Origin of the sequence: Arthrobacter sp. KBS0702, assembly GCF_005937985.2 — a bacterium.
GTDB lineage: Bacteria > Actinomycetota > Actinomycetes > Actinomycetales > Micrococcaceae > Arthrobacter.
In genome coordinates this window covers 734,955-850,297 of the sequence record NZ_CP042172.1, presented here as the reverse complement: position 1 = coordinate 850,297, position 115,343 = coordinate 734,955, and the positions used below count along the sequence as shown (strand labels likewise).

Genomic DNA, 115,343 nt, shown 5'->3' with positions numbered 1-115,343 from the left:
GCGCCGTCCTCTTCGACACCTTCGGCACAGTGGTGGACTGGCGCGCTGGCGTCGCCCGGCAGGCGGCCGCCTTCGCCGCGGCACACGGGCAGGATCTCGACGCCGAGGCGTTCGCCGATGACTGGCGCGCCCTCTACCAGCCGGCAATGGAGGCCATCCGCTCCGGATCCCGCGCATTCGCCACCCTGGACACACTCCACCGCGAAAACCTGGATCCGGTGCTCCGCCGCCACGGCTTCGATCCGGACCGGGTGGACGCCGGAACCCTTGACGAGCTGAACAAATCCTGGCACCGGCTGCCGCCGTGGCCGGACAGCTTGGCGGGACTGGCCGCCATCCGCCGTAGCTACATCGTGGGCCCTCTCTCCAATGGCAACACCTCACTGCTGTTGGACATGGCCAGAAACGCCGGCCTTCCGTGGGACGTCATCATCGGCTCGGACATGACGCGCACGTACAAGCCACTGCCGACGGCCTACCTTAGGACCGCGGAATTCCTGGACCTCAGGCCTGGGGAAGTGATGCTCGTGGCCGCCCACAACAACGACCTGCGTGCTGCCCGGGAGGCCGGGCTGGCGACGGCGTTCATCGCCCGCCCCACCGAATACGGCCCTGGCCAGGTTGCGGATCTGACGCCGGAGAGCGATTGGGACCTCTCGGCGTCGAGCATCGCCGAACTTGCCCACGAGCTCGAGGCCTGAACTGGCCACCGCAGGTTGCGCCGGGTTGCCCAGCGATGCCTGAACCACCCAGCGGGACCCGTGCTACCTCAGGTAGGCGCCCGGCCCGGCGAGGCTAACCTGCGCCCCAAGCTCGGCGTCCCTGAAGGCCTTGTCCCAGTCGTCCTTGTCACCGGCGACGTACCGCCGGCGCTGGACAGACCACCGGCGCAGATAGGCAGATGCCGGGGCGGCGATCGGCGCCGGGCGCGGTAGAGAGTGCGGGGTGGGTGGACGGTGGAGCTTTGCTGCCATGGCAGCGCGCTGGGCGACCCGGCGCCTGCCGCGCACATGCCCGACGACCGCCACTGTAATGACGAGCGCGACGACGAACAGCCAGGTTGCCACGATCAGGTAGGCCATGGCTGCCAGGAACAACAGGAACCGGATAATCCGTGCCATGCCGACATTGTTCCAAGCAGGACCGGTTATGTGAACACCCCAACCGTTACCTGGGCCGTCGACGAACCAACCTCAACTTGCGCCGCAGCCGTCGGTGGCGCGAGCGGCTCCTGATGACATCCCGCGACATAGGGTCCAGACGGACAAGGGCAGCCTGCCAACTGAGGAGTCGCGGCCGAATGCTGGGATCATCGATGGGAAATCCGATCACCGATAACGCGGCTGCACATCGGCGGCCTGTACCGCGCCCGGTGGCGGGCATATCCTGCAGGAAAGCCCACTCGTGGCCCGCAGCGTCCCGGAGGTGCTCATGGAAATGCCGAAAGCGTCCGACGCCGACAAGGCCCGCTTCCGCGCTGTGGTGCCGGAGACTCCCGAGGTGGTCATCAAGCCGATGTTCGGGAACCTCGGGGCGTTCGTGAACGGCAACATGTTCGCCGGCCTGTTCGGCCCCACCATCGGGGTGAAGCTCTCCGAGGCGGACAAAGCGACGCTCGAACGCACCGAGCGGACCGTTCCGTTCGGGCCGGCCGAGCGCCCCATGGGCGGCTACACCGGGCTGCCGGAGATCTGGAACGGCGACGGCGACGACGAAGCGCGCGCCAGGGTCTGGGTGGAAAAGGCGTTCGAGTACGTGGCCGGGCTGCCGCCGAAGACCACCAAGGCTCCGAAGTCCGCAAGGGTTTCCAAGAAGTAGCCGTGCCCTCCCCCGGCGCAGAGCCAGTCCACGAGGTCGACACCCTGGTGATCGGCGCGGGGCAGGCCGGCCTGGCGACCAGCTACTGGCTGAGCCGGAACGGCGTCGACCATCAACTGCTGGAACAGCGGCCGGAACTGGGCGGCGCCTGGCAGGACCGCTGGGATTCGTTCTACCTGAACACCCCGAACTTTGCGTTCCTGTTGCCGGAGCTGGTCTACGACGGTCCCGAGCCGGACGCCTTCCTCCCCCGCGACGAGGTGATCGGGCTGTTCCGTGACTACGCCGAGCGGATCAAGGCGCCGGTCCGGCTCGGTACGGAGGTGACCCGGGTCGGCGTCGTCGACGGCGGCTTCACCATAGAGACCAACCAGGGCCGCTGGCTCGCACGGAACGTGGTCCTCGCGAACGGCGCCTTCCAGCGTCCGCGAATCCCGGCGTCGGCCGCGGCACTCCCCCGGCACATCCTTCAGCTGCACAGTCACGACTACCGCAACGCGCAGCAACTTCCCGACGGCGCCGTGCTGGTGGTGGGTACCGGGCAGTCCGGCGGCCAGATCACGGAGGACCTGCTCGACGCCGGCCGGGAGGTCCACCTTGCCGTCGCGACCTGCCCCGAGGCTCCGCGGCGGTACCGCGGCCAGGATGTTTTCTTCTGGATCCTGCAGCTCAACCTGCACGGCCCCGAGTTCGGCATCAACGGCCTCCAGGCGGACCAGCTGCCCTCGCCGGCCGCGCGGTTCATGTGCAACCCGCTGATCTCCGGCAACGGCGGCGGCCACAGCATCCACCTTCGCGACCTCGGCCGCCGGGGAGTCCGCCTGCACGCCCGGTATGAGGGAACGGACGACGGCGCCCTCGTCTTCAGCGATGATCTCCCCGAACGCCTCGCGCTGGTAGAGGCGGGGTTCGATGCGCGGCTGGGGCGGATGGCCGACGCCTACATCGCCGCGGCAGGCATCGACGCCCCGCCCGCAGAGCCCACGCCGGCGGACGACTGGCTGCCCCCAGAATCGGGGGCGCGGCTCAACCTGACGACTGAGGGCGTCACCGCAGTCATCTGGTGCACCGGCTACGGCCTGGACTTCGGCTTCCTCGACGTCCCGGTCCTCGACGAGCGGAACTACCCGCGGCACAGCCGCGGCGTCACCGAGGTCCCGGGCCTCTACGCCGTGGGCCTGCCCTGGCTCACGAAGCACCTGTCGGCGACGTTGGCCGTGGTGGGCGACGACGCGGAGTTCGTGGCGGGCCATATCGCGGGGCGGTGACGCGAGGTTTCCAAGCTCCGGCCGCTACGGATGCACCAGCACATCACGGCCGTGTCCTTGTGGTTGATGAGGGTGTCGAACCCCTGCTCCACCAGGTCGGCCAGGACGATCGGCAGCTAGTCGTGCACTCGCGGTCGAGAACTAAGGCTCGCAGCGAATGATGACCTACCCAATACGGCTCGAGGACCTCCACTCTGTGGTTCTTCGTGCCGACATTCGCCCTTGGTGGCACTTGTCGGACGCGCGGCGGCGTGGCTGGGTGTCGCAGTATCTCATCGCTCGGCTACGTCTGAGCCGTCCGCACCCCCAGACTCACGTAAATCTTCTACGCAAGCCATCAGCGTTTGTGGCAATTGTTTCAGCAGCCGAAGCCGGTTAGCGGGGGCACTTGGATCATGATCGATGCTCAAGATCCAAGAAACCATCGGGGCACCACCGCCTCCGGAATAGACGAAGACCGAGGACGGTGAAACAAGCCAGTGACGCGACACCAAGTCGTCCGCTAGTCGCAGCGGTAGGAATATGGACACAATATATTGCTGGACGTCAAAGTCGACTTGTCGGAGATCGCAATCCTCAGCCAGGAAGCGAACGTCACTTTGAACCTTCTGGGAAAGAACCAGCTCCTCTTCAAGATATTGAGAGAGGAAAGACTTAGCCCATTTCTGACCATCTTCGTCCCACGAGATGGAAGCATTAGCCGTTATCAGCAGTGACCATGACTTCATGTCAGAGGCATGAAATTCGGCTAGTCGGACAGCTGCTTCCACGAACGGCGACTTACCGTCCTGGATTCGAACATTTCCGTCATAATCCAGATTTATCACCGGGGCCCGGAAAATTTGCTTGTCTTCTCTACTCGGGCTCGCAAAAAGCGCGCCCACGCGTAACTTCTCATGTATATCACTTTCCACGACCTTGAGGCCGGGAAACTTCCTCTTAACGGCGGCGACCGCAGGCATGTTCTTTTCATATGCGACAACTAGCCCGGCATCAGCAGCCGCGATTGAATCATTCTCCGTCAGCCCAATGACACCAGCGTCGATTAGCGCGCTGATGTCGAGCCCATGAGCGCCGCAAAGAGTTACATAAAGGACCCCGGAGTCGTGACCGACCCGTCTGCGATTAATCTCCTGAATCCAGCGACTGCGTATGTAGTTTTTGGATTCCGAAGCTGAGGCCATGGCCAAATCTATGGCACGATCGGCCGGCGGCAGCGCGTTCATCCCTTCATCCGGCGAGAAAATTCGGCGATATATGCTTCAGCAAGAGGACGTGGAAGTGTATCGGCCGCCACTTTGATCGCCATCTCAAAAACCTCAGCCACGGAGAAGGTCCGCGGCGACTTATGACGGCCAGGGGAAAGGTCACCGAGCAACGTGGCTTCGACCACCTCGTTTCGGGCCGTAACGGAAATCCGATTTTCCGCTAGGGAGGCTACTTCGGCCAGCGCAGTTGCGGCCGCCCTACCGCGCTCGACGGACCTCTTCTTCGAGGGTTCAGAATACAGCTCCCTGCGAACCTGCTTAATAAAAGCTGACAGCTCATCATGCAACCACTCCCGAAGCTCCACATATGCATCATGGGTCTCACGAAGAGTCCTTCTATCTATGTTGAGAGCATCTTCCAACCTGTCATCCACATAGATTTCCGCGCTCACCCATCGCTGGAACAGCTGGCCCGTACTTGAGGGATATCCCAAGAAGTCTCGAATATACTCACCAACAGCCGCATTCCTTATGCGAATTAAGACTCCATTAAGATCTTCTGGTCGAAGCATACCGTGAGTCGCATGAAAGTATCCCCGCAACGAAACATTCTTACCTTCGTACACGACCGGTCGAGTTATCATCTTAGATTTACGGGCATCGCTTCGTAAGACGATCGGTTTATACAGCGGGGTGCCATCATAATTTACGCTAAATCTAAGCTGCGTTACATGATCGGCCAAGTCAAGGACCTCGTTCGGAGGATCTTCTCCCAACCAACCACCGGGATAGGCAACAGGTACATTCAAAGCAACGCCAAGCATTGTTTTGCTATATTCGTCCAGTTCCGACCAAGACTTAAGATGCGCCAGATTATCCGCGATAGTTTCCGGCTTGAGCCCGTAGAATGACTTATAGGCCATGTCTTCCCGAGGCGGCTCGGCGCCGGCCATAATCTCACGAGCCGATTCTCGCACATCCTTAAGATAGATTTTAGTGTAGTGCTCGCCCGGATCGGCATCGAAAGTTACTACGCCTGAATAGTCTCCTTTTTTATAGTTCTCGGCCCCTTCCTTGCGTTCTGCTGGTGATTTGGTCCGCATTACTTCAAAGTCAATGGTGACTACCAGGCGTTCACGGCTACCTTCTTTGGTAGAGTGAATCTCCATTCGATCACATAGCTCGTTAGCCGCAATGAAGCCAATACCGATTTTGCCAATCTTCGGACGACCTGAGGGGGTGAAGCTAGAGCCTTCCCGCTTGTGGGATTCAGAAATTCTACTAAAGTGTGTGCTGAATTCGGCCTTGGACATTCCGCAGCCATTGTCCTCAATAGCAATGAATTCTGCATCCGGCTTGATTAGCACCTCAACGACGGTTGCATCCGCGTCATAGCTGTTGTTGACCAGCTCCTTGAGGCACGAGGCTGGACTGTTATAAAGGCCAGAGCTAAGGTCGTCGATAATCCTTGAGCCCACAAGAATCTCGCCGTCGAAGCTCTCGGCTCCCCTGCTTGCGTCCGAATTGCTACGCCCGTTGACGGTCGATTCCGATTCAGTCACGATTCCCTCCCCAAAAGTCTGTTGGCTCGCTAAGTAGGAACGGCCCTCTGCACGCACGCTATCAGCTGGCCGCCTCCTGAGACTGCGCGAACGCGCGTGTGCATAAACTAGCTCGTCCCGCTTCGCCCAAAGCACATCTAAGCACTTCCGTCCAGCAGGTTTAAATACCGCTGGCAGCCACCACATGATCAGCCTGCGCGCAAGCAGAGCCGTTAATTGCCTTCAGGCCCTTAGGCGGCCTTGTGTGTACGATACAGCCGTCGGGATCTACTAAGCTGGTAGGTCATGAGCGACGGACAGCCTTCCTCAACTGACCGCGGGTACTCGCGGCGTTTCGCATCGCTGCAGACCTCGAGTCAGATCTGCATCAGGACTAGCAGGGCTTCTGCGCCTTCACGTAGGCGATGATTGCGACGCAGGCATCGAGCGCCGGCGTCTCCTTGGCTCCATGGTGCCAGCGCGGTTATTCGTGGACCGTTCGCGACGGTGTCCGCCGGAACCCGACAGCGCATGGGACGCCAACCGGGCGCCTCAGTCCACCGATAAGCCGTCGGGGTCAACAGCCGCGGTCTTACTCGGACCGGGTTGAGGCCCCTGGGCCGCCGGCGGCGCGGGCTGCTTTCGTCGTACCCCCGCTTTACATTGGACTCCATCACCGCTGGAAGGATCATCTTGGAACTGGAACTCGCAACCGACCTGGGGAAGTTATACAGAGGCGACTGCATGGATCTGCTTGCGGAAATGGAGTCCGATTCTGTGGACGTCGTTTTCGCTGATCCGCCGTTCAACCTCGGCAAGGACTACGGCAGGGGCATAACCGACGAAATGAAGGAGCATGAATACTTGGATTGGAGCCGTGCCTGGATCACGGAGTGCGCCAGGGTTCTGGCGCCAGGCGGGGCATTTTTCCTTTATAACCTCCCCAAGTGGAACATAAGCAACGGGCAAAGCATGCTGGATCTTGGGTTGCTGTTCCGACACTGGGTTGCCATCGATATTAAATTCGGATTGCCAATCCAAAAGAAGCTCTATCCAAGCCATTACTCCCTGTTGTATTTCACCAAAGGCAAGCCGAAGACGTTTGAGCGCCCGCGCCTCCCGATTGATGTCTGCCGCCATTGCGGCAAAGACATCAAGGACTACGGAGGGCATCGTAATAAGCTGCATCCCGATGGGATCAATCTGACCGATGTCTGGTTTGACATTTCCCCAGTGAGGCATAAACGAACTAAAAACCGCGGAGCAAACGAACTCAGTGAGAAGTTGTTGGAGCGGGTTCTCACTATCGCCAGCGTTCCCGGTGATATGGTCTTCGACCCTTTTGGCGGAAGCGGCACGACGTATGCCGTTGCCGAGAAAATGCATCGACGATGGATCGGTGTCGAAATCGGCGATTGTTCCCACATAACGAATCGACTCATTGGCGTCGAAAATGTCGTAGACATGCCCAATGCTGGAGACAGCGTACGGAAACCCCGGAAGCGCCTCGATAGAATCGAGGCTTCATAGGGCGCCGTTATCCCCACGTGGCACTAGGCTCTGACTGCTCCTCTAGCCCGCCCATCCAGTCCTTTTCCGATGAGCTGAACGTCGCTGTCAACATTGTCGTGCTCCACCACGTAGATCGCCAGAAACCCATATGAGCTCGCCCACTCTTCCCAGATTGGAAAGTATGGTCGCAACTCTCGGATATTTCCAATGCGGTCCGTTAGATACTTTGCGCAGTCAGCGCTCGGGACTATGAGTACGCCGGCTATTGCATTTGTGGACTTAATTCCTACCGCCATTTTGTTGAGCGCCCTGTGGCTCGACGATATGTTTCCCGTCTCCCATTCTAGAAGAATTACGTCTCCGTTGATTTCCTTCTGAGCGTCAATGGGCCCAGGCCGCACGTCGCCTGGTATCCCAAACCTCCGTTCTACCTCCCAACCGGCGGCCTTCAAAGAGGACATGCACTCTGCCTTTATTGGCACAACGCCGTTACCTTTCCGTGCCGGTTGGATCGTAAAGTCTATCGCCCCAGGAGGCCAGACTACAGCGTGAATTGCTGCCTCGATTTCGGTTTCAGCTTGCTCCCAAGCTTCGCCGTGTTGAAATTTGTTAAGGTCTCCGAGAATTATCCGTTCAGCTATTTTCACGACCCCAGCGTAAACCCGGTGTCGAGGATCGGATGGTAAGGCTTGCGTGTCGGTCTTCGATTTATGACTTGGCCCATTTCGAGAAGTGACATCATCACTGATGCAGCGAGCAGCTCCGGCCTCTTGCCACCAGCTGGGAAGTATGTGGTACCGCATGTAGCGCGGTATCGGTGAGATTCAAGCGGGTAAGTTCGACGATGCGTTCCAATTCTCCAGGAAAGAGGGACCTCGATCCTCTACCCCACCCCCGACCCATCCTAAAGACGAACGTTCGATATCGGCACCAAGGCCAATGACATAGGTGAGATTATCTTCTGAAGCGATGCGCCCAAGCCTGACGCCGACGCCGACGCGAAGGGTGATCCGGACCAATCTCTCACTTACGCCTGATGTACGCATGAACGTGGCGGGGTTGCGAGGCCCCCAGTCCTACACACTGTTGTGGAACCAGAGCCTTACAAATGAACTCCCGAATGCCGGTAGTTTTCCACGCCGCTTAAGGACACCGCGGCGAAGCGCACGTTCTCGGGCCGCACGATGTGCCTAGTGAGGCCTCGGTACATAATTTTCCCAGATGAACCGGATAAAATGGGCGCGTCGCCCTCCACCCAGCGAAGGAATGTGCCCGCAAATGACGCATGAGGAACCAAGACTCTTTGATCTTCCCGAGGCGCCACCCATACACCCAGTCGTCGAGGATCCTTTCGTGTCACCTGCGCAGATCGCAAGTATTCGTCGTTCCTTTGACAAAGTTGGAATATCCGACATGACCGAACGTCAGGACGTCATTCACAGTTCCATCGCTCGGAAAATTACGAATATTGGTGAAATCTATTCACGCGAAGTCCGCCAAGTGTTGTCTCGAATCGAACGGTGGGGACGTAAAACTGAGACACTTTCCGGCTCGGCCTGGGACAACCGTGAAGAAGAGACTTGGATCGACAAGCTCTAAAATATCCCGCACCAAGCCAGCAATTCGCCAGGCGAAGCCCGGGTCCCCTGCCGGCCCGCAAATAACGAGTTGGAATCCAACCTCGCTGAGCGAGCTTCAGCTCTGGTGAGCCAACCCAAACATGTCTACTGGGAAGACCGGCCTGGGCAGACCCCGGGCTCCTCGTGCCGGCTGTGGCTTTACTTCTAGTCCTCGGAACTCCCTTGCGCACCGACGGCAACGAGAGGCGGACGGCTCCCTAGCAGAGGAAGCATACAACCGTCGATATGCGCCGAGTGCTCTCGGTGTACGCAGCCGCAGTGGTTTGGAACAGATGGCTAAAATTCTACGGTCACCGACGGGTGGGCACCGTTGAAGACCACAATCGGCACATCGGGTATCCGCGATAGTAGGGCCTTTGGCTGAAGTGTTGAGGTGCCTGTCAGCCCGCGCGCATGGCAATGCACTGCAACGCTTAGCGGGTCGGGGGACGGATGAGCGCCAACTGAGCAAATTTCTCCCTCGACCTCAGAGACATAGTTTCAGCGATGCGCAGAAGGGACCCGGTGAACTTATGAGGTTGATCCTTTCACCTGAGGAAAACGGACAAATCTTCCACCCCCGGACAGGTCATAGGGATCATATTCATTGCGCCACCACAGCAGCCGTCGCAAACACATCCGCCGGCATCGGCCGGTGAAGCTTCCACGTGATCGCGATCGGCTTTTCACCCGAGTGCTGCACATAGTCCACCTGGCCCAGGCACGTGTACGGAACGGTCAGCCCGGTCTCGTCCTCCGACGTGTCGCGCGTGAAGATCAGGACCTTCGAGCCATGAGCAGCCCGGTCCAGGTAGCGCCTGCCCGTCGGACTTCCCGGCGAGGTGGCGTTCTGCGATTCCCAGTGAAAGAGCTCAGGGCTGATCGCATAGTCCTTATACATCGTCGTAGCCGAGTGCTTCTTGTCGTCCTTGTTGAGCGTAACGAAGAAGGCGTCCGTGGACGTCGCGGGACACCAGGCCACACCTTCGCGGTGCTGCACGTTCTTGCCGAGTTCCAGCGACCCGTACTGGAGCGCCGCCAGGATCTCCTCGCGCCGGTAGGTTGCGTGCGAGAGCAGCGGAACGTGCTGCAGCCCCGCACCGAGGCCCTTGGCGGCATGCTTGGACGTGGCCACGCCGAGCTTCACGATCTGGCGGATCTCACTGCACACGAACTGGTAGCCGCGCAGATAGTCCAGGCCGGCGTCGTACGACGGGAAACCGCCGCCGTCGTCCCAGAGCGTGTAGAACAGCATGCGGGCGAACGTCTGCTCGCGCATGCCGAGCTCCGCGTAGCGGGGCGCGTCGGCGCCGACCAGCATCGAGTACGCCGCGGCGCGTTCCGGATCATCCACATGGATCAGCGCGGCCATCCGGCCAAGGAGCTTCTTCTCGTCGGCGTCGGACAGCTCCCGGATCCTTCCGCCAAGCACCGTCTCCAGCGGCGAGTACCCGTCGATCAGCCGGGCCTGGCGCAGGTAGCCGGTCCACGAATCCCTGGTGGACCGGTAGATCGACTTCACGTCGTTCCCGGACCGCTCCAGATAGCTTGCCAGTTCCGTCTCCGCGTAGGAGGCGATGTCCCGGACCAGCTGGGCGCGGTTGAACCGGAGTTGGGCCTTGATGTTGTCCAGCACCACCTTCTGCGCCACCCGGTCCAGCACAATCTGCGAGCCCGACGGCAGGTAGGGGAACTCGTCCTCGACGGCCTTTTCCAGTTCCTTGCGCCCGTAGCCGGTGAGTGCCCGGTAGCGCAGGTCGAAGCGGAACTCGCGGCGTTGCTGGCCGATGAAGTCCATGACGGTCAGTACCGCCTTGCCCTCGGCGCGGCGCAGCCCTCGTCCCAGTTGCTGGAGGAAGATGGTGGCGCTCTGCGTGGGCCGGAGCATCAGGATGGTGTCCACCTGCGGGAGGTCCAGGCCTTCGTTGAAGAGGTCGACGGCGAAGACGCAGTTGATCTCGCGTTCGGCGAGCCGCTTCAGCGCTGCCGCGCGGTCGGCGTCGTCGGTGCTGCCGTCAACCGCTACGGAGGCGATGCCGGCGCGGTTGAAGACCTCGGCCATGTAGTGGGCGTGCTGGACCGAGACGCAGAAGCCGATGGCCCGCATCTGCTCGGTGCTGGTGACCTTGTCACGGAGTTCGCGGATCACCTTGGCGGCGCGCGCGTCGTTGCCGGTGTAGAGGTTGTTCAGCTGCGCGGTGTCATAGTTGCCGCGCTTCCATTCCAGCTGGCTCAGGTCGACGTCGTCCGAGATGCCGAAATAGTGGAACGGTACCAGCAGATCGGCGTCCAGGGCATCCCAGAGGCGCAGTTCGCTTGCGGTGCGGCCGTCGAAGAACTGCTGGGCGACGTCGACCCCATCGCCCCGTTCCGGCGTTGCGGTCAGGCCGAGCAGCTGCTGCGGCTGCAGGTGGTCCAGCAGCCGGCGGTAGGTGGGTGCCATGGCGTGGTGAAATTCGTCTATGACGACGACGTCAAAGAAGTCGGGTTCCAGCTTGTCGATGCCGAGGGAGGACAGTGACTGGACCGAGGCGAAGATGTGCTTCCACTGCCGTGGTTTGTGCTCCCCGACGTAGAGCTCGCCGAAGGCGCCGTCCTGCATGACGTCGCGGTAGGTGCGCATGGCCTGCTTGAGGATTTCCTGGCGGTGGGCGACAAAGAGCAACTTCAGGTCCTTGCCCGCCGCTTCGCGGAGGCGCTTGTAGTCCAGCGCCGCGATGACGGTCTTGCCAGTGCCGGTGGCGGCGACCAGGAGGTTGTGGTTGAAGCCTTTGAGCCGTTCGACTTCGAGATCTTCGAGCATCTCCTCTTGGTGGAGGAAGGGCTGGAGCTCAAGGCCGGTGGCTGCCCCGGGGATTGCCGTACGCCGGCCGCCGTTGCGGTCCAGCGCAGCGTCCAGCTTTTCGCCGTCGCGTTCCGGGTCGTAGCTTTGGAAAGCGCGCTGTTCCCAGTAGCTGTCGAAGGTGACCTCGAATTTCTGCAGCAGGGTGGGCGTGCCGACGGAGCTGAGCCGCACATTCCATTCCAGGCCGTCTAGAAGCGCGGCCTGGCTGAGGTTTGAACTGCCGACATAGGCCGTGTCGAAGCCGGAGTTGCGGCGGAACAGCCAGGCCTTGGCATGGAGGCGGGTGGCCTGGGTTTCGTAGTTGATCTTCACTTCGGCGCCGTAGCGGTCGACGAGTTCGTCGATGGCGCGACGTTCCGTGGCGCCCATGTAGGTGGTGGTGATGACCCTTAGGCGGGCGCCGCGTTCTTTGAGTTGCTCTAGGGCGGGTTCGAGGAGCCTTAGTCCGGTCCAGCGGACAAAGGCGCAGAGCAGGTCCACCGTGTTGGCCGACTCGATCTCGGTCCTGAGTTCCGCGGCGAGGTTGGGATCGTCTTTGCTGTTGGTCAGAAGAGCGGAGTCGCTCAGTTTGGTGGTGGGGCGGCGGAGGTTGCGGCGTTTGAGGGTGTCCGGGCGGTGGAGGGACTGGAGTTGGGTGGGACCGGGGGCGATGCGGTCTCCGGTGCTCAGTTCCTGGAGGAGCTTGTTCGCGAGGGCGACGCGGTCGGCTGGTTTGGCCGCGCTCAGGGCCCGGCGGACGGCGTCTGCTACGTGGCGGGAGAGGATATCCGGGGAATCTTCGTCTTCGATTTCTGCGAAGACTGGCTGCAGTTCTGCTTCCTGACCAAGCAGGCCACCAAGTGCATCCGTATTGAGAAGTTCGTACAGGCCCTCGGGCAGCTGCTCCGCTGCCGCTCCCCAAATGTAATTAGTCACTGCGCCAGGGTATTTGATGGCGTTCGCAATCCATGCGTTGACGCTAGTGTGTCCACCCGGGCGCAGCTAGGAGGCAGAACCCCTGTTGGGAGCCAGGGCGCGGGATTACGGCCGTTTGAATTAGGACCGGATTTGCAGTCCCGACCTTTCCGGGAACCATGCACTTGCTCGGCCGACGCGCCGACTGAGCAATACGCCGACTTTCTCCGGCATTGAACCTAGCATCGAGCTAAATGGTTCAGGAGGAAATGCAAGTGGTATCACCCAAGCAGCGACGAACGCTCTCGAGAACTTCCAGCTACTTGGATGCACTAGCGACTGCGCTTCGCGACCTTGGCGGTCCGACAACGATTCCCCACGAACTGACTCAAAACGCCGACGACGCCGGCAACGCGACCACTGTCACGTTCAAAGTCGACGATGAAGCGCTGACGGTGACGAACGATGGCACCTTCACCGACTGCAAGGACGACGGAGACACTTGCCTCTGGGCTCGACGCTGTGACCTACACGCATTCAGGCGCTTTGCTGGCCGCAACAAGGCAGACGACGCCAAAACTACAGGCGCATTCGGCGTCGGTTTCACCTCGGTCTATCAGATCACGGATCGCCCGGAGCTCCTCTATGCGGACCAGCACTGGATAATCGACGAGTCTGCGTCCGAAAATGAGCGGATCCGGGCCTGCGAAGGTGACTGCCGACGTAGTCACACCGCGGACGGAACGACGTTTGTACTTCCCTGGGCACGAGGGAACAGCGAATTTCGTGCTGCGCTTTCAGTTCCTCCGGTTACCGATGAGACAGTCGCCGAAATCGAGGACGCTCTGCTTGAAGCCGCCAAGCCAATGCTTATGTTTCTTCAGCATGTGTCGCAGATCGAAGTCACGACTCGCAAGCGTCACTATCGGGTCGAAGCGGCCCGGACGGCTAATGGCGTAGTCATCAAAGATGACGTCAACAACACTAACTGGCTGTTCTTGACAGCCGACTTTCGCCCGCAAGCAGAAGCTCTAGTCGCCGCTTCCCACGGGCTGATCGACGCCGACCGTTCCAGCGCCGTCACTGTTGCGCTTCCGATTGGGGCCGAATTCACTCCCGGGATGCTCTATGCAACTCTGCCTACGCAAACACCGAGCGGTCTTCCGGGCCGTGTGAATGCCGCTTTCTATCCCAGCACCGACCGAAAGTCCGTTCGCTTCGAGAGTGATGTCTACTCCGACTGGAACCGCGCTGCGATCGCCGCTGTCGGCTCCGCCCTCGCCGACGGTGCGATGGACCTGGTTCGCCAGATCGGCATTCCCGCTTTTTGGGAAATACTTGGAGAGATTGAAAGTCTTTCGCGGAATGCAGCAAGCAACAGTTCGGACCATTCGCAGACTTACCTTGACGAGTTGTTCCCTGTTGTATCGGATCTACCTGTCATAGAGACTACGCACGGCGCGTTCGTAACTCCGGCCGCAGCGTATCTCCCGATGCTTAGCGAAGCATACGATTCGGCTGACGCCCTCAACTCGATCGGTATGACGGTAGTTTCGAAAACCCTCCATCGGAGACTCCACACGAACAGTGTCTATAGGTCATTTGGAATCCGGCTCCTGACCTCCTCACACGTCGTGCGACACCTGATGGCGGCGGGCTTCACCACGCCCTTTACGCCGTCGACCGACACTTTAACCATGGCGCAGGTTAAACAGCTACTCGCCGTGCTGAGCCTTTTTCAGGGCAATATCTCCAACGTTGAGGGCATCAGAGGAGTCGCGATCGTCCCCTGTGGCAATGGCCTGATCGCGCCGGCTTCCAAGGTTGTCTGGCCATCCTCCGCCGAGGAAGCGGGGCTATTCGAGCTCCTCGTCGAGGGCCTCTTCATGGCGGACGCGGACATTATCACCGTGCTTTGCCCGGGGCTGCAACAGCTCTGGAAGCCTCTGGACGTCACTCAGGCAGCCGCTCTCCTTGAACGCGTCGATACCGAGAACCTGTCCGAGCTCGGGGACGAACTGCTCGCCTGGTTCGACCGACACTTACTTGAAATTGATTCATCCAAAGCACCCGAAATTGCAGCCTTGCCGATTTTCCCAACATCGAGCAAGACGTTCCGCCCTCTAACCGCGTTGTCGCTACCACAGGACTTCGACGACCCTGTCAACGTAGCCAGTCTCGTCGATTTTGAAACGGCGCGTGACTATCACCGGCTGCTCGACCGCTTGGGGGCTCGCCCTCTCGACGTCGTATCGTACTTCTTGATTCACGCATTGCCTGCAGCAAAGAACCTCCAGCTTGACAGCACTCAAGCCGCGCAACTTCTATCTCTAGTAGCCCGCTACGAGGTCGAGCTCGAGCCTCACAGGCATGAGTTTGCCAAAGCTGTTCTAATTCCAGGACTCGACGGCAAATTGCACACAGCTGATGAACTTCACCTCCCGTCAAATGAAATGGCCGTCCTTGCTCCGGATCTTCCGCTCGCGGACACCGCCGCCGTGCCTTCAACTGTCTTGGAGTGGCTTGGGGTCGCCCGAATTCCAACAGATGTGGCGCTCGAAGTTGCAGTGACCCGGCTGGCTGCCGGTACTTCGGATTCCGGTGAGAAAGTAGCCACAGCGATCCTCCATGTGCTGCAACTGCGCGCAACACATGCGGCCAGTTCCACTGAACAAGGGCCAGCACCAGCGTTCCTGACTTCACTTCCGTGGCTGCCGCTCAAGCGTGGGGGAACTAGCAAACCTTCGGAAGTGCTCCCTACGAACGCCCGGCATTTGTACGGTACGCAAGGGAACGAGCTTGGACTCTCGTCTCCCTCGCAGGTGCGCTACTTTTCACAATTAACTTGGCTCGGTATGCCGTCTAGCCCGCCTGTTCAGATCGTTGTCGAGCACCTTAAGCATTGCTCCGATACAGGAACAGATTTGAATCCGGACGTTTACCGAGTGCTGAGCGCCAACGCCGAGGACGACGCGGTCAAGCAACTTCGCAGCAGTCGGTGCATTCATCTTGGCCAGGGTGTGTTTGTGTCGCCATCCACGACGTTCTGGGGACGAACACCATTCGGTCGCTGGGGCGCGGAGCTGCCGGGCACTATGCGCGTTCACCAGAAGTTCTTCGATGCGGTCGGCGTTCGGGAAGAACCAGGCCCATTTGAGGTCGCAGCGGTGCTGAAAGCCATAGCTGACGAGTTCGGAACTGGCTTCCTCGGCGAGGATGCCGAGAGGGCTGTTCACGGCTGTTGGTCTCGCCTTTCTGAACTCCTCGACCACCCGGAAGCGGCCCGCGTGCTGACCGAACTTGGGCACACCAGGTCTGCGCTCGATCCTCGAGGCGTCCTCGCAAGCCCCAACGGTCTTTTCTTCGAAGACAGCAGGGGTACGTGCAAGCGGTTCAAACTGCTCACGAACAATGTGGTCCCGCGAGCGCAATCCACTTGGCCGTCACTCGAGCGCTCCGGCGTGCGGCGAGTCGAGGAACTAATCACAGCCTTGCTGGCCGGAGGTGCGTCCCAGCCGGACGACGAGCTCCCTCATCTGATAACGGAGCGCATTGGGGCCTTCCGTCGCTTGCTCAGCGACGACCAGTCAATCAGGGCAATGCAGCAGGTCAAAATGTTCCGCGCTCAGGATCTTGCTGTGAAATTCCGGGCCGAGCTGTACGGCTACACAGAGGTGGTGGGACCGGACCCCACCGACGCCATCTACTTGCGTGAGACAGACCAACTCGTTTACGACCATAGGTCCACCACACGTGCCCTCGCGCGAGAACTTGCACGGGCGATTCATCCCGACGACGATCCGGGGCGGCTAGCGATTCAACTCCAGCCAGTGATCGACGCGGCTTCCGCTGAGGACGCGCACAGCGCTCTTGACGACTATGGCATCGATAGGCTGGACACGGAGGAGCGTGAAGCCGCATGGAGCGCCGTTGCCCAGTTCAATGCTGAACTAGACGTCCTCGCAGACAACGACGTAGATCCAGCCGCCCACGCGGCTGAACACCACGCCGTTGCAGGAGATCAGACCCACTCGCCTTCATCAACGTCCGAGTCCAATTACGCTGGAACCGCCAGTGCAACCCCCAACCTTAAGAATCGTCATACTGATTTTGTGCACGCTCCAGCTAATTCCACGCCTGAGTTCCCTGACCAGGCGGGCCTAGGGTTCCGTTCACACAAGATTCAAGATGAGGGCGGGGCCGAGAACGGCGACAGCGGAGGTGAAGGACTCGACGCAAGGACAAGGAATGGACGGGGCCATGCGAACCGCTCCAGGTCGGGTCGACAGACCCGGCTGCGCTCCTACGTTCTCAACTCCGACAGCGACGACAGCGGGCGCGGGGCCTTTGGCGACGAGGCTCCGGACTTCACTCCGATTGACACCGCCGGCGTTGCACGTGTCCTCGAATACGAAAAGAAGTGTGGTCGGGAACCCGTCGAAATGGAGCACGGCAACCACGGATTCGACGTCGAATCCTACGACCGGCGCAACAATCTCGTGCGACGTATCGAGATCAAGTCCACAGGCGGCGCTTGGTCAGTGGCGGGGGTGATGCTGTCACAGCGGCAGCACAAGCAAGCACGAGAGGACGGAAACTTGTTTTGGCTTTACGTCGTCGAGAATGCTCTGGACGACGAAAATGCTCATATCTTCAGAATCCAGAACCCGGCCGGACGCATCGACTACTTTGGTTTCGACGACGGGTGGAAGACCATCGCCGAAACCGACATCGAACGAGACCCAGCCGGGGCGCCTGTTCTACTTTCAACTCGCAGCATCTTCGGGTTGTCCTGACGCAGTGTCCCTCCTGCCATGGAGCGCCCCGTCAGGGCCGACGACACCGATGCTGAGGGGCAACGAAGGTTCCGTCGTGGACCGACGGGGAATGGAAGCTCATGACGAACTACACATCCGCGCAGCACGAAGCAATCGGCTGCCTCGATCGGAATCTGCAAATCATTGCCTGCGCTGGTTCGGGCAAGACGCAGGTGATCTCTCAGCGCATCGCTGACATACTCTCCCAGCCTGGCGTAGCGCCGGCGAATATCGTCGCTTTCACGTTCACTGAGAAGGCCGCGGCGGAGCTAAAGGAGCGAGTGCTGGGCATCGTGGCCAAGCAAGACGGCAACATCACGGGGCTCGCGGAGATGTTCATCGGCACCATGCACGCCTACTGCCTGAACCTATTGCAGACCTACGTGCCGGAAACGTTTAAGTTCTCAGTGCTGTCGGAAGTCACCCAGCGGCTGCACATTGATCGGAATAGCAAACGCTCTGGCCTTACCGAAACGCCCACAATGTTGACCGCTGTCCCGCATCTTCGGCGCTATGTTCACTCGCGACTGTACTCACAGATTCTGTCGGTCTTGGCTGAGGATAACGTGGACCTCTCGCAGGTCGATCCCAGAGTGCTCCGGGCCCAGGAGTCGTACAAAATGCTGCTTGCCAGGAACGCCTATTTCGACTACGCGACGATGCTCGAACTTGCCGTCGAACTCCTCGAATCTGACTCAACTGCTCAGGAATCCGGGCTTAACCACCATATCCGCAACGACGTCCAGTACGTGGTCGTAGACGAGTACCAGGATGTGAATCCGCTGCAGGAACGCCTAGTACGAGCGTTGACGCAACACGGAGCCAATTTGTGTGTCGTCGGAGACGATGACCAGACGATTTACCAATGGCGCGGCTCAGCAGTGTCTAACATCATCACGTTCGCTGAGCGTCACGAAAATGTCTATCAGGTCACGCTCGCCGACAACTTTCGTTCGTCCAATGGCATCGTTGCCGTTGGACAGGCTGTGGCCGAGTCGATCCCACCGGAGCACCGACTGGCGAAGAAGATGCAGTACGCCTCCCATCAGGAGTGGGACCGCGGCGATATTCTCGCTCAAAACTTCGCTTCGCCGGAGGTTGAGGCCAGCTGGATCTGCGACCGGATCCAGGCCTTGCGAGGCGTAGCTTTCACCGATGCACCTGGCACACAGCCACGCGGGTTGTCCTGGTCGGACGCGGCAGTGCTGCTGCGTTCAGTGTCCGCAGATGGGGGGCCCCTCGTCAGGGAGTTGGACCGCCGCGGAATTCCGTACGTTGTCAAAGGATTGACCCGGCTCTTCGATGCGCCGGAAATCAAGGCCGTCGTGGCAATGTTTCAGTACATCGTTGGGGACATTTCCCGGGAAGTCCTCGAGGCGACTTGGAAAGCTGGACGAGTTGCGCCCGATGGCACCTCACTTGGCCCTTTGGTCACCGTGCTGGACGCGGCCAGCGACTTCTCCCGCGGCGTGCGTTGGGGCGTCTACAACATACAACGTATCTATCTCGATGCTCTCGAGGCCCTCTGCATCCGTGAGGATACGATTCCCGGCGACAAAGTTAGAGGCGAACTTGCTTTCTATCAGCTGGGCAAGTTCAGCCAGGTGATCTCCGACTTCGAGACCATCCATTTCTCCTCTTCACCTGACCAGAAATACCGGCAGTTCGTTGACTGGCTAGGGAACCAGGCGCCCGGGTATTACGACGACGCGGACGCCGACGTCGGTTACGCAGCTCCTGACGCGGTGACAATATCGACGGTGCACCGTGCAAAGGGTATGCAATGGCCTGCTGTATTCGTGCCGTGCCTCCGTCGAAACAGGTTTCCGAGCAAGCGCCACGGCGGTCTGAACGTATTTCACGTCATCCCTGAGTCAGCAATCGACGGGGCGGAGCGATACAAGGGCACTAAGGAAGACGAGCGCCGGCTCTTCTATGTTGCCGTGACCAGAGCCCAAAAATACCTCTATATGAGCTATTCACCCGGTCCGAGCTCTATGTACAAGAACCCATCGGAGTTCATACAGGAAGTCACGTCCGTCTCTTTCGTGTCGACCAGTGACAATGGACTGCCCGAGACGCTGCCCAGGCTCGACCCGCATCCGAAGATAGAGACACCGCAGGTCGCGCTGTCGTTCTCGGAGCTCAAGTATCTGTTCGAGTGCCCCTACCAGTTCAAGCTCCGGTTCATGTACGGGTTCAACGCCCCGATCCATGAGGCGTTGGGCTATGGCAAAGGACTTCATGACGCGCTAGCGGAAATGCACAAACGCGCGCTCGGCGGCTCTATAGCTACTCACGATGATGTCCACCGGCTGGTCCAGCGGCATCTGCACACGCCGTATGCTTACCCGGCGCTTCGCGAGGCTCTGGAGGAGGCAGCCAAAGAGTCACTCGGCCGCTACCTCGACCTGCACGGCAAAGACTTGGCCCGGACTATCCACTCCGAGAAGCAGATCCAAGTCCACATCGCCCCGGGGATAACTGTCGACGGGCGCATCGACTTGGTCAAACGACTCGAAACGGACGAAGTCTCCATCGTCGACTTCAAGTCAACGGAGCGCGCGCAGGAAGAGGAGATAACCCGCGACCAGCTCCATGTCTACGCCGTCGGATACGCGGAGCTGACCGGTGAGAATGCCGACCTAGTCGAAGTCCTCAACCTCGATGAAAAGGGCAAGAACGTCCGCGAAGAGATCCGCGATGAACTCCTGGACGAAGTGCGCGGACGCATCAAGAAGGCTGGCGCGTCGCTGCGCGAGAACAACCTGGCCAAGTATCAGACATGGACAACTGCCTGCGACAAATGCGATTTGGTGGCGTTGTGCCGGACGAAGAAAACGAGCCGTCCAGGACAAGCAAGCTGATCCACGCCCGCATGTTTTGGGAACGGCCCGAATGCCCTGAGACTCAGCAACTCATGCGGGATCTTCAGCTGACAGCCACGAACGTCCAATTGTAATGTCGCGTGGTCTCTGCAACTCCTCGACACAACTTTGCCTGATCCCCGTTTACGAAACGCAACGCGATCCGCAAACGACCCCTTACTGTTGATCCTGCACACAACGAAACCGTTTACGTAAACCGTTTGCGTGATCCGGCCCACAGCGGGATCACGCAGCACCCACAGGCAGTCTCAGGGAGGAGGAACAGTGGTCACCATCCGCGATGTCGCCAGACACGCCGGCGTCTCCCCGGCCACCGTCTCCCGGGTTGTCAACGGTCTGGTCGGCTACTCCGACGAGACTCGGGAACGCGTCGAAACAGCGGTCAAGAGCCTCTCCTATGAAACGGACCACCTCGCCCGGGGCCTGAAAACCCGGCAGACCTCCGTGATCGGGCTCCTCGCCCCCATGGTTTCCGACGCCCTCGCCTCGCAGGTCATGCAAGGCGTCGAGGAGGAAGCCCAGGAACGCGGCTACGCCGTGATGCTCGGCCGCACCGGCGCCAAGTCCGCCTACATCGCCGGCTACCTCCGCACGCTGCGCACCTACCGGGCCGCCGGCGTCATCCTCATCTCCGCGGTGATCACGCCGGAGACGCGGCAACTGCTCGGCCCCAACGTCCCGATCATCTCCGTCGCCATCAGCGACAAGTCCGGCTCGCCCAGTGTGGCAATCGACGACGAGCAGGCAGCCTACGACGCGACCCGTCACCTGCTGCGGCTCGGCCACCGGCGGATCGGCTTGCTGACCGGTGATCCGGCGTCGATCTACGTCGCCCAGCCCCGCAAACGGGGCTACCTCCGCGCCATGACCGAAGCCGGTTGCCCTCCAGTGACCGCCACCGGCAGCTTCTTCTACGAAAGCGGCGCCGCCGGCGTCGACGAACTCCTGCAGCAGGACCCTCGCCTCACCGCCATCTTCGCGATGAGCGACGAGATGGGCGCCGCCGTCGTCAATGAACTGCAGCGGCGCGGACTCCGCGTGCCGGAGGACGTCTCCGTCCTGGGCTTCGACAACACCTCCACCTCCCGGCACGTGAACCCGCCGCTGAGCACCATGGCGCAGCCGCTGGAGGAAATGGGACGGATGGCCGTGAAAAAGCTCCTCCGCTCCCGGGACCTGGGACCGAAGATCATGCCGCACCGGCTGATCGAGCGCGGCTCCACCGCCCCGCCCAGCCCAACACCGGCCAACCCAACACCGCCCAGCCAGCCACCCACCGGCTAGACCCGCACAAACCACCACCCACGGCGGCCGGCGCAGGATCGCAACCCCCGCGCCGAAAACACCGGCCGCCGCAGTTCCGCATGCACCAAACAACCCGCATAAATCAGATAACAAGGAGCAACACATGAGGCAGCGCCGCCGCACCTGGCAGACTCTTCTGGCCACCACCGCATCCCTGACCGTCGCCGCCGTCGCCCTCACCGGCTGCGGCGGAGGCACCACGGAAGCGAAGAGCGCCCCGAAGGCCACCGCCGCGTCCTTCGAGGGCAAGGGCCCCATCAACTACGTCTCCAACCGCGACGCCTCAGGCGCCGCGAACAAGAGCATCGAGGAATGGAACGCCGCGCACCCGGACCAGAAGGTCACATTCATCGAACTGCCGGACTCCGCGGACGCCCAGCGCCAGCAGCTCATCCAGAACGCCCAGATCAAGTCGGACACCTTCAGCGTGCTGAACCTCGACGTCGTCTGGACCTCCGAGTTCGCTGCCAACAAGTGGATCATGCCGCTGCCCGCAGACGCCGTCCCCACGGACAAGATGATCCCGGCCACGGTCAACGCCGCCACCTACCGCGACTCCCTGGTCGGCGCTCCGTACTACACCGACGGCGCGCTGCTCTACTTCCGCTCGGACCTGCTCAAGGCCGCCGGCATCGCCGCCGCGCCCAAGACCTGGGACGAGATGAAGACCGCTTGCAAGGCCATCCTGGCCCTCCCGGAAGCCGCGGGCATGTCCTGCTACGCTGGCCAGTTCGACAAGAACGAGGCCCTCACGGTCAACTTCTCCGAAGCCGTTGCCTCCGCCGGCGGTCACATCGTCGACGCCGACGGCAAGCCCACCGTCAACACCGCCGAGGCCAAGAAGGGCCTGAACCTGCTGGTGAACGGCTTCAAGGACGGCATGTTCCCCTCCGACGCCATCACCTACCTCGAGGAGCAGGGGCGCCGCGCGTTCCAGGACGGCAAGGTCGTCTTCCTGCGCAACTGGCCCTTCGTCTACGCTTCCCTGATCGCCACTGACGGCTCCAGCAAGGTCAACGGCAAGTTCGACATCACCTCCATCCCGGGCACCGACGGCCCCGGCGTCTCCACCCTCGGCGGCCGCAGCCTGGCCATCTCCCCGTTCACCCCGAACAAGGCCACCGCGCTGGAATTCGTCAAGTTCTTCACCAGCCAGGAGCAGGCCCAGAAGCGCCTCGCCCTGTCCTCCCGCGCCCCCGTCTACGGCGCCCTCTTCGAGGATCCCGCCGTCGTCGCCAAGCGCCCGTTCTTCCCCACCCTGCTGAAGTCACTAAACAACGCCCAGCCGCGCCCCAAGGTGGTCCAGTACGGCGCCACCACCAAGGCGATCCAGGAAGAGGCATACGCCGCGATCACCGGTAAGAAGGACACGGACACCGCCCTGAACGACATGCAGGCCAAGCTCACCGAGCTCGCCAGCAAGTAAGCACCCACACGCCTGGCCGGCCGGCATCCCGCCGGCCGGCCAGGCATTCTCTCCACCGCTTTCCACTCCAGTGAGGTACCGGGCATGACGACGACGACGACCGCCCCCGCCGGCCTGCAACCCGCGCCGGACGCGAACGGGCCCCGCGCAACCGGGCCCCGCAAACGCGGAAAACGCACTGCCGGCGAAGGCCGGATGGCCGCGATGCTGCTCTCCCCCACCCTCCTGGTGCTGGCCCTGGTGATTGCGTACCCGCTACTCTCCGCGGTGCACCAGTCCCTGTTCCGCGCCGAAACCGGCCTGGACGCGGACGGCTTCGTCTCCGACGTCGACTCCTTCGTGGGCCTGGCCAACTACGCCGACCTCTTCGCCGGCGAATCCGGCCGGCGCTTCCTCAACGCCTTCGCCAACACCACCTTCTTCACGCTCACCACGGTGTTCCTCGAAACCGTCCTGGGCCTCTGCCTGGCCCTCGCCATGAACCGCGCCTTCCGCGGCCGGTCCTTTCTGCGCGCCAGCATCCTGGTCCCGTGGGCCGTCCCCACCGCCGTCTCCGGCCTGCTCTGGCGCTGGATCTTCCAGTCCGACGGCATTGCCAACACCCTGCTGGGCAGCGAAATCCTCTGGACCGCCGAAGGGGACGCCTCCAAGGTGGCCGTCATCATCGCCGAGGTCTGGAAGACCGCCCCTTTCATCGGCCTGCTGGTCCTCGCCGGCATGCAGGTCATCCCCGGCGAAGTCTACGAAGCGGCCAGGATCGACGGCGCCGGCTGGTGGCGCCAGCTCGGCTCCATCACCCTGCCGCTGGTCAAGCCCACCCTGGTGGTGGCAGTGCTGTTCCGCATGCTCGACGCGCTGCGGATGTTCGACCTGCCCTTCGTCCTGATCGGCCCGGGCAAGGAGTCGGTGGAGACCCTCTCCATGCTCGCCTGGGACGAATCCAACCAGCTCCGCTACGGCTCGGCCTCCGCGTTCGCCGTGATGCTCTTCCTCTACGTCGCCGTCGTCGCGATCGTCTTTGTGAAGGTGCTCGGCGCCGACGTCACCGGCGCCAAGGAACTGAAGCTGATCACCAAGAAGTCCCGCCACCTGGCCAACTCCGAACAGAAGAAGGCCGAGGCCACCCGATGACCATCTCAGACCTCCGCAACGCCGCCGCCGATTCCGGCGCCGGTTCCGGCGCGCCCGACGCACGCACCGCCGTCGTCCGCCCCGGCACCCAGAAGCCCAAGCGCACCTGGCGCTCGTACAGCGTCTACGCCGGCCTGGCGCTGATCTTCGCGTACTGCCTGGCGCCGTTCTACTGGATGCTGGTCTCCAGCCTGCGCCGCACCGCGGACATCTTCGACAACTCGCTGCTGCCGGCCCCGTTCTCGCTGGAGAACTACACCAAGGTCTTCGACGGCTCCACGATGTTCGGTCAGGCCCTGCTGAACTCGCTGATCGTTGCCGGCACCACCACCGCGTTTGCCCTACTCCTGGGTGTGTTCGCCGCCTACGCCATCTCCCGGCTGAACTTCCGTTTCAAGTCGCTGATCCTGGGTGTCATCATCGCGACGTCGATGTTCCCGGGCATCTCCGTGGTGGTGCCGCTGCTGCGCCTCTTCACGGACATCGGCTGGATCAACACCTACCAGGCCATGATCGTGCCCAGCCTGTCCTTCGCGATCCCGCTGGCGGTCTGGAACCTCACCACCTTCATGAAGGCCCTGCCGTTCGACCTCGAGGAAGCCGCGATGATCGACGGCTGCACCAAGTGGCAGGCGTTCCGCCGCGTGCTGCTCCCGCTCGCCGCGCCGGGCGTGTTCACCACCGCGATCCTGACCTTCATCCACAGCTGGAACGAATTCATCATCGCGCTGTCCATGATCAACGACCCCAAGATCCAGACCGCCACGGTGGCGATCTCCAAGTTCACCGGCGCCACCGAATTCCAGGCGCCGTTCGGCGAGCAGATGGCCGCCGGCGTGATCGTCACCGTCCCGCTCGTGATCATGGTGCTGGTCTTCCAGCGCCGGATCGTCGAAGGCCTCACCGCGGGCACCGGCAAATGAGCCCTTCTTTGGTCGAGGAAACCGCCCCGGCCCCGGCCGCCTGGTGGGAGTCCGCGGTCATCTACCAGGTCTATCCCCGGTCGTTCGCCGACGGCGACGGCGACGGCGTGGGCGACCTCGCCGGGCTGGCGGCCCGGCTGACGTACATCGCCGCGCTCGGCGTCGACGGCATCTGGATGACCCCGTTCCAGCCGTCCCCGCAGGTGGACCAGGGCTACGACGTGAGCGACTACTGCGGCGTGGACCCGCTGTTCGGCACCATGGAACAGTTCGATACGTTGCTTGAACTGGCGCATTCGCTGGGCCTGCGGGTGCTGCTCGACGTCGTCCCCAACCACTGCTCCTCGGAGCACCCGCTGTTCCAGGCGGCTTTGGCGGCCGGCCCGGGGTCGCCGGAACGGGACATGTTCCACTTCGTCCGCGGTCCCGGGGGTGACACTCCCCCGAACAACTGGCAGAGCGTGTTCGGCGGCCGCGCCTGGAGCCGCGCGAATCCGTCGTCCGAGACAGATCTCGACTGGTACCTGCACCTCTTCTCCGCCGGGCAGCCGGACTGGAACTGGCGCAATCCCGCCGTCGGCGATTACTTCGACGGCGTGCTGCGCTTCTGGTTCGACAAGGGCGTGGACGGCCTCCGGATCGACGTCGCGCATGCACTCTTCAAGGCCGAGGGCCTGCCGGATTCGCCGTCGGCGGGCGGGGTGGTGGACGGCCTTCGGTCCAACCCGCAGGTCTCCGACCAGGAGGAAGTCCACGAGGTCTACCGGCGCTGGCGCACCCTCGCGGAGCAGTATGAGCCGCACCGCCTGCTGGTGGGCGAGGTGAACCTGGAACCGGCCCGCGCCGCCCGGTACACCCGGGCCGACGAGATGCAGCAGGCCTTCGCCTTCGCGTTCGTCAAGCTCGGCTGGGACCCGGAAGCCTGGGCCGCCGTCGGGAACGAGCTCGAGGCGGCGCGCCAATTGCACGGTGCGACGCCGACGTGGGCGCTGGAGAACCACGACATCGTCCGTTCCGCGACGCGCTTTGGCGGCGGGGAGCTTGGCGCCCTGAGGGCACGCGCCGCGCTGGTGGCGCTGCTGGGGCTGCCCGGCCCGGCGTACCTCTACCAGGGCCAGGAGCTCGGACTGCCCGAGGTCGACGTCCCGCTCGAGGCCCGGGTGGACCCCATGTGGGCGCGCGGCGGCGTCTGCCGCGACGGCGCCCGGATCCCGCTGCCCTGGACTGAGGACGCGGCGGTGGGCCATGGGTTCTCGCTCTCCGAAACCGCAAACGAGCCGTGGCTCCCGGTCCCTGCGGGCTGGGGCCACCACGCCGTCGAACTCCAGGATCGAGACTCCGATTCGGTCCTGAACCTGACCAGGGCTGCCCTGGCGTTGCGCCGGAAACTTTGGAGCGACGGGGTCTTCACCGCGGACGACGGCGGCACCTGGCGGGTCGAGGACGGCGGCCTGCTGCTCTGCGAACGCAACGCAAACGTCCTCGTCGCCGTCGCGATGGGGTCTGAACCGGTGAAGCTACCGGCCGGAATGGTACTGCTCAGCGCCGCGCCGCTGGCCGAGGACGGCTGGCTGCAGCCGAACAACGCCGCGTGGGTGCTGCGAGGCTGACCGACTTCAGCTGCCCGGTGATGCCGAACCGGCGTCACGGGCGCCCTGATACGTCCCTTCGGCGCGTTGCTTAACGCCGCGCAGGACGCCGACTTCCATGTAGTGGTGCAATGGGTCTGCAATGAAATAGTCGATGCCGCGGGCCAGCAGCATCGCCCCGGGCACATGGTGAAGGGCGAACACGACGGCCTTGGTCAGCGCCGGGGCGTCCGCCGCTGCGCCCTGGGCCGCCGCACTGAGGTATCCCATCCCCCGCCACCGAATGATCAGGCGGGTGCGGTTCCCCGGGAGAGGGCGCAGCACGAACGCCTCTCCTGCTACGAGGTACCGGTTGGGCTCGATCTCTGACACGGTGGCGCGGACGCCACCGCCATAGGGAACCGGGTCACCGACCTTCAGGTCCTGCAGCTCCGGGTGGATGCGCGTCGCCGAGTGATTTCCGTCGACGTACCGGGCGTGAAACATGGCCCGCTCCACCCGGTCGTGGGTGTAGAACCCTGCGCGGTAGATCCCCATTTGGACTATCCAAGGCCATACGCGCTCCGGCGGCACGTTGATGGTGATGGCCCGCGTGCTTTGAAACCTTGGACGAGGCACCAGCTCGTCACCCGGCAACGGCTCTACGGCTTCCTCACCCTGGGTACCCCACCGCAGCATCGAGGGACGCCACGCCAGATAGGCCGCTATCTCGAGGACCAGCGACACTCCGAAAACCAGCCATCCCTGCGGTTCACCATCCCACTCACCAGCCCTGTAGCGCCGGGTCCTAACGGACACCCGCCCACAGCTCGCGTTCCCAGTTCCGGGGGTCGTGGACCACGCTGGTCTGGGTGTTGAAGACCATGGTGGTCCTGCGTTCGGGACCGTAGCCCGGCCAGCCCGGGTCGCCGGTGGTGGCAAAAGAAACCCAGGCTGCGTGCATCGCGTCAGCCAGTTCCTGTGGCGGGTCCGTCCCGAGCAGCGGCCCGAACAGCCTGGAGTTCCTGTCCAGAGTGTCGAAAACGAACGGGATCTCTATGCCGTGGACGGCGCCGAGGCCGGGGGCCGGCCAGGCGAATTCGTACATGTACGTCCGCCCTGAAGTCGCCGGGGCCACCGTTGCATGGGCATCGGCCAAGCGGATCGCCGGAATCCGCACCCACCAGTCGGTTTCCACGGCGGCGAGCAGATCTCCCGGCGAACTGTCCGGATAGTGGGAGCGGTACTCGCGGAGTGCTGCCTCGGCGGGAAGCCCGTAGGCGCCGAGGGGCGGGAAGCCCTCCACGCTCCTGGATTCCGCCAGGTCCTGCTCGGTGACCTTCCCGATCACGCCAGTTATGGCCAGGAACAACCTCCAGTCCTCGGAGTTGGTTCCGACCATAAGGTCCACCATCGAGCCCGCGCCGGCAGCGATCCTTTCGATCGGGCGCAGCGGCACCGTACTGCCGTCGATTGTCGGCTGCCAGAGCATGAGGCTGGCCAGCACCTCACGTCCCCAGCGCTGCGGGTCCGGTCGGGCAAACAGGTCCGCTTTCAACTCCGCCTGCGCCTCGAGGAACCGCTGGGCCGGTACCGCCGCCATGGCCTCCCGGGTTGGCGGGACGCCCAGCTTCTCGGCGAGGAACCCGCCGATTCGTTGGGCGGTCCCGGAGGGCAACGCGTGGTGGGCTGCCCCGCTCTGCAGGATGGCCCTTCGGAACAACCCCTCGGCCCGGGGCATGGAAAGCAGGACGCCGATGCTCATGGCACCCGCCGACTCGCCAAAAACGGTGACGTTGCCGGGATCACCGCCGAAGGCTGCAATGTTCCCCCGCACCCACTCCAGGGCCGCGATCTGGTCGAGGAGGCCCACATTGGCCTGCCCGTCGCCGAGATCCAGGAAGCCGTCGGCGCCCACCCGCCAGTTGATCACCACACAGACGACGCCGTCCCGGGCAAAGTTCCGGCCGTCATAGGCCGCCGTCGAACCGAATTCGAACGCGCCGCCCTGAATCCAGACCATGACCGGCAAACCGGCCCTGCCGGGGTCCGGGGTCCAGACATTGAGGTTCAGGCAGTCCTCGCCGGCCATCGCGGTATCCCACTCCGAGCCCGCACTTTCCGGAGGAGCCAGCTGGTAAGGAGCCGAGCCGTACCGCGTGGCGTCGCGGGTTTCCGACCACGGCTGGACGGGCTGCGGCGGGCGGAGACGGCTCGCGCCGGACGCGGGCGCACCGTACGGGATGCCCAGGAAACGGTGCACGCCTTCCTGCACGCTGCCGCGCAGCGAGCCAAGTGGGGTCTCGACGACGCTGTCCATGCCTGCCGCCTTCAAGGTCCGGGGTCTGGGGTCGGCTTCCAGCCTTGCAGGCCGGTGTCGGTGGTTGAAGGGCCGAAGGTCGTGTATCGAATCCTCCTTCGGCCCGGCATCCTGCCGACTGCGTGTTCCTGGCCTGTTGCGCTATCACTTGTGGTTGCTCTGGGCGCTCAGAACGACCGTAGGTGATAGCGCATCTGCGGCGCGGAACCACGCCCTGCCCGGCACGGCGGGAGTCTTCCGGTGGCCGCCATCCTCGACGGTGCCGCCACTAAGATGAGGCATGGACTTCGAGGACACGCTGTGGACGGTTCTGGGGGCCGGGCTGGTTCTGCTGATGTTCGTTGACGTTTTTCGGACGCTCCTTTATCCGCACGGTTCTGGCCCGGTGGGCCGCGCGATCATGCGCGGATTCTGGCTCATGTCGAGACGACTGCGGGGCCGCGGCTCCGCCACCGCAGCGCCCCTGGCCATGGCAGCCGTCATTGGCGCCTGGGCAGGAATGGCGGCCATCGGCTGGGCACTGCTGTACCTGCCACATCTGACGGACGGTTTTGTTTACGGAACCGGGGTCCCCGTGGAGGCCGACTTTGCCGAAGCGCTCTACCTTTCACTGGTCACTCTCTCCACCGTGGGGTTCGGCGATATCGTCGCAGTTTCTCCGCTGCTCAGGTTGGTCGTTGCCCTCCAGGCCGTTACCGGTTTCGGCTTGCTGACGGCAACGGTCTCCTGGATCCTGCAGACTTTCCCGGCCCTGAACCGCCGCCGGGCCCTTGCCCACCAGCTGAACTTGTTCAGGGAGGCTGCAGGTCCCGCGGGAGTACTGGCGCTGAACCCCACCCACGCTGCCGGGCTGCTGGAGTCAATCGCCGCAAACATAGCCTCGGTGAGCATAGATCTGCTGGCCTTCCATGAAACCTACTACTTCCGTGAAATTGAGCAGCGCGGCTCCTTGCCCGCCACGGTCGCCTACGCCCAGGACCTGGCAACCGAGGCCCAGCGTAGCGAGAGCCCTGAACTCCGCTTCGCCGGACGGATGCTCCACGCGGCGCTGGACGGACTCGCGGACGTCCTCCGCGGCAAGTTCGGCCATTCCGGAACCACGTCCTCCGATGTGTTCGACAGCTACGAACTGCACCACCGGCATCTGCGGCGAGGGGGACCGGACGGCAAGTAGTCATGACCGGGTCCCGACGCTCCCTCCCGGTTGCTGCCACGATCGTCAAGTGCTTCACTGGACGTTACGGAGGGGAGTATCCCCACATCCGGTCCGTCGTCAGTACGAGAGTCCCAGCATTCTCCGGCGGGCTGGGCCGGGCATCACGGCCGGGAGAGACCTCCAGTTGGTTTGACTGACTGGAAGCAGGTCCTCATGAAAGTTCCCCCGCGCCGCGGCACCGGGCTTCCCGGCACCCTGATCATTGTTCTTACCGGCGTTGATGGCGCAGGAAAATCGACGGCCGGGAGGCTGCTGGCCCAGCGGCTTGTAGCCTGCGGTTACCCGGCAATCCTCACGAGGAACCCGTGTGGGCGGAGCACGATGACCGCGTGGCGTCAGCGGTTCGGCCTTCAGGTCCCTGCCGGCTTGCTGGACGCGGTCGAAACGGGCATCCGCTGCGCCAATGTCCTGGTTTCCCATCTGCGTGCCACGTATTTTTCCGGCATCGTGATCATGGACCGCTACCTGTACTGCCAATTGGCACTCAAGCGCGTCAGGGGACGAAGCCCGGGAAGACTGTTGCCCTGGCTGCTGCGGCGCCTGCCCGCACCGGACATCGTCTTCTACTTCGACGTGCCGGCCGTGGTTGCGCACAACCGCGTCATCGGTCGGGCCACCGACGCTGAGACCCTAGAGAACCTGCAGGCCCTGGATCAGGCCTATAGGGAGCTTGACGACTTCCGTTCCTTTGTCCGGATCGACGCCGGGTCTTCGCCGGAACAAATCGTTGCGGACATCTGGCAGGAACTCGACTTGTCTTGCAGCAGAGCGCCGCGGACCGTTCCGGAGTCTGGTGAGGAACGTGCCGGGAACCGATAGGCCGATACGCGACCGCCGCGGAATCCTCCGGCAGCAGTGTCGGTTCGGTGTGCCAGGAAACCGGGGGGTTACCGTTGAGGGGTTGCTGAAAGGTTCGGCGGCCCATTCAGGAGGCGAAGTGGTCGTAGCACCGGAGACCGTGGACGGCGGAAAAGGCAGTGTCGAACTCCGGGACGACGGCGTCGTCCACTTGAAGTGGTTGTCGGGGATCACCATTGAGGTTGAGGACGCCAGGGCAGCGATGGCGAAAGTTAATGACGTGTGCCAGGGTGTGCCGCGACCGATGCTCGTCGACATGGCTGCGGTTGCGTCAGTCAGCCGGGAGGCCAGGGGCGTCTGGTCCATTCCGTGCGATGCTTCCCGCATCGCCCTCTTGGGACGTTCCCCGGTCGACCGGGTTCTGGCGAACTTTTTTCTTGGAGTGCATATACCTCCCTGCCCCACCCGGTTCTTCACATCCCGCAGCGAGGCGACGGACTGGCTCAATGCCGTCCGGTAGGCGCCGCGATCTGCCGCGCGGGCGGCGGTCCACGGCGCATGGAATGTCGCTGCGTCAACCTGCAGTCCGGGACGCATGAGTCCAGCAGAAGGCGTTGAGGACCCTCGCCTGGAACAACTGGTTGACGGCATTGTCCGGCTGGCCGCCGGAGAGTTGGACGCACGCATTGAGCCCTCGGACCAAAGGGATGCCATCGACGCGGTCATCACCGGAGTCAACCTTCTCGCGGAGGAGCTCGGGCACATCTATACGGACCTGGAGGAACGCGTGGCCGCTCGAACGGCCATGTTGCGTCGAACGCAGGTGGAGCTGGAGCATATGGCCAAGACCGACGCCCTAACCGGTCTGGCCAACAGAACCTTGCTCAACGAGCGGATTCACAATGCCATCCGGACCGAGACCGCCAGCGGAAACGCCCCGGCCGTGCTCATCCTGGACCTGGATTCCTTCAAAGCCGTCAACGACACTCTGGGCCATAGTGCCGGAGATGCCGTGCTGGTGGAGGTTTCCCGTCGTCTCCGCTCCGTCGTCCGGGCCTGTGACACTGTGGCCCGCCTCGGTGGAGATGAATTCGCAGCCCTCATCATCGGGGCGAGCGCGGACGAAGTCATGCTCATCGCGCACCGGGCATGGGAAGCCTTGCAAAAAAGTATGGACATCGGTCCGGAAACGGTCTGGACCACGGCCAGCATCGGTATTTGCCTCCGCGGCCCGGGATGCTCGGCAGAGGATCTGATGCGTGATGCCGATATTGCCATGTACCAGGCCAAAGCCAAGGGCCGGAACACGGTCCAGCTTTTCCACCCGGATATGCTCGAGGCCGTCCAGGAACGGTCCCGGATAACTGCTGAATTGCGTACGGCAGCTGCCAGCGGCCAGCTGGCGTTGCACTACCAGCCGGTGGTTGAGTTGGCCTCCGGCAAGGTCGCCGGCGTCGAAGCCCTCGTCCGGTGGCACCACCCCGTGCACGGAACAATCATGCCGGACAGCTTCATTGGCATCGCGGAAGAGACCGGCCTGATCCTGGAACTGGGCCGGTGGGTCCTGCGCGAGGGGATCGCCCAGCTGGGCCGGTGGAAACAAGAGGCCCCTCACCTGACGGACTTCCGTCTGCACATCAACCTCTCGGCCGCCGAACTTCTTCGCAGCGATCTACTCGACGATGTCAACGAGACCCTGGCCCGGTATGACATTGAGCCCTTCCGGCTCGTGCTGGAGATTACCGAAAGCGTCTTGATGTCCCGCAGGACGGGGGAAGAACAGGTACTCGAGAAGGTCCGCGCCCTCGGCGTCGGACTACAAATCGACGACTTCGGCACCGGCTATTCATCCATCAGCTATCTTCAGGAACTCCCCGCTGACACCGTCAAAGTCGACCACTCGTTGATAAAGAACCTCGAGACCGACCCCCGGCAGGAAAAATTCGTCTCTGCCATCCTGCAGCTGATATCAGCCGCCGAACTCGAGGCAATCGTCGAGGGCATCGAAACGGCCGGACAGGCCGACCGGCTGAAAGCAATGGGCTGCCAGTACGGACAAGGCTATTACTACGGACGCCCCGCCCCCGCCGCGGTAATTCTCGATCGAATCAGTGGCTCCGCGCCCCGGCTGTAAGGTGTGTTTATGTCGAAACTCTGGGACCGGATGCGGCTCGTCCCAACAGTTGTGCGCCTTGCTTCCCGGGCTCCACGAAACCCGCACGCCGCCTGGGAAAGGTACTGGACCGGCGTCCAATCCACCGGTCTTGACGGCGACGTGCTCTGGGACTCCGACTCCCGGGCAGAGCGCAGCCAGTACGCGGACATGGTTCTCGCGCACTTTGATCCGGCCCTTCCCGTCATTGACATCGGCTGCGGCAACGGTAGTTACACTCGATGGCTTGCCACCCTGTTTCCCAAGGTTCTCGGCGTCGACGTCTCCGCCGGTGCCGTGGCCAGGGCTTCACTCGAAGCCCGGGACCTCCAAAGTTGTTCCTTCACCGTCCTGGACGCCACAAAGGCAGGCGCCGGGGACCTCCTCGTGGACCAGGTGGGACCCGCGAACGTCTTCGTCCGCGGAGTGTTTCACGTCCTGAAACCAGGCAAACAGGCTGCGATGGCGGCAAACATGAAAGCCGCGGTCGGAAGCGCTGGACGCGTGTTCCTGGCAGAAACAAATTTCCCCGGAAACAGCCTCGACTACCTGGCGGGACTTGGCGCGACAGGTGACCACGTGCCCAGCCAGCTGCAGCGGGCCCTGGAAAACCTCCCCCGCCCGGGGCGTTTCGGCGCCCGGGAACGACGCAGCGTCTTTCCTGCGGCCGACTGGCGCGTCATTGCGGACGGACCGGTCAACATCGACGTTGTCCCCATGGCCCAGGCCGGCCAGCCGCAACGCGTGCCGGGGTACTTCGCCCTTCTGGCCGGCGCCAACGCCGAACACCACGAAACCCTCCAGCGGGAGGGGCACCGCTAAGGGCGGAGCGGCGCGCTGAGCCACCCCGGATGCCCTATCACCTTTGGCTGTTCTCAGGCCTTGAAAGGGACCAAAGGTGATAGAGCATCCGGGCAACGGTGGCCGGCGTCGGGTGGAGCCGGGGTTCGGCCGCGGCGGTGCAGGATTCCGCCTTACGAGCGCTGGGCGATGTTGAGGATGTTGCCCTCGCTGTCCAGGAACCAGGCGGCCTTCCCCCAGGATGCGGTGGCAACGCCGTTCTCCGTTTTCAGGCCGGGAAAGTCGTACTCTTCGAAGACGACGCCGCGGCCTCGCAGTTCCTCCATCTCGGCTTCGAGGTTGTCCGTTTCCCAGCCCATCTGGGTGTTCTTGGCTGTCCCCGCATTGTCTGTCTGGTAAACGAGGAAGCGGGTTCCTTGCCCGCAGCTGTACATCAGGCTGCCCTCCTCCATGGATTCGGAGGGTTCGATGCCCAGCTTGTCCCGGTAGAACTCCTTCGCCCTGTTGATGTCCTTCGCGGGGAGGACAGCCATGATGTTTGAATCCTTGAACATGATGATTCCCTTCAGTGCGTCGATGACCGCAGTGATGGCGTTGCTCCCCCCGGTTTGAGTCCCGGAGTCACGGTCCGGAGCCCGTGACCGCCCCTCGCGCCGAGCCGGAACGGCCACCTGGGACTCTTCAACGCCGCGCCACCCATCCACCGGCGCAAGGGTCCCCGAAGCTTATGTGGCCATTATGAACCGGTTTGGACCCGCGGAAAATGGGTTACCGGTACACCCAAAGCATCCCCGGAGTGCCGGCCGCGGCCCGGCGGACCCGCCGTCTGCCGGCGGCATCGGCGTCGAAATCCTGCCAGTGTTACTCGGCGTCGGAGGGTTCCGTCGACGGGACGGCCGCCCCGGGCGCGGGTTCGCGGCCGGTCACCGTTTTGATGATGGTCCAGCCGACGGCGGTGATCGGAACTGCCAGCAGGGCCCCGATGACACCGGCGAGCATGGTCCCGGCGGCCAGGGCCAGCAGGATGGCGAGGCCGTGGATGGACAGCACCTTGCCCATCAGGACCGGCTGCAGGAAGTGGTGTTCGAGCTGGTTCACGCCAATGACGACCGCGAGCACGATGAGGGCCGAAACCGGGCCGTTGGAGATCAGTGCCACGGCGACGGCCAGCGTCCCGGCGGCGGTGGAGCCGACAATCGGGATGAATCCGCCGATGAAGACGAAGACGCCGAGCGGCAGGGCGAGCGGGACACCCAGGATGGCGAGGGCAACCCCGACGATGAGCCCGTTGGAGGCCGCGACGAGCGCGGTACCGCGGACATAGCCGCCCAGGACGACGGCGGACCGGTCCGCGGCGAGGTGTGCGGTGGCGCGGTGGGCGGCGGGCAGGAAGCCGATGAGGAAGTCACGGATCTTGGCCCCGTCTTTGAGCAGGAAGAACAAGGTGACAGCCATCAGGATCATGGCCACCAGGATTTCCCCGACGGTCCGCGCCCCGGTGAGCGCCTCGGAGCCGAAGGAACTGGAGGTGAAGAACTTCTGCACGGATTCGCGTGTTGTGTTGATCTGCTCGTCGCTGACCGGGATGGGGCCGGTGTTCAGGAAGGTATGCAACTGGTCGACGCCGGCCACGGCCTTTTGGCTCAGCTCCTTCCACTGGCTGCGGACCAGGAACACGATGCCCGTGACGATGCCGCCGAACACCGCAACGATCGCAAGGAACGAGGCAGCGACGGCCAGGGCGCGTGGGAAACCGTGGCCCGCGAGCCACCGGACCAGGGGCGCGATCGCCGCAGCGAGGATCACGGCGATGGTGGCGGGAATGATGACCAGCGGGACCCGGGTGAGGGTCCACAGGACGGCCCAGGCGAAGGCGGCCACGGCAAGGACCTGGAGGGACCGGATGCTGGCGCGGCCAAGGCCGTCGGTCCAGATCGCCGGCAGTCCGGCGCGGGTATCAGGCATGGGTTGTCCTCTTTCGCTTGGCGCTGCGGGGCGGTCGCCGCCGCACCGCGATCAGCCCTCCGATCATATGTGCGCGGAGCTTGGATGGCCGGGTCCACGGCAGCTCGGGGCACAATGGAACCATGCCCCTGACAACTTTTGCGCTCGTCCGCCATGGCCAGACCGACTGGAACGCGCAGCGCCGGCTGCAGGGATCCACCGACATTCCGCTGAACGACGTCGGCCGCGGCCAGGCGCGCGACGCCGTCGCCGTCCTGTCCGGCTACGAATGGGACGCGATCGTCTCCTCGCCGCTGAGCCGCGCCGCGGAAACCGCCGAGGTGATCGCCGCCGGGCTGGGGCTCAGCGTGACCCGGCTTGTTCCGGAGCTTACCGAGCGCTCCTTCGGCCCGGCCGAGGGTTTGCAGGACGGTCCGGAGCTGGACGCCCTGCGCATCCCCGGCGGCTTCCGCGGCGCCGAAACCGAGGACGACGCCGCTGACCGCGGACTGGGCGCGCTGGAGGCGCTAGCGGAGGAGTTCCATGGCGGCCACGTCCTCGTGGTGGCGCACGGCTCGCTGCTCCGGGTCACCTTGAGCCGTATGGCCGGCCAGCCCCTGCAGCGGGTCGACAACGCCGCGCTCAACCTGGCCCACCACCACGCCGTCGACGGCTGGCAGCTCGAGTGCTTCAACGGCGAACGGCTGACGGCGGACGCCAGCGTCTGACCCTACGACGGCCAGCAGGTTTACTTCGACCTGCCTGTGAAGGGTCCCTAGCCTGTGTTGCCCGGCATCTTCGTTGGTGTTGACAGCGGCCGCGAAGGCGCCAAAGTACGCCGCTCTTGATTTGCATCGCAGCGCCCGCTAACAACTTTGCTGCTGCGGTTGAGCGCAAGCGTGATCGAGCTCTGGGGTCTCTATCGTGACGACACATTTCCACCTGCTGGCCGGCCACAACTGAACGCTGGCACACTCCCAAGAACAACTTAGGAGCCATTCTCCAGTGCCCCATTTAAATGTCGCATACTGCGCGTAACATTTCGCTTTGCGGGTATCTTCACCCGCGGCGCTATTGGGGGAAGCGAAGATGCCTGAACTGTTGTCCGGAGCTACGGAACGCTTCTGCGGCCCATGTTCCAGAACGGTCTCCCTCAATGTGCGTCCATCACCGCACCCACTCCGCACGCATCACATCGCACGTCGGTCAGGTGTCCTATGAAAGGACTCTCATGAGCCAATACCCCAACCTCGCCCCCTATCCGCCGGTCGCCGGCTACGGAAAGGCGCAGCAGAGCAACAAATCATTCCTCGTGACATGGCTGCTTTCCCTCCTCCTCGGTGTTCTCGGCGTAGACCGTTTCTACCTGGGCAAGGTCGGAACCGGCATCCTCAAGCTTGTCACGATCGGCGGTCTGGGCATCTGGGCCCTGATCGACCTCATCCTGGTGCTGGCAAACAAGACCCGCGACAAGCAGGGGCTTCCGCTGGAGGGTTACGACAAGCACAAGAAGATTGCCCTGATCGTCACCGCCGTTTTCATCCTCCTGAGTATCGTCGTGAACTCCGCGCGCGCCGCATCCTCCCCAGTGTCTGCCTCGTCCGTTTCCACTACGAAAAACTCCGCGGCCACCGCGGCTGCTGTCCCTGTCGAAACCGCCACACTGGACCCCGCCGCAGCAAAGGCAAAGGCCGATGCTGACGCCAAGGCCAAGGCAGACGCTGACGCGGCGGCCGCCAAGGCCAAAGCGGACGCGGACGCTAAGGCCAAGGCGGACGCTGATGCCGCGGCCGCTGCTGCCAAAGCCAAGGCAGAAGCCGATGCAGCGGCCAAGGCAAAGGCTGAGGCTGAAGCCGCTGCCAAGAAGGGGACGGTTAGCCAGCAGAACGCTCTGCGGAAAGCTGGCAGCTACCTCAGTTTCGCGGGCTTCTCCCGCACGGGCCTAATCGGGCAGTTGGAGTTCGAGAAGTTCTCAACCGCTGACGCGACGTGGGCTGTGGACCACGTCACGGTCGACTGGAACCAGCAGGCAGCGAAGAAGGGTAAGAGCTACCTGGAAATGACGTCCTTCTCGCACAGTGGGCTGGTAGACCAACTGATCTTCGAGGGTTTCACCCCGGAACAGGCCGAGTACGGCACGAGTCAGAACGGCCTCTAGCGCTTCGACGCTACGGAATCTTGAACAAAAGAAAATGGGAACAATGAAAAAAGAACTAGCCCTGACGGGCTTGCTGTGTCTTGCCTTGTCAGGATGCGCAGGAGCTAATACGCCCAAGGCTGCTCCGGCCATCACCGAGACCGTCACGGTCACGCAGACGGCCACCGCAACGGCTACGGCTACGGCTACCGCTACCGTGCCAGCAGAAGCCGCGGCTCCAGTTAGTGCAGCGCCTGCCGCAGCCGTACCCGCCGCGCCCGCTCCGCCCAAGACGGCCGTAATTCCAGCCGTAGTTCCAGGCATGAACGCTCAGGCACTCGACGACGACCTGACTGCTTTGGGGTTCAAGAACGTTATCTACAACGCCGATACAGGAAAGACTGTCCTCTTGCTGCGCAACTGGACAGTGACCGGGATCGATAACCCGGGGGCCGAGCAGGCCGTCAGCAAAGCCGTTGTCGTTCACGTAACCAAGTAGCCTTTCGGCTGGTGCAGATGGCTGCCCTCAGCGCGGTCTGCACCAGTCGTGGCAAACAACTACTCGGTCTCGCTCCGCCCGGTCACCCGCTCCCCCACCAGCCCCGCGAAGAACGCGGCGAGCTCCGCCGTCGCCGTCAGCGGCAGCACGGTGGCAACATACTGGTCGGGTCGCACCACCACGATGACGCCGCCGCGGTCCAGGCCGCGCTGCTCAAAAATGTCCGCCCGCGGATCCGCGGCATAGACCTTCTCCAGGTAGTTCAGCTGGAACGGGCCCACCTGCGGCTTGAACACGGCCGGTACAGCGCTGATGTCCACGCTGGTGTGGTCCTGCTGGTAGATGACTTTGACGTCGAACCACGCATCACGGTCCAGGCCCTCAGGGGTGGCGGCCAGCGGCGAGTCCGGCGCGGTTGCCAGCCAGTCGGCCAGTTCCGTGGTGGGCGACGGTGCGCCGGCCGCCGCGCCGTCCGCGAAGACGTAGATCCGCCACCGGCCGTCCGCCGTGGCCTGGTGGCCGAGGTGCAGCGGATTGGTGTCGCAGACCCGAACCACGGGCGCGGACTTGAAACGCTTCCCGATGGGGAACCCGGTGGCCAGCTCCTGGTGCGTGGCCTCGCCGATCAGCATGGACGGGGCGTACTGGGTCATAAAGCCGGCGGGGAATTCGGCCGTGCTGACGTAGAAGTCCTCCAGCTGGGAGGGGCTGTCGAATTCCTCCGGCTTCTTGGCCATCAGCGTCGACCATTCCTTGTCGAAGTCGATGAGGTTCTTTGCGACAACCTGCCGCTCGGCCGAGTAGGTGGCCAGCAGGCTCTCCGGGCTGCGGCCCTCCAGCACGTGCCCGAGCTTCCAGCCGATGTTGAAGCCGTCCTGCATGGAGACGTTCATGCCCTGCCCGGCCTTGGCGCTGTGGGTGTGGCAGGCGTCGCCGGTGATGAACACCCGCGGGGTGCGGGTGCCGCGCTGCTCCGGGCGGACGTCGTCGAACCGGTCGGTGAGACGGTGGCCCACCTCGTAAACGCTGTGCCAGGCGACGTTGCGCACGTCGAGAGTGTAGGGGTGGACGATGGCGTTGGCCTTGGCGATGATCTGCTCGATGCTGGTGCTGCGCACCGCGCCGGCGTCGGTCTCCGGGACCACACCCAGGTCCACGTACATCCGGAAGAGGTGGCCGCCCTCGCGCGGGATGAGCAGGATGCTGCCGCCCGCGCCGGACGTGATGGCGCACTTGGTGCGGATGTCCGGGAAGTCGGTGTTGGCGAGCACGTCCATCACGCCCCAGGCGTGGTTGGCCTTGTCGCCGGCCATGGTGCAGCCGATCGAATCCCGCACCTTGCTCCGGGCGCCATCCGCGCCCACGACGTATTTGGCCCGGACGGTGCGTTCCTGGCCGGCGTCGGGGCCGGACGTGTGCTCCAGCGTCACGGTGACCGGGTACTCCCCCTCGCCGACTTCCAGGGCCTTGAATTCGTAGCCGTAGTCCGGCGTCATCCGGGTGGGGGCGTTGGCCATGACCTCGGCGAAGTAGTCCAGGACACGGGCCTGGTTGACGATCAGGTGCGGGAATTCGCTGATTCCGGCGGGGTCGTCCAGGGTGCGGGCGGCGCGGACGATGCGTGAGGGGTTTTTGGGGTCCGGCTTCCAGAACGCCATCTCGGTGATGCGGTACGCCTCGGCGATGATCCGCTCGGCGAAGCCAAAGGCCTGGAACGTCTCCACGCTCCGGGCTTGGATGCCGTCCGCCTGGCCGATGGCGAGCCGGCCGGGCCGGCGCTCCACGATGCGCGTCGTGACGTCGGGGAACTGGGAGAGCTGGGCAGCCGCGACCATGCCGGCGGGGCCGGTGCCCACAATGAGGACGTCGACGACGTCGGGGAGTTCGGCGGGCCGGTCAAGGCCGACGCCGGCGGCCGGCTGGACCCGCGGGTCCCCGGATACGTAACCGTGGTGGTGGAAATGCACGGGCTGTCCTCACTTCTTTGTAGGGCTGGCTGCCGCCGCGATGTTCGATAATAGAACTTCCTGTTCTATTATCGAACCACTGCTTTGACTATAGGCGTCCCATGAGGGTGCGGGCAACTTTTCTGTGGTTCCGCTCACACTGGACCCGGCCCTTCCACCGAGTCAAGGCATCAAGGGCGTGGAGGGAGGCGAGGAGCCGGCCTATGCCGTCCTGTGCTCCCGCCACAGCAGCGACACGAGGAACACCACCGCGCCGAGGCCCAGCATGACAAACACCATCAGCCCCCAGTTCGCCTGGGTCACACCGGTGCCGTAGAAGATGCCGATCAGCACGGTCGCCGTGATCGCGCCGAGGTAGCGGCAGGTCTGGAAGATCCCGGCCGCCACTCCGCGCTCCTCCAGCCGGGTGGACAGGTACATCCCCTGGCTCGAGGCGATACTGACCACGCAGTACGGCACGCCCAGCAGCGCCGTCATCGCCAGCACCAGCGGGGCGGCCAGCGAGGCGGTCAGCAGCCACATGGTGCCCGACGCCGCGATCAGCAGTACGACGCCGGCGATCAGCACCCGCCGCACGCCGAACCGGTCGATGGCGCGGACCGCGAAGGGTGTCCCGACCACGGAGATGGCGGCGAGCGGCAGCATCAGCAGGCCCACGATGCCCGGGTCGTACCCGCCGGCCGTCTGCAGCAGCTGCGGCAGGCCGAAGAACGCGAAGTAGTAAACGCCGTTGAACAGCGCGAAGCCGAGATACACCAGCAGCAGCGGCCGGTTGGTCCCCAGCAGCCGCAGGTCCAGGAACGGCGGGCTAAAACGCAGCTCCCGCACGGTGAACAACACGGCGAGCAGCAGCCCGCCGCCCAGCAGCCACCACCGGTAGTCCGGCAAGACGTTGAGCAGCGCCATCATCACCAGCACCAGCGCGCCGATGAACGCACCGATGCCCGGCAGGTCCGAGTCCCGCAGCAGTTCCGCCACCCGTCCACGTTCCCGCTTGACGTCCGCCGGGGCGAACCGCCGGACCACAAAGATCGCCACCAGCGCGAGCGGCACGTTGATCAGGAACAGCGCCTCCCAGCCCACCAGGCTCACCAGCAGGCCGCCGACCACGGGCCCGACGGCGGCCGCCGAGGTGTTCGCCATCTGGATCCGGCCCAGCGGCCTGGTGGATCTGACGTTCGCCTGCCGCGCCAGCGCCGCCACCATCACCACGGCGCTGGGATACGCCGTCGCGGTTCCGAGGGCCATAAATGCGCGCGCCACGCAGAGCAGCGCGAAGTTCGGCGCGAAAGGGGCCAGGGCACAGGTCACCGCCACGAGTGCCATGCCCAGCAGGAACAGCCGGCGCGGGCCGAACCGGTCCGCCAGCCGTCCCATCAGCGGCTGGCCGGCCGCAGAGGTGAGATAGAAGGACGTGACCACCCAGGTGACAGTGGCGACGTCGAGCGCGAAATCCGCGCGCAAGACCACCAGCGCGACGGCGATCATTGAGGAGTTCAGCGGGTTCAGCGCCGTGCCGAGGCTGAGTCCTGCAATGGCGACGCCGGTCCGGGAAGAGTTGCTCACGGCAACAGTCTGTCCTACGGCGGCGGCCGGAATCGAACCCACGGGCCGTCCCGGGCGGGTTGGCGCGTCACACAGTGCAGGCTTTCGCGCCCGCTTCTGCCTCAGTTATTGACCGGCGCCCGCTTCGCCACCGTCATCAGGATGGCCGAATCCTCTTCCGCCATCAGGCTGTGCAGGCCGTCCGGGACAATCAGCAGGTCGCCGGTCTTCCCCTGCCACGATTCATTTCCGGCCTGCAGCCGGACACAGCCCCGGAGCACAAACACGGTCGCCTCCCCCGGATTCTGGTGCTCGCTCAACTGGGTCCCCGCCTTGAACGCCATCACGGTCTGGCGGAGAACCTTCTCGTGGCCGCCGTAGACGGTGTCGGCGGCCCGCCCGCTACCGGCCGCGAGCGCCGCGGTGACCTGCTGACGTGCCAGCGCTTCGATCGATATCTTCTGCATGCGCGCCACCCTACCTACCGCCAAGACCCCTGCCGAGGGCCATTTGTCCCGACCGGCCGGCCGACGCGTTTCTTGTAACCCCCGCCTGGCCTACCCTGAAGGCAGCGGCCGGAACCGGCCGCCTGAGCCCACGGAATCGCAAAGGGAGCCGCCGTATGCGCCACGCCGGCCCGGCCGAGGAAACGCCGGACTCCCCAGTTCCTGACTCCCCAGCGCCCGACGACGCCCTGCGTGCCCTCGCCGCCGTCGCCTTCGGGCTGCCCGAACTCCGCGACGGTCAGCTCGCCGGGATGGCTGCCCTCGCCGCGGGACGGGACGTCCTCGCGGTGATGCCCACCGGCTACGGGAAGTCGGCCCTCTACCAGGTCCCCGCCCTGCTCCTGCACCGCCAGCTGAAGCGGCCCACCGTCGTCGTTTCCCCGCTGATCTCCCTGCAGGAGGACCAGCTGGACGGGCTGGCGGGCGCGCTCGGCCAGGACCACGCCGTCGCCGTCAATTCCTCGCACAGCCCCGCAGAGCAGGAGCGGGCCTGGCAGGCCGCAGAGCGCGGCGACGCCGTGTTCCTGTTCCTTGCCCCGGAACAGCTGGCGAAACCCAGCACAGTGGACCGGATCGCCGCCCTCAACATCGCCTTGTTCGTGGTGGACGAGGCGCACTGCGTCTCCACCTGGGGCCACGACTTCCGGCCCGACTACCTCCGGCTCGGCGAGGTCCGCGAACGGCTAGGCCATCCGACGACGGCGGCCCTCACCGCCACCGCCGCTCCCCCGGTCCGCGAGGAAATCCTGGACCGCCTGAAGCTGACGGATCCCCTGGTCCTGGTCCGCGGCTTCGACCGCCCCAACATCAGCCTCGACGTCGTCCGGCACCACGAGGACAAGGAGAAGCGCCGCGCGGTGGTGCGCCAGGTGGCCGCGCTGGCCGGCGAACTGAACGGCCCAGGCCTGATCTACGCCGCCAAGCGCAAGGACACCGAGAAATACGCCGCGAAGCTGACGCAGAAGGGACTGCGGGCTGCCGCGTACCACGCGGGCCGAACGCCGGCGGAACGCGAAGAGGTCCACCGGCAGTTCCTCGCCGGCGGACTCGACGCCGTGCTGGCCACCACCGCGTTCGGCATGGGGATCGACAAGCCGGATGTCCGGTTCGTGCTGCACGCAGACATCCCGGAGTCGCTGGACAGCTACTACCAGCAGATCGGCCGGGCCGGACGCGACGGCCTGCCCGCCCAGGCAGTGCTGCACTACCGGTCCGAGGACCTGGGCCTGCGCCGCTACTTCGCCACCCACCGGCCGGACGAGCCCGGGCTGCTGGCCGTCCTCGCCGTCCTGCGCCACGCCGGTGGCACCATGGCGCCGGCTGCGCTGGCCGCGGCCACGGGTTACCCGCCGCGCCGGCTCACCGGCCTGCTGAACCAGCTGCAGGACACCGGCGGCGTCACCGCGGCGGACGGCGGGATGCGCCTGGAGCCCGGCGCCGATCCCGCGCAACTGGTGGAACGCGCCGTCGCCCTCGCCGCGGCACGGGAACGGGTGGACAAGTCCCGCATCGCCATGATGCGCAGCTATGCCGAGACGCACCGCTGCCGGCGCCAGTTCCTGCTGGGCTATTTCGGCGAGGACCTCCCCGCCCCGTGCGGGAACTGCGACAACTGCGCGGACGGCTCGGCGGGAAGCGGAGCGGCGGACCGTCCGGCCGACGACGCCGGCGCCCCTGCCGGTGCGTCCTCCGCCGACGCCGAGGCGTTCCCGCTGAACTCCGCGGTGGAGCACGCGCTCTGGGGCCCGGGCCTGGTGATGCGGCACGACGACGGGCTGATCACAGTACTGTTCGAGCGGGAGGGCTATAAAACCCTGTCCCCGAAGGCGGTGCTGGCGAGCGGCCTGCTCACCTCGCGGCCAACGGTTTGAGCCGCGCTCAGTAGACCACCCGGAAGTTGCTGAACGCCCCGGTGGCGGGGGTGATCCTTTCGTCCACGTGGTCCACCCGCCCGGGCGCTTCCGGCGAGCGCAGCCAGCTCCGGAACTGCAGCACCACCGCCTGCGGGCCCTCCACAACGACGGCGACCGTGCCGTCGTTGTTGTTCCGGACGGTGCCGCGCAACGACAGCTCCTCGGCCTTGCGTACCGTCCAGTACCGGAAGCCCACGGCCTGCACCATGCCCTCAACCCGGGCCGTGAGCCGCACCGCCGTGCCGGTGTCCGCCGCGCCGGAACCATCAGGGAATTCAGCCATGCCTCCAATGTAGTCCCGGTCCGGCACTGCCCACATCCGGGACTTTCGCCCCTTTCAAGGCCGTCCCGGCCCAAGGAGTGTGGAGTGAGACCTCCGGCACTGTGCGTACTGCGGACACCCCGCGTCGCCCGCCGGAACGCCTGAAAGGAAAAGACAATGGCAGGACAATTCGAGATCTTCACCGACGCAGAATCGAACGTCCGGTTCCGACTGCTGGGGGCGGACGGCACAGTGCTCGCTGTCTCAAAAGCCTTCGAGGACAAGCGTTCCGCGGCGGACGGCATCATGGCGGTGCGTGAGTGCGCCGGCACCGGTTTGATCCGGGAAACGCATTCCACCCCCTGGGGCGGCACCACCTGGACCAAGAGCAGCCAGGCGCAGCACCGCCCCACGCTCCGGCGGCGGCACCTCCCTGCCGTGTAAGCATCGTTTGAGGCTCCCGCCCGGTTGGACCAGTGGTCCGGCCGGGCGGCGTCGTTAGCCCGCGGCGTTCGCCGGCCGCAGCGAGGTGATCATGGTCCGGAGTTGCCGGTACTCCGCCGTGTCTTTGTACAGCTTCGCCTTCTCCAGGTACGGCAGTGCGGCATCGCCCGGAGTGGCATTGTTCGCCGGGTCGTAGCTCGCGCCGAAGAGCGCCCCGCTGGGCGGCCACAGGAACAGGTGGAACATCGGGCAGGCCAGCGCCCCGGCCTCCTCCGGCATCATCGTGATCCCGTACCCGGCCGTGGTGGTCTGGGTGGGGCCCGGGTCGGTGCCGTCACCGCGGGACTCGAAGACATAGCGCGGCGCAGCCCGGTCCGCGGTGCCCGGTTCCATCAGGGCCTGGAGCGGCTGGGAATCGTAGACCTGGTAGGGATACTGCCCTCCGCATTCCGCGCCGGTGACGATGTTGGTGCGCAGCTGGGCCATCGGCTTCCCGTCCGCGTTGGTGACATCAACGAACGCCCCGCCCAGCTTGCCGCCCGGGTCCCGGGCGGTCCAGTCCGGCGGGTAGTCGAAGGACAGCCCGTCCGAGGTCGTGAAGGTCTGCCAGCCCGACGGCGTCACGGTCGATGGCGTCACCGAGCCCGGAGCCGGGGTGCTGGCGGCCGGAATGCCCGCGGTCGGTGATCCGGGCGCCGTCGTACCTTCCGGCGAGGCTGCCGGGACGCCGCAGCCGCCCAGCAGCACGACCAATCCGAGGGCGGCGGCCACCACCCGGGCCCGCATCACCTGAAGCTACTTTCCTGCCGGCCGCAGGGACATGATCATCTGTTTGGCCCATTGGTACTCGGTGGTGTCCTTGTACGCCTCGGGACTGTCCACATGCATGGGGCCGCCCGGCGTGGTGTCGAACGGGTCATAGACGCCGCCAAACGTGGCGCCGCTGGGTGGCCAGTTGAAGAAGTGCGTCATGGGGCAGGCCTCGGTGCCGGTGGGTTCCGGCTCTGAGGTCAGGCCGTAGGCAAACATGGTCGCTTTCGCGGGGTCGCTCGCCGCCCTGTCGGTCCGGGCCTCGAACACGAAGCGCGGGGCCGTCCCGTTCTGGGCCAGGGCCGGCACCGGGGCCGTGTCATATTGCATGAACGGCATTTTGTCCGTGCACTGCGCCCCCGTGACCACCCCGGTGCGCAGGGAGGCAATCGTCTTGCCGTAGTCGGTGAGCACATCCACGGCCGCGCCGCTGGCCCCCGGGGCGGCATCATTGATGGTCCACTTCTCCGGGTAATTGAAGGTCAGCGTGCCATCCCCGGTGGTAAACGATTTCCAGCCCGCCGGGGCGGTGGACGCCGGAGCGGTGGACGCCGGAGACTGTGACGCGGCGGTCGGCGAGGCGCTCGCCGACGTCGGCGACGCTGAAGACGTTACTGACGGGGTCGGTGCCGGGGACGAACCGGTGGCGGGGGCCGCGGCGGGCGACCCGCATCCGGCCAGCAAGACCACGGCGAAGCATGCGGCAGAACCTACAGTGGCCAATGATGCGGTGCGACGCATGTCACCCTCCCCCGGAGATGCAAGTGGTTGCACAATTCTCGGGGTTTCCGCCGCGGAATACAGGGCCGTAGGTCCCTAATCGGCCGCCGGTTGCGCGCGATCCGGCCCCGCGGCGCCGGCGTGACCAGACCCACCTTGACTTTCCACCGATTTCAGTTGATTCGCGAAGCTTGCTAGACCTTAAAAGATGCAAGACTTCTTATCTTCGGCCATGCCCTTCCTCGCCGTGGCCCTGGCCGTGGCCGCCGGGCTCGTAGCCTCGTGGCTGGTGCGCCGAGTGGTCCTCCGGCTCAACCGCAAGCAGGAGGCCCTCAGGGAGACCTCGCGGGAGGCGCGTCTTCCGTTGCGCTTCGCACTCTGCCTGATCGGCGTACGGATCGCGCTGGCCACGACCACCGCCGACGCGGAGTGGCGCCGCAACGTGGACCATGGTCTGGTGATCGCGCTGATCGGATCCGTGGCGTGGCTGGCGATTGCAGTCCTGCTGGTCATCGAAACCATCATCCTGACGCGCTACCGGGTGGATGTGGCGGACAACCGGCGTGCCCGGCGGCTCCGCACCCAGGTGATCATGGCCCGGCGGATCGGCGTGGCGCTGATCGCCATCGTGGCGCTGGGCAGCATTATGCTGACGTTCCCCGCCATCCAGGCCCTCGGCGCCGGGCTGTTGGCCTCCGCCGGGGTGATCTCGATTGTGGCCGGCCTGGCCGCGCAGACCTCACTGGTCAACGTCTTCGCCGGCCTCCAGCTCGCGTTCACTGATGCCATCCGGGTGGACGACGTCGTGGTGGTCCAGAAGGAGTGGGGGCGGATCGAGGAGATCACCCTGACCTACGTGGTGGTCCACATCTGGGACGACCGCCGGCTGATCCTGCCCTCCACCTACTTCACCACCACCCCCTTCGAGAACTGGACGAGGCGTCAGTCCGAGGTGATGGGCACGGTGGAGTTCGACCTCGACTGGCGCGCCCCGGTGGAAGCCATGCGGGCCGAGCTGAAGCGGGTCCTGGCCACCACCGATCTCTGGGACGAACGTGTGGGCATCCTGCAGATCACCGACGCCACGGCGGGCTTTGTCCGGGTCCGCATCCTGGTCAGCGCCGGGGATAGCGCCTCGCTCTTTGACCTGCGCTGCTTGATCCGCGAAGAGCTGGTGCTGTTCCTGCAGCAGGAATTCCCGACGGCGTTGCCGCACGTCCGGCTCGAATCGCTGCCTTCCGCCGCAGCCTCCACGCAGCCTGCAGCCAAGCGTCCGGGAAAACTCGCCGCGTCCGAGGGGACCGCATCGCGGCTTCCGTCCGATCCGCACGATTCCCAGCTGTTCACCGGCTCGGTCGAGGCCGTGCAACGCTCCCGCGCGTTCTCCGGCCCCGGCGAGGACGTCTTCGAGGACCGGGACAAGTCGGTGGCGGCGCAGAACTAGGCCCGCTCTTCCCGCCAGTCTTCCCTCTCCGTCTTCCCTCTCGGGTGTCGCGGGTCGATAATCGGTGCCATGACCATCCCGCCGCCACGCGAGCCCGATCCTTTCCCGCCCGAACCCGGGCCGACGTCACCGGAGCCGCAGCCGGGCGATCCGTTCCCGCCGGACCCGGGGCCCACACCGCCGCCGCCGATCCCCGCGCCGGGGCCGAGTCCGACGCCGGGCCCGGCGCCCACGCCTGGCCCGCTGCCGATCCCGGATCCCGGACCGGTCCCGCCGCCGCCCGTTCCGCCCAGCCCGGACCCCACACGGTTCTAGCCGGCGTTAACCTTCGGTGACGCCGTGCAGGAACCGGCGCACCTCGGCGTTGAAGGCTTCCGGTGCCTCGAGCGCCGCCATGTGCCCGGCGTCGGGGATGATGACGAGCTTCGAGCCGGGGATCTGCCGGTGCATCTCGCGCGCCACGCTCTGTGGCGCGCGCACGTCCTCGGCACCGTACAGGAGCAGCGTTGGCACCACGATGGTCGGCAGGAGATCGCGGTAGTCGGCATGGGCGCTCGCGTTCAACAGGGCCCGCATTCCCGACGGATGAAAGTCCGCCATGATGGCGCTGGTTTCTTGCACAACCGCAGGAGCTGCCCGGTCGGTGAAGAGCGTTGGCAGCCACTCGGGGATGAATTGTTCCGGCGGCCGCTCGAGTTCGGCCAGCACCTGGGCATAGCGGCGCTCCACTTCCTCGGGCGGCAGGGATCCCGCCCAGCCGGCGTAGGCCGAAACCAGCAGCAGCGACGCGGGGACGGACCGGTGTGCCCGGTAGAGTTCCAGGGCGATGCCGGAGCCCATGGAGAACCCAAGGAGGTGCGGCTTGCCCGGTACCGCTTCCCGGAGGAACCCGGCCAGGGCTTCGCCCAAGTCCCTTGCGGTGAAGCCAGGAGGCGGATCGTCAGAGCCGCCGCACCCCGGGGCGTCCCAGGCCAAGACCGTGAAGGCATCGGATAGCGCGTCGAACTGGCGTCTCCAGATGCGGCTATCTTCGTAAGCGCCGTGCAGCAGGACCAGCGGCGGCCCCACGCCCGAACGCCGGTACCGGATTCGCAGACCCGCAACCTCGACGGTGTCCATGACGCAATGTTAGGTCGATTCGCACCCCCTCCGGCAGGTTCAGGATGCGCAAATACGCCCTCGACGCGAGAAAGAGCCCGCGACACCCGAATTCGGGGTGTCGCGGGCTCTTTTGCGCGTCTGCAGGACGATTTCCTGTTGATGCCTAGCCGAAGACGATGTCCCGGGTGCGGTGGTCGTACCGGATGACCAGCATGCCGCCGCGGTGGTGCACCTCGTGGTTGGCGCCGTCGAAGACCCCGAAGGCACCGTAGTTCTCGTCCCAGGAGCGGTTGATCGCGATCTTGAAGCTGTACGAACCGGCCGGCAGGTCCGCAGCGAGCTTCCAGAGCTGGTCTACCTCGTCCAGCTGCATCTGGGACTCGTCGTACTGCGGCGCCCAGTTTGCGGGTGCGCCCAGCAGGACGTTGAAATCACCGGCGACGGCAACCGCTGCCGGCTGTTCGATGGCGGGTGCCGCGGCCTGCGTCTCGGCGGCCGTTTCTGCGGGCGCCTCGTCTGTTGCCTTGCGCTTCCGGACCGCCTTGGCGACCGGGGCGACGGCTTCTTCTACCAGCTTGGTCGCCGTGTCGGCCACCTTCTCTGCGACCTTTTCCGCAACCTTGACGGCCTTTGGCGCAGTCTTCGGTGCAGTCTTGCGCGCCGGCTTTCCGGCCGGGGCGGACGGCAGCGGGGTGTCGGCCGGAACCGGGGTGCCGGCGTCGAGCGCTGCAGTGAAAGCAGCGGGATCCGCGAAGGCGACCGTGGCGCGCTGGCCGTCCTCGGTGATCGTCCAGCCCGAGCGGCCCTTGACCAGCCAGCCGGCCTTGACCAGCTTGGCCGTGGCGCTGGTGAGTGCCTTGTGGCCGCGGGGGATGCCGCCGCTGAGCAGTTCGCGCTCGTGGTCGTTCAGCGGCACCCGCGCGATCGCCTCGCCCAGCACGACGCCGGCGTTCAGCTTCTCGCCCGACCACACCCCCTCGGTCAGGACGTCCAGCACAGCCTTAAGCCGAAGGTTCGTGTTTTCCGCAGCGTTCGCGCCCATGGGTCTCCTTTAGCAGCAATTGATCCACCTGCATTTTGCCAAGCTTCGCCGGGTTCCGCGACCGGACGAGGTTAACTCTGTGTGTCATGACCCACTGTGACGGGCCGGAGTGCCGCTGTGCGGCTAGATCCGGGGGATCAGGACCGGGGTGTTCTTTTTGTACGCCTCGTAGTCGGCCTGGCCGCCCCACTTAGTGTCGGCCTTTTTTTCGAGATGCGGTACCCCGCTGACCTTGGTGATCAGCAGGGCGACAAACACCGGGGAGATGAGGGCAACCCACTGCCAGCCCTGCAGTGTAGGCAAGGCAATGATCGCGACGCCGACCCAGAGCAGGATTTCGCCAAAGTAATTCGGGTGCCGGGACTTCGCCCACAACCCTGTCGAAATGAACTTCCCTTTGTTGGCGGGATCGGCGCTGAAGCGGGACTTCTGGGAGTCAGCAAGAACCTCGCAGCCGAAGCCCGCCACCCACACGAGGAGGCCGGCTACAGCGAAGCCGTCCAACGCGACCCGGTTCGCGGACGTCATGGCCACCCACGCGGCGGCCGCGGTAAAGGCAATCCAGATGCCCTGCATGGTCCACACGCTGAGGAAGCGGACAAAGGACGGTTTGATCTCATCAAAACGGTCGTCCTTGCCGGCCCGGCTGATCCGACGGAACAGGAACGTACCCAGCCGGGCCGCCCAGACCAGCACCAAACCCGCGAGCAGCAATCCCCGAGCATCGATCCCCGGGGTCACGAGCACCAGCAGCAGGGTGACAGCAATGTAGCTCAGGGAGCCGGTGAGGTCGAAAAACTTCTCCGTCTGCGCCAGATACGCCGGAACGAACGCCAGCCACTGGATCAGGAAGGCGGCCCCGACGGCCAGTGCGAAGACCGGGATCCCGCCCGCAACGGCGCCACCTTGGCTGCCGGCGGCCGCCAACAGCGCCCCAATCACAACGACCACTGGGATGGCGGCGAGGGCCTTGCGCTCCGCGTCTTTCATCAGGATGTTCCTTTCACAGGCATCGCCAACCTCTGGCGCGGGTGGCGGGGCTTCTCCGCCACCATCAGTATTGATCACTAACCGAGAAACGCAGCCCTGACTGGCCGGCGCCTATACTTCGGGGACGCCCGCACCCTGCCGACACGAGGAGCCACCATGACCGGTCCCACCAAGAAGTGGCTGCTCGCCTACGCGGTGGCCGGCATCATCTTCGCCGGCATCGACGCGCTCTGGATCAGCACCGTAGCGAACAACCTGTACCGCAGCCAGATCGGCCACCTGCTCCCGGCCAGCTTCAACGTCCTGGGCGCTGTCCTGTTCTACCTCGTCTACGTCGTGGGCATCGTGCACTACGGCATCAGGCCCAACGATCCCAAAGCCACGCTCACGAGCCGGGTGGCCGGGGCGGCCCTGTTCGGCTTCTTCACCTACGCCACCTGGGCCCTGACAGCATTCGCCATCCTCAAGGACTTCCCTGCAGTGGTGGCCGTGACGGACATCGCCTGGGGAGCCGCGGTCTGCAGCGTCGTCACCGCGCTCACGGCTCTGCTGATGCGGCTGGGCAAACCCGTTGCCCGCGGCAAGCAAGCTGACTAGAGTGGGTTGATCGCCGCCGCCCTTCGCGGACGCCGCGCGGCACTCCATCCCCCTCTGTTCAGGAGATTCCCATGGAAACACGCACCCTCGGCTCGCTCACCGTCTCCGCCCTCGGGCTCGGCTGCATGGGCATGAGCGAGTTCTACGGCCAAGGCGACGAGCGGGAGTCCGTCGCCACCATCCAGGCCTTCCTCGACGCCGGCGGAACCCTGCTGGACACCGCCGACATGTACGGCCCGTTCACCAATGAAAAGCTCGTGGGCGGTGCCATCGCCGGCCGCCGCGACGACGTCGTGCTGGCCACCAAGTTCGGCAACGAACGCCGCGAGGACGGCTCGTGGGTGGGCATCAACGGCAAGCCCGAGTACGTCCGCGCGGCGTGCGACGCGAGCCTGCAGCGCCTGGGCGTCGACCACATCGACCTGTACTACCAGCACCGGGTGGACAAGACCGTGCCGATCGAGGAGACCGTAGGCGCCATGGCCGAGCTGGTCCAGGCCGGCAAGGTCAAGCACCTTGGCCTCTCCGAGGCCAGCGCCGACACGGTGCGCCGTGCACACGCCGTGCACCCCATCACCGCCCTGCAGACCGAATACTCTCTGTGGGAGCGCGAGCCGGAGACCAAGATTTTCCCGGTCCTGGCCGAACTCGGCATCGGCTTCGTCCCCTACAGCCCGCTGGGCCGCGGCTTCCTCACCGGCCAGCTGCGCAGCGAGGAGGACTTCTCGGCGGACGACTTCCGGCGCCACTCGCCGCGTTTCCAGGGCGAGAACTTCACCCGGAACCTCGAACTCGTGGACCGGGTCACGGAACTCGCCACCGAGAAGGGCTGCACCCCGGCGCAGCTGGCCCTCGCCTGGCTGCTGGCCCAGGGCGAGCACATCGTGCCGATCCCCGGGACCAAGAAGCGCGAACGGCTGCGCGAGAACCTGGGCGCCGTCGACGTCGAACTCTCCGCGGACGACCTGGCCCGGCTCGATGAGCTGGCTCCGGCCGGCGTCGCAGCGGGCGCGCGCTACCCGCACATGGACAGCATCGACGTCTAAGCGCCCGGTTGCCCTATCACTTATGGTTCCTATTCGCCCGTCTTAGCAGCCATAAGTGATAGGGCAACTGCGGGGTTAGCGTCCGGAGGCGGCCAGTTCGGCCAGCAGTTCCGTCTTGCGTTCCTCGCTGGCGAAGGAGGACCGGATGGAGTTGGCTGCGAGGCGCACACAGTCGAACTCGGAGAGCCCAATCACGGACTTGAGCTGGGCGAAGTTGTCGTCCACGTACCCGCCGAAGTAGGCCGGGTCGTCCGAGTTCACGCTCACGTTGAGCCCCGCCGCCAGCATGCCCGGCAGCGGGTGCTCGGCCAACGTGTCCACGGCGCGGAGCCGGACGTTGGAGAGCGGGCAGACGGTCAGCGGCATCAGCTCGTGGACCAGGCGTTCCACCAGCTCGGGGTCCTCCATGCAGCGGATTCCGTGGTCGATCCGCTCCACTTCCAGCAGGTCCAGCGCCTCGATGATGTACGACGGCGGGCCCTCCTCGCCGGCGTGCGCGATCCGCCGCAGCCCGGCGTCCTTGGCCCGGGCGAAGAGCCGCTCGAACTTCGACGGCGGGTTGCCCACCTCGGCCGAGTCGAGCCCGATGCCAGCGATCGGTGCGTCCATGGCGAGGAGCTGCTCCAGCACGGCGAGCGCCGATTCCTCGGACTGGTCGCGCAGGAACGCGGCAATCAGCAGGGTGGACATGCCGAACTCCTGCTGCGAGCTGGCCAGCACCGAGGCCACACCGTTCACGCAGGTCTCCAGCGACACCCCGCGGGACAGGTGCGCCTGCGGGTCGAGCATGATCTCGGCATGCCGAACCCCCGCTGCCGCGGCGCGGGCCAGGTACGCGCGGGTCATGTCGGCGAAGTCCTGCTCGGTCTGCAGCACGGCCATGTTGGCGTAGTACAAATCCAGGAACGACTGCAGGTCCGTGAACTCGTACCGGACGCGCAGCTCCTCTAGGTCCGCGTAGGGCAGCGTGATTCCGTTGCGTTCCGCGAGCGCGAAGATCAGCTCCGGCTCCAGCGTGCCCTCGATGTGCAGGTGCAGCTCCGCGACCGGCAGCGCCGCGTGGACCCCTTCGGGGATTTCGGCGAATTCGGGGACCCCTTCAGTCTGTGGCCCAGCCTCCTGCTCTGCCTCCTGATCTGCCTGCGGCGCCTGGGCGCCGCCGTCGTAAGTTTCCATTCGGTAAGGATATGCCTGCCGGGAGCAATATGCCGCCGGGGGCAAGGGCGGATAGAGTCGAACAGATGCATAGTAATCAGCAGGCTTCCGATCTTGCCGGCCTGGCGCCGGACCACCCCACGGATGGCTTCGTCCGGGTCCGCGGCGCCCGGGAGAACAACCTGCGCAACGTGGACGTGGACGTGCCCCGCGACGCGATCGTCGCCTTCACCGGCGTCTCCGGTTCCGGCAAGTCCTCGCTGGCCTTCGGCACCATCTACGCCGAGGCCCAGCGCCGCTACTTCGAATCCGTCGCGCCCTACGCCCGGCGGCTGATCCAACAAGGCCATAATCCCAAGGTGGAGCTGATCACCGGGCTGCCGCCCGCCGTCGCGCTGCAGCAGCGCCGCGGCACCCCCAGCTCCCGCTCCACCGTGGGCACGGTCACCACGCTGTCCAACTCGCTGCGGATGCTTTTCTCCCGCGCCGGCAGCTACCCCGACGGCGCCGCGCCGCTGGACTCGGACGCCTTCTCCCCCAACACCGCCGCCGGCGCCTGCCCGGAGTGCCACGGCCTGGGCATCGCGCACACGGTCACCGAAACCTCGCTGGTCCCGGATACCTCACTGAGCATCCGCGACGGCGCGATCGCCGCCTGGCCTGGCGCGTGGCAGGGCAAGAACCTTCGCGACATCCTCACCCACCTGGGATACGACGTCGACACCCCCTGGCGGAAGCTGCCCAAAAAGGACCGCGACTGGATCCTCTTCACCGAGGAGCAACCCGTGGTGGAGGTGACGCCGCAGCGCGACCGGGTGGCCAAGCCGTACAAGGGCCGGTTTTGGAGTGCCCGCAGCTACGTCCTGCACACCCTCGCGGACTCGAAGAGCACCACCATGCGCGAGAAGGTGCTGCGCTTTATGGAAACTGGCCCGTGTCCGCGCTGCGGCGGCAGCGGGCTCCGGCCCGAGGCCCTTGCCGTGACGTTCGCGGGCAAGACCATCGCCGAACTCAACGCCGTGCCGATGACCGAACTCGCTGCGATCATCCGCCCGACCACCGAGCTCACTTCTGCGGGGACCGCGTCCCGCAAGCAGTCCTCGGGCGAGGCCAATGAGGTGGCCGTCGCCATCACCCGCGACCTGCTGCAGCGAGTCACCGTGCTGCTGGATTTGGGCCTGGGCTACCTGGCGCTGGGCCGCTCCACGCCCACGCTCTCCCCCGGCGAAATGCAGCGCCTGCGGATCGCCACCCAGCTGCGCTCGGGGCTCTTCGGTGTGATCTACGTGCTGGACGAGCCTTCCGCGGGGTTGCACCCGGCCGACGCCGAACCCCTCCTCGCGGTCCTGGACCAGCTGAAATCTTCCGGCAACTCCGTGTTTGTCGTGGAGCACAACATGGACGTGGTGCGCCGCGCCGACTGGCTGGTGGACGTTGGCCCGCGCGCCGGCGAGGGTGGCGGCGAGGTCCTCTACAGCGGCCCGGTGGCCGGCCTCGCACAGGTGGAAGCCTCCGTCACCCGGCCGTACCTGTTCCCGGATGCTGCCGGCAAGAAGGATGCGGCCGGCAAGAAGTCGGACGACGGCGGCCCGCCCGCCCGCCGCTCCAAGGCCCGCCGGGAGGCGGCCGGGTGGCTCGAGCTGCGCGACATCAGCCGCCACAACCTGCAAAACCTCGACGCCGATTTCCCGCTCGGCGTGCTGACCGCCGTCACCGGCGTCTCGGGCTCCGGCAAGTCGACGCTCGTCAGCCAGGTCCTCGCCGAGGTGGCCGGCACGTGGCTGCACCCCGACGCGGATGCCGCGGCGGCGACGGAGGACCTTGCCGAAGACGCCGGGGAGCCCAGCGCCCCGCTGACCGTCGGCCCCGTGACCGGGCTGGAGCAGATCGACCGGCTGGTGAAGGTGGACCAGAAACCGATCGGCCGGACCCCACGCTCCAACCTCGCCACGTACACCGGGCTGTTCGACGCCGTCCGCAAGGAATTCGCGGCCACGGACGAGGCTAAGGCCCGGGGCTTCGGCGCCGGACGCTTCTCCTTCAACGTGGCCGGCGGGCGCTGCGAAACCTGCCAGGGCGAGGGCTTTGTGGCCGTCGAGCTGCTCTTCCTGCCCGGCAGCTACGGCCCGTGCCCGGAATGCCACGGCTCGCGCTACAACCCGGAAACCCTCGAGGTCACCTATCGCGGCAAGAACATCGCGGAAGTGTTGGGCATGACCGTCAACGCGGCCGTGGAGTTCCTGACCGACGTCCCCGCCGCCGCGCGGGCCTTGCAGACGCTGCGGGAAGTCGGTCTGGGCTACCTCCGGCTGGGCCAGCCCGCCACCGAGCTCTCCGGCGGCGAGGCCCAGCGCATCAAGCTCGCCACCGAACTGCAGCGTACCCAGCGCGGCCACTCGCTCTACCTGCTGGACGAGCCCACCACCGGGCTGCACCCGGCCGACGTCGAACTCCTGATGGCGCAGCTGCACCGCCTCGTCGACGCCGGGAACACGGTGGTTGTGGTGGAACACGAGATGGACGTGGTGGCCGCCGCCGACTGGGTGATCGACCTGGGACCCGCCGGGGGCGACGCCGGCGGCAAGATCATCGCCGTCGGTGAGCCAGCCGTCGTCGCGCGCTCCAAAAAAAGCAGGACCGCCCCGTATCTCGGGGCGGTCCTGAAGGGCTGAAGCCGGAACGCGTCAGACGGTTTTGGGCAGTTCGCGGATGATGCGGACCTTCCACGCGGCGTCGTCGCTGGTGTCCAGCAGGGCCACGGTGCCCTGGGCGAGGTGCAGGGCGACGCGCTTGGCGGCGAGGAGTTCCAGGTAGAGCTGTTCGTTCATCCGGGCCGGGGTGTCGATGACGTACTTCACCGCGTCGCGGACCTTGCGGTAGTTGGCGCTGCGTTCGCGGTGCAGGTGCAGCTCGAGCAGCCGGCGCTGGCGCAGCCGCGGTTCGTGCCGGTTGAGCCAGGACACGGCCGCGTGGACGGCCACCACGACGGCGAGCGAGATCGCATAGATTTCCCAGCCGCTGGAGAGCAGGAAGAGCGGCAGGTTAGCGATGGCGACGAGGGCGATGAGGAGCCGGAACGCGAGCAGGCGGCGCATGGTCAGGGCGACCGAGGCGAGGGCGGCGCGGAATCCGTGCTGTTCCTTGCGGGCCTCGGCCGGGTCAAGGGTGAATTCCTCAAGGACCAGGATTCCGTTGGCTTCCGGGCCGAGCATTTGTCCGTACTTTGGCGCAAAGGGCGCCGTTGATTTAGGGGTCATGGCGGGTCTTCCGTGCGGCTGGGGTGGTTGCCGTAAATGATAGATCCCCGGTCTGGGAACTGTCTGTACGTATCCGCGATGTGAACACGCTCACCTGGGACGCCCAGCAATTGGTGATGTGGCCCTGTGGCCCCAAACTGGAGAGATGCAGACTTTCCTCCCCTTCCCCGATTTCCAGCAGAGCGCAGCGGCCCTTGATCCCGCGCGGCTCGGCAAGCAGCGCGTCGAAGCGCTGCAAATGCTGCGCGCGCTGGTGATTCCCGAGTACGGCTGGCAGTCCCACCCGGCTGTCCGGATGTGGATGGGCCACGTGCCGGCGCTGACGATGTACGGCCTGGCCATGGTGGACGAGTGGACCGCCCGCGGCGGCGAAGACACCACCCGCGACAAGATCATGGAGTTCGCGCCGCAGGCGGCCCACCCGGACTACGCCGCCAAGATCCCTATGCCGTACTGGCTGGGGAACCCGGACTTCCACCTCAGCCACCGCTCCCGGCTGCTGGCCAAGGACCCGAAGTTCTACACCGAGGTGTTCCCGGGCACGGACCCGGACCTGGAGTACGTCTGGCCCGAGCCCAAGCACGAACTGCTGCCGGAAGACCCCGCCGGCGACCGCATGTGGGTCCTCCGCCTGCCGCTGGGCGACACCGACCCGCAACGCCTGGCCACCATCAGCCTGCCGCCGGTCCGCGGCTCCGCCGCTCCCGCCGCCGGCGATGACGACTACGAGTTCGTCTACGCGGACAATGGGTCGCGCCGGCCGGACAAGAACGCCCGCAAGCGCCCGGCCAAGCCGCTCGTGAAGAAGCCCACCCGCAAGCGCCAGGCGCAGGAGGAGGCCTTCACCACCCTGCCGGGGAAGTCCGTGGTGGCCATCCCGTTCGACGGCGGCCAGTCCTTCGCCGTCGGTGAGGTCCAGGGCCGTCCGATCACGGTCGACGGCGTGTTTGCACGCAACTTCCAGGTCAACGAGATCGTTGCGCGCCGGGACTTCGACTACCCGGCACTCCTGCAGGATCCGCGGGTCTTCTTCCCCATCGCTGCGCGGTAGCCGGGGCGGGCGCCTCCCCGGCTCGATGGTTCCGTCCGCCGTCGACGTTTCCAAACGTCGAGCCCGAACGAAACCCGCGAGCGGGGCGCCACTGCCCACCGCACCCCCTCCGGCGGCTACTTCCCAAACTCTGGGCAAGCGACCCTCTTTGGCATAGGGTGACAGCCACCGCCTCACCACTCCGGTGCGACGGTGCCACGCCAGAGCTACTTGGGGGAAGTCATGGCCGCAGGAGACGGAGCTGCCGAACAGTCTCGCCTAGCCGCAGAACGCGTCACGCGACTGCGCCGGGAGTTGGAACGCGCGGAGCGCAATGTCCACGCCTGGGCTGCGGGCGCGGCCGGCGAAGCAATGGTTGCCGAGAAATTGCTGGCGCTCGAACCCTACGGCTGGCTGGCCCTTCACGACGTTCACTGGCCGGGACGGCCGAAAGCCAACCTGGACCACGTTCTCGTCGGCCCTGGCGGAATCGTGATTGTGGATGCCAAACACTGGAGTGGTGAGGTCCGCCTCTGGGAGGGCAACCTCCGGCAAAACGGATACAGCAGGGACCCTGAAATTGAAGGTGTACTCCAGCAAGCCTCGGCCGTTGCGGCGCTTCTGGAGCCGAACCACCGGCGACTTGTTCAAGGGTGGATCTGCCTGGTAGGCCAACCGGAGCTCCGCGGCACGACAACCAGCCGCATAAGGATCGAGGGTCTGAACACGCTTACCCGGGCCATCGCCAGCCTGCCCGCCGTTCTGGATCCGGCGTTGGTTCCCACGATCCATGGTCATTTGCAACAACTACTCGGTGGAACCACCAGTCCCCGGCTCCTCACCACGGCGCAGTTCACCGCCGGACAGATCCAACGGGGAGATGCTGCCTCTGAGACCCTTCGGCAATGGCGGTCGCGGCCTGCCCCGGCCGCCAAAAGCCGCAGAACCCGCGGCCGGAAGAAGCGGCCGAGCTGCGTCCTGGCGCTAGTGCAGATTGTCTTCTTGATAGTCGTGGCGTCCATGTTGATCAACGTTTTCTCCAGTTACCGGCCGGCGGTTCCGTCGTCTCCCCGGCCCTCCCCTGCTATCACCCAGACAGTGCCGGCTCGTTAGCGGTTTCCCCGCTCGCCACGCTGTGTCCCGTTTGCTGGCAGACTGGCGGGTATGACTGTACTGCTGGCCGGTTGCGGCGACTTGGGAACCGAGGCCGGCCTGCGCTTTGCCGCGGCCGGCCACCGCGTGGTGGGCTGGCGACGCTCGCCGGAGAAGCTGCCGCCGGCCATCGAGGGCGCCGCGGCTGACCTGAGCCGCGGCGAACTGCCGCCGGTCCCGGCGGACACCACCGCCGTCGTCGTCGCCATTGCGGCTGATTCCCCCACCGAGGAGGCGTACCGGGCCGCCTACGTGGACGGCCTGGCGCACGTGCTCGACGCCGTGGCGTCCTCCGGGGCACCGGTCCGCCGGGTGCTGTTCGTTTCCTCCACCGCGGTGTACGGTGACGCCGACGGCGGCTGGGTGGACGAGACAACGACGCCGAATCCCGGCGGATTCTCCGGCCGCATCATCCGCGAGGCCGAGGAACTGCTCTACAGCCGCCTGCGCGGCACAGGCGTGGCGCCTGTGGTGTTGCGTCTGGGCGGCATTTACGGGCCGGGCCGGGCCCGGCTGATCGAGCAGGTACGCGGCGGGAGGGCCACCGTCCCGGCGGAGTCCCGCTTTACCAACCGCATCCATCGCGACGATGCCGCCGCCGCGATCGTCCAGCTGTGCACGATGGATGCCGAGCCGGCGCCCTTGTACCTGGGAGTGGATAACGAACCGGCCGAACTTGGTGTGGTGTTGCGCTTCCTCGCCGCCGAACTGGGGCTGCCGGAGCCCGCACCGGCGGAGCCGGCGTCGAGCACCGAGACCGGAGCCGGCGGCGCCTCGGGCGGCGGCGAGCCGTCGCGGGGCGGGAACAAACGGGTCAGCAACGCGCTCCTGCGGGGCATCGGCTTCGAGTTTGAGTATCCGAGCTTCCGCGAGGGCTACCGAGCCATCCTGGCGGGCGTCGGCGTGCGGCATCCCTGACGTACCGACGACCGCAAACCACGAGCAAAACACCCAATTCCTCCGAGGGGCAGCATGGATTTTCAGCACATTATTGAGACGGTTGGCCGGTTCATGGACTTCGCCGGCGTCGCCGTGATGGTCATCGGAGCCCTCGTGTCGCTGCCGATGGCCCTGCGGGGATTCCAGCCGCGGCAACTTCCCGCCGGCGCCGAACCGCTCTCGGTCTACCGTTCCTACCGGCAATTGCTGGGCCGCTCCATCCTGCTGGGCCTGGAACTGCTCGTGGCTGCCGACATCATCCGGACCGTCGCCGTCACGCCGACTTTCGAGAGTGTCGGCGTGCTGGCAATCATCGTGCTGATCCGGACCTTCCTCAGCTTCTCCCTCGAGCTTGAAATCACCGGCCGCTGGCCCTGGCAGAAGCAGCCCGCGAACACCCAAACGGCGTCGACGGCCAGCTGACTGGTTCCCCCGAGAGCGGATAACCCTTTTCGACACTCGGTGCCTCCGGCTAGGCTCGCGAAATGACTAATTCCCTTGCGTCCAAAGCCACCGAACTGCTGAGTCTGCACCGAGCCCCAGAGATCCTTCAGGTCATCAACGTATGGGATTCGATCACCGCAAAGGTAGTCGCTGAGGTCCCGGGCACCACAGCTTTGGCCACGGCCAGCCACTCCATCGCCGCCTCGCTGGGCTATGAAGACGGCGAGAAGATCCCCTTGGACGAGATGATCAGCGCCGTCGGCCGCATCGCCGCCGCGACGTCCCTTCCGGTCAGCGCCGACTTGGAGTCGGGCTACGGGGAGCCTGGCGAGGCGGTACGCAAGGCGATCGGCGTCGGCATTGTCGGCGCCAACATCGAGGACCAGATGCGCCCCCTCGCCGACGCGGTCAACCAGATGAGTTCCGTGGTGCGGGCGGCCGAGGCCGAGGGCATCGACTTTGTCCTCAACGCCCGCACGGACGCGTTCCTCAAAGGCAAGGACCGGGACCCCGGCACGGTGCTCGCCGACGCAGTTGAGCGCGGCCGGGCCTTCCTCGACGCCGGCGCAACCACGGTGTTTGTGCCTGGCCTGCTGGACGAAGCCACCGTCAAGGCGCTGGTGGACGGCATCGGGTGGAACAAGGTGTCTGTCATTAACGTGCCTGGATCGCTTGCTCCGGCCCGACTCCAGGAACTCGGCGTGGCCCGCATCTCGTATGGCCCGTGGACCCAGCGTGTTGCGCTGACTGCCCTGGCCGATACCGCGGCGGCGCTGCTGGCCGGCGGAGCGCTTCCGGAGGCTACGAGGGTCCTGAACTAGTGAAGCCGGATCCGTGGCCGGAGGCGCCGGAGTTGCCCAGGCCGGTCATCATGGGCCAGCGATGGACAGATGCCGTGTTTCTGCACTGGCGCATCCCTAGGGCCGTTGCGGCGGCGTTCATGCCCCGCGGCGTGGTCGCGGACGAGTTCGACGGATCAGCTTGGGTGGGACTCATCGGCTTCCGCATGCGGGGCGCCGGTTTGGGCAACGGCCCGGGGGTTCCCTACTTCGGCAGCTTCAACGAGATCAATGTGCGGCTCTACTCCCGGGAGCCGGACGGCACCAGGGGCGTCGTCTTCCTCAGCCTGGACGCCTCGCGGCTGGCGGTGGTTCTGGCGGCGCGGGCGGCTGGCATCCCGTACGTGTGGTCCCTTGACCGCTTCCGGGCGGCCAACCGGGCAGACCCGTCCACCGGATACTCGGTACGGCGTTTTCGGGGCGGTGCGCGGAGCGATTTCGCGGTGGTCCCGGAGTTCGACGTCGAAGCCGGGGACCCGCTGTCCGTCCACCTCACCGCACGGTTTGGTTTGCATACCCGTTTCCGCGGCAAAACGCTCTACGTTCCGAATGCCCATGGCCCGTGGCCGTTGTTCCGGGCTCGGGTGACGGTGCTGGAGGACCAGCTCATCGCAGCGGCGGGCATCGAGGTTTCCGGGCCGCCCGAGTCGGCGTTGTTCTCGTCGGGCGTCAGGACGCAGTTCGGCCGGCCGCGGGTGCTTGGCGGCGGGCGCTGAGCCGGTGGACTCAGCGCCCATTCCGGTGCTGGTGATGTGGCGTCGGCCGGTCCGGTTGCCACCAATAATGTCTGCCCCCGCGGTTGAATTGGTTCATGGGAATCGGTGCAGCTCTCATCACTCGTCCGGCCAGTATCACCGGCCGGCTGCTCCCGCGCCTGCATGATGAGCCTGCCGCAGGCTGTTCTGCTGCCGCGAATAATGTCGTAGGTCCCTGGTTGGATTGATTCATGGGAACCAGTGCAGCGGTCACCTTAGCTCCGGTCATTCGGCCGGACGATGATGACCGCCGCGGCTACGCACTGGAACTCGAAGACCTCCTCAGCCGGCTCCAGCGGTTGAGTGCGACGGCGGCGCAGGATGCGGCGCTGTTCGGGTTCGGCGAGGCGTCGGGGTTCGCGGGCCAGGTCGAGGAAATCTCCCGGGCCCTGGAGTACTTGCAGTTGGTGGCCGCCGGCGCGGTGGACCGCAGCCGCAAGGAAGCCGCCAACGACGGCGCCCCGGTGGCCGACGACGGCTACCGCAAGACCGGGGACTTCCTGCGGGACCGTTTGCAGATCAGCGCCGCCGAGGCCCACCGGCGCCTGTCCCTGGCCGGGGACGTGCTGCTCCGCACCGGGATGACCGGCCAGCCTCTCCCGCCCGTGCGGGAGGAACTCGCCGCGGCCGTAGCCGCAGGGTCCGTGCCGTCCCGCTCCGCAACGATCATCAGCCAGGCGCTGGTCCGGGTCCGGCCCTTCTGTGACGCGGAGACCGGCGCCCGGATGGAACACGCCCTGACCCGCCCCGCGGCCGAGCACGATCCGGACTTCCTAGCCCGGATCGCGAAGCGCTGGGTGGACGCGATCGACCAGGACGGCGCCGAACCCACCGAAGAACTCCTCCGCCAACTCCAGGGCGCCTTCATCCGCCGGCCCCGCCACGGCCTGCAGCACCTGGAAATCTTCGCCACCACCGAACAATTCGAACACCTCCTCACCGTGATGAACACCGCCACCAACCCCCGCACCACCGCGGCCGGAGCCGGCGGGGCCGACGGCGGCGGCGAGAGCGCGGCGCCCGGCGGCGGCGACACCGCCGCGGACGAACGTGCGGGCACGGAGGCGGACGGCTCGGCCGGCTGACCGACACCGTAGAGGCCGACGGCCCCGGCCGGACCGACAACGCCAACACCTACGCGAACCCGGCCGGACAAATCCCGGGCACCGGCCCGTTCGGGTTCGCCGGCACCGGGACAATGGCGTTCACCGGACCTGTCACCGCCGCCACCATCCGCAAAATCGCCTGCGACGCCGACATCATCCCCGTCCTCCTCGGCTCCCGGGGCCGGGTCCTGGACATCGGCCGCACCAGCCGCATCTTCCCGCCGCACATCCGCAAAGCCCTCACCGCCCGCGACCAAGGCTGCGCCTTCCCCGGCTGCACCATCCCCGCACCCTGGTGCGAAGCCCACCACATCGACTACTGGGCCCACGGCGGCACCACCAGCACCGACAACGGAACACTCCTTTGTTCCCACCATCACCACACGATCCACAAAGAACAATGGACCATCCACCCCCGCAACGGCATCCCCTGGTTCATCCCGCCACCCCACCTCGACCCCCAACAAACCCCCCGACGAAACCACTACTTTCGCTGCTGAAACGCAAGAAGCAGCCCGCAAGCAGTTCCGTCCTTTCGACGCCGATCATGCTCTAACTCTGGACGCCAAGAGGCCTACGACGGAGCGCCTTCCAATGCTTAGCCAATGGGTCTTATCAAAGTTGCAGATCCGTGTTGTGATGACGAGTACGTGGCCATCGGGGGAACTATTCAGAAGGGGAACTCCATGACGGGGATCAGTAATTCCAGTTCTCGTCCTACGTACCGTTCCGGTCTGGGCCACGCACCCGAGATCATTTGTGGGTTCGCGGCTGTGCTGTTCTGGTGGATCGGCCTGACGGGATATTTCACCGTCGGCGCCCCGGCCAGTGGGGGCGGCGGGCTGGCTGTCTTTGTCGCAGTACCAGCGCTGGCAACCGCCGGAACCTACTTCCTCGCACGTCGCGCCCGACGTACCGCCTCGTCACCCGCAGCCCCAACCCGCTTGAGGACTCTCCGGACTCGCCGCCTCCCGGTGGGCAGCCGTCGGGGGACCCGCGATGCCATACTCGTCGTCAGTGCGTTCGCAGCGGTGCTGTTCTGGTGGATCGGCCTGACCGGATACTTCGCGGTTGGGGGCGTCGCCAGTGGCGTAGCAGGGGCCGGAGTATTCCTGGCCGTTCCGGCGGCCGTCACGGCCGGAACCTATCTGGCGGGCCGCCGCCGCCGCGGTCCAGCGTCCTAGACTGCCGGCCACCGCGTACGCCAACCGAATTACTTAGGTTGAGCCGATACAGCTACCGCCCCGCGGCATATCCCTGAGCACCGCGCGGGTTAGCCGCGGCCTGCAGCACTCCCGTCGCCGGGTCCCGGACGACGGCCGACAGCCGACCCAGCGTCCAGCCACCAGCCACTGTTACCACGTGTCCGCGGCGCTTGAGGCCCGCGATGACGTCGTCGCCCAGCCGGTCCTCGACCACGGCCCCGCCGGGTTCCCAGGTGCGCGGCCAGAACGAGCCGGGCATCGACGTCGTATGGAAAGTCGGCGCGTCGATGGCCTGCTGCGGCGAGTAGCCGCCCACGATAGTGCGCAACAGGTAGGGCAGCTGCCACTGGTCCTGCTGGTCGCCGCCGGGCGACCCCAGCGCGGTCACGGCGCGTCCCTCTCGGAGCACCAGGGTCGGGGTCAGCGTGGTGCGGGGCCGCTTGCCGGGCGTTAGGGTCGACGGCGTGCCCGGCTCGAGCCAAGTCATCTGCAGCCGCGTTCCCAGGCAGAAACCCAACTCCGGAATCGCGGGCGAGGACTGCAGCCAACCGCCCGACGGCGTAGCCGAGACCATGTTCCCCCACCGGTCCACGACGTCGATGTGGCAGGTATCGCCCCGGGTTTCCCCGCTCGGCGCCACAGTCGGCTCCCCCACGCCCAAACCCGCAGGGCCGGACTCCACACCAGCCACGGCCAGCGCGGGCGGGGTGTACTCGGTCCGTAACGGCGGCAGGTACGGCTCACGCCCGGGGACGTGGCCGGGCCGGAATTCATGCGACGCCCGGTCTGTGATCAGCGCCCGGCGGCCCGCGCAGTAATCCTCGGACAACAGGTACTCCAACGGAACATCCGTGTCCCCGTAGTAGGCCTCACGGTCTGCCAGCGCGAGCTTCTGCGCCTCCAGGATCGTGTGCACCCCTAGCTCAGTCGACGGATCCAGGAAGCGGTCCTCGAACCCGTCGAGGATGGCGAGGGTCTGCAGCAGCGCCGGTCCCTGCCCCCACGGCCCGGTCTTGGCAATGGTGTGCCCGCGGAACTCCACGGTGGCCGCCGCCTCGTAGCCCGCGGCGAAACCGGCGAGGTCTGAGAACGCCAGTACGCCGGCATGGTCGGTGCCGGAGGAGTGCCGGTGCGTAGTCTGCACCGACTCCACCATCGCGTGGGCGACGAAGCCCTCCCGCCACTCCCGCCGGGCGGCATCGATCCGGGCCTCACGCGAACCACCGGCTGCCCCGGCGGCGATGAGCCTGTCCAGGGTCCGGGCGTAGGCGGGGTTCCGGATGAGCTCCCCGTCGGCGGGGATCCTTCCGCCGGGCATCCACAGCTCGGCTGAGCTGGGCCAGTGCTCCTGAAACAGCTCCGCCACCGCGGCAATCGTGGTGCCGACCCTGCCGAGCATCGGGTGCCCGTCGCGTGCATAGCCAGCCGCGAAGTCCAGCACAGCGTCCAGCTCCCAGGTCCCGTGGTCACGCAGGAGCAGGAGCCAGGCGTCGACGGCGGCGGGCACCGCGGCGGCCAGCGCACCGGAACCGGGTACCAGTTCCAGGCCTTCGGCCAGGTAGTGCTCCACCGTCGCCGCGGCCGGTGCCGGCCCCTGGCCCATCAGCACCACGGGCTTGCCGGGATCTGCCGCCGTCACGAAGACGCCGGTCATGTCCCCGCCGGGACCGTTGAGGTGGGGCTCCACGACATGCAGCACGAAGGCGCCGGCCGTGGCGGCGTCGAACGCGTTACCGCCGCGTTCGAGCACCGCCTGGGCCGCCGCCGTCGCGAGCCAGTGCGTGGAGGCACTCATCCCGAAGGTGCCCTGCAGGGTCGGGCGGGTGGTGAACTGCTCGGGTGCGGTGAAAGTCATGGGTCAGCCGAAGAGCGCCGCCACGCGGGTGAGGGTTTCGTAGACCCCGTAGGCCAGCGGTACTCCGACCAGGGCCCACGCCACGGCCAGCCTGCCGGTGGACGCTTTCACAGCTGCCTGCGCGCCGGGGGTGTGTGCTGTGTTCATCTCAGGCCTCCATGGCAGGTTCGTTCGACCGCTCGCGGTCCGGGCGGGGTTCGTGGAATCGTGCGTCGACCGGCTTGACCAGCAGGTTAGCGACGAAGCCAATCACCAGCAGCGCCACCATGGTCAGCAGTGCTGGCTGGTAGGACGCGGCGTTCAGCTTGCCAGGGGTGCCCTGGGCGTCCAGGAACGCGTTGACGATCAGCGGCCCGGCGACGCCGGCGGCGGACCAGGCGGTCAGCAGCCGGCCGTGGATGGCGCCCACCTGGAACGTGCCGAAGAGGTCCCGCAGGTAGGCCGGGGCGGTCGCGAAGCCGCCGCCATAGAAGGAGATGATCAGGAACGCCAGCGCCACATAGAGGATGGTGGTGGACGACCCGGCTATGGCCAGCAGGACGTACAGCACCGCGCCGACGCCGAGGTACACCATGTAGATGCGCTTGCGGCCGGTCACGTCGGAGGTGGCAGACCACGCGAAGCGCCCGGCCATGTTGCCGATGGAGAGCAGCCCGACGAAGCCGGCGGCGACGGCGGCGCTGACCAGGGACGCGCCGTCGGACTGGCGGAAGAAGTCCTGGATCATCGGCGCGGCCTGTTCCAGGATGCCGATGCCCGCGGTGACGTTGCAGAACAGCGCGATCCAGACCAGCCAGAACTGCTTGGTCTTGACGGCGTTCTTGGCGGAGACGTTCTCCGTGGTGACGAGCTTGGCGGCCTTGACCTTCGAGGGGTCGAAGCCTGCCGGCTGCCAGCCGTCGGCCGGGACCTTGATGGTGAAGGCCCCGAACAGCATGTAGGCGAGATAGATGACGGCGAGGGTCAGGAAGAGCTTGCCCACGGAGTCGCCGCTAGCCACCCAGCCCTTGGCGTTGGAGTTGGGGTCATACAGCTTCAGCAGCGCGGTGGAGACGGGGCTCGCGATCAAGGCGCCGCCGCCGAAGCCCATGATCGCCATGCCGGTGGCGAGTCCCGGCCGGTCCGGGAACCACTTGATTAGCGTGGAAACCGGCGAGATGTAACCGATGCCCAGGCCGATGCCGCCGACGAAGCCGTAGCCCAGGTAGACGAGCCACAGCTGGTGCGTGAAGATGCCGAGGGAGCCGATCAAGAAGCCGCTGGCCCAAAACATGGCCGAGGTGAACATCGCCTTGCGGGGTCCGTTCTTGTCCACCCAAGTACCCATGATTGCCGCCGACAGGCCAAGCATCACGATGGCGATGGAGAAGATCACACCGATTTCGGTGAGGCTGGCGCCGAAGTGCTTGACCAGTGCCGTCTTGTAGACGCTCGTCGCGTAGGCCTGGCCGATGCACAGGTGGACGGCGAGCGCCGCAGGCGGCACCAACCAGCGGTTGAATCCCGGCGGTGCGATGGTTCGGTCCCGGTCCAGCCAGCCCATAGTTGCTCCCCTTGATTTGTCTGACGACGTCGATGTCCCAGCGTTCTAGAGGCGAAAGCCCTAAATATGGGCAGTTGCCTCCGGCAATCATGGTGCAAATCATCAGTAAACGTAGGGATTGTGCGCCGAACGGTAGTCAATCCGCGACGAACGGTGACGCTACCTCCCCAGACCAGCTTTCCGAAGCGCCTCCGCCATCGCCGTGTCAGCCGGGGCAGGAACCGGCTTCACCTTCTCCGTCCGCCCGGCTGCAGCCTGCGAGGCTGGCTTTGCTTGGCTCTGCCTGCCGGGAGACGGTCGTCCCGCGGACGGCACCCGCCGCCCGCCGGCGGCCCCGGCCGGTTCGTCGTCGAGCCTCAGCGTCAGCGAGATGCGCTTCCGTTCCGGATCGGCCTCCAGCACCTTGACCCGGACCACCTGGCCGGATTTGACCACCTCGCGGGGGTCGGCGACGAACCGGTTGGCCAGCGCCGAGACGTGCACGAGCCCGTCCTGATGTACGCCGACGTCCACGAACGCGCCGAACGCCGCCACGTTGGTGACCGTCCCCTCCAGCACCATGCCGGGCCTGAGGTCGGAGATCTTCTCGATTCCCTCCCGGAACGTCGCCGCCGCAAACGCCGGACGGGGGTCCCGGCCCGGTTTTTCCAGCTCGGCGATGATGTCCCGCACGGTGGGCAGGCCGAACGAGCCGTCCACAAAGTCCTGCGGGTTCATCGCGGACAGGTCACTGCCCGCGCCGGCGGCCGCCCTGATCTTCCGGGCCACCGGGTAGGCCTCCGGGTGCACGCTGGAGGCGTCCAGGGGCTCCGCTCCCCCGGTGATGCGCAGGAAGCCGGCGCACTGTTCAAAGGCCTTGGCACCCAGGCGCGGCACCTTCTTGAGCTCGCTGCGCTTACTGAAGGGACCGTGCTCATTCCGGTAGGCCACGATGTTCTCGCTCAGCAGGGGCCCGACGCCGGCCACCCGGCTCAGCAGCGCGGGCGAGGCAGTGTTGACGTCCACCCCGACGGCGTTGACGCAGTCCTCGACGACGGCGTCGAGGCTCCGGTCCAGCTTCGCCGCCGTCACGTCGTGCTGGTACTGTCCGACGCCGATCGACTTCGGCTCGATCTTGACCAGTTCCGCGAGCGGATCCTGCAGCCGACGGGCGATTGACACCGCGCCGCGCAAGGAGACGTCCATGCCGGGCAACTCGGCGGCGGCGAGCGCGGACGCGGAGTACACCGACGCGCCGGCCTCGGAGACCACGAGCTTTTGCGGTGCAATTTTTTGCGGCCCACGGCCGGCTTCTGAGCCGAGCTGTTTGATCAGCTCGGCCGCGAGCTTGTCCGTCTCTCTCGAAGCCGTACCGTTGCCAATCGCGACGAGTTCAACGCCATGCTTGCGCGCCAGTGCCTGCAACGTTCGCAGCGCCTCATCCCACTTCCGGGCCGGGGCGTGCGGGTAGACCGTGTCGGTCGCGACCACCTTGCCGGTGCCGTCCACCACGGCCACCTTCACCCCGGTCCGCAGTCCCGGGTCCAGGCCCAGGGTGGCCCGGTTGCCTGCCGGCGCCGCGAGCAGCACGTCACGAAGGTTGGCGGCGAACACCCGGACGGCCTCGTCCTCGGCCGCCGCGAACATCCGGCTGCGCAGGTCGCCGCTGAGCCGGCTAAGAATCCGGGAGCGCCACGCCTGCTGCGCGGTCTGCAGCAGCCATGCGTCGGCGGGGCGGCCGCGGTCGGAGACCCCGAGGAACCTGGCCACCGCGGCTTCATATCGTCTGCGCGCGGCCGCCAGGGCGGCGTCGTCGTTCGGTTCCGCCTCGCTGAGATCCAGCTCCAGCACGCCGTCCTTTTCCCCGCGCAGCAGCGCAAGGACCCGGTGCGAGGGCATCCCGGACGGCGCCTGGGAGAATTCGAAGTAGTCCTTGAACTTCTGCCCCTCGGCGTCCTTGCCCTTTTTGACGCGGGAGACCATCCGCCCCTGGGTCCAAAGCCGCTCCCGCAGTGTGGCAGCCAGGTCGGCGTCCTGGGCGACGCGCTCGACCAGGATGGAGCGCGCTCCGGCCAGCGCCGCAGCGGCGTCCCCGACCGAGTGCTCGGGGTTCAGGTATTTGGCGGCCTCACGCTCCGGATCCAGTTCGGGCCGCTTGAGCAGAGCGTCGGCGAGCGGCTCCAGCCCGGCCTCGCGGGCGATCTGCGCCTTCGTGCGCCGCTTGGTTTTGAACGGGAGGTAGATGTCCTCCAGCCGCGACTTCGTATCGGCGGCGACGATGGCGGCCTGAAGTTCCGGGGTCAGTGCACCCTGGGCGGCAATCGCCTCCAGCACGGTCCGACGCCGGTCCTCCAGCTCGCGCAGGTAGCGCAGCCGTTCCTCCAGTTCGCGGAGCTGGGTGTCGTCCAGGGTGCCGGTTGCTTCCTTGCGGTAGCGCGCGATGAACGGCACCGTGGACCCGGCGTCGAGCAGGTCCACGGCGGCCTTCACCTGCCAGGGCTGCACCCCGAGCTCTGCGGCGATCTGGGTCTCAATGGGGGCGGTTTTGGCGGGGTGCTGCGGGAGTTGGCTCACCCAGCCCATTTTGCCTTACCCGGCTCCTGCCCCCGGAGTTCGCGTGGCGGTCTCGGGTTCCAGCACGTCCTGGACCACCTCGTTGTGGCGCAGGAACCACGGCTTGAACGGCGGGTCGAAGCGGGCGAACCGTGGCGGCCCGACGGGCGTCAGCCCGGCGAGGGCAAGCGCTGCCTGCAGCCCTTCGTTGCGCCGTTCGAAGGCGGCTGCCGTGCCGGTGCCCGAGAAGCGCAGCGCTGCGGCCAAGGAGCCCGGCACCGCCCGAATCTTGACGTCGGGGTTTGCCGGGACCGGCGCCGTCTCGGCGGTCAAGCCAGCGGGCAGGACAAAGGCGACCACAAAGTCGGCCGGCGCGTCCTTGCCCGGAAGCGGGCCGCTCTGGAGCACCGGGGCGGTCATCGCCAGTTTCCGGGAGGTGGCCGCCGGGGTCCCGCTCCCTTGGATAACCGGGGCGGTCATCGCCAGCTTTTGCGACGCGGTATTGCGGCCGTTGATGTAGTTGAACAGGTGGCGGAAGGCGGCGTTTCCGGCGCGGTCAAAGCTCGCGTTGACGCGTATTTCGGCCACCACGTATGCGGGATAGCGGCGCAGCTCGAAGTGCGGGTAACGCTGGACCAGTTCAAACGGTTGCTGTTCGGTCATGGTCTTGTCGACCCTACGCCGGTCCTGTGCCGGCGGCCAGCGCTTCGGTGTCAGAGGGCTTTGGTAGCTTGGCAGCAGAGGCATCGATCAGCAGCGGATCCATCAATCAAAGCGGGGCACAGTGTTTTTCCTTGAACCGGAAGTACCCGGCGCGGCACCGGACTTGGTCTACTCCGCGAGCGACCTCGTGGTGGCCGTGGACTGCGAGTACCAGCTGCTCCGAAAGCTCGATGAGAAGCTCGGCCGCGCCCCCAAGGCTGACTTCGGCACCGACGAGATGCTCAAGCACGCTGCGGACCTGGGCGACCTTCACGAGCGCAAGGTCCTGGACGGGTTCATCCGCGAGTTCGGAACATGGGACCCGGACCGCGGGCGCGGCGTCTACGACGTCGTTCCCGCGGTGGCCATGGACCGCGCCACCCTGCAGGCCAAGCACCACGAATCGATTGAGGCACTGCGCGCGGGCGCCGACGTCGTCTTCCAGGCCGCCTTCTTCGACGGGCAGTTCCACGGCCGTTCCGACTTCCTGGTGCGGCGGCCCGACGGCGGCTACGCCGTCTTCGACACCAAACTCGCCCGCCACGCCAAAGTGACCGCCCTGCTCCAACTCGCTGCATACGGCGATCAGTTGCTGAAGGCCGGCATCCCGGTGGATCCGGCGGTGACGCTTGTCCTCGGCGCCACCGTGCAGCTGGCCGACGGCGGCTTTGACTACGTCCGGAGCCACCATAAACTCGCCGAGATCCTGCCGGTCTTCCGGGAGCGGCGCGAACGCTTCCTGGCCTTGACCTCCGCCCACATTGCCGGGGCCGGCGCCGTCCGCTGGGGCGCGGAGGGCCTCACCGCCTGCGGCCGCTGCGACTACTGCCAGGAGCAGGTCAAAGCCACCGACGACCTGCTCCTCGTGGCCCGGATGAACTCGGTGCAGCGCAAGAACCTGCACGAACTCGGCATCCGCACCGTCACGGGTCTCGCGCAGGCCACACTCGCCAAGCCCACCCCCGTGCTCCTGCGGCTACAGGAACAGGCCCGGATCCAGAGCGGTGTCGGCCCGGCCGACGGCGAGGTGCAGTACGTCAAGGACGGCGAGCGGCACACCCTGCGCTACGCGGTCCTGCCGCAGAACACCCTGGCGGAGTTGCCCCCGCCGAGTCCCGGCGATATCTTCTTCGACTTCGAGGGCGATCCGCTGTGGCAGGAGGGCACTACCGGGGTGTGGGGGCTCGAGTATCTGTTCGGCGTCATCGAGGCGCCGGCCGGCCCGGGCGTTCCGGGGGTCTTCCGGCCGTTCTGGGCGCACAGCCGGGCAGCGGAAAAGCAGGCCTTCCTGGACTTCCTGGACTACGTGGAGAAGCGCCGGCGGGATTACCCGGACATGCACGTCTATCACTACGCCGCGTACGAGAAGACGGCGCTGCGCAAGCTCTCGGTGCTGCACGTCGCGGGTGAAGACACCGTGGATGCGTGGCTCCGCGAGGGACTGCTGGTGGACCTCTACCAGACGGTCCGCAACAGCATCCGCATCTCGGAGAACTCCTACAGCATCAAGAAACTCGAGCCGCTGTACATGGGGACCAATCTCCGCTCCGGCGAGGTGAAGGACGCCGGCGCCTCGGTGGTGGCGTACGCCCACTACTGCGAAGCTCGCGATGCCGGCCGGGCCGAGGATGCCGCGGAGATCCTCGCGGGCATCTCGGACTACAACGAATACGACTGCCTCTCAACCCTGGAACTGCGGGACTGGCTCCTGCGACGTGCCGGGGAACGCGGGATCGAGCCGCGCAGCGGAGGGTCCAGGCCGCTGGGTTCGGTCGGCACCGGCGCGGCGGAAGCAGCCGACGACGGTCCCTCCGATGCGGCGGCTGCGGTGGGCCCGGCGGAGCTGGCGCTCATGGCGTTTGCCGAGCCCGGAAGCGGCCTGCCCGAGGAGGACCGCAAGGCCGTCGCGATGCTGGCTGCAGCAGTGAGCTACCACCGCCGGGAGCGCAAGTCCTTCTGGTGGGCCCACTTCGACCGGTGCGAGCAGGGCCCTGACACGCATCTACGGGATCGGAACGTCTTCCTCGTCGAGTCCGCCGAGGCCCTGGACGACTGGCAGCAGGACGGCAGGAAGCTCCCGGAGCGTCGGGTCAAGCTGACCGGAACGGTGACCCCGGGATCGGACCTGCGCGAAGGCAGCAAATGGTTCCGCATGTACGACGTTCCGCTTCCGGCGGGGCTGGAGGGCACCGGCAAGAACGGGATCGGACGAAATGGTTGGTTCGGGACGGAGGTCCTTGAACTCGGGCATGAGGATGGCAAGGACACCGTCATCGTCCGGGACCGCCTGCATCGGAAAATCCCGCCCCACAATGACCTGCCCATCGCGCTGACCGAGGATCAACCGCTCGCCACCAAGAGCCTGGAGCAGGCGCTGGAGTCCTTGGCCGCTGCGGTTGCCGACGGTTTGCGGTCCGGGTCCATCCCCCGCCACCCGGCGCTTGACCTGGTCCGGCGGCTGCCGCCCCGGCTGGCCGGAGCCACGGCCCTGCCGCAGCCCGGCGACGGAAAGGACCGCTTCATCGATGCCATCACGGCGGCGGTGCTGGACCTCGACCACTCCTATCTGGCCGTGCAGGGTCCCCCGGGAACGGGCAAGACCCATGTGGGCTCCCACGTCATCGCCCGGCTGGTGGACCGCGGCTGGAAGGTCGGCGTCGTCGGCCAGTCCCACGCCGTGGTGGAGAACCTGCTGACGACTGCCGTCATGAAGGCTGGAGTTAATCCGGCCCTGGTTGCCAAGGATGTCAAGCACAGCAATCCGCTGCCGTGGGCGTCTCGGACCGCCAATGATGTGTCGTCATTGTTGGCAACACCCGGCGGGGCGCTGATCGGCGGCACGGCCTGGACCATGACCGGCGCCGGAGTCCCTGCCGGGTCGTTGGACCTGTTGGTGATCGACGAGGCTGGCCAGTTCTCTTTGGCCAACACGCTCGCGGTGGCCCAGTCCAGCACCCGGTTGCTCCTGCTCGGCGATCCGCAGCAGCTGCCGCAGGTGAGCCAGGGCAGGCACCCGGAGCCGGTCGACGAGTCGGCCCTGGGGTGGATTTCCGCCGGGCACGCCACCCTGCCGCCGGAGCTTGGCTACTTCCTGGCCGACTCGTGGCGGATGAATTCCGAGCTGTGCCGGGCCGTCTCCGCGTTGTCCTACGAGGGCCGGTTGCATTCCGCCCCGTCCGCAGACCTGCGGCGCCTGGACGGAGTTCCCGCCGGAATCGAGACGGTGATGGTGCCCCACAGCGGCAACACCACGTCGTCCCCCGAGGAGGCGGCCGAGGTCGTCCGGCAGGTGCGGCGCCACCTCGGACTGGCGTGGCACACCCCGGAGGGCTCGCGGCCGCTGGAGGCGGGTGACGTCCTTGTGGTGGCTGCCTACAACGCCCAGGTGAACCTCATTCGCGAGGCGCTGGACTGGGCCGGCCTCTCCGGGGTCCGGGTGGGCACTGTGGACAAGTTCCAAGGCCAGGAAGCTGCGGTGGTGATCGTCTCGATGGCCTGTTCCGCCGTGGCCGAGGCGCCGCGGGGCATGGAATTCCTGCTCTCGCGCAACCGGATCAACGTTGCGGTCTCGCGCGGGCAGTGGCGTGCCGTCGTCGTCAGGGCACCGGAGCTGACTAACTACCTGCCGCTTCACCCGGAGGGTCTGGAGCAGCTGGGCGGCTTCATCGGCCTCTGCCAGCGGTCGGTGTCAGTCGCGCGCCAGGGACATGCCCATTCTTAAACACGAACAGTGGACAGAATGGGATTCTGTCCACTGTTCGCGGCCAACGCTGGGCATGTCCCGGCCAGCATTGGGCCGAGACGACGTTGCTAGTTTTGGTAGGCCGGGTAGTCGGTGTAGCCCTCGGCGCCGTCGGTGTAGAAGGTGGCCTGGTCGGGCTCGTTGACGGGGAGTCCTTCGCGCCAGCGTCGCACCAGATCCGGGTTGGCGATGGCGGGGCGTCCGACGACCACACCGTCAGTGTGGCCGTCCGAGACGAGCGACTTGGCCTCCTCCGCGGTGGTGATGACGCCGAACCCGGTGTTCACGAGGAAGGTGCCAGCGAAGCGCGTGCGCAGGTCCTGAACCAGTTCGCTCGTCGGCTCCTTGTGAAGGACGCTGAGATACGCCAGCTTGAGCGGCGCCAGGGCATCCACCAGGTAACCGTACGTTTCGCGGACGTCGGCGGCGTCCAGCTCCAGGGCCCCCTGGACGTTGTGCTCGGGCGAGATGCGAATGCCAACGCGGTCCGCGCCAATGGCGTCGACGACGGCCTGGGCAACTTCGATGACAAAACGCGCACGGTTTTCGGGCGAGCCGCCGTAGTTGTCGTCGCGCTGGTTCGCAGCGGGCGTCAAGAACTCGTGCAAAAGGTAGCCGTTCGCGGAGTGAAGTTCGACGCCGTCGAACCCGGCCTCGATCGCGTTGCGGGAGGCCTGCACGAACTCCTCACGGATGCCGGGCAGCTCGTCTGCCGTCAGGGCGCGCGGAACGGGGAACGCCTGCTTGCCCTCGTAGGTGCGGGTCACGCCGTCGATGGCGATGGCACTAGGGGCGACAACCTCGTGGCCACCGGTGGTGTCCTCGTGCGTGACGCGGCCTGCGTGCATCACTTGGGCGAAGATCCGGCCGCCCTCTTCGTGCACCGCGGCGGTGACGTCGGCCCAGCCCTTGAGCTGTTCCTCCGTGACAAGGCCGGGCTGGCCCGGGAAACCGCGTCCGGCCGGGCTGGGGTAGGTACCTTCACTGACAATCAGGCCGAGTGAGGCGCGCTGCCGGTAATGCTCCACCACCAGCGGCCCCGGGATGCCTTCCCTGCCCGAGCGGAGCCGGGTCAGTGGCGCCATCACGAGTCGGTTCGGTGCTTCCAGTTGTCCGATGGTCAGGGGGGAAAACAGCATGCGCAGTTCCTTTCACAGTGGATTGTGTCCAGTGGCGGAAACTTCGCGGCGCCTGCAACTATTCCGACTGAGACTCGGATCACGCCTCGATCAGCGTGCCGGTTGCGGCGCGCCCGGGCACCCTTGGCCCTGCGGATTCTTGAGGCAGTCGTCCGCGTAATTACGGGTGATGGACCGCCAGACGCTGACAGTCTGGGGCGGTGAATTGAACTGGCCTTGGCCCGGGATGGGCAGTGGCGGGCCACCGTTGACGGAGTACGTTCCTTGGAAATGGGTGGTCAGCACCACGGAGAAGTCGCCGGTTTGCGCATAGATATGGCTGGTTGCGGTCTTTTCGCCCCACCTATCCTGCGGCAGCGGACCACCCGGCGTTGTCGTTGGTCCCAGCGAAGCGCCATCGCCGAAGTTCCAGGTGTACTGGACGGGTTTAGCGGCGACGTGGACGTCCTGGGCCAGGATCTTGATGTCGAACTGCTGCTGGGCTGCTTCCGCGAAGAAGTTCGTTTCCGCACCCCGAAGAGTATGCGGACTGGGTTGCGCAGTTGCTTTGCCCGCGGCGATTGGAAGTTCTTGGAACTCTGTTTGAATCAGGGCTGCGATGGCGTCGAGCACGTCGACAGGCTTTTCGTCATAGATGCACGTGGGGCCATCAAAGAAGCCCCAAACTGGAGGACTGAAATCTCGAAGTGATCGATACCAGTTCACGCTTCGCCCATTTTCACCAACGCTGCATTCCACGTCTGGTCCGGCACAGTTGGATCCGTCCAGCGTAGGATCAACTCGACAAACGAGCTTGAATTGATAGACGTATGGGTCATCCTCCGCCCCAAAGGCTATCTGGGCCCACGCGCCCGAGGCCGGATCCTTGTGCCAGGACCGCACCGTGGCGCCGCTTTCGTCCCAATCCCCCTTGACTGGGGAATCAGAAGAGGCCTTCACCGCCGGAATGCCGCTGTGCAGAAGCATGACGATCGCAGTCGCTGCCAGGATCATTCGCCCGGAGATTCTCACGGGTTCTTGACCAAGTGTTCGACGGTTATCGCTCTCCAGGCCCCTCCCGCAAATGAGGCAACCATGATGTCTCCCAACGCTGGTCCCTGCTGAGTTGTCTCATCGAGAACCTTGTCGGCGCGGTAATACGAAAGCGGTTCCTGATGAACCTGAATCAGGATCTGGTATTGCAGCGGCCCGGTCTCAATAAAACTGGTGTCTGACCCTTCGACGACCATCTTTCCCCCGGCCAGCCATCGCCCTTCGGCGTGCCATCCTTCCACAACCTTCTTAACGCGGGCACAAGAAGCGCAGGTTGGAGCGGAAACTGAATCAAGGGGCCCCATGTCTCCCGTTTCGTACGCATACGAAAGTGCGGAATACCAGTACCTCGCGAAGGCCTCGAGTCCTTCCTTCGTCTCCGCTTTCGCGGCCTCCGGGAGTACGGGGACGGGGACGTTCTGCGCCCGGCCCGCGGCGTCGGCCGGCTTATAGCTCGCGGTCGGCTTCGGGGTCGGCGTCGGCGTCGGGGTGGCGGAACTCGAGGAGGCCGGCGGTCCGATACTGGGCGTTGCGGCCGGCGAAGCCTGGCCGCTTGTGCAGGCCGTTCCGGTCAGAACGGCGGCGGTGAGCAGTGCGGCTGCGGCAGTATGCCTGCGGCTGGAGATTGGAATGCGAGATGTCATGTTCAGCTAATCCCCCGATAGAAATCAAGACGCCTGAATCCAAACAATGCCTAAGGGTAACTGAGATCACATTCCGGCCGTAAGAGTTATCCACAGCCGATTCTGTAGAGCGGCACCCACGACGACCATGGGCGCCCGCTCACCAAAAAGGGCGTCGCAGGAGCTTCCGCCCCTGCGACGCCCTACGGCTGCGGCGGGCCCCTGGCCCGGCGCAGTCTCTGCTACTTCTTATTCGCTCCGAGCCCCGAGCCGCTGCAGGACGCCATGGCGCCCTGACCGGTTCCCGAGTTCTTCGAGATTGACTTGCCATCGAAGAGAATTTCGCACCCGACGGCGGCCGCAGCATTCGAGTAGTCGCCGGTGACAACCAGAGAGACGAAATCCGAGTTCTTCACGGTCTGTTCTTTCTTCCAGGCAGTTGTGACGTCCTCGTTGGACGACCCGCCGCTGGTCCAGTAGCTGACGGACGCCTTGCCGTTCGTCGTCACCACGTACTCAACCTTGTGCTCGGAGTTGAGCGCCTTGTCGGCAGAGGAGACAGCCGCGGACAGGACTGCCATCCAGATGGCGGCGATCGCGATGCTCAGGATGCCAAGCACGAGGCCCGCAATCGCAGCGCCCTTCTTTGTGAACTTGCGGGTGGCGCCGATGATGCCAAACAGGACCGCCAGCGGACCCAGGATGAAGGCCACCACGCCCATGACCGGAATGAACGAGAAGACGACGGCCACGATGCCGAGCACCAGTGCGGCGATGCCCCAGCCATTACCCTTCGAAGCCGGAGCTACAGGGTACGGAGCCGCGGCAGGCGTGGGCGCATCCGCGTGTGCGGTGCCCTGTGAATTGAAAGTACTCATGATTCCCCATTTTTGTGGCCAGGCAGCGCCTGGCAGTTCGAAGTGTCCGGGCCCAAGCGCCCCCATGGCGCGAAGGGGCATCCCTTTCAGTGCCCCAAATACCGTTGCGGGTGGACACGGATGAGATGCAATCCGAACAAGAAGAACGTTAGGGAGGGGGTCTGACAATCTATCGCCGGAGTACTTGGCGGCAACGAAATTCCAGTTTCCATCGCCTCTGGCATTTGTCTACGCCGGATAGAACAATGAGCCCATGATGTTCGAACACGCAGAGGGCAGCCCGATCCTGAACCTGACCGAGGATCAAGCCTGGAAACTCATCGAAGGGACAAAGCACGGCCGCCTCGTGGTCACCGTGGCAGGGGAGCCGGACATTTTTCCGGTGAATTACGCGGTCAATCACCGGAAGCTCTACCTGCGGACGGCGCCCGGCAACAAGCTGGCCGAATTGACCATCAATTCCAAGGTGCTGTTCGAAACTGACGGCATCCTCTCCGAGGAAGCATGGTCCGTAGTGCTCCGTGGCACCGCCCGAGCCCTCGAGAAGTCCTCCGAGATTGCGGCGGCGGAGGCCCTGGGGCTCAAGCCGTGGGTGCCGACGCTCAAGGACTTCTACGTCGAAATCGAGCCGACGTCGGTCAGCGGCCGCCACTTCCAGTTCGGCGAACACCCCGAGCGGGAAATCTAGGGAAAAGGCTGCCAGACCGCGACCCGGACCTACCGCCGAACCAGCGGCCAAAAAGCGCCGCCTAGACTTAAACCATGGCGGACAGTCTGACCCCGGAGCGGCGCAGCTGGAACATGTCCCGCATCCGGGGCAAGAACACCAAGCCCGAACTGCTGGTCCGGCGGATGCTGCACGCCAAGGGCTACCGCTACCGGTTGCACGGAACGGCCCGCGGCGGCAGGCTGCCCGGCAACCCCGATCTGGTGTTCGCTTCCCGTCACAAGGTCATCTTCGTCAACGGCTGTTTTTGGCACTTCCACGGCTGCAGGGTCGGACAGCACGCACCCAAATCCAACGCCGAGTTCTGGGAAACCAAGCGGACCCGCACCCGGAACCGCGACGCTGAACAGCGCCGACTGCTCGAGGGCTCGGGCTGGGAGGTACTCACCGTCTGGGAGTGTGAACTCAAAGACCTCTCGGCCCTCGAGCAGCAGCTCGATACGTTCCTTCGCCGCTAAGTCGGGCGCTGGTCCAGTCAGCTCAGCCACGGGCAGCGCGACGCGACGCGAAAATATTTTCTTCGCGACATCCAAACTGTGATCACGTCATCCCGGTAATCTCAGCAGCACCGGCGAGGCAGCTGAGGAATTAGTTGAAACAGTCACCAAAATTGCCTTGCCGCTGACCCGCGACAGAGTGGTCCACCTGGGCTAAACTCGAAACTCGGGGACTAGGACTCTATTGGTCAGTACGTGGGGATACTACGAACTCCGCAGGAGAAGCACGATGCCACACTTGTTGTTGTCCACCGAGACTCGCACGCGGCACGCCGTCCGGAGCCCCGAGCCATCAGAGGATCTGGAGCCCCTGCGCAGGCAGGTGTCCGCCATCATCGACGCAATTCTGTCGGAGACCAAGCCGGAGGAGGCCCCTGTCCGGGAACAGCTCCGCTGGCACGTGGCCAACAATCCCGGCCAGCCGGAGAAGGCGCTGCTGAACCACCTGCTGTCCGTCTCCACGACCGTGCAGGACGACACCGCCTAGACTCTCCCGCAGGAAAACCGGCGCACTCAGCGGCTGATCGACGCCTGCCGCACGACTTCGCCCCACGACTGCTGCGCCAGATCCGCCACGGACGCCAGGATTTCCGCCGGCGGCTGGGACAGATCCAGCGGGAACTCCACCACGTCGATGTCCGTGTTGAGGATCCGTCGGAGCTTGATCTCCCCCGCTCCCGCGTAGACCAGCCACGCCGTCGGCACCCGCAGCGAGGTGCAGTACGCCAGCGTCCGGTAGTGGTCGCCCGAGAGTGAGGCGCCGACGTCGGACGCCGCCTTGTACTTCGCGTCGTACACCATCACGGGCCGGCCGCCGAGCAGGTGCACCGCGCCAGGCTGCACCATGATCCGGTCGGAATCCCGCACCGCCTCGTTGAGCATCGAGTTGTAGCGCAGCCGCATCTCCCCCGGATAGGCGGCCATGGCCTCCCGCAGCGCGGTGCCGACAAAGTCCTCGAACACCTTGGACATGTCCACCACAAACGACGCCGAGTGCTGCTTGCCGTCCCCGGCCTCGGCCGAGGCGTTGCGCAGGATCACCTCGGCCAGGCGCAGGGCCGCGTGGTAACGGGTGTTCATCCGGCTGGCGCGCCACTGCGGCAGGGGGGCGCCGGACTGCAGGCGCGTCACGGCGTCGAGCTTTCCCTTCAACCGCCGCAGCCTGCTGAGCACATCGGCCCGCACTCCCGGTACCTGCGACATCCGTTCGAGGGCCGCGCGCAAGATGCGGTTCTCCGGGATGTCCTCGGTGAACTCGTCGTAGGAGACCTCCAGCGGCACGAGCATGCCGGGGCGGCGCGAGATCTGGTCCGAAATCCGGATCCGGCCCTTGACGGTGCGGAGCGACTCGTCAACGTTCAGGTACCCCTGCAGCACCCCGCGGCTGAGGGCACGGTCCGCGAACTGGGCCAGCGACTCGGCCAGGGCGCTCCAGAGATCGGTGTCCTCGACGGCGGCAACGGCGTCGTCCCGGAAGCCCTGGTTCTCCGTGTAGCCCAGTAAGAACAACAGCCGGCCGAGGCCCAGCCGCTCCTTGGGCCGGACCTCCAGCTGGACCGAGGGGGTCCGCACGGAGCCGACCTTGCCGACCGGTTCGATCCGGAACAGGCCCATGCCCAACGGCGAGGCCTTGGCCAGGCCGCTGCCGTTGATGTAGGCGGCGCTGCCGGCGTCGATCCGTTCCACCACTCCCCCGGACAGCTCGTCCAGGACGATGTGCCGGACGGCGCGGTCCAGGGCGGGACTAGACGCGCGCAAGGCGGCCCAACAGCTGCTCCAGACCGAACCGCTCCTCCAGCTGGGCCCGGTTGAGCTGGCCGTGGTAGTGCTCCTCCAGCAGCGGCATCAACTCGTACTTCCAGATCCGGCGCAGCCCGGTGGGGGTCTGGGCCGCCTTCTTCATGAAGTACGACGGCCCGATCATGAGGTCGCGGTCCCACTCGTCGATGGCGTTGTTCAGCTCATCGAGCAGCAACGCCGGCGTGGTGTCCAGGTCGCGGGCCTGCAGGAAGCGCAGCAGCGTTCCCTTGACGGGCTCGGTCTTGGGGTGGAGTTCGATGAACGAGAACCGGCGGCGGATGGCCGCGTCCATCATCGCGATGGAGCGGTCCGCGGTGTTCATGGTGCCGATGATGTACAGGTTGTCCGGCAGCGAGAACGGCTCGGTGGGGCTGTACTGCAGGTAGATCCGGTCGTCACGGTATTCGAGCAGGAAGTACAGCTCGCCGAAGACCTTCGCCAAGTTGGCCCGGTTCATCTCGTCGATGATCAGGAAGTACGGCTTGCTCTCGTTGCCCGGTTTCGCGGCCTCCTCGGCGAGCCGGCGCAACGGTCCGGCGACCAGTTTGAAGGAGACCTGGCCTTCGTCGGTCTTGTCCGGACGGTACCCCTCGAAGAAGTCCTCATAGGCGTAGGAGGGGTGGAACTGCACCAGCTTGACCCGTTCGTCGCCGGTATCGCCGGCCAGCTCGGCCGCGAGGTGCTTGGCCAGGTAGGTCTTTCCGGTGCCGGGAGGACCGTAAAGGACCAGCTGACGGTTTTCCTCCAGCAGTTCGGCGATCTCCTGCAAAGGTTCGAGGTCCATGTGCAGCGACGCGGCGAATTCGGCCGTCAATGGGCGGAATCCCTCACACGGTGGTTCGACGACGGCGTCCGGCTCGGCGCCGTCGTCCGGCTCCGACTCGGCTTCGGCCGGGAGCAGCGTGTCGAGCGCCTGGATCACCCTGGTGACGTCGACGATCAGGCCGGAGCTGGCCAGCTGGCGCTGCACGTGGCGGGGCAATTCGGCCGTCGAGTGGACCTCGTCGAACCAGCGGACCTTGCGGCGCAGCCGGCGGTTGTCCTCGTGATGCTCGGGCTCGCCCAGCACCACCCCCACCCGGACGGCGCCGGAACTCTGGTACAGCGTGAGGTCGCCCGGTTTCATCACCGTCAGGAACGCGAAGACGGCAGTCTTGGTGTCCTCGCGCTCCACGTAGCTCAGGTGTTTGTAGTCCTCGTCCACGGCGTGCTGGACCAGCCCGGCGGTCACGCCGGGATCCAGCAGGCGGAGGTGCTCGACGTCGAGCGTCACCGCTTCCTCGTCCTGCCACGCGGCGAGCAGCTCGGCGTTGTCGTGGTGGCTGCGCAGGAGCCAGGCGCGCCGGCCGGGGTCGCCCACCTTCCGCCACTGGCTGACGAGCTGCCGGGAGTACCAGTCGATCCGCTGGCCGGCCTGCTCGTCGAGGTGCAGCCGGATGCGGTGGATGTCGGCGGAGACTTCCTCGTCCGAGTCGCCCCTGGCGCCGCCGACCAGGGAGGCGAAGGCATCGCGGATTTCCTGGCGTTCGACGTCGGCCACAACGGGCTCGAAGTAGCCGGGCCAGACCAGGAACTCGATGCTCCGGCGGATCGCGGGCTGGTCCTCGGGGGTGCCGGCGGTGAGATCGTGGAAGGCCAGCGGGTCCTCGAGGGCGGCCTGCACCGCGGCCGTGGGCTGACTATCGACGTGGGCAACGAAGCGGCAGAGCCATTTCAGGTGGTCCCAGATGGTCCAGTTGAATTCCGCGGTGCGGTCCCGGATCACGCCATGGTCCGTCATGCCGGCGTAGAGCTCGTCCGGGAGTTCCAGCGGCGGTTCCAGCCAGGAGGCGGCCTCGGCCACGCGGGCCCGCTTGACCTTGAGCGACTTCACCTCGTGCGCGAGGGGCAAGGACTGCAGGAACAACAGTTCCACGGCCAGCTGCTTGGCCCCGCGGGAGGCGCCCTCAAGGTTCTGCCGGAGGTTGGTCATCATGGGCGCCTTCGGGTCGGCGGCGCCGGCTTCGAGGCGTTCGAGCAGCTCGTTCGCGGCGTCCGCCGTCCACGTCATGGTGCGCCCGTCCAGGGCCGACGGATGGCCGTGTAGGCCCGGGCCCAGTACGAACCAAGCTGCATCCTCGATCTCTTTGGAGATGCCGAGGGCGCGGTGCATGGCGGTCTTTGGCGATGGGGTCATGCAATCAATTTACAGCCTAAAGCTGAAGGAAGGCATAAAGGGGCGGCACTCGTTACCCGCCAGTAGCCGGAGTACCTGTCCGCCGCGGCGGGGCTGCTGCCGGTTCTACGTGCCGGCCGGACGGCGCTTGACGCCGAAGGTGAAGTACGAGCCCGGGCCGACGAAGTTGATGAGCGTGGCCGCCCGCCACAGTGCCTTGCTGCCGCGGATTTCCTCCGCCGGACGGCGTGAAATGTCGCGCTGGGCGGCGACCAGGAGGGATAGCTGGACGACGGCCGCCGTGATGGTGCCGAACTTCGCCATGGGCGAGAGCTCTTTCCAGGTCTTCTTCCGGGCCTTCGTTTTGCTTCGCTTGGCCATGATCCGTGCTCCTTGCTTCCCGAATTCCAGCATCCCAGTGCAGGCAGCCCAGTGCCGACATCTCGGTGCCAGTTCAGTCTAGGACCGATACCGGCGGCGAGGTAGGGCCTAGTGGGTCTGGCGGGCCGCCGTGAAAGGAGCCAGCTTGGCCTTCTGCTCGGTGGTCAGCCTCTGCACTCGTCCCGTGGCCTCATCGACGAATGCAAGGTGACTGCTCGCCTTGACGCAGTCTTCGCCGGTGACCGGGTCCTGGACCAGGTAGTGGATATCGAAGCTGGCGCCCTTGACCGCGCCGATCCAGAGTTGAACGACCGCCGGCACGTTGCGGTATTCCAGTGTCCGGACGTAGCGGATCTTGTGCTCCACGACCAACGCCAGCGTGCCCTCCGGGACCTCGTTGAACAGGGGAACCTCGGGTTCCATCCCGGGCAGCCCGGCTCCCCGCGGCGGCCCGAAGGCAGCGATGCGGGCCTCCTCGAGGATCCGGACGAGCTGGACGTTGTTGATGTGGCCGTAGGCATCCATGTCGCCCCAGCGCATCGGCACTTTCACCTCGAGGCGCCGCGGTTCCGTCGCGCCGTCGGGCTGCCCCGCCGCCGGGGTGGACCCGGCTCCCCCGGCGCTCAGCTGTGCACCGCCGTCGGTTCCCCGGCCGTGTTTGCCGACAAGGCCGCCTCGGCGTCTTCCCCGGCAAACTGGGACATATACAGGCGGTAGTAGGCGCCTCGGAGTTCGAGCAGCTCCGCGTGCCGGCCCTGCTCGACAATTCGTCCGGCCTCCATCACCAGGATGGTGTCGGCGTCCCGGATAGTCGAGAGTCGGTGGGCGATCACAAAGCTGGTGCGCTCGGTGCGCAGCGCGGCCATGGCCTTCTGGACCAGGACCTCGGTGCGAGTGTCCACCGAGCTGGTGGCTTCGTCCAGGATCAGTAGCGAGGGGTTGGCCACGAAGGCCCGGGCGATGGTGATCAGCTGCTTTTCGCCCGCGCTGACGTTGTTGCCTTCCTCGTCGATGACCGTGTCGTAGCCCTCCGGCAGCGCCCGTACGAAGCGGTCCACGAAGGTGGCCTTCGCGGCCGCCATGATCTGCTCCTCGGTGGCGTCCAGCTTGCCGTAGCGGATGTTCTCGTAGATGGTGCCGCCGAACAGCCAGGCATCCTGCAGGACCATACCGACCTTCGACCGGAGTTCCGCGCGGCTGAGCCGGGTGATGTCGACGCCGTCGAGGGTGATGTTCCCGGCGTTGAGTTCATAGAAACGCATCACGAGGTTTACCAGGGTGGTCTTGCCGGCCCCGGTCGGTCCGACGATGGCCACGGTGTGACCGGGCTCGGCGGTGAAGGACAGGTCCTCGATCAGCGGCTTGTCCGCGGAATAGCTGAAGGTGACGTGATTGAACTCGACGTGCCCGTCGGTCTTGGCCGGGAGGTGCTCGGTGGCGGTCTCGGCGTCCTGTTCGTCGGCGTCGAGGAACTCGAAGACCCGCTCGGCGGACGCTACCCCGGACTGCAGCATGTTGGCCATGCCGGCCATCTGCCCCAGCGGCTGGGTGAACTCGCGCGAGTACTGGATGAACGCCGTCGCGTCGCCCAGGCTCATCCCGCCCGAGGCCACCCGCAGGCCGCCGACGACGGCGATCCCCACGTAGCTGAGGTAGGAGACGAACTGCATGACCGGCATGATCATGCCGGAGACGAACTGGGCGCCGAAGCTGGCCTTGTAGAGTTCCTCGTTCCGCTCGTCGAAGCGGGCCAGCATGTCGGCGTCGCGGCCAAAGACGCGGACCAGGTCGTGGCCGGAGAACGACTCCTCGATCTGGCCGTTGAGCTCGCCGGTGTTCTTCCACTGCGCGGCGAAGAGCTTCTGGCTGCGCGCGCCGATGATGCCGGCGGCAACGCCCGACAGCGGCAGCGCGATCAAGGCGATCAGGGCCAGCTGCCAGGACACGATGAACATCATGATCACGATGCCGACCACGGTCAGGGCGGAGTTCACCAGCTGCGCGAATGCCTGCTGCAGCGCCTGCTGGATGTTGTCGACGTCGTTCGTGACGCGGGAGAGGATGTCGCCGCGCTGGCGGGTGTCGAAGTAGCCCAGCGGGAGCTTGTTGAGCTTCTTCTCGGTGTCGTCCCGCAGCCGGCGGACCACCCGCATGACGAGCACGTTCAGGACGTAGCCCTGCAGCCACAGGAAGATGTTGGCGACGAAGTACATCACCAGCACCACGCTGATCAGGAAGGCGAGCTTCTGGAAGTCGATGCCTACCCCGGGGACGACGTCCATCCGGGCCAGCATGTCTGCGAAGTTGTCCTGGCCCTGGGAGCGTAGCCCGGCGATGAACTGATCCTTGGTGGCGCCGGCCGGCAGCTGCTTGCCCACGACGCCGCCGAAGATCACGTCCATGGCCTGGCCCAGGATGCGGGGGGCGATGACGTTGAGGACGACGGCGACCGTCACCATGGCGAGCACGGCAATGATGCCGGTGCGCTCGGGTTTCAGCAGGCCCATCAGCCGTTTAGCCGATGGCCAGAAATGCTGGGCCTTCTTGGCCGGGACCGCACCGAACATGCCGCCGTCGGCTTCGCCGGGGGTGAATTCCTCTTCGTAGAAGTCGTCGTCCGGTGCTTGCGCGACGTCGGTGGCCTCGTTGGGGGCCTTGCTGAGCTTTTCGTTAGTGCTCATGCGACTGCCTCCGCGGTCAGCTGGGATTCGACGATTTCCTGGTACGTGCTGGAGCTCGCCAGGAGCTCCTCGTGCGTGCCGCGGTCCACAATCCGGCCGTTGTCGAGCACCAGGATCTGGTCGGCGTCGGCGATGGTGGAGACGCGCTGGCCCACGATGATCACCGTGGCGTCAGCGGTTTTGGCCTTGAGCGCCTTTCGCAGCCGGGCGTCGGTGGCGACGTCCAGGGCCGAAAAGGAGTCGTCGAACAGGAAGACCTTTGGTTCGGTGACGAGGGCCCGGGCAATGCAAAGCCGCTGCCGCTGGCCGCCGGAGACGTTGGTGCCGCCCTGGGCGATGCGAGCGCCGAGTGCGTTCTTCTTCTCGCGGACAAAGTCGGCGGCCTGGGCGACGGTGAGGGCGTCCCAGAGTTCCTCGTCCGTTGCTTCGGGTTTGCCGAAGCGCAGGTTGTGCTCGATGGTGCCGGAGAACAGGTAGGGCCGCTGCGGGACCATCGCGACGCGCCCGGTGATCTCGGCGCGGTCCAGCTTGGTGACCGGGACGCCGTCGAGCAGCACCTCGCCCGAGGCGGCGTCGAAGAGCCGCGGCAGCAGGGCCAGCAGGGTGGTCTTGCCGGAGCCGGTGGAGCCGATGATCGCCACGGTCTGTCCCGGTTCGGCAGTGAAGCTGATGTCGCTGAGCACCGGCGCCTCGGCGCCCGGGTAGGCGAAGGAGACGTTGCGGAATTCCACCCGGCCGGCCTTGGCGGCGGGGGCCACCGGGGCGGCGGGTTCGTGGATGGAGGGCTCGACGTCGAGCACCTCGCCGATGCGGTCCGCGCAGACCGAGGCGCGCGGGATCATCATCGCCATGAAGGTGCCCATCATGACAGCCATCAGGATCTGCAGCAGGTACTGCAGGAACGCAGTCAGCGACCCGACCTGCATCTCCCCCGCGTCCACCCGCTGGCCGCCGAACCACAGCACCGCGGCGGTGGAGACGTGCAGGATCATGCCGATGGCCGGGAACATCAGCACGAACAGGGAGCCGATCTTCAGCGACACGTCGGTGAGTTCCTGGTTGGCTGCGCCGAAGCGCTGCGCCTCATGCGGCTCGCGCACAAAGGCACGGACCACGCGGATGCCGATGATCTGCTCGCGCAGGATGCCGTTAAGCCGGTCGATCTTCGCCTGCATGGAGCGGAACAGCGGCATCAGGCGGACCACGAGGTAGCCGACCACGACCACCAGCAGCGGGACGGAGACCCATACCAACCAGGACAGGTTGAGGTCCTCGCGGAGGGCCATGACGATGCCGCCGATGCACATGATGGGTGTGGCCACCATGAAGTTCAGCGCCATCAACATCAGCATCTGGACCTGCTGGACGTCGTTGGTGCCCCGCGTGATCAGCGTCGGGGCGCCGAAGACGTTTACGTCCCTGGCGGAGAAGCTGCTGACCTTGCGGAAGACTCCCCGGCGCAGATCCCGGCCGAACGCCATCGCTGCCTTGGACCCAAAGTAGACGCCGGCGATCGCGGTGACCACCTGGACCAGCGCGACGCCGAGCATCAGCGCGCCGGTGCGCCAGATGTAGTCGGTGTCTCCGCGGGAGACGCCCTCATCGATGATTTGGGCGTTGAGGCTGGGCAGGTACAGGGCCGCAATCGTTGAGGCCAGTTGGAAGACGATGACGGCCGCGATATACGGCAGATACGGCTTGGAGTAGCGCCGTATGAGGGTGACAAGCATGCCCGGGTCCTTTGGACGGTTCAGGAAAACGCAGAAGAAGAATAAGAAAAGTATTAGCAGCTGGGGCCGACAGCCTTAGCTGTCCCACTCTACGAAATCCGGTGCCCCGGTGAAACCTCCGACATCCAAGGTTCCCGCTCTGTTGGTGAAGAAGAGAGCCCTGCGGCCCCCGGTTCGGGGGCCGCAGGGCTGTTGCCGGAGGGCTACTCGCCGCGGTGCCGGCCGTGCGTGGCGATGTAGTCGGCCGCGGCACGCTGCAGCTTGCGTTCCTTGGCGAGCTGGCGCTTGAGCGTGGTCAGCTGCTCGGCAACCCGGGCCTGTTCTGCGGCAATCGCGCGCTGCCCGGCGGCCTGCTCGTGGACGGCCCGCAGCGCCTCGGCCAGCTGCACCTGCTGCTCGGCGAGCAGCCGCTGGGTCTCAAGCAGCAGCGGCACGACGTCGGCATGGTCGGCGCGCGCCTCGGCCACCATGGTCCGGGCACGGAGCCGGGCTCCTTCACGCTCAGACCGGGCATCATTGTCGCGCTGGCGGCTCAGGACCTCGATGAATTCGCGGTCAAGGTCGACGATGCCGGAGGCCGGCACGGGTGCGGGTGCGGGGACCGTGGCGCGTCCCGGAGGCGCGGCGACGGCGGCAGCTCCGGCGTCGTCGGCAGCTCCGGAACCGGCGCCGGCGCCGGAGCCGGAGGCCGAAGCTTCCGGACGAATGTCGACGGTACGCCGCAGCGGCTTTTCCTTGATGAACAAGATGGCTACCAGCGCCACAAGGCCGATGATTGCGGAGATCAGGAAGACCTCTGCGATCGCGTCGCCGTACGCGGCCCGCATGATGTCGCGGATCGGTGCGGGCATGTCCTTGAGGTCCATGCTGGCCCCCGTGGATCCTGCCGGGACCTTGATTCCGGCGGCAGCGAGGCCTTCCACGGCGAGATCCTTGACCCGGTTGCCCAGCACGGCGCCGAGGACCGAGACGCCGATGGCGCCGCCGACGGACCGGAAGAAGGCTACCGAGGCGCTGGCCGTACCAATGTCCTTGGCCTGGACCGTGTTCTGGACGGCGAGGACGAGGTTTTGCATCAGCAAGCCCAGACCGATGCCGAGGATGGCCGTGTAGATCCCGGTCAGCCAGAGCTCCGTGGTGTGGTCCATGGTGCCGGCCAGGCCGAGACCGCCGATCAGCGCGACGGCACCCGCAACCAGATAGCGCTTCCATTTGCCGGTTCGGCTGATCAGCTGGCCGGAGAGCACCGAGCCGATCAGGTTGCCCGCGATCATCGGCAGCGTGAGCAGGCCTGCTTCGGTGGGGGTGGCACCGCGGGCGACCTGGAAGTACTGGCCAAGGAACGTCGAGGAGCCGAACATTCCCACGCCGACAGCTACGGAGGCGAGGATTGCCAGGGCCGTGGTGCGCTCGGAGATGATCTTGAGCGGAATGATGGGCTGGGCAACCTTGGATTCCACCAGGAGCAGCAAGCCCAGAAGCACGATGCCGCCGCCCACCATGGCGACAGTCTGCCATGACCACCAGTCGTAGTAGTCGGGGTTTCCGGCGAAGGAGACCCAGATCAGCAGCAGGCTGACGCCGGAGGTCAGCAGGATGGAGCCTAGCCAGTCGATCTTGGCCGGGCGCTTGACGTGCTGGATCTTCAACGTGACCTGCAGCAGGATCAGGGCGACGACGGCGAGCGGGACGCAGACGAAGAAGGTCCAGCGCCAGCCGAGTGGGCTGTCGACGATGAAGCCGCCGAGCAGCGGGCCGCCCGCGGTACCGACGGCCATGACACCGCCCATGTAGCCGGAGTACTTGCCGCGGTCGCGCGGCGGGATCATCGAGCCGATGATGGCCTGGGCCAGGGCGGTGAGGCCGCCCATCGCGATGCCCTGGATGACGCGGGCGGTCAGCAGCAGCGGGATGGTCTCGGAGAGGCCGGCCATGACGGAGCCGGCCACGAAGATCACGATGCTGAGCTGGACGAGGACCTTCTTGTCAAAGAGGTCCGCCAGCTTGCCCCAGATCGGGGTGGTGGCCGCGTTCGCCAGCAGTGCCGCCGTGATGACCCAGGCGAAGTCAGTCTGGGTGCCCTTGAGCTCGGACATGATGGTGGGCAGCGCGTTGGCCACGATGGTGCTGCTCAGGATGGCAGTGAAGAACGCCGCCAGCAGGCCGGTCAACGCTTCCATGATCTGGCGGTGGCTCATGGCCGCCTGGGGTGCGGGGTGCGAGTGTGGGGTCGGAGCCGGGGCGGGCCCGGCAGCGGCAGCGTGGCTAGCCATAGATTTACTCCTCAACAAAGTTGGTCGTGTCGGTGGATCCGGCCGTCTTTGCCCGGGCTGAATTCCTGAGGGATTCAGCTAGTTTTTTCAGGGTGCGCGAGGTCTCTTCGACGTCGTCCTCGCTCCAGTCCTGCAGGAAGCCCTGCAAGGTGGCGGCGCGCTGCGCCTCGATGGAGCGCAGTTTCTCGGTCCCGGCCGGTGAGAGCGCAATCAGCTGCGCCCTGCCATCCTCGGGATCCGGCCGGCGGACCACGTAGCCCTGCTCCAGCAGTTCGGCGAGGTGCCGACTGAGCACGGGGGCGCTGACGCCCAGCCGCTCCGCGAGCTGCGTGGCACGGGTTTCGCCCTCCCCCACAAAGCGCAGGACGCCTTGCAGCGCAACCCCGGTATCGTCGCCGCGGAGGTTGGCCGCGGCCACACACCGGACGGCGCGCTGGAGATCGAAGATCTGGTGGACCAGCTTGGCTGCAGTGGTCGATGCAACTGACATGTTCGAAAGCCCCTTACTTACTTGCCCGAAGCAACAATACTGCAAATTGATTGCTTTGGGAAACTAAGAACTCCGGCGGGTGAGCGCGAACGTACACTTCAGGCCCCTAAACCGGGCGGTTTAGGGGCCTGAAGTGTACGTTCGCGCTTTCTGAGGGTGGGGCTTAGGTGTCCAGGTGGGTGGGGGCGAACATCTTGAGCAGGGTTTCGACGACGACGACGTTCGGCCCGTCGGCCGCGAAGCCCGCCCTCAGCGCGTCCCCGACGTCCTCGGGGGCCACCCGGACCGCGGGGACGCCGAAGGCTTCGGCCAGTTTCACGAAATCGGGCCGGGCCAGCTCGGTGGCGGTGGCCTTGCCGAAGGCGCCCACCATGTATTCGCGCAGGATGCCGTAGCCGCCGTCGTCGACGATCAGCCAGGTGACCGGGACGTTGTGCTGCTTCGCCGTGGCCAGTTCCGAGATCGAGTACATCGCCGAGCCGTCGCCGGAGACGGCGAGCACGCGGGCCGAACCGCCGGGCGCGCCGGTGGTTTCCAACCCCACGGCGCCGCCGATCGCCGCCGGGAAGCCGAAGCCCAGGCCGCCGGCGCCCTGGGCCGAGTGGAACTGGCCTTCGCGGGCGTCCCAGCAGCTCCACGCCCAGTAGGCCGAGATCGTCATGTCCCAGAACGTCTGCATCTGCGCCGGGACGGCTTCGCGGATGTCGGCCATGAACTTCAGTTCCTTGCCGAGGTCCTGGGATTCCAGCCGGGCCTTGACCTTGGCCAGGGTCTCCCTGACCAGATCCTCCGGCGAGCTGCCGTGCCAGTCGGCGCGCTCCCCGTGCGGTTCCAGCAGGGCCTCATCGAGGGCGGCGAGCGCTTGGCCGGCGTCGGCCCGGATGCCGAGGCCCGGGCGGTTGGATTCGAGGACGCGCGGTTCGGCGTCGATCTGGATGATCCGGCCGCGCGGCTCGAAGGTGAAGTAGTTGGAGGTCACCTCGCCAAGTGAGGAGCCGATGACGATCAGCACGTCCGCATCTTCCAGCAGCTCCGTCATGTACTGGTCCTCGATCCAGGACTGCAGCGAGAGCTCATGGTTCCACGGGAAGGCGCCGTTGCCGCCGGGCGTGCAGATGACCGGCGCCCGCAGCTTCTCCGCGATGGAGAGCAGGGATTTCTCGGCCCGGCCGCGGCGGGTGCCGCCGCCGGCGATGATGGCGGGACGGCGCGCCTCCGAGAGCCATTTCACGGCTTCGCGGACCAATTCCACACGCGGCGGATTGTCCGCGGCCTCGGCGAGCGCATCCTCCACCGGCGGGACCATGATCGGGTCCAGCAGCACGTTCTGTGGGATTTCGATCCACACGGGGCCCTGAGGCGAGGAAATCGCCTCGGTCCAGGCGTCCTGGATGGCCGAGGGGATGCCGGAGGCGTGCTGGATCAGCCGCTGGCTCTTGGTCACGTTGGCGGCCGAGGCCTTCTGGTCATCGAGCTGGTGAAGCATGCCCTTGCGCCGCGCGCCGAGCCCCTCGAGCGGGATCTGGCTGGCCACGACCACCATGGGCACGCCGGTGGCGTAGGCCTCCTGCAGCCCGGCGAGGGACGTCAGCGCGCCGGGGCCGGTGGAGAGGAAGAGGACGCCGACCTCGCCGGTGGCGCGAGAGTAGCCGTCGGCGGCGAAGGCCGAGTTGTTTTCCACCCGAGAGGAGACAAAGTGCAGCTTCCCGCGGCCCATAGCGTCGAACAGCCCAAGGGCGTGCTGGCCAGGGATGCCGAAGACGGTCTTGGCGCCGAGCGCTTCGAGGGTTTCGACGACGAGATCGCCGCCGTTGCGCACCCCGGTCACCGGGAGACTCCGGTCTCGACGGGCTTCCCCGCCGAGAAGCCGGCCGGACGCCGGGCCTCCCGGCCGAGGGCCTGGGCGGCGTAGCCGTTGGGCGCGCCGGTCCGGTCGCCGTCGACGGCGCGGTCCGCCAGCAGGGTGACGAGTTCGTAGGCGACGTGGCTCGCCGCCACGCCGGTAATTTCGGCGTGGTCGTACGCCGGGGCGACCTCGACGACGTCGGCCCCCACCAGGTTCATGCCGCGGAGGCCGCGGATGATCTCGATCAGCTCGCGGCTGGTGATGCCGCCGGCTTCCGGGGTGCCGGTGCCGGGCGCGTGGGCCGGGTCGAGCACGTCGATGTCGACGGAGATGTAGAGCGGGCGGTTGCCGATCCGGTCGCGGACCTTGGCCACGGTTTCCAGCACGCCCTGGTAGTAGACGTCGGCTGAGGTGACGATGCCGAACCCGAAGCGGTGGTCGTCGTCGAGGTCCTTTTTGCCGTAGAGCGGGCCGCGGGTGCCGATGTGGCTGATCGCCTCGGTGTCGAGAATGCCTTCCTCGACGGCGCGGCGGAAGGGGGTGCCGTGGGTGTATTCGGCGCCGAAGTAGGTGTCCCAGGTGTCCAGGTGCGCGTCGAAGTGCAGCATGGCGACCGGCTGCCCGGCGCGTTCCGCGGCAGCGCGCAGCAGCGGCAGGGCGATGGTGTGGTCCCCGCCCAGGGTGACCAGCTTGCTGCCGTCGGTGGTCAGGTCCAGCGCGTTCTGCTGGATAGTTTCGATTGCCTCGTGGATGTTGAACGGGTTGACCGCCATGTCCCCGGCATCGGCCACCTGGATGGCCTCGAAGGGGCTGACGTCCCAGGCGGGGTTGTAGGGGCGAAGCAGCCGGCTCGCCTCCCGGACGTGGTTGGCGCCGAAGCGCGCGCCGGGGCGGTAGGAGACGCCGGAGTCGAAGGGCACGCCGACCACCGTGACGTCCGCCTTCGCGACCTGGTCCAGCCGCGGCAGGCGGGCAAAGGTGGCCGCACCGGCGAAGCGCGGAATGCGGGAGGAATCGATGGGGCCAAGGTTGCCATTGGCCTCGATGCGCAGCTCTTCCAAGAGAGGCGCCTCCTTCGTGGATTGTCCGACGGGTGTGACTGCCATCATACACTGGAAAGTTGCCTGTGGCGCATCAGATGTTTACAAACGACGGCGACTGCGCTCGCGCTCGACCCGGCAGCGAGCGCTCCCGCCCAGTTCTTGGGTCGCGCAGCGTGCGCCGCCGCGGCCGGTCCTCGGCTTTCCGGGCTTTCCACGTCCACCGGGGCCGGCCGGGCCTGGAGAACTGGGCGGGAACGCGGCCGCCGACGGGTCCGGGCGGGCCCGGGCGCCCTCGGGGTTTGTCCAGATAGCCCGGTTGCCGGGTGTCGCCGGACCCGTCACGCCCCTGTACTGGCCTGATGGACCTCCTCGACTACCTCGGCCGGGTGGGCGGCGTCGCCCGGACCGGCCAACTCCTGGCTGCCGGCTTTTCCCGAACGGACGTTGCCCGGCTGCCTGACGCCGGCGTGCGCCAGCTGCGGCGGGGCGTATTTGTCCTTCCCGGATGCGGTCCCGAGTTCGTAGCCGCAGTCCGGCACAATGCCCGGGTCAGTTGCGCCAGCGCCGCCGGGCACTACGGCCTCTGGCTGCGTGAACCGCCGGACCGGCACCACCTCGCCTGCAACCACGGCCACGGATCCGGCTTCATCAGACACAGGACCGTCAGGTTCGAGGGTCATGCGACACTGCCGCTGGCGGCGGTCGAGGACGTGGTCCTGCACGCCATGGGCTGCCTCGCTCCCCCGGCGTCGACGGCGATGGCGACCTCGGCGCTACGGCTGCATGGTGTGCCTCTGGAGTTGCTGAAAGGCGAGCTCCCGGGCAAAAGATCCGGACCGGTGCGCACGGCACTGCATCTCTTGGACCTGCGGGCCGAATCCATTGTCGAGGTCGACGCCCAGCACCTCTTCAAAACCAACGGAATCGGCTACGACGCCCAGGTCTACCTGCCCGGAATTGGCCGGGTGGACTTCCTGCTCGACGGATTCCTCATTGTGGAGGTGGACGGCTTCGCGTTCCATTCCAACCGCGACGCGCTCCGACGCGACCTGGGCCGGAACAACGCCTCGACCCTGCACGGGTTTGCCGTGCTCCGGTACATGCCCGAACACATCTGGTTCGAGCCGCAACGTGTCCTGGCCGAGATCCGGGCCGTGCTGGGCCGGGGCCCGCAGTCTGCCCGCTGACGTTCCAGCCCAGTTCTTCGACGTCGGACTCCCGCGCCGCAGCGTCGACCCGCGGAATTCCGGGGCTCGCCTCGGCCAGGCACTAGCCGGGGAGCCAACAACCGGGCAGGAACGCGGGAGGCCCGGGCAGGAACGCAGCCGGGCCGGAACAACGGCGCGGCGGGCCCGGGAGGACGCTACCGGCTCGCGGCGGGAACCAGCACCCAGAGCACCTCAACCGGATCGTCGGTGGGGTTGATCCAGGTGTGCGGCTCCCGGCCCGGGAAGGTGACGGTGTCGCCGGTCCCCAGCTCGAACTCCTCGTTGGTCAGGATAAGCCGGATGCTGCCCTTGACCACGTGGAGCACATCGACGTCGCAGTCCACGGCGTACAACTCGGACTCGCCGCGCCCGCGGGGCTCGATCACTGCCTGGATGATCTGGACCCGGCGCTCGGAGCGGGCGGTGAGCAGGCGTTCCACGATCCCTTCGCCGCCGAGCGAGATCCGGGGGCCCTCGCCCTGCTTGGTGAGGTGGGTTTCCGGGGCGGCAAACAGCTCGCCGATCGAGATGGAGAGGACCTGGCAGAGCGTCACCAGTGAACTCACCGAGGGCGAGGTGAGATCCCGCTCGACCCTGCTCAGGAATCCCTTAGTCAGGCCGGTGGCATCGGCGACCTGCTCGATGGTGAGCCGCTGGGACTGCCGGGCGGCACGGATCCTGGAACCGATGGCAACGGGTACGTTGCTCGGTTCTACGGGTAGAGCCTTCATAAGGGAACCTTTCACGGCCGGCCGCGCGGCCCCATCATTGGAGCCAATCCTAGCCGCAGACCGGTACCGGGATGCCCGGAAGGACACGCCGCGGCAAGAGCTTGACTGTTACCCCGGTCACAATCTACCGTTTGGCAACAACTGTTGCCTATTAGGCAATGGGAGCAGGCCGCTGATTGGCTGCCCTCCCGAAATCTACCGTCAAGCCGTAACGGACGCCGGGCCGCACTGTTGCGGCCCGGACGCCCTGCGCTGCTTCCTAACAGCTCCAAGGAGCCCCTTATGGACGCAAGTTTCGTCAATATCGCCATCGTGGTGGTGTACCTCGTCGCCATGCTGGCCTTCGGCTGGTGGGGCAAGTCCCGCACGAAAAACAACAGCGACTTCCTGGTGGCGGGCCGCCGGCTGGGGCCCTTCCTCTACACCGGCACCATGGCCGCCGTCGTCCTCGGCGGCGCCTCGACCGTCGGCGGCGTGGGTCTCGGCTACAAGTTCGGCATCTCCGGCATGTGGCTCGTGGTCGCCATCGGCGCCGGCGTGCTGCTGCTCAGCCTGCTCTTTGCCAGCACCATCCAGAAGCTCAAGATCTACACGGTCTCCCAGATGCTGACCCTGCGCTACGGCAGCCGGGCCACCCAGACGTCGGGCATCGTCATGCTGGCCTACACGCTGATGCTCTGCGCCACCTCCACGGGCGCCTACGCCACCATCTTCGTCGTCCTCTTTGGCTGGGACCGCGCGCTGGCCATCGCGATCGGCGGCGCCATCGTCCTGGTCTACTCTACTATCGGCGGCATGTGGTCCATCACCCTGGCCGACCAGGTGCAGTTCGTGATTAAGACGGTCGGCATTTTCCTGCTGATGCTGCCGTTCACCCTCAACGCAGCCGGCGGCCTCGACGGCATCCGCAGCCGCGTGGACGCCAACTTCTTCCAGATTGACGGCATCGGCATCCAGACGATCATCACCTATTTTGTCGTTTACACCCTGGGCCTGCTGATCGGCCAGGACATCTGGCAGCGCGTGTTCACCGCCAAGACCCCCGCAGTCGCGCGCTGGGGCGGCGCGACGGCGGGCGTCTACTGCATCCTCTACGGTGCCGCGGGCGCCCTGATCGGCCTGGGCGCCCGGGTCGCACTGCCCGACATCGACGTCAAGGCGCTCGGCAAGGACGTGGTCTACGCCGAGGTCGCCACCAACCTGCTGCCGATCGGCATCGGCGGCCTGGTGCTCGCCGCAGCCGTCGCCGCCATGATGTCCACCGCCTCCGGCGCCCTGATCGCCGCCGCGACGGTGGCCCGCGCCGATGTCCTGCCCTTCGTCGCCGGCTGGTTCGGCAAGAACGTCAACACCGATGACACGGACAACCCCGAGCACGACGTCAAGGCCAACCGGCTGTGGGTGCTGGGCCTGGGCGTCGTGGCTATCGTGATCGCCATCATCACCAAGGACGTGGTTGCGGCGCTCACCATCGCCTACGACATCCTCGTGGGCGGCCTGCTGGTCGCGATCCTTGGCGGCCTGGTGTGGACGCGCGGCACCGGGGTGGCTGCGGCTGCCTCGATGGCCGTCGGGTCGGTCCTGACCCTCGGCACCATGATCGTGCTGGAGATCAACGCCGAAGTCCCGCTGGACGGCATCTACGCCAACGAACCGATCTACTATGGCCTGCTGGCCTCAGCGGTGGTCTACGTTTCCGTCTCACTGCTGACAAAGCCGACGGATCCCGCGGCGATGAAGAACTGGCGCGAGCGTGTTGCCGGCGAGGCCACGGAGGAACCGGAGAAGGTCCCGGCACTGACCCACTAGGCCACGCCTGGGCCCTTGCCGGGCCCGGCGAAAAGGGGCCACGCTCGACCGGCTCTCATCACCACGACGGCGGCGCCTCCCATGCGGGGAGGCACCGCCGTCGTGCCTTCCGGCGTTGTTGCTGGACCGGAGTGCCTACTCCTCTTCCTCCTCCGGCGCGCGGAACTCATCCGCGTCGACGGGTTCTATTGGCTGCTCGTCGCCGAGAAAATCCTCCGTGTCCAGGGGAACGAGCCGGTCGGCTTCCTCCAGCAACTCCTCGTCCACGGTTTCCGCAGCCCCCACCGGGGCATCCTCGGCGAAATCGTAGGCGGGGTCCGACTCCACGGAGTCCCTGGCCGGCTGGCTGGCCTTCGATCCGGTGTTGTCCATCGTGCAACCTCCGTGCGCTCGGGCTACGGCAGTATTGGCGAGCCGTCCGGACCCGTCGTCGGCGCCCGGGACGCGGCAGGGCAGGCCTGCCGGAGAACCCGCCCTGGCCTTTATTCGAACACCGCGCGGGGTGGGGGTCAAGGGCCGTCCTGCCCGCCCCACGGCGGCCCGCGCCGGCCACTTCTTTACGGCCTGCCTAAACTTCGCACTGAGGATTACCGGCCGAAAATCCGCCAAAATACGGGGTAGGCTGGGTTCGCAATGGGGCCGAACCATGCCCCGTCAAGCCCAGGAGTTTCCGTGTCTCAGCACGCCCCATCTGACCCAAACCATTCTGTTCACGGCCCCGCCGCGGGCTCCCGGATGACCCCCGTGAACCCCGAACTACGCCCCGGTTTGAGCCCCGCGGCGCGTCCCGCCGATATCAAGCGCTGGCGGCAGTACCTCGCCGACGAACGCGCCGAGGCCCGCGTCTACCGCGAGCTCGCGCAGAACCGCAGCGGCGAAGAACGTGACATCCTGCTGGCCCTGGCCGAAGCGGAGGGACGCCACGAGGCACACTGGCTCCAACTGCTCGGCGAACATGCGGGCCGGCCGCGGGCCGCCTCACTCCGCAGCCAGTTCCTCGGCTTCCTGGCCCGGCATTTCGGCTCCGTCTTTGTCCTGGCCCTGGCCCAGCGGGCCGAGAGCCGCTCGCCGTACGCCAACGACCCCGCCGCCACCCCCGCCATGGTCGCCGACGAGCAGATCCACGAGGAAGTCGTGCGGGGGCTGGCGACGCGAGGCCGCAACCGCCTGGCCGGCACGTTCCGCGCCGCCGTCTTCGGCGCCAACGACGGGCTGGTCAGCAACCTCTCGCTCGTGATGGGCATGGCCGCCTCCGGCGTGGCAAGCTCCGTGGTGCTCCTCAGCGGCGTTGCCGGCCTGTTGGCCGGAGCGCTCTCGATGGGTGCCGGCGAGTTCATCTCCGTGCGCTCCCAGCGGGAACTGCTGGCCGCGACCCGCCCCACCCAGATCACGCTCTCGGCCGCGCCGTCACTGGACATCGAACACAACGAACTCCTCCTTGTCTACCTGGCCCGCGGCATGTCCCGCGAGGCCGCCGAGCACCGCGTCGCCGAGCGGATGGGCTTGCTGGACTGCGACTGTGATCCGAGCCTGTCCCTGCGGCCGGAGCTGCCCGAAACGGAGGACCAGCACGAGGCCGTGGGCACCGCGTGGGGCGCCGCGGCGTCGAGTTTCTGCTTCTTCGCCTCCGGTGCGATCGTGCCGATCATTCCCTTCCTGTTCGGGTTGACCGGCGTCCTCGCCCTTGTGGTGTCCGCCGCCCTGGTGGGAATCGCACTGCTGCTGACCGGCGGCGTCGTAGGGCTGCTCTCCGGCACCTCCCCCGTCACCCGCGGGCTCCGCCAGCTCGCCATCGGCCTCGGTGCCGCGGCTGTGACCTACTTGCTCGGCATGGCGTTCGGCGCGGTGGTCGGCTAGTGGATGATCCCGGGTTCCGGGACCGCACTCCGCGGCACAGCCGCGCCGGCAGCGCCTTCCGGGCGGTCCGGAACCTTGCCGTGGTGGTCCTGATTACCGGCGCCGCCTTCCTGACCGCCGGTCTGGTGTACGGGGATCCCCGGCTGGTCGGGCTGTTCGACTTCAACGGCGGAGCGAACCCGCAGTCCCGCGGCATGGCGAAGCATCCGACGGCCGTCCCGGGCGGCCGGCAAGCAGGCCTTCCCGGGGACGGATCGCACATGGCCGTGCCCCCGCCGGGCTTCGAGGAGCAGGACCAGCCGCTGGGCCAGCCGCCCAAGCCGGCGTCGGAGAGCAAGTCGTACAAGTTCCTGGCCACCAACGCCGACGGCAGCCCGGTGGGCTACTCGCCGTGCCGGCCGCTGCACTATGTGGTCAACGCCGCGCTGGCTCCCAAGGGTGGGGAACAGCTGGTTGAAAATGCGATCAAAACGGTCTCCGAGGCGACCGGGATCAGGTTCGTCAACGACGGCGCCACCACCGAGGCCCCGTCCCAGTCACGCGCCCCCTACCAAAAAGAAGCGTACGGGGACCGCTGGGCTCCGCTGCTCATCGCCTGGACGACGCCGGAACAGGCACCGCAGCTCCAGGGTCCGGTGATCGGCACCGGCGGCAGCACCCACTTCAGCTTCGGCGACGGCCCGAAGAGCTTCGTCACCGGCAGCCTGGAACTGGACGCACCGCAGATCACCGAAGACCTGGACCGGGGGGACGGCACGGGCTACGCCACCGCGGTGGTCCTGCACGAACTGGGCCATGTGATGGGACTGGAGCATGTCGAGGACCCGAAACAGCTGATGTATCCGGAAATCGGCGCGCCGGATGGGCTGGCCGACGGCGACTTGAACGGCCTGTACGAGCTGGGCCGCGCCCCGTGCCGCAAGGACCTCTAGCGATCCAAACCGGGCCCAGCGTGCCCGCGCGGCGTTAGCGCTCCAGCACGGCGAGGGCTTCCTCGATGCTGTCCACCAGGAAGATCCGGTTCTCCATCCGCCGTCCCGCGGCCAGGCTCTGCAGCAGGGGCCACGCCGGGAACCGGCGCAGCCAGTGCTCCTTGCCCACCAGCACCATAGGCGTGATGGTCTCCGGGGCGCCGTAGTAGTTTTCGCAGGCGTCCTGAAAGATCTCCTGCACGGTGCCGCCCGAGCCCGGCAGGAAGATGATCCCGCCGTTGCACAACTCCAGCAGCACCGCCTCGCGGATGGCGTTGGCGAAGTACTTGGCGATGTGGGTGGCGAAGAAATTGGGCGGCTCGTGGCCGTAAAACCAGGTGGGAATACCCAACGACGGCGTCCCGTCCGGATGGCGTTCGACGACGGCTGCCGCGGTTCGCGCCCACGCCGACACCGAGGGGCGGAAGCCGGGCACGACGGCCAGGTCCGCCAGGGCCTGCTGGAAGTCAGTCTCGTCCGCCGCGCTGAGGTAGGCGCCCAGATTGGCGGCCTCCATGGTGCCAGGGCCGCCGCCGGTGGCGACCACCCGGCCGTTGCGGGCCAGCAGGCGGCCCAGCAGCGCCGCCTCGGTGAACCCTGCCGAGGCGCGGCTCGCGGCGTGCCCGCCCATCACGCCCACCAGGATGCGTCCGAGGCACAGCTCCGAACGGGTCAGCTCCTCGAGTGCGTCGCCAATTGAGTGGTCATGCAGGGCCGCCGCCAGCGTCGCGTCCAGCCGGTGCCGCTGGCCGGGCCGGATGCTCCACTGGTACACCCTGGCGTCCAGGGTGTCCTCGTACCGGGCCTCCTCCACACCCTCGTAAAGCTCCTGCGGAGTGTAGAGCCGTCCGCGGTAGGGGTCGAACGGAACCTTTTCCAACTTGGGGAAGATCAGCGCCCCGCGGCCGCGCAGCGATTCCTCCACCCCGTCGTCGAAGCCGCAGCCCAGGAAGATCGCGCCCTGCGGGTCGAGGGACTTCAACGGCTCACGGCGGCCGCGGAGGTCCAGCGATTGGAGGTGCCAGCCGTGCATGGATCGGGCTCCGCCCGCGACCAGCCGGTCGAAGCTCTCGAGGCTCTCGACTTCGAGGGTGCGCGGGCTCGGGTGCAGGCTGCGGGCAGCGCTCATCCGGACGGTCCTAGTCCCGGGGGTCGGTTGCGGGGCCCGAGGCGGAGCCCGCCGGACGGCCGGCGCTGCCGAGGTAGGCGTCGAGCTTCGCCAGGGTCTGCTCGAGGTTGGCCGGGTGGCGGCGGAGATAGCCGGCCAGCCGCAGGAAGATCTTGCCACGGACCTGCCGCGCGTCCCACTGCTCGGTGACCAGCGTGCCCGGCCGGCCGGCGGCGTCGGTGGCCGGCTCCAGCAGGTAGCGCCACACGTGGCCATAGAAGTGGCGCCAGGCGATGCGGCGCCCCTCCTCGAACTCGCAGACGGTGTTGAGGATCTTGTAGTCCACGCCGATTTTCATGTCCATGCCAAACTTCGCACCCGGCGCCAGCCGTTCCGGGCCGCGGGGCTGGGCGCCCTTGACCGTGTCCGAGCCGTCGATCACGCTGTGCAGCGCCGGGGTGGCGAGCACCTCGAAGATGGCTTCCGGGGCGGCCGCGATGAAGCGGCTACGGGACACGAGATACCTGTTGTTCATCCGGCAATCCTAGCCCTGCGTGATGCTGCAGAAGTTGTGGTGCAGAATGAATCATGCAGACTCCAGCCCGGCCCGACGGCGGCCGCCCGCGCATCGGCCTACCGGTCCGGCTCAGCAGCTCCGCGGACTCCGATCCGCGGGTGGGCGAAGCCAACGGGCTCTTCTATTACATCGTCGACCTGCTGCGCGACGGCGGCGCCGACCCCGTGCTGCTCACTTCCTCCGAGGGACTGGCCGGGCTCGACGGCGTCCTGCTTCCGGGCGGTGGCGACCTGGACCCGCGGCTGTATGGCGAGGAACCCGGCGTCGCCTGCTACGACGTCAACCACGGCCAGGACGCCCTGGACCTGGCCGTCGCCCGGCAGTCCATCGACGCCGGGCTGCCGGTGCTGGGCATCTGCCGGGGGCATCAACTGCTGAATGTGCTCTACGGCGGAACCCTGATCCAGGACATGGACCCTGGCACGGTGGCGCACCGGGAGCCCACTCCCCTGCACGGCGCCGGCCCCTGGGCCTGGCACGAGGTCGGGATCGCCGCCGGTTCGAAGGTCGCCGCGTTGTACGGGGGTTCCGGCGCCACGGCATCCGGAAGTCCCGCCGGGGTAACGGTCAAGATCGCCTCCGGCCACCACCAGGCGGTGGCGCGGGTGGCCGACGGGCTCGTGGTGAGCGCGGTTGCCGACGACGGCACTGTGGAAGCGCTGGAGGATCCTGCCCGCTGGGTGGCCTCCGTCCAGTGGCATCCGGAGGCGCTGGAGCTCCCCGCCGCCGAACGGTTGGCGCCGTTCCGGGCCTTTGTGGAGGTCTGCCGGGCCCGCGCAGCCTCGCTTTAGATCCGCTGCAGCTCGGCGCTTTCCACTGCGGCGTCGTCCCGTGCGGCGTCGTCGAGTCCGGCGTCGTCGCCCGCAGCGCGGTGCCGGGTTGCCTTCTTGGCGGCGACGGCGGCGAACACCATCACGCCGAGGCCCAGCAGGGTGATTCCGGCGCCGGCCCAGATCGGCGAGGTGTAGCCGAGCCCTGCGGTGATGGTCACGCCGCCCATCCAGGCGCCCAGCGCGTTGCCCACATTGAAGGCGCCGATGTTGGCGCCGGAGGCCAGGGTGGGCGCACTGTCGGCGTATTTCATGACGCGCATCTGCAGTCCGGGAACGGTGGCGAAGCCGAAGCCGCCCAGCAGCACCATGGACGCGATAGTCATCGGTTGGTTGGCCGAGGTGAGGGCGAAGACCACCAGCACCACCACGAGGGCGGCCAGCACCACGAGCAGGGTGCGGTCGACGTTCCGGTCCGCGGCCTTGCCGCCAATGGTGTTGCCGATGAAGAGGCCCACACCGAAAATGATCAGGAGCCACGGCACCGTGGCCGCGGAGAAGCCGGTGACCTCGGTCAGGGTGAACGCGATGTAGGTGAAGGCGCCGAACATGCCGCCGTAGCCGAGGATGGTCACGAAGATGGACAGCCAGACCTGGCCGGACCGGAAGGCCCGGAGTTCGCCGCGCAGCCCGCCAGAGGCAGAACCGGGTGCCGAGTCGCCTGCACCGGTTTTGGGCACCAGGGCCAAAATGCCGACCAGTGCGAGCACGCCGATGCCGGTGATGGCCCAGAACGTGGAGCGCCACCCGGCGGCCTGGCCGAGCATGGTGCCGAACGGAACGCCCAGGACGTTGGCCGCGGTCAACCCGGTGAACATGATGGCGATGGCGCCGGCCTTTTTGGTGGGGGCGACCATGCTGGCGGCCACCACGGCGCCGATGCCGAAGAACGCACCGTGGGCGAGGGCGGCGATGATCCGGCCAACCATCATCAGGGCGTAGTCGGGGGCGGTCGCGGAGACGAGGTTGCCGGCGATGAACAGCACCATCAGCACCGCAAGCACCGGCTTGCGCTCAAAGCGCGTCACCGCGGCGGTCAGGAGCAGCGCCCCGACGACGACGGCGAGCGCGTAGCCGGAGATCAGCCAGCCAGCTGTGGCTTCGGTGACGTGGAAGTCTGCGGCCACCTGGGGCAGCAGACCCATGATGACGAACTCGGTGAGTCCGATTCCGAGCCCGCCGAGGGCGAGTGCTATCAGGCCGATGGGCATGGGGGCTCCTTCAAAATCTGTACGGGAGGATGTGCGAAGCGTAAGCTATTAGTTGCAGACGCGTTATTTATTGTTGCACACGCAACTATAGCGCGCAAGCAACTACTTTTATGGGCTCGCGTCCCCGTTTGCCGGAACGTGAACTCACCGGCTGGAAGGAGCACAACTGATGGGCATCAAGGACGACGCCGTCGAGGTCCGGGCGCAAGGCTGGCGGACCCTCGCGGCGCTGCACGGGCTGATCGAGGCTGAGCTGGAGCGCTCCCTGCAGGCGGAGGCGCAGCTCTCGGTGGTCGAGTACACCGTGCTGGACGCGCTGAGCCGGCAGGACGGTTGGCATATGCGGATGCAGCAGCTTGCCCGGGCCACCGCACTGAGTGCGAGCGCCACCACGCGGCTGGTGAACCGCCTGGAGGAACGCGGGCTGCTGACCAGGATCCTCTGCGCGGATGACCGGCGGGGGATCTACACCGAGCTCACGCCCAGCGGCATCGCCTTGCTCGAGCAGGCCCGGCCGGTCCATGACGTCACCCTGGAGCGCGCCCTCGCCCAGGCCCAGGAGGTTCCGGAGTTGGCGCCACTGGTGGACGCGCTCCCCCGGCTGCACGCAGGAGTCTAAGCCCCCTGCCGGCGGACCTCTTGCCAGCTCACAGAGACGGACGTACCGTTAAACAACCAGCAGGTTGATCAACGTATCAGTTGATTACAGCAATCGACTGATCAACCGATGCTGGTGACAGCTACACACATCGGGACTTGACCACATGGCTGACGACGACGAACGCCTCGACACCGCCTTCCTGGCGCTGGCCGATCCGGTCCGCCGCCGCATCATCGCCCGGCTCAGCCGGGGACCGGCCACGGTCAACGAATTGGCGGAACCCTTCGCGATCACCAAGCAGGCGGTTTCGAAGCACATCCAGGTCCTCGAGCAGGCAGGACTCGTCACGCGCACGCGGGACGCCCAGCGCCGGCCCGTCCACTTGAACCCCGCACGGCTGGAGGCCCTCACCGCATGGATCGACCAGTACCGGCTGGTCCGCGAAGGGCAGTTCCGCACCCTCGACGCCGTGCTCCAATCCCAGGCCGCTGCACGCGGCACCCAGGCAAAGGACTCATCATGAGCAACGCCCTGAAACTCACGGTTCCGGAAGGCCTGCCCTTCATCGACTTCGAGCGGGAGTTCGACTTCCCCGTGGCCGAAGTATTCCGGGCCCACAAGGAACCCGAACTCGTCGCCCGGTGGCTCGGCCCGCGGCGGCTCACCATGGATGTGGACCACTACGACTTCCGCACCGGCGGCAGCTACCGCTACACGCACACCGGGCCCGACGGCGTCGCCCACCTGTTCAGCGGCGTCTTCCACACCGTCCGGGAGAACGACTTAGCCATCCAGACCTTCGAATACGGCGGCTACCCGGACGTGGTCAGCATCGAGTCCATGACCTTCGTGGACCTCGGCGGGGGCCGCACCCGGCTGATCGCGCACGCTGTCTACCCCAGCATGGAGGCGCGCGACGGCATGGCCCAGTCCGGCATGGAAGGCGGATTGACCGAAGCCTACGAGCGGCTCGAGGAATTGCTGGCCGGTGCGACGGTCTGACGCGCCGTCGGGAGCTTAAAGAAACAACGCGGGGTCACTTCGAGCCCATCCCAGGGTGTGGGACGGGCCGGAAGTGACCCCGCGTTGCTTGGAGCGGTGAAGCCTAGAGCGCCGCGAAGACTTCGCGCAGCAGCTTGGCGGTCTCGGACGGCGTCTTGCCGACCTTGACGCCGGCAGCCTCGAGGGCTTCCTTCTTGGCCTGGGCGGTGCCCGCGGAACCGGAGACGATGGCACCGGCGTGGCCCATGGTCTTGCCTTCCGGGGCGGTGAAGCCGGCGACGTAGCCGACGACCGGCTTGGTGACGTGGGCCTTGATGTAGTCGGCCGCGCGCTCTTCGGCGTCGCCGCCGATTTCGCCGATCATCACGATCGCCTTGGTCTCGGGGTCAGCCTCGAAGGCTTCGAGGGCGTCGATGTGGGTGGTGCCGATGACCGGGTCGCCGCCGATGCCGATGGCGGTCGAGAAGCCCAGGTCGCGCAGTTCGTACATCATCTGGTAGGTCAGGGTGCCCGACTTGGAGACCAGGCCGATGGGGCCCTTGCCTGTGATGTTGGCCGGGGTGATGCCCACGAGGGCCTCGCCCGGGGTGATGATGCCGGGGCAGTTCGGCCCGATGATGCGGGTGACCTGCTTGCCGTCGGCGTCGACCTTGGACTGGGCCAGTGCCCAGAACTCGGCGGAATCCTGGACCGGCACGCCTTCGGTGATGACGACGACGAGGCCGATGCCGGCCTCGATGGCTTCGACGACGGCGTCCTTGGTGAAGGCCGGCGGGACGAAGACGATGGAGACGTCGGCGCCGGTTTCGGCCATGGCTTCCTTGACGGTGCCGAAGACGGTGATTTCGTTATCGCCGTGCAGGACGGTGGTGCCGGCCTTGCGGGCGTTGACGCCGCCGACAATGTTGGTGCCGGCCTTGAGCATCAGCGCGGTGTGCTTGGTGCCTTCGCCGCCGGTGATGCCCTGGACGATGACCTTGGAGTCCTTGTTCAGATAAATAGACATAGTCGGGTCCCTTTACTTCGCTGCGTTGGCGAGCTCGGCAGCCTTGTCGGCGCCCTCGTCCATGGTGGCGGCCAGGGTAACCAGCGGGTGGTTGGCCTCGGCCAGGATGCGGCGGCCTTCCTCGACGTTGTTGCCGTCGAGGCGGACGACCAGCGGCTTGTTCGCGGAGTGGCCCAGCTCGGCCAGTGCGCCGACGATGCCCTTGGCGACAGCGTCACACGCGGTGATGCCGCCGAAGACGTTGACGAAGACGGACTTGACCTGCTCGTCGCCCAGGATGACGTCGAGGCCTGCTGCCATGACCTCGGCGGAAGCTCCACCGCCGATGTCCAGGAAGTTGGCGGGCTTGACGTTGCCGTGGTTTTCGCCGGCGTAGGCGACGACGTCGAGCGTGGACATGACCAGGCCGGCACCGTTACCGATGATGCCCACGGAGCCGTCAAGCTTGACGTAGTTGAGGTCCTGCGCCTTGGCCTTGGCCTCGAGCGGGTCCGCAGCGTCCTTGTCTTCAAGGGCGGAGTGCTTCGGGTGGCGGAAGTCGGCGTTCTCGTCGAGCGAGACCTTGCCGTCCAGGGCGACAATGTCGCCGGCGCCGGTCTTGACCAGCGGGTTGACCTCCACGAGGGTGGCATCTTCCTTCTTGAAAACGTCCCAGAGCTTGAGGATGACGGCGGCGACCTTGCCGCGCAGTTCCTCAGCGAAGCCGGCGGCGGCGACGATCTCGTCAGCCTTGGCCTGGTCGATGCCGACGGCGGGGTCGATCGCGATCTTGGCGAGGGCTTCCGGACGTTCGACGGCGAGCTGCTCGATTTCCATGCCGCCTTCAACCGAGCACATGGCCAGGTAGTTGCGGTTGGCCCGGTCCAGCAGGACGGAGAAGTAGTATTCCTCGGCGATGTCGGCACCCTGGGCAATCATCACCTTGTTGACGGTGTGGCCCTTGATGTCCATGCCGAGGATATTGGTGGCGTGCTCGAGTGCCTCATCGGCAGTCTTGGCGACCTTAACGCCGCCAGCCTTGCCGCGGCCACCGACCTTAACCTGTGCCTTGACGACAGTTACGCCGCCGATCTTCTCGGCAGCTGCCTTTGCTTCTTCAGGGGTGTGCGCCACGATGCCAGCAAGCACGGGTACACCGTGCGCCTCGAACATATCGCGCGCCTGATATTCAAACAGGTCCACGGTTTAGTGTCCTTCTACGTCGAAGTAGTTTCTGTACAGCCGGACCCCACGTACTCGCGGTTACCGGGCTGCGGAATAAACGCACCCTGCGACAAGCTTGGAAACGAGCCACACGGCGCAATGCTCCTCTTTCGAACTCTAGTCCTTCCTTTGGACCAGCCCGACCCAGACTACCGGTTATGTGAGTAAGGACACTATTCTATTGAGCGTAGAAAAACCGCTAGATTACGGGGTTTTTGAGGCCTCCGACGGTGCCGGGGAAGCCGTCTTGGCGGCCGGCGAGATCAGCTCGTAACGGTCGCGCGCAATGAAGAAGGCGACGCCGGCAGAGATGTTTCCGCAGGCGACGCCGCCGTTGTATGCGGAGCAGCGCAGGCCGTTGCGCTCGACGTTCTTCCCGTCCTCGAGGACGGGAAGCTGCGAGATCGCCCCGCTGCGGCTGCCCTTGGGTCCGAATTCGGCTTCCTGTTCTGTGACGCCGGAACGGCACTCGCCGTAGACGGCCCGGTCCGGGGTCAGCAGGGCTGTGCCGCCAAGATAGCCCAGGCCCGTCCCGCCGCAGTCGTCCCGGATGTCCCGGGCGTCAGGCTTCGGGTAGGTCGCAAGCTCGCAGTGGGCCACCGGCACGGTCGCGAACTTGCTGTTCCCGCTGGCCGAGAGAACCCGTTCTGTTCGTAGGGCAGGTTGATGTGGCCGCCCCGCATTATGCCTGCCTGGCCCTCGGTGGGCGGGCTGGTCCGCGGGCCCGTCGTCGCCCGCCTAGGCGTCGATCTTGGTGAGCGGGGCGTACCGCAGCAGGAGCCGCTTCTCGCCGACGCCGAACTTCACCTTCGCTACCGTCTTGTCCCCCGCCCCCTCGACGGCCAGTACGGTGCCGTTGCCGAAGCTGGTGTGGTTGACCTTGTCTCCGACGCTGACGGCGACGACTTCCTTCTGCGGCTGGACCCGGTTCTTGGCGATCGCGGCCGGGACGTCGGCGTTGAAGCCCGCCGAGGAGTCCGCCCCGGTGCCGCGGGCGGTGCCGGCTCCCCAGAAGGATCCGCCGTAGCGGCTGGAACCGATCGATCCGCCGCTCCCCCAGCTGCTGGCCTGACGCGTGGATCCTTCGCGCTTCCACTCCACCAGCTCGGCCGGGATTTCCTCGATGAACTGGCTCGCCGGGTTGTACTGGCTCTGACCCCACATACTGCGGACCTCGGACCGGGTTAGGTACAGCCGTTTCCGGGCCCGGGTGAGTCCCACGTAGGCGAGCCTGCGTTCCTCCGCCAGTTCCTTCGGGTCGGTGGCCGAACGCTGGTGCGGGAACAGCCCGTGCTCCATGCCGGTCAGGAACACCACCGGGAACTCGAGGCCCTTGGCGGTGTGCAGCGTCATCAGGGTGACGACGCCGAGCCGCTTGGCTTCGGCGACGGCGGCGTCGATATCTGCTCCGGGGGCGTCCGGGATCTGGTCGGCGTCGGCCACCAGCGAGACCTGCTCCAGGAACGCGCCGAGCGAGCCCTCCGGGTTGTCCCGCTCGTATTCGCGGACGACGGCGACGAGTTCGGCGAGGTTTTCGACCCGGGATTCGTCCTGCGGGTCGGTGCTGGAGCGCAGGGTGGCGAGGTAGCCGGTCTGTTCCAGGACGGCTTCCAGGGCCGCGGCCGCGCCGGAGCCGGCGGCCACCTCGGCCAGGTCGTCGAGGAGCTTCACGAAGCCCAACACGGCGTTCACGGAGCGGGTGGCCATGCCGGGCGCTTCGTCGGCGCGGCGGGCGGCAGCCATAAAGGAGGTGCGGTCGCGCTGCGCCAAGGACGCCACGGCCCCCTCGGCCCGGTCGCCGATGCCGCGCTTGGGTTCGTTGAGGATGCGGCGCAGGTTGACGTCGTCGTCCGGGTTGACCAGCACGCGCAGGTAGGCGAGTGCGTCCTTGATTTCCTTGCGCTCGTAGAAGCGGGTGCCGCCCACCACCTTGTAGGGCAGCCCAACACGGACCAGCACGTCCTCGATGGACCGGGACTGGGCGTTGGTGCGGTAGAAAATCGCGACGTCGCCGGGACGGAGGTTGCCCTCGTCCTGCAGCCGGTCGATTTCCTTGGCGATGAACTGCGCCTCGTCGTGCTCGTTCTCGCCGACGTAGCCAACGATTTTCTCGCCGTCGCCCTCGGCGGTCCAGAGCCGTTTCTCCGGCCGGTTGGGGTTGCGGGAAATCACCGAGTTGGCGGCGCTGAGGATGGTCTGGGTGGAGCGGTAGTTCTGCTCGAGCTTGATGGTCCGGGCGTCCGGGTAGTCCTTCTCGAACTCCACGATGTTGCGGATGTCGGCGCCGCGGAACGCGTAGATGGACTGGTCCGAGTCGCCGACGACCGTGAGTTCGGCGGCGCCGGGACCCTCGCCGACGATCTCGCGGACCAGGGCGTACTGGGCGTGGTTGGTGTCCTGGTACTCGTCCACGAGCACGTGCCGGAAGCGCCGACGGTACGAGTCGGCGAGCGCCGGGAACGCCCGGAACATGTAGACGGTTTCGGCGATCAGGTCATCGAAGTCCATCGCGTTGGCCTGCCGCAGACGCTGGGTGTAGCCCTTGAACACTTCGGCGACGGCCTGTTCAAAGGGGTCGGTGTAGTTGGCGCTGGAGGCGTAGCTGTCGGCGTCGATGAGCTCGTTTTTCAGGGCCGAGATCTTGTGCTGGATGGCCTTGGGGGCGAAGCGCTTGGGGTCCAGGTCGAGGTTCTTGGCCACCAGCGTGATGAGCCGGAGCGAATCGGCCGAGTCGTAGATCGAGAAGTTGGAGTTCAGGCCGACGTTGGCCGCCTCGCGCCGCAGAATGCGCACGCAGGAGGAGTGGAAGGTCGAGATCCACATGGTCTTGGCACGGCCGCCGACCAGGAGTTCGATCCGCTCGCGCATTTCCGCCGCGGCCTTGTTGGTGAAGGTGATGGCCAGGATCTCGCCGTGGTGGGCCCGGCGGGTGGCGATCAGGTAGGCGATGCGGTTGCTGAGCACCCGGGTCTTGCCGGAGCCGGCGCCAGCCACAATCAGCAGGGCACCGCCGGCGTGCTTGACAGCTTCTTCCTGCTGCGGGTTGAGCCCCTGCAGCAGCTCGTCCGCGTTCGGGAGCCGGGGGCGGTCGCCGTCGTCGTGACCCCCGCCGTTTCCACCTTGGGACCCGAACATGGGCGCGGCCGTCAGGCCCGGCATGCCGCTGCCAGCCCCCGGGTTTCCGGACGCTTTGGCGGCCGCGGCCGCCTTCGGTGCAGCTTGGAAGGGTCCGTCGGCATAGGGGTCAAACAACATATCCATGGTGTTAACAAGTCTAGGCGGTGCCACTGACAGCACGTTCCGCAGCTCTCCCACCCCGACGGACATGCCCATCCTCTGGGCGCAGGCGTGGACATATTGCCATTGTGTCCACGCTTAGGGCTGACGGATGAGCATGTCCATCCGTACTGCTCCTGGGGAATGGCCATGTTCATCGGCCGCGGCAAGGATTGAGCATGCCCGTCCGGTCCTGCAAGGCGTGAGCATGTCCAGCCGTGCCAGGCTCGGGGAACGGGCATGTCCATCCGCTGCGGCGAGGAGCGAGCATGCCCATCGCTGCCGGGCCCGGGAAATGAGCATGCCCATCCCTGGCGGCCCCGGGACTTCCTACCCGACGGAGCCTGATTCCAGCGCAGCGCGGAGCTGCTTCACCGCCGTCGTACCTCCGGCGACAAACCACTCGAGGCCGTTGACGCGGACGACGTCGGTGGCGCCGCCGGCGGCGTGCACGATCGCCTGGCCTGGCAGCCAGTCCCACTCCGGGGAGCTGTGCTGGAACCAGCAGTCCAGCTCGCCGTCGGCCACCCTGCCGAGGTCGCACGAGCCCGAACCAAACATGCGCAGCGCCGCCGCCGCGGTCGCCGCGGCATGCCAGGGCATGGCGCACATCGGGTCGGCAAGCCACGTTGGATGGATGTACGTGGCGGCTCCCAGCTCCGCCAGCTGCGCCTCGGCCCGGCCGCGGCCGCCGGCGTCGAGGGGCCGGAAACTCGTCAGCGGCTCACCGTTGAGCGTGGCAGCCCGCGTGGTGCCGCCGAGCCAGAGCTTGTCCTCCTCGGGCTGGAAAACGGCCCCGAGCAGCGCTCCGGACGAATCCTTCAGTGCGATCGCCGAGCACCAGTAACTGGAGCCGTGCAGGAAGTTATAGGTGCCGTCCACCGGGTCGATCACCCAGGTGCGGCCGCTGCTGCCCTGCCGGGAGGCCCCCTCTTCGCCGAGGATGCCGTCGTCGGGCCGGCAGCGCTGGAGCTGTTCGAGCACATAGGCCTCGGCGGCGTGGTCCGCCGCGGTCACGACGTCGGAGACGGAGGTCTTCTGCTGCCCCTCCAGGCCGCCCTGCCGCATCAGCAGCGCCAGGTTGCCGGCCTCCCGCACCAGGGCCTCGGCCAGCTGGTAGTCGTCCAGTTCGGAGCTGAGTTCCGCCGTGCTGTGCCGGCCCATCCGGTGTCTGCCAAGTTCGTTGCTGCCTAGTTCGCTCACTCATTCAGCCTATCGGGCGCCGCGCGGCGCTGAACAGGCGCGTGGCCTCGACGCGGCGCCAGCCCTGGACCGGCCGGCGCGGCTCCGGGGAAAGGCGATAATGGTGCCATGGCCAAGACACCCGCCCAGCGGATCAAGAAGCACGGCGCGAGCGCGGCCGTCCCCCAGCACCACCTGCCCGCGGTGATTAATCCCAGCACCACGCGGTCCCCGCAGAAGGCACAGGGCAACAGCAACCTGATCCTGATCGCGGGCGTCGTGGCGAGCCTGTTCCTGTTCTGGTACGTCCACCTGCTGACCCTGAACCAGCTCACGCAACTCAGCGGCGGGCTCCCGATGCCCGATTCGCTGCTCGGCGGCTTCGACCAGGGCTTTGTGGAGCAGCTGCGCACGGCCATGGACGGGGACGCCCGCGGACAGCTCAACTACGTGCACAAGACTGCCGGGACGCTGTTCCCGCTGATCTTCGGTTTCACCTGGTTGCTGCTGATCGGGACGAATGTGGCCCGGAAGGGACTCCGCTGGGCCCTGTGGGCGGTGCCGCTGCTGTTCGCCGTGGTGCGGCTGTGGGGGAACGCGGCGATCGACGCCATGATGTCCGCGGAGACGCCCGACGGCGGCCAGGTCGCCCTGGCGTCCGGGCTCACGCTGGCCGGCTGGATCCTCCTGATCCTGAGCCTCGTGGTCGGCGGCGCGGCTGTGTTCCTAGGCCGGAAGTCTGCTTCGGGGCGGGCCGACGCTGCGGGTTCCGCCCGGGCCTAGCGGATCGGGATTCTGCGGACACGGAGCCCCGAGACTCGCGGCACGATGGACATGCCCACTCCTAGCCGCGATGGACATGCCCATTCCTGCCCCCGGCGAATGAGCACATGCCCTATATGTCCACTGCACGACGCGGGCGGAGGGCATGCTCAGGAAACGGTGTCAGTTGCGGTCGAAGCCCGTGACGTGGACGAGCCAGGACCAGAAGGATGCCCGGCCTAGTTCGGCCCTGAGGAAGTCGCGGGCTTGCTGGCCGCGGTGGGGAGCGCCAGATGCATCAAAGTTACTGGCGGCCCGCAGGAGGCAGTCGCGAGCCAGGGAATTTTTCCCAAGGGCCAAATATGCGCGTCCGAGGAGGAAGCACGCCTCGCCTGCTCTTTGAGGCGCAAGCTGATCCTCCGTGCCGCAGAGGTCTTGAAGAAGAGCTACCGCCCCTTCAGGGTCTCCCGCCAGAAGGTTCCAGTGGGCTCGATTAAGCCGGAGGAGGAGATAGTCATTGGCGGTCCCCCCGATGACGTCAGTCGCCAACTCCGCGCGTTCTATGCATCGCAGCGTGTCGGTGTCGGCCACATCAGCCGTTAAGCGCATTGCGGCAGATGCCTTGTTGAATTTGGCCCAGACATCGAGGTTTCTCGAGGGCGAGAAGGTCGTGGCAGCCAACTCGTGATAGCGAAGGCCTTCCCCCACCCGGTTGGATAAAAAGGCAACGTTTCCAATGACCCAATAGGCCTTGCCTGCCACTTGATCGTCCAGGTCTTCCGAGATTATGCTGGCCAGCACCCGACTCTCATTCCAAGCCTCGACGAGCCTGCCGCCATCCGCAAGGGCCGCGATTAATGCTTGCCTCGCCTTCACATTAATTTCAATATCGGCCTCATCCGAAGTGAGCTCTGCAGCCGTACGAGCGGCTTCCGCGGCACTCTCTAGAAGTCCCGCTCCCTGCCATGCCTTCGAGAGCAAAATGTGTGCCCGCGCTTGTGTTTGCTCCTCCGGCGCGGTGTGAGGGTGATCAATGAGCTCGCGGGCCAAGTCGGCGCACTTTTCAAAGTCGCCAGCGTCCATCAAATTCTCTGCCTGGAAGTACTTCATCGCCCAACCAGCCGCAGGATCGCCTTCGGCCAGAGCAATCGCGGCAGCGTCGTGCGCACTGCTAGCCGCCGCGGCGAACTCGTGGTTGTCCCGGTGACTGCGAGCTTTGAGCTCTGCCGCGACGTAAGCCGTAGAGGCTATCTTCTCAAGCATGTATCAATTATCCGTTGCCACCGGCGTAAATCCGTACAGCACACGCATAATTTCGGCGGGGGGAATTGGCAATATTCACGCGCAAATAACACAGTTTTCGTGCAGCTGAGACAAATCGTTACCTGACGGCGTGTCGGTGGACCCTATACTAAATCTGCACCACTTGAGTCACATCCGT

General features: G+C 66.1%; 96 protein-coding genes and 1 pseudogene (1 of these 97 only partly in view). 47 read left to right on the top strand and 50 right to left on the bottom strand.

Translation table 11 applies throughout. The features are described 5' to 3' along the window. A protein-coding gene (locus FFF93_RS03945; protein ID WP_138770069.1) for a haloacid dehalogenase type II crosses the window boundary here: on the top strand, positions 1–701 show its 3' portion. The gene continues 46 nt to the left of window position 1, outside the view; only the last 701 of its 747 coding nucleotides appear in the window; its start codon lies off the left edge, out of view; it ends in the stop codon at positions 699–701. Between the two features lie 63 nt (positions 702–764). On the opposite strand, the gene FFF93_RS03940 is transcribed toward FFF93_RS03945, so the two are convergent. Next, on the bottom strand, positions 765–1,121 hold the full coding sequence (locus tag FFF93_RS03940) for a hypothetical protein (RefSeq protein ID WP_138770070.1): 357 nt from the start codon (positions 1,119–1,121) through the stop codon (positions 765–767). A gap of 310 nt (positions 1,122–1,431) precedes the next feature. Here FFF93_RS03940 and FFF93_RS03935 point away from each other — a divergent pair, with 310 nt between their 5' ends. Continuing rightward, positions 1,432–1,818 (top strand): TfoX/Sxy family protein, encoded by a 387-nt coding sequence (locus FFF93_RS03935; RefSeq protein WP_138770558.1) that lies wholly within the window; start codon positions 1,432–1,434, stop codon positions 1,816–1,818. Between the two features lie 2 nt (positions 1,819–1,820). Continuing rightward, positions 1,821–3,086, top strand: a complete 1,266-nt coding sequence (locus FFF93_RS03930) for an NAD(P)/FAD-dependent oxidoreductase (protein ID WP_138770071.1) — start codon at positions 1,821–1,823, stop codon at positions 3,084–3,086. 272 nt (positions 3,087–3,358) lie between these two features. On the opposite strand, the gene FFF93_RS03925 is transcribed toward FFF93_RS03930, so the two are convergent. Beyond that, positions 3,359–4,312 (bottom strand): hypothetical protein, encoded by a 954-nt coding sequence (locus FFF93_RS03925; protein WP_138770072.1) that lies wholly within the window; start codon positions 4,310–4,312, stop codon positions 3,359–3,361. Beyond that, on the bottom strand, positions 4,309–5,856 hold the full coding sequence (locus tag FFF93_RS03920; RefSeq protein ID WP_186372223.1) for an ATP-binding protein: 1,548 nt from the start codon (positions 5,854–5,856) through the stop codon (positions 4,309–4,311). Before FFF93_RS03920 ends, FFF93_RS03925 begins: the two co-directional genes overlap by 4 nt. Before the next feature lie 672 nt (positions 5,857–6,528). Here FFF93_RS03920 and FFF93_RS03915 point away from each other — a divergent pair. Further along, on the top strand, positions 6,529–7,365 hold the full coding sequence (locus tag FFF93_RS03915; protein ID WP_222424642.1) for a site-specific DNA-methyltransferase: 837 nt from the start codon (positions 6,529–6,531) through the stop codon (positions 7,363–7,365). Between the two features lie 23 nt (positions 7,366–7,388). On the opposite strand, the gene FFF93_RS03910 is transcribed toward FFF93_RS03915, so the two are convergent. Continuing rightward, positions 7,389–7,994, bottom strand: coding sequence for a restriction endonuclease (locus FFF93_RS03910; protein ID WP_186372222.1), 606 nt, complete (start codon positions 7,992–7,994; stop codon positions 7,389–7,391). 631 nt (positions 7,995–8,625) lie between these two features. Here FFF93_RS03910 and FFF93_RS03905 point away from each other — a divergent pair. Then, positions 8,626–8,946: a hypothetical protein gene (locus tag FFF93_RS03905; protein ID WP_138770075.1), complete on the top strand. Its 321-nt coding sequence runs from the start codon at positions 8,626–8,628 to the stop codon at positions 8,944–8,946. A gap of 624 nt (positions 8,947–9,570) precedes the next feature. Here the strand turns inward: FFF93_RS03905 and FFF93_RS03900 are convergent. Further along, the gene (locus FFF93_RS03900) at positions 9,571–12,726 is read right to left on the bottom strand and encodes a DUF3427 domain-containing protein (RefSeq protein WP_138770076.1); all 3,156 of its coding nucleotides are present in this window, start codon (positions 12,724–12,726) and stop codon (positions 9,571–9,573) included. Positions 12,727–12,959: 233 nt separating this feature from the next. Between FFF93_RS03900 and FFF93_RS03895 the strand changes: the two genes are divergently transcribed. The 7 genes from FFF93_RS03895 (at position 12,960) to FFF93_RS03865 (ending at position 26,805) form a co-directional block, all read left to right on the top strand. Further along, complete coding sequence (locus tag FFF93_RS03895) at positions 12,960–17,501, top strand: DUF3883 domain-containing protein (protein WP_138770077.1); 4,542 nt, start codon at positions 12,960–12,962, stop codon at positions 17,499–17,501. A 101-nt stretch (positions 17,502–17,602) separates the two neighbouring features. Continuing rightward, positions 17,603–20,389: an ATP-dependent DNA helicase gene (locus tag FFF93_RS03890; RefSeq protein WP_138770078.1), complete on the top strand. Its 2,787-nt coding sequence runs from the start codon at positions 17,603–17,605 to the stop codon at positions 20,387–20,389. 285 nt (positions 20,390–20,674) lie between these two features. After that, positions 20,675–21,694, top strand: coding sequence for a LacI family DNA-binding transcriptional regulator (locus FFF93_RS03885; RefSeq protein WP_138770079.1), 1,020 nt, complete (start codon positions 20,675–20,677; stop codon positions 21,692–21,694). 124 nt (positions 21,695–21,818) lie between these two features. Beyond that, positions 21,819–23,141: an ABC transporter substrate-binding protein gene (locus FFF93_RS03880; protein WP_138770080.1), complete on the top strand. Its 1,323-nt coding sequence runs from the start codon at positions 21,819–21,821 to the stop codon at positions 23,139–23,141. Positions 23,142–23,225: 84 nt separating this feature from the next. Next, complete coding sequence (locus FFF93_RS03875) at positions 23,226–24,272, top strand: carbohydrate ABC transporter permease (protein ID WP_186372221.1); 1,047 nt, start codon at positions 23,226–23,228, stop codon at positions 24,270–24,272. Next, complete coding sequence (locus FFF93_RS03870) at positions 24,269–25,195, top strand: carbohydrate ABC transporter permease (RefSeq protein ID WP_261375281.1); 927 nt, start codon at positions 24,269–24,271, stop codon at positions 25,193–25,195. Before FFF93_RS03875 ends, FFF93_RS03870 begins: the two co-directional genes overlap by 4 nt. Then, entirely contained in the window at positions 25,192–26,805 is a 1,614-nt protein-coding gene (locus tag FFF93_RS03865) for an alpha-amylase family glycosyl hydrolase (RefSeq protein WP_138770081.1), read from the top strand. Before FFF93_RS03870 ends, FFF93_RS03865 begins: the two co-directional genes overlap by 4 nt. A gap of 6 nt (positions 26,806–26,811) precedes the next feature. Here the strand turns inward: FFF93_RS03865 and FFF93_RS03860 are convergent, their stop codons facing one another. Further along, positions 26,812–27,321, bottom strand: coding sequence for a hypothetical protein (locus FFF93_RS03860; RefSeq protein ID WP_261375280.1), 510 nt, complete (start codon positions 27,319–27,321; stop codon positions 26,812–26,814). A gap of 250 nt (positions 27,322–27,571) precedes the next feature. Beyond that, positions 27,572–29,083 carry a carboxylesterase/lipase family protein gene (locus FFF93_RS03855; protein ID WP_138770082.1) on the bottom strand — a complete coding sequence of 504 codons (1,512 nt, stop codon included), beginning with the start codon at positions 29,081–29,083 and terminating at the stop codon, positions 27,572–27,574. A gap of 280 nt (positions 29,084–29,363) precedes the next feature. On the opposite strand from FFF93_RS03855, the gene FFF93_RS03850 reads away from it, so the two are divergent. The 5 genes from FFF93_RS03850 to FFF93_RS03830 all read left to right on the top strand — a co-directional run bounded on the left by FFF93_RS03850 (position 29,364) and on the right by FFF93_RS03830 (position 34,071). Beyond that, positions 29,364–30,257: a potassium channel family protein gene (locus FFF93_RS03850; protein WP_138770083.1), complete on the top strand. Its 894-nt coding sequence runs from the start codon at positions 29,364–29,366 to the stop codon at positions 30,255–30,257. 195 nt (positions 30,258–30,452) lie between these two features. Next, positions 30,453–31,118 (top strand): dTMP kinase, encoded by a 666-nt coding sequence (locus tag FFF93_RS03845; protein WP_261375279.1) that lies wholly within the window; start codon positions 30,453–30,455, stop codon positions 31,116–31,118. Positions 31,119–31,236: 118 nt separating this feature from the next. Next, positions 31,237–31,617 (top strand): STAS/SEC14 domain-containing protein, encoded by a 381-nt coding sequence (locus FFF93_RS03840; protein WP_138770084.1) that lies wholly within the window; start codon positions 31,237–31,239, stop codon positions 31,615–31,617. A gap of 75 nt (positions 31,618–31,692) precedes the next feature. Then, on the top strand, positions 31,693–33,231 hold the full coding sequence (locus tag FFF93_RS03835; RefSeq protein ID WP_138770085.1) for a bifunctional diguanylate cyclase/phosphodiesterase: 1,539 nt from the start codon (positions 31,693–31,695) through the stop codon (positions 33,229–33,231). A 9-nt stretch (positions 33,232–33,240) separates the two neighbouring features. Then, complete coding sequence (locus tag FFF93_RS03830) at positions 33,241–34,071, top strand: bifunctional 2-polyprenyl-6-hydroxyphenol methylase/3-demethylubiquinol 3-O-methyltransferase UbiG (RefSeq protein ID WP_138770086.1); 831 nt, start codon at positions 33,241–33,243, stop codon at positions 34,069–34,071. A 152-nt stretch (positions 34,072–34,223) separates the two neighbouring features. Here the strand turns inward: FFF93_RS03830 and FFF93_RS03825 are convergent, their stop codons facing one another. Then, positions 34,224–34,604 carry a VOC family protein gene (locus FFF93_RS03825; protein ID WP_138770087.1) on the bottom strand — a complete coding sequence of 127 codons (381 nt, stop codon included), beginning with the start codon at positions 34,602–34,604 and terminating at the stop codon, positions 34,224–34,226. A 307-nt stretch (positions 34,605–34,911) separates the two neighbouring features. Beyond that, positions 34,912–36,015, bottom strand: a complete 1,104-nt coding sequence (locus tag FFF93_RS03820; RefSeq protein WP_138770088.1) for an AI-2E family transporter — start codon at positions 36,013–36,015, stop codon at positions 34,912–34,914. A gap of 122 nt (positions 36,016–36,137) precedes the next feature. Here FFF93_RS03820 and FFF93_RS03815 point away from each other — a divergent pair, with 122 nt between their 5' ends. From FFF93_RS03815 to FFF93_RS17020, 3 genes are all read left to right on the top strand, one after another. Continuing rightward, a complete protein-coding gene (locus FFF93_RS03815; protein WP_138770089.1) occupies positions 36,138–36,722 on the top strand; it encodes a histidine phosphatase family protein in 585 nt (194 codons plus the stop codon). A 503-nt stretch (positions 36,723–37,225) separates the two neighbouring features. After that, positions 37,226–38,152: an Ltp family lipoprotein gene (locus FFF93_RS03810; protein WP_138770090.1), complete on the top strand. Its 927-nt coding sequence runs from the start codon at positions 37,226–37,228 to the stop codon at positions 38,150–38,152. Between the two features lie 43 nt (positions 38,153–38,195). After that, a complete protein-coding gene (locus FFF93_RS17020) occupies positions 38,196–38,630 on the top strand; it encodes a hypothetical protein (protein WP_222424680.1) in 435 nt (144 codons plus the stop codon). A 59-nt stretch (positions 38,631–38,689) separates the two neighbouring features. Here the strand turns inward: FFF93_RS17020 and FFF93_RS03805 are convergent, their stop codons facing one another. The 3 genes from FFF93_RS03805 to FFF93_RS03795 all read right to left on the bottom strand — a co-directional run bounded on the left by FFF93_RS03805 (position 38,690) and on the right by FFF93_RS03795 (position 42,609). Continuing rightward, positions 38,690–40,597, bottom strand: a complete 1,908-nt coding sequence (locus tag FFF93_RS03805) for an FAD-binding monooxygenase (RefSeq protein WP_138770091.1) — start codon at positions 40,595–40,597, stop codon at positions 38,690–38,692. 201 nt (positions 40,598–40,798) lie between these two features. Beyond that, complete coding sequence (locus FFF93_RS03800) at positions 40,799–42,163, bottom strand: MFS transporter (RefSeq protein ID WP_138770092.1); 1,365 nt, start codon at positions 42,161–42,163, stop codon at positions 40,799–40,801. A 101-nt stretch (positions 42,164–42,264) separates the two neighbouring features. After that, positions 42,265–42,609 carry a cupin domain-containing protein gene (locus tag FFF93_RS03795; protein ID WP_138770093.1) on the bottom strand — a complete coding sequence of 115 codons (345 nt, stop codon included), beginning with the start codon at positions 42,607–42,609 and terminating at the stop codon, positions 42,265–42,267. A 155-nt stretch (positions 42,610–42,764) separates the two neighbouring features. Here FFF93_RS03795 and FFF93_RS03790 point away from each other — a divergent pair, with 155 nt between their 5' ends. Next, positions 42,765–44,519, top strand: a complete 1,755-nt coding sequence (locus FFF93_RS03790) for an ATP-dependent DNA helicase RecQ (RefSeq protein WP_138770094.1) — start codon at positions 42,765–42,767, stop codon at positions 44,517–44,519. Between the two features lie 7 nt (positions 44,520–44,526). On the opposite strand, the gene FFF93_RS03785 is transcribed toward FFF93_RS03790, so the two are convergent. After that, a complete protein-coding gene (locus FFF93_RS03785) occupies positions 44,527–44,844 on the bottom strand; it encodes an acylphosphatase (protein ID WP_138770095.1) in 318 nt (105 codons plus the stop codon). A gap of 156 nt (positions 44,845–45,000) precedes the next feature. Here FFF93_RS03785 and FFF93_RS17190 point away from each other — a divergent pair, with 156 nt between their 5' ends. Continuing rightward, the gene (locus FFF93_RS17190; protein ID WP_138770096.1) at positions 45,001–45,267 is read left to right on the top strand and encodes a YegP family protein; all 267 of its coding nucleotides are present in this window, start codon (positions 45,001–45,003) and stop codon (positions 45,265–45,267) included. A gap of 54 nt (positions 45,268–45,321) precedes the next feature. Here FFF93_RS17190 and FFF93_RS03775 read toward each other — a convergent pair whose 3' ends face one another. After that, on the bottom strand, positions 45,322–46,053 hold the full coding sequence (locus tag FFF93_RS03775; protein WP_138770564.1) for a hypothetical protein: 732 nt from the start codon (positions 46,051–46,053) through the stop codon (positions 45,322–45,324). Between the two features lie 9 nt (positions 46,054–46,062). Then, positions 46,063–46,818, bottom strand: a complete 756-nt coding sequence (locus FFF93_RS03770) for a hypothetical protein (protein WP_138770097.1) — start codon at positions 46,816–46,818, stop codon at positions 46,063–46,065. A 211-nt stretch (positions 46,819–47,029) separates the two neighbouring features. On the opposite strand from FFF93_RS03770, the gene FFF93_RS03765 reads away from it, so the two are divergent. Then, complete coding sequence (locus FFF93_RS03765; RefSeq protein ID WP_138770098.1) at positions 47,030–48,241, top strand: mechanosensitive ion channel family protein; 1,212 nt, start codon at positions 47,030–47,032, stop codon at positions 48,239–48,241. Positions 48,242–48,562: 321 nt separating this feature from the next. Here FFF93_RS03765 and FFF93_RS03755 read toward each other — a convergent pair whose 3' ends face one another. The 3 genes from FFF93_RS03755 to FFF93_RS03745 all read right to left on the bottom strand — a co-directional run bounded on the left by FFF93_RS03755 (position 48,563) and on the right by FFF93_RS03745 (position 51,374). After that, complete coding sequence (locus tag FFF93_RS03755; RefSeq protein WP_138770099.1) at positions 48,563–49,360, bottom strand: alpha/beta fold hydrolase; 798 nt, start codon at positions 49,358–49,360, stop codon at positions 48,563–48,565. A 145-nt stretch (positions 49,361–49,505) separates the two neighbouring features. Beyond that, positions 49,506–50,384, bottom strand: coding sequence for a glycosidase (locus FFF93_RS03750; RefSeq protein WP_138770100.1), 879 nt, complete (start codon positions 50,382–50,384; stop codon positions 49,506–49,508). 123 nt (positions 50,385–50,507) lie between these two features. After that, positions 50,508–51,374 (bottom strand): DUF1295 domain-containing protein, encoded by an 867-nt coding sequence (locus FFF93_RS03745; protein ID WP_138770101.1) that lies wholly within the window; start codon positions 51,372–51,374, stop codon positions 50,508–50,510. Positions 51,375–51,530: 156 nt separating this feature from the next. Here FFF93_RS03745 and FFF93_RS03740 point away from each other — a divergent pair, with 156 nt between their 5' ends. Both FFF93_RS03740 and FFF93_RS03735 read left to right on the top strand, forming a co-directional pair. Then, complete coding sequence (locus tag FFF93_RS03740) at positions 51,531–51,971, top strand: DUF2177 family protein (RefSeq protein ID WP_138770102.1); 441 nt, start codon at positions 51,531–51,533, stop codon at positions 51,969–51,971. Positions 51,972–52,042: 71 nt separating this feature from the next. Next, positions 52,043–53,017, top strand: coding sequence for an aldo/keto reductase (locus FFF93_RS03735; protein WP_138770103.1), 975 nt, complete (start codon positions 52,043–52,045; stop codon positions 53,015–53,017). Between the two features lie 75 nt (positions 53,018–53,092). Here FFF93_RS03735 and FFF93_RS03730 read toward each other — a convergent pair whose 3' ends face one another. After that, positions 53,093–54,193: an adenosine deaminase gene (locus tag FFF93_RS03730; RefSeq protein WP_261375278.1), complete on the bottom strand. Its 1,101-nt coding sequence runs from the start codon at positions 54,191–54,193 to the stop codon at positions 53,093–53,095. A gap of 65 nt (positions 54,194–54,258) precedes the next feature. Between FFF93_RS03730 and uvrA the strand changes: the two genes are divergently transcribed. Next, entirely contained in the window at positions 54,259–56,844 is a 2,586-nt protein-coding gene (gene uvrA / locus FFF93_RS03725; RefSeq protein ID WP_138770104.1) for an excinuclease ABC subunit UvrA, read from the top strand. A gap of 12 nt (positions 56,845–56,856) precedes the next feature. On the opposite strand, the gene FFF93_RS03720 is transcribed toward uvrA, so the two are convergent. Further along, positions 56,857–57,429, bottom strand: a complete 573-nt coding sequence (locus tag FFF93_RS03720) for a hypothetical protein (protein ID WP_261375277.1) — start codon at positions 57,427–57,429, stop codon at positions 56,857–56,859. A gap of 145 nt (positions 57,430–57,574) precedes the next feature. On the opposite strand from FFF93_RS03720, the gene FFF93_RS03715 reads away from it, so the two are divergent. The 8 genes from FFF93_RS03715 (at position 57,575) to FFF93_RS03680 (ending at position 64,194) form a co-directional block, all read left to right on the top strand. Continuing rightward, the gene (locus FFF93_RS03715; protein ID WP_138770105.1) at positions 57,575–58,480 is read left to right on the top strand and encodes an MSMEG_6728 family protein; all 906 of its coding nucleotides are present in this window, start codon (positions 57,575–57,577) and stop codon (positions 58,478–58,480) included. 222 nt (positions 58,481–58,702) lie between these two features. Then, on the top strand, positions 58,703–59,572 hold the full coding sequence (locus FFF93_RS03710; RefSeq protein WP_138770106.1) for a nuclease-related domain-containing protein: 870 nt from the start codon (positions 58,703–58,705) through the stop codon (positions 59,570–59,572). Between the two features lie 51 nt (positions 59,573–59,623). Continuing rightward, positions 59,624–60,529 carry an SDR family oxidoreductase gene (locus FFF93_RS03705; protein WP_138770107.1) on the top strand — a complete coding sequence of 302 codons (906 nt, stop codon included), beginning with the start codon at positions 59,624–59,626 and terminating at the stop codon, positions 60,527–60,529. Positions 60,530–60,583: 54 nt separating this feature from the next. After that, a complete protein-coding gene (locus FFF93_RS03700) occupies positions 60,584–60,973 on the top strand; it encodes a DUF1622 domain-containing protein (RefSeq protein WP_138770108.1) in 390 nt (129 codons plus the stop codon). A 62-nt stretch (positions 60,974–61,035) separates the two neighbouring features. Beyond that, positions 61,036–61,815 carry an isocitrate lyase/phosphoenolpyruvate mutase family protein gene (locus tag FFF93_RS03695; RefSeq protein WP_138770109.1) on the top strand — a complete coding sequence of 260 codons (780 nt, stop codon included), beginning with the start codon at positions 61,036–61,038 and terminating at the stop codon, positions 61,813–61,815. 50 nt (positions 61,816–61,865) lie between these two features. After that, positions 61,866–62,549 (top strand): YqjF family protein, encoded by a 684-nt coding sequence (locus FFF93_RS03690; RefSeq protein ID WP_138770567.1) that lies wholly within the window; start codon positions 61,866–61,868, stop codon positions 62,547–62,549. A gap of 230 nt (positions 62,550–62,779) precedes the next feature. After that, a complete protein-coding gene (locus FFF93_RS03685) occupies positions 62,780–63,673 on the top strand; it encodes a DUF222 domain-containing protein (RefSeq protein WP_138770110.1) in 894 nt (297 codons plus the stop codon). Between the two features lie 113 nt (positions 63,674–63,786). Then, a complete protein-coding gene (locus tag FFF93_RS03680; RefSeq protein WP_261375275.1) occupies positions 63,787–64,194 on the top strand; it encodes an HNH endonuclease signature motif containing protein in 408 nt (135 codons plus the stop codon). A gap of 736 nt (positions 64,195–64,930) precedes the next feature. Here the strand turns inward: FFF93_RS03680 and FFF93_RS03675 are convergent. From FFF93_RS03675 to FFF93_RS03660, 5 genes are all read right to left on the bottom strand, one after another. Then, positions 64,931–66,754, bottom strand: a complete 1,824-nt coding sequence (locus FFF93_RS03675) for a gamma-glutamyltransferase family protein (protein WP_138770111.1) — start codon at positions 66,752–66,754, stop codon at positions 64,931–64,933. A gap of 3 nt (positions 66,755–66,757) precedes the next feature. Then, positions 66,758–66,901, bottom strand: a complete 144-nt coding sequence (locus FFF93_RS16890) for a hypothetical protein (RefSeq protein WP_186372219.1) — start codon at positions 66,899–66,901, stop codon at positions 66,758–66,760. Between the two features lies 1 nt (position 66,902). Then, positions 66,903–68,297 carry an OFA family MFS transporter gene (locus FFF93_RS03670; RefSeq protein ID WP_138770112.1) on the bottom strand — a complete coding sequence of 465 codons (1,395 nt, stop codon included), beginning with the start codon at positions 68,295–68,297 and terminating at the stop codon, positions 66,903–66,905. A 159-nt stretch (positions 68,298–68,456) separates the two neighbouring features. Then, positions 68,457–70,859 (bottom strand): Tex family protein, encoded by a 2,403-nt coding sequence (locus tag FFF93_RS03665; RefSeq protein WP_138770113.1) that lies wholly within the window; start codon positions 70,857–70,859, stop codon positions 68,457–68,459. Between the two features lie 6 nt (positions 70,860–70,865). Continuing rightward, positions 70,866–71,492: a heme-binding protein gene (locus FFF93_RS03660; RefSeq protein WP_138770114.1), complete on the bottom strand. Its 627-nt coding sequence runs from the start codon at positions 71,490–71,492 to the stop codon at positions 70,866–70,868. Positions 71,493–71,613: 121 nt separating this feature from the next. On the opposite strand from FFF93_RS03660, the gene FFF93_RS03655 reads away from it, so the two are divergent. Continuing rightward, positions 71,614–75,252 (top strand): bifunctional RecB family nuclease/DEAD/DEAH box helicase, encoded by a 3,639-nt coding sequence (locus FFF93_RS03655; RefSeq protein ID WP_138770115.1) that lies wholly within the window; start codon positions 71,614–71,616, stop codon positions 75,250–75,252. Positions 75,253–75,341: 89 nt separating this feature from the next. On the opposite strand, the gene FFF93_RS03650 is transcribed toward FFF93_RS03655, so the two are convergent. The 4 genes from FFF93_RS03650 to FFF93_RS03635 form a co-directional block, all read right to left on the bottom strand. Next, positions 75,342–76,412 (bottom strand): alkene reductase, encoded by a 1,071-nt coding sequence (locus FFF93_RS03650; RefSeq protein WP_138770116.1) that lies wholly within the window; start codon positions 76,410–76,412, stop codon positions 75,342–75,344. Positions 76,413–76,502: 90 nt separating this feature from the next. Next, positions 76,503–77,405: a PKD domain-containing protein gene (locus FFF93_RS17055; RefSeq protein ID WP_261375274.1), complete on the bottom strand. Its 903-nt coding sequence runs from the start codon at positions 77,403–77,405 to the stop codon at positions 76,503–76,505. A 14-nt stretch (positions 77,406–77,419) separates the two neighbouring features. Beyond that, positions 77,420–78,088, bottom strand: a complete 669-nt coding sequence (locus FFF93_RS03640; RefSeq protein ID WP_138770117.1) for a DUF6318 family protein — start codon at positions 78,086–78,088, stop codon at positions 77,420–77,422. A gap of 221 nt (positions 78,089–78,309) precedes the next feature. Further along, a complete protein-coding gene (locus FFF93_RS03635; protein ID WP_138770118.1) occupies positions 78,310–78,945 on the bottom strand; it encodes a DUF4190 domain-containing protein in 636 nt (211 codons plus the stop codon). A 253-nt stretch (positions 78,946–79,198) separates the two neighbouring features. Between FFF93_RS03635 and FFF93_RS03630 the strand changes: the two genes are divergently transcribed. The 3 genes from FFF93_RS03630 to FFF93_RS03620 all read left to right on the top strand — a co-directional run bounded on the left by FFF93_RS03630 (position 79,199) and on the right by FFF93_RS03620 (position 80,656). Then, positions 79,199–79,633, top strand: coding sequence for a pyridoxamine 5'-phosphate oxidase family protein (locus FFF93_RS03630; RefSeq protein ID WP_138770119.1), 435 nt, complete (start codon positions 79,199–79,201; stop codon positions 79,631–79,633). A gap of 74 nt (positions 79,634–79,707) precedes the next feature. After that, a complete protein-coding gene (locus FFF93_RS03625) occupies positions 79,708–80,130 on the top strand; it encodes a very short patch repair endonuclease (protein WP_138770120.1) in 423 nt (140 codons plus the stop codon). Between the two features lie 283 nt (positions 80,131–80,413). Further along, complete coding sequence (locus tag FFF93_RS03620; RefSeq protein ID WP_138770569.1) at positions 80,414–80,656, top strand: hypothetical protein; 243 nt, start codon at positions 80,414–80,416, stop codon at positions 80,654–80,656. A gap of 26 nt (positions 80,657–80,682) precedes the next feature. Here FFF93_RS03620 and FFF93_RS03615 read toward each other — a convergent pair whose 3' ends face one another. The 10 genes from FFF93_RS03615 to speB all read right to left on the bottom strand — a co-directional run bounded on the left by FFF93_RS03615 (position 80,683) and on the right by speB (position 94,586). Further along, the gene (locus tag FFF93_RS03615; RefSeq protein WP_261375273.1) at positions 80,683–81,927 is read right to left on the bottom strand and encodes an McrC family protein; all 1,245 of its coding nucleotides are present in this window, start codon (positions 81,925–81,927) and stop codon (positions 80,683–80,685) included. Next, positions 81,914–84,145: an McrB family protein gene (locus FFF93_RS03610; protein WP_138770121.1), complete on the bottom strand. Its 2,232-nt coding sequence runs from the start codon at positions 84,143–84,145 to the stop codon at positions 81,914–81,916. The genes FFF93_RS03615 and FFF93_RS03610 overlap by 14 nt, the downstream gene beginning before the upstream one ends. Before the next feature lie 105 nt (positions 84,146–84,250). Further along, a complete protein-coding gene (locus tag FFF93_RS03605; protein ID WP_138770122.1) occupies positions 84,251–84,505 on the bottom strand; it encodes a hypothetical protein in 255 nt (84 codons plus the stop codon). Positions 84,506–84,613: 108 nt separating this feature from the next. After that, entirely contained in the window at positions 84,614–85,045 is a 432-nt protein-coding gene (locus FFF93_RS03600; RefSeq protein WP_138770571.1) for a thioesterase family protein, read from the bottom strand. Positions 85,046–85,128: 83 nt separating this feature from the next. Continuing rightward, complete coding sequence (locus FFF93_RS03595) at positions 85,129–87,186, bottom strand: ABC transporter ATP-binding protein (protein WP_138770123.1); 2,058 nt, start codon at positions 87,184–87,186, stop codon at positions 85,129–85,131. Next, the gene (locus tag FFF93_RS03590) at positions 87,183–88,916 is read right to left on the bottom strand and encodes an ABC transporter ATP-binding protein (protein ID WP_138770124.1); all 1,734 of its coding nucleotides are present in this window, start codon (positions 88,914–88,916) and stop codon (positions 87,183–87,185) included. The genes FFF93_RS03595 and FFF93_RS03590 overlap by 4 nt, the downstream gene beginning before the upstream one ends. Positions 88,917–89,119: 203 nt before the next feature. Continuing rightward, on the bottom strand, positions 89,120–91,189 hold the full coding sequence (locus FFF93_RS03585) for an MDR family MFS transporter (RefSeq protein WP_138770125.1): 2,070 nt from the start codon (positions 91,187–91,189) through the stop codon (positions 89,120–89,122). Between the two features lie 4 nt (positions 91,190–91,193). After that, complete coding sequence (locus tag FFF93_RS03580) at positions 91,194–91,679, bottom strand: MarR family winged helix-turn-helix transcriptional regulator (protein ID WP_138770126.1); 486 nt, start codon at positions 91,677–91,679, stop codon at positions 91,194–91,196. Positions 91,680–91,842: 163 nt separating this feature from the next. After that, the gene (locus FFF93_RS03575) at positions 91,843–93,507 is read right to left on the bottom strand and encodes a thiamine pyrophosphate-binding protein (RefSeq protein ID WP_138770127.1); all 1,665 of its coding nucleotides are present in this window, start codon (positions 93,505–93,507) and stop codon (positions 91,843–91,845) included. Next, positions 93,504–94,586: an agmatinase gene (speB, locus tag FFF93_RS03570; protein WP_138770128.1), complete on the bottom strand. Its 1,083-nt coding sequence runs from the start codon at positions 94,584–94,586 to the stop codon at positions 93,504–93,506. The genes FFF93_RS03575 and speB overlap by 4 nt, the downstream gene beginning before the upstream one ends. Positions 94,587–94,927: 341 nt before the next feature. Between speB and FFF93_RS03565 the strand changes: the two genes are divergently transcribed. Further along, positions 94,928–95,755, top strand: coding sequence for a type IV toxin-antitoxin system AbiEi family antitoxin domain-containing protein (locus FFF93_RS03565; protein WP_138770129.1), 828 nt, complete (start codon positions 94,928–94,930; stop codon positions 95,753–95,755). Positions 95,756–95,931: 176 nt separating this feature from the next. Here the strand turns inward: FFF93_RS03565 and FFF93_RS03560 are convergent, their stop codons facing one another. Next, positions 95,932–96,507: a helix-turn-helix domain-containing protein gene (locus FFF93_RS03560; RefSeq protein ID WP_138770130.1), complete on the bottom strand. Its 576-nt coding sequence runs from the start codon at positions 96,505–96,507 to the stop codon at positions 95,932–95,934. Positions 96,508–96,789: 282 nt separating this feature from the next. Here FFF93_RS03560 and FFF93_RS03555 point away from each other — a divergent pair, with 282 nt between their 5' ends. Next, complete coding sequence (locus FFF93_RS03555) at positions 96,790–98,316, top strand: sodium:solute symporter (RefSeq protein ID WP_138770131.1); 1,527 nt, start codon at positions 96,790–96,792, stop codon at positions 98,314–98,316. Positions 98,317–98,451: 135 nt separating this feature from the next. On the opposite strand, the gene FFF93_RS03550 is transcribed toward FFF93_RS03555, so the two are convergent. Continuing rightward, complete coding sequence (locus tag FFF93_RS03550; protein ID WP_138770132.1) at positions 98,452–98,688, bottom strand: hypothetical protein; 237 nt, start codon at positions 98,686–98,688, stop codon at positions 98,452–98,454. Between the two features lie 363 nt (positions 98,689–99,051). On the opposite strand from FFF93_RS03550, the gene FFF93_RS03545 reads away from it, so the two are divergent. Both FFF93_RS03545 and FFF93_RS03540 read left to right on the top strand, forming a co-directional pair. Beyond that, on the top strand, positions 99,052–100,173 hold the full coding sequence (locus FFF93_RS03545) for a VIT1/CCC1 transporter family protein (protein ID WP_395858412.1): 1,122 nt from the start codon (positions 99,052–99,054) through the stop codon (positions 100,171–100,173). Further along, the gene (locus FFF93_RS03540) at positions 100,173–101,105 is read left to right on the top strand and encodes a matrixin family metalloprotease (protein WP_261375271.1); all 933 of its coding nucleotides are present in this window, start codon (positions 100,173–100,175) and stop codon (positions 101,103–101,105) included. The genes FFF93_RS03545 and FFF93_RS03540 overlap by 1 nt, the downstream gene beginning before the upstream one ends. Before the next feature lie 34 nt (positions 101,106–101,139). Here the strand turns inward: FFF93_RS03540 and FFF93_RS03535 are convergent, their stop codons facing one another. Beyond that, positions 101,140–102,273, bottom strand: a complete 1,134-nt coding sequence (locus tag FFF93_RS03535; protein WP_138770133.1) for an LOG family protein — start codon at positions 102,271–102,273, stop codon at positions 101,140–101,142. A gap of 10 nt (positions 102,274–102,283) precedes the next feature. Further along, entirely contained in the window at positions 102,284–102,787 is a 504-nt protein-coding gene (locus FFF93_RS03530) for an SRPBCC family protein (RefSeq protein WP_138770134.1), read from the bottom strand. 53 nt (positions 102,788–102,840) lie between these two features. Between FFF93_RS03530 and FFF93_RS03525 the strand changes: the two genes are divergently transcribed. Continuing rightward, positions 102,841–103,620: a gamma-glutamyl-gamma-aminobutyrate hydrolase family protein gene (locus tag FFF93_RS03525; protein ID WP_138770135.1), complete on the top strand. Its 780-nt coding sequence runs from the start codon at positions 102,841–102,843 to the stop codon at positions 103,618–103,620. On the opposite strand, the gene FFF93_RS03520 is transcribed toward FFF93_RS03525, so the two are convergent. After that, on the bottom strand, positions 103,617–104,870 hold the full coding sequence (locus FFF93_RS03520) for an MFS transporter (protein WP_138770136.1): 1,254 nt from the start codon (positions 104,868–104,870) through the stop codon (positions 103,617–103,619). The genes FFF93_RS03525 and FFF93_RS03520 overlap by 4 nt on opposite strands. A 169-nt stretch (positions 104,871–105,039) precedes the next feature. Here FFF93_RS03520 and FFF93_RS03515 point away from each other — a divergent pair, with 169 nt between their 5' ends. The 3 genes from FFF93_RS03515 to FFF93_RS03505 all read left to right on the top strand — a co-directional run bounded on the left by FFF93_RS03515 (position 105,040) and on the right by FFF93_RS03505 (position 106,473). Further along, a complete protein-coding gene (locus tag FFF93_RS03515; RefSeq protein ID WP_138770137.1) occupies positions 105,040–105,489 on the top strand; it encodes a MarR family winged helix-turn-helix transcriptional regulator in 450 nt (149 codons plus the stop codon). Between the two features lie 145 nt (positions 105,490–105,634). Next, on the top strand, positions 105,635–105,994 hold the full coding sequence (locus FFF93_RS03510) for a helix-turn-helix transcriptional regulator (RefSeq protein ID WP_138770138.1): 360 nt from the start codon (positions 105,635–105,637) through the stop codon (positions 105,992–105,994). Then, entirely contained in the window at positions 105,991–106,473 is a 483-nt protein-coding gene (locus FFF93_RS03505; protein ID WP_138770139.1) for an SRPBCC family protein, read from the top strand. Before FFF93_RS03510 ends, FFF93_RS03505 begins: the two co-directional genes overlap by 4 nt. Positions 106,474–106,576: 103 nt before the next feature. On the opposite strand, the gene sucD is transcribed toward FFF93_RS03505, so the two are convergent. The 5 genes and pseudogenes from sucD to FFF93_RS03480 form a co-directional block, all read right to left on the bottom strand. After that, positions 106,577–107,479, bottom strand: a complete 903-nt coding sequence (sucD, locus tag FFF93_RS03500) for a succinate--CoA ligase subunit alpha (protein WP_138770140.1) — start codon at positions 107,477–107,479, stop codon at positions 106,577–106,579. Positions 107,480–107,491: 12 nt separating this feature from the next. Then, a complete protein-coding gene (gene sucC / locus FFF93_RS03495; protein ID WP_138770141.1) occupies positions 107,492–108,661 on the bottom strand; it encodes an ADP-forming succinate--CoA ligase subunit beta in 1,170 nt (389 codons plus the stop codon). 225 nt (positions 108,662–108,886) lie between these two features. Next, positions 108,887–109,362, bottom strand: a pseudogene (locus FFF93_RS03490) (hypothetical protein); the annotation flags it as partial. Between the two features lie 58 nt (positions 109,363–109,420). Then, positions 109,421–111,937 (bottom strand): DNA helicase PcrA, encoded by a 2,517-nt coding sequence (gene pcrA, locus FFF93_RS03485; RefSeq protein WP_395858432.1) that lies wholly within the window; start codon positions 111,935–111,937, stop codon positions 109,421–109,423. Between the two features lie 351 nt (positions 111,938–112,288). Then, positions 112,289–113,122 carry an inositol monophosphatase family protein gene (locus FFF93_RS03480; RefSeq protein ID WP_138770573.1) on the bottom strand — a complete coding sequence of 278 codons (834 nt, stop codon included), beginning with the start codon at positions 113,120–113,122 and terminating at the stop codon, positions 112,289–112,291. Positions 113,123–113,269: 147 nt separating this feature from the next. On the opposite strand from FFF93_RS03480, the gene FFF93_RS03475 reads away from it, so the two are divergent. Then, positions 113,270–113,923: a hypothetical protein gene (locus FFF93_RS03475; protein ID WP_138770143.1), complete on the top strand. Its 654-nt coding sequence runs from the start codon at positions 113,270–113,272 to the stop codon at positions 113,921–113,923. A gap of 162 nt (positions 113,924–114,085) precedes the next feature. Here FFF93_RS03475 and FFF93_RS03470 read toward each other — a convergent pair whose 3' ends face one another. Continuing rightward, positions 114,086–115,165, bottom strand: a complete 1,080-nt coding sequence (locus tag FFF93_RS03470; protein WP_138770144.1) for a hypothetical protein — start codon at positions 115,163–115,165, stop codon at positions 114,086–114,088. Between the last annotated feature and the right edge of the window lie 178 nt (positions 115,166–115,343).

Bases quoted from the DNA above. Each gene is read 5' to 3' on its own strand.
- FFF93_RS03940 (WP_138770070.1), bottom strand. From the start codon at position 1,121: ATGGCACGGATTATCCGGTTCCTGTTGTTCCTGGCAGCCATGGCCTAC.
- FFF93_RS03935 (WP_138770558.1), top strand. From the start codon at position 1,432: ATGGAAATGCCGAAAGCGTCCGACGCCGACAAGGCCCGCTTCCGCGCT.
- FFF93_RS03925 (WP_138770072.1), bottom strand. From the start codon at position 4,312: ATGAACGCGCTGCCGCCGGCCGATCGTGCCATAGATTTGGCCATGGCC.
- FFF93_RS03905 (WP_138770075.1), top strand. From the start codon at position 8,626: ATGACGCATGAGGAACCAAGACTCTTTGATCTTCCCGAGGCGCCACCC.
- FFF93_RS03895 (WP_138770077.1), top strand. From the start codon at position 12,960: ATGGTTCAGGAGGAAATGCAAGTGGTATCACCCAAGCAGCGACGAACG.
- FFF93_RS03890 (WP_138770078.1), top strand. From the start codon at position 17,603: ATGACGAACTACACATCCGCGCAGCACGAAGCAATCGGCTGCCTCGAT.
- FFF93_RS03880 (WP_138770080.1), top strand. From the start codon at position 21,819: ATGAGGCAGCGCCGCCGCACCTGGCAGACTCTTCTGGCCACCACCGCA.
- FFF93_RS03875 (WP_186372221.1), top strand. From the start codon at position 23,226: ATGACGACGACGACGACCGCCCCCGCCGGCCTGCAACCCGCGCCGGAC.
- FFF93_RS03870 (WP_261375281.1), top strand. From the start codon at position 24,269: ATGACCATCTCAGACCTCCGCAACGCCGCCGCCGATTCCGGCGCCGGT.
- FFF93_RS03865 (WP_138770081.1), top strand. From the start codon at position 25,192: ATGAGCCCTTCTTTGGTCGAGGAAACCGCCCCGGCCCCGGCCGCCTGG.
- FFF93_RS03860 (WP_261375280.1), bottom strand. From the start codon at position 27,321: ATGGGGATCTACCGCGCAGGGTTCTACACCCACGACCGGGTGGAGCGG.
- FFF93_RS03855 (WP_138770082.1), bottom strand. From the start codon at position 29,083: ATGGACAGCGTCGTCGAGACCCCACTTGGCTCGCTGCGCGGCAGCGTG.
- FFF93_RS03850 (WP_138770083.1), top strand. From the start codon at position 29,364: ATGGACTTCGAGGACACGCTGTGGACGGTTCTGGGGGCCGGGCTGGTT.
- FFF93_RS03845 (WP_261375279.1), top strand. From the start codon at position 30,453: ATGAAAGTTCCCCCGCGCCGCGGCACCGGGCTTCCCGGCACCCTGATC.
- FFF93_RS03835 (WP_138770085.1), top strand. From the start codon at position 31,693: ATGAGTCCAGCAGAAGGCGTTGAGGACCCTCGCCTGGAACAACTGGTT.
- FFF93_RS03830 (WP_138770086.1), top strand. From the start codon at position 33,241: ATGTCGAAACTCTGGGACCGGATGCGGCTCGTCCCAACAGTTGTGCGC.
- FFF93_RS03825 (WP_138770087.1), bottom strand. From the start codon at position 34,604: ATGTTCAAGGATTCAAACATCATGGCTGTCCTCCCCGCGAAGGACATC.
- FFF93_RS03820 (WP_138770088.1), bottom strand. From the start codon at position 36,015: ATGCCTGATACCCGCGCCGGACTGCCGGCGATCTGGACCGACGGCCTT.
- FFF93_RS03815 (WP_138770089.1), top strand. From the start codon at position 36,138: ATGCCCCTGACAACTTTTGCGCTCGTCCGCCATGGCCAGACCGACTGG.
- FFF93_RS03810 (WP_138770090.1), top strand. From the start codon at position 37,226: ATGAGCCAATACCCCAACCTCGCCCCCTATCCGCCGGTCGCCGGCTAC.
- FFF93_RS17020 (WP_222424680.1), top strand. From the start codon at position 38,196: ATGAAAAAAGAACTAGCCCTGACGGGCTTGCTGTGTCTTGCCTTGTCA.
- FFF93_RS03795 (WP_138770093.1), bottom strand. From the start codon at position 42,609: ATGCAGAAGATATCGATCGAAGCGCTGGCACGTCAGCAGGTCACCGCG.
- FFF93_RS03790 (WP_138770094.1), top strand. From the start codon at position 42,765: ATGCGCCACGCCGGCCCGGCCGAGGAAACGCCGGACTCCCCAGTTCCT.
- FFF93_RS03785 (WP_138770095.1), bottom strand. From the start codon at position 44,844: ATGGCTGAATTCCCTGATGGTTCCGGCGCGGCGGACACCGGCACGGCG.
- FFF93_RS17190 (WP_138770096.1), top strand. From the start codon at position 45,001: ATGGCAGGACAATTCGAGATCTTCACCGACGCAGAATCGAACGTCCGG.
- FFF93_RS03775 (WP_138770564.1), bottom strand. From the start codon at position 46,053: ATGCGGGCCCGGGTGGTGGCCGCCGCCCTCGGATTGGTCGTGCTGCTG.
- FFF93_RS03770 (WP_138770097.1), bottom strand. From the start codon at position 46,818: ATGCGTCGCACCGCATCATTGGCCACTGTAGGTTCTGCCGCATGCTTC.
- FFF93_RS03765 (WP_138770098.1), top strand. From the start codon at position 47,030: ATGCCCTTCCTCGCCGTGGCCCTGGCCGTGGCCGCCGGGCTCGTAGCC.
- FFF93_RS03755 (WP_138770099.1), bottom strand. From the start codon at position 49,360: ATGGACACCGTCGAGGTTGCGGGTCTGCGAATCCGGTACCGGCGTTCG.
- FFF93_RS03750 (WP_138770100.1), bottom strand. From the start codon at position 50,384: ATGGGCGCGAACGCTGCGGAAAACACGAACCTTCGGCTTAAGGCTGTG.
- FFF93_RS03745 (WP_138770101.1), bottom strand. From the start codon at position 51,374: ATGAAAGACGCGGAGCGCAAGGCCCTCGCCGCCATCCCAGTGGTCGTT.
- FFF93_RS03740 (WP_138770102.1), top strand. From the start codon at position 51,531: ATGACCGGTCCCACCAAGAAGTGGCTGCTCGCCTACGCGGTGGCCGGC.
- FFF93_RS03735 (WP_138770103.1), top strand. From the start codon at position 52,043: ATGGAAACACGCACCCTCGGCTCGCTCACCGTCTCCGCCCTCGGGCTC.
- FFF93_RS03730 (WP_261375278.1), bottom strand. From the start codon at position 54,193: ATGGAAACTTACGACGGCGGCGCCCAGGCGCCGCAGGCAGATCAGGAG.
- uvrA (WP_138770104.1), top strand. From the start codon at position 54,259: ATGCATAGTAATCAGCAGGCTTCCGATCTTGCCGGCCTGGCGCCGGAC.
- FFF93_RS03720 (WP_261375277.1), bottom strand. From the start codon at position 57,429: ATGACCCCTAAATCAACGGCGCCCTTTGCGCCAAAGTACGGACAAATG.
- FFF93_RS03715 (WP_138770105.1), top strand. From the start codon at position 57,575: ATGCAGACTTTCCTCCCCTTCCCCGATTTCCAGCAGAGCGCAGCGGCC.
- FFF93_RS03710 (WP_138770106.1), top strand. From the start codon at position 58,703: ATGGCCGCAGGAGACGGAGCTGCCGAACAGTCTCGCCTAGCCGCAGAA.
- FFF93_RS03705 (WP_138770107.1), top strand. From the start codon at position 59,624: ATGACTGTACTGCTGGCCGGTTGCGGCGACTTGGGAACCGAGGCCGGC.
- FFF93_RS03700 (WP_138770108.1), top strand. From the start codon at position 60,584: ATGGATTTTCAGCACATTATTGAGACGGTTGGCCGGTTCATGGACTTC.
- FFF93_RS03695 (WP_138770109.1), top strand. From the start codon at position 61,036: ATGACTAATTCCCTTGCGTCCAAAGCCACCGAACTGCTGAGTCTGCAC.
- FFF93_RS03690 (WP_138770567.1), top strand. From the start codon at position 61,866: ATGGGCCAGCGATGGACAGATGCCGTGTTTCTGCACTGGCGCATCCCT.
- FFF93_RS03685 (WP_138770110.1), top strand. From the start codon at position 62,780: ATGGGAACCAGTGCAGCGGTCACCTTAGCTCCGGTCATTCGGCCGGAC.
- FFF93_RS03680 (WP_261375275.1), top strand. From the start codon at position 63,787: ATGGCGTTCACCGGACCTGTCACCGCCGCCACCATCCGCAAAATCGCC.
- FFF93_RS03675 (WP_138770111.1), bottom strand. From the start codon at position 66,754: ATGACTTTCACCGCACCCGAGCAGTTCACCACCCGCCCGACCCTGCAG.
- FFF93_RS16890 (WP_186372219.1), bottom strand. From the start codon at position 66,901: ATGAACACAGCACACACCCCCGGCGCGCAGGCAGCTGTGAAAGCGTCC.
- FFF93_RS03670 (WP_138770112.1), bottom strand. From the start codon at position 68,297: ATGGGCTGGCTGGACCGGGACCGAACCATCGCACCGCCGGGATTCAAC.
- FFF93_RS03665 (WP_138770113.1), bottom strand. From the start codon at position 70,859: ATGGGCTGGGTGAGCCAACTCCCGCAGCACCCCGCCAAAACCGCCCCC.
- FFF93_RS03660 (WP_138770114.1), bottom strand. From the start codon at position 71,492: ATGACCGAACAGCAACCGTTTGAACTGGTCCAGCGTTACCCGCACTTC.
- FFF93_RS03650 (WP_138770116.1), bottom strand. From the start codon at position 76,412: ATGCTGTTTTCCCCCCTGACCATCGGACAACTGGAAGCACCGAACCGA.
- FFF93_RS17055 (WP_261375274.1), bottom strand. From the start codon at position 77,405: ATGATCCTGGCAGCGACTGCGATCGTCATGCTTCTGCACAGCGGCATT.
- FFF93_RS03640 (WP_138770117.1), bottom strand. From the start codon at position 78,088: ATGACATCTCGCATTCCAATCTCCAGCCGCAGGCATACTGCCGCAGCC.
- FFF93_RS03635 (WP_138770118.1), bottom strand. From the start codon at position 78,945: ATGAGTACTTTCAATTCACAGGGCACCGCACACGCGGATGCGCCCACG.
- FFF93_RS03630 (WP_138770119.1), top strand. From the start codon at position 79,199: ATGATGTTCGAACACGCAGAGGGCAGCCCGATCCTGAACCTGACCGAG.
- FFF93_RS03625 (WP_138770120.1), top strand. From the start codon at position 79,708: ATGGCGGACAGTCTGACCCCGGAGCGGCGCAGCTGGAACATGTCCCGC.
- FFF93_RS03610 (WP_138770121.1), bottom strand. From the start codon at position 84,145: ATGACCCCATCGCCAAAGACCGCCATGCACCGCGCCCTCGGCATCTCC.
- FFF93_RS03605 (WP_138770122.1), bottom strand. From the start codon at position 84,505: ATGGCCAAGCGAAGCAAAACGAAGGCCCGGAAGAAGACCTGGAAAGAG.
- FFF93_RS03600 (WP_138770571.1), bottom strand. From the start codon at position 85,045: ATGCGCTGGGGCGACATGGATGCCTACGGCCACATCAACAACGTCCAG.
- FFF93_RS03595 (WP_138770123.1), bottom strand. From the start codon at position 87,186: ATGAGCACTAACGAAAAGCTCAGCAAGGCCCCCAACGAGGCCACCGAC.
- FFF93_RS03590 (WP_138770124.1), bottom strand. From the start codon at position 88,916: ATGCTTGTCACCCTCATACGGCGCTACTCCAAGCCGTATCTGCCGTAT.
- FFF93_RS03585 (WP_138770125.1), bottom strand. From the start codon at position 91,189: ATGGCTAGCCACGCTGCCGCTGCCGGGCCCGCCCCGGCTCCGACCCCA.
- FFF93_RS03580 (WP_138770126.1), bottom strand. From the start codon at position 91,679: ATGTCAGTTGCATCGACCACTGCAGCCAAGCTGGTCCACCAGATCTTC.
- FFF93_RS03565 (WP_138770129.1), top strand. From the start codon at position 94,928: ATGGACCTCCTCGACTACCTCGGCCGGGTGGGCGGCGTCGCCCGGACC.
- FFF93_RS03560 (WP_138770130.1), bottom strand. From the start codon at position 96,507: ATGAAGGCTCTACCCGTAGAACCGAGCAACGTACCCGTTGCCATCGGT.
- FFF93_RS03555 (WP_138770131.1), top strand. From the start codon at position 96,790: ATGGACGCAAGTTTCGTCAATATCGCCATCGTGGTGGTGTACCTCGTC.
- FFF93_RS03550 (WP_138770132.1), bottom strand. From the start codon at position 98,688: ATGGACAACACCGGATCGAAGGCCAGCCAGCCGGCCAGGGACTCCGTG.
- FFF93_RS03545 (WP_395858412.1), top strand. From the start codon at position 99,052: ATGACCCCCGTGAACCCCGAACTACGCCCCGGTTTGAGCCCCGCGGCG.
- FFF93_RS03535 (WP_138770133.1), bottom strand. From the start codon at position 102,273: ATGAGCGCTGCCCGCAGCCTGCACCCGAGCCCGCGCACCCTCGAAGTC.
- FFF93_RS03530 (WP_138770134.1), bottom strand. From the start codon at position 102,787: ATGAACAACAGGTATCTCGTGTCCCGTAGCCGCTTCATCGCGGCCGCC.
- FFF93_RS03525 (WP_138770135.1), top strand. From the start codon at position 102,841: ATGCAGACTCCAGCCCGGCCCGACGGCGGCCGCCCGCGCATCGGCCTA.
- FFF93_RS03520 (WP_138770136.1), bottom strand. From the start codon at position 104,870: ATGCCCATCGGCCTGATAGCACTCGCCCTCGGCGGGCTCGGAATCGGA.
- FFF93_RS03515 (WP_138770137.1), top strand. From the start codon at position 105,040: ATGGGCATCAAGGACGACGCCGTCGAGGTCCGGGCGCAAGGCTGGCGG.
- FFF93_RS03510 (WP_138770138.1), top strand. From the start codon at position 105,635: ATGGCTGACGACGACGAACGCCTCGACACCGCCTTCCTGGCGCTGGCC.
- FFF93_RS03505 (WP_138770139.1), top strand. From the start codon at position 105,991: ATGAGCAACGCCCTGAAACTCACGGTTCCGGAAGGCCTGCCCTTCATC.
- sucD (WP_138770140.1), bottom strand. From the start codon at position 107,479: ATGTCTATTTATCTGAACAAGGACTCCAAGGTCATCGTCCAGGGCATC.
- pcrA (WP_395858432.1), bottom strand. From the start codon at position 111,937: ATGTTGTTTGACCCCTATGCCGACGGACCCTTCCAAGCTGCACCGAAG.
- FFF93_RS03480 (WP_138770573.1), bottom strand. From the start codon at position 113,122: ATGGGCCGGCACAGCACGGCGGAACTCAGCTCCGAACTGGACGACTAC.
- FFF93_RS03475 (WP_138770143.1), top strand. From the start codon at position 113,270: ATGGCCAAGACACCCGCCCAGCGGATCAAGAAGCACGGCGCGAGCGCG.
- FFF93_RS03470 (WP_138770144.1), bottom strand. From the start codon at position 115,165: ATGCTTGAGAAGATAGCCTCTACGGCTTACGTCGCGGCAGAGCTCAAA.